Origin of the sequence: Thauera sp. SWB20 (assembly GCF_000831325.1) — a bacterium.
GTDB classification, from domain to species: domain Bacteria; phylum Pseudomonadota; class Gammaproteobacteria; order Burkholderiales; family Rhodocyclaceae; genus Thauera; species Thauera aminoaromatica.
The window spans coordinates 54422-165370 of record NZ_JTDM01000021.1 but is presented as its reverse complement, the minus strand read 5'-3'; the positions used below and the strand labels follow the sequence as shown (position 1 = coordinate 165370).

The window sequence follows — 110949 nt, the reverse complement described above, 5'->3', positions numbered from 1 at the left end:
TGCCGAAGGCGAGGTCGATGCGGGAAAGGTCGAGGTGGGACATCGCGGTCGTCGAGGGCCTATGGGCGTGGGGAATTATTGCACCCCGGTGTTCCAAATGCGATCAATTATAATTCGCTCAGTTCGCGGGGGCCGATTTCCGGCGCCGGGGCGCAATCATGGGAACGGCATGGATTCGACGGCAGGGCAGGGCGCGATGCGCATTCGGTTTTCTTCGCTGACAGTGCTGGCGGTTGTGGTGGCCACGCTGATCGCGGCGCCGGTGCTGTCGGTGTTCTCCAACGTGCTCGCCGGCGACACCGGGGCGACCTGGTCGCACCTGGCCGACACGGTGCTCGGCGAGTTCGTGTTCAACACCGTGGTGCTATGCATCGGCGTCGGCCTGGGGGTGTCGTCGATCGGCGTGACCTCGGCCTGGCTGACGACGATGCTGGACTTTCCCGGGCGGCGCTTCCTGGAGTGGGCGCTGGTGCTGCCGCTGGCGATGCCGGCCTATGTGATGGCCTACGTGTATACCGATTTTCTCCAGTTCGTCGGCCCGGTGCAGGGCTGGCTGCGCGAGACCTTCGGATGGGGGCGCGGCGACTACTGGTTCCCCGACGTGCGCACCGTCGGCGGCGCGGTGGCGATGTTCATGTTCGTGCTCTACCCGTATGTCTACATGATCGCGCGCACCGCCTTCCTGGAGCGTGCGGGCGGGATGCTCGAGGCCGGGCGCACGCTCGGGCTGGGTCCGTGGGGCTCGTTCTTCCGCGTCTCCCTGCCGCTGGCGCGCCCGGCGGTGGTGGCCGGCACCGCGCTGGCGCTGATGGAGACGCTGGCCGACTTCGGCACCGTGTCCTACTTCGGCGTGCAGACCTTCACCACCGGCATCTATCGCGCCTGGTTCTCGCTCGGCGACCGCATCGCCGCCGCGCAGCTGTCGGCCGCGCTGCTCGCCTTCGTGGTCCTGGTGCTGACCCTGGAGCGCATGTCGCGCGGGCGGGCGCGCTTCAACAACACCTCGCGCCAGGTGGCGATGCCGGTGCGGCTGCGCCTGCCGCTGGCGCTCGGTGTGCTCGCCGCGTTCGCCTGCTTCATGCCGCTGCTGCTCGGCTTCCTGCTGCCGGCGGCGCTGCTGCTGCGCATGGCCTTCCTTGAGGGCGATGCCCAGTTCGGCGCGCGCTTCGTCGAGCTGGCGCACAACAGCTTCGTGCTCGCGGCGATCACCGCGGTGGTGGCGGTGCTGCTCGCAGTGCTGCTCGCCTACGCCGCACGCTTGGCGCGCTCGCGCCTGCCGCAGGTGCTCAACCGCATCGTCGGACTGGGCTACGCGGTGCCCGGCTCGGTGATCGCGGTGGGCGTGCTGATCCCGCTGACCCGGGTGGATCGCTGGCTGGCCCAGGGCTGGGAGGCGTTGTGGGGGACGAACCCCGGGCTGCTGCTCACCGGCGGCATCGCCGCGCTGATCTACGCGTACCTGGCGCGCTTCCTCGCAGTGGCGCTGCAGACGGTCGAGTCCAGCCTGGGCAAGATCACCCCCAACATGGACGACGCCTCGCGCAGCCTGGGCTTCGGCAAGTGGGCGACGCTGAGGCGGGTGCACATGCCGATGCTGCGCGGTAGCCTGCTCACCGCCGGCCTGCTGGTGTTCGTCGATGTCATGAAGGAGCTGCCCGCCACGCTGGTGATCCGACCCTTCAACTTCGACACCCTCGCCACCCAGGCGCACACGCTTGCGGCCGACGAGCGCCTGGCCGAAGCCTCGACCGCGGCGCTGATCATCGTGGCGGTGGGCTTGCTGCCGATGTTCTGGATTTCGCGCCAGATCCTGCGCGTGCGCCGCCGGGAGGGCTGAGCGAGGTGCCTGCCGACGCGAAATAATGCACGCGGGGTGCGCTGCCGCGGCGGCGGTCGCGGGTCGATCATGCATAATTACGCGATGTCCCCGCGTCCTTCAATCTTCGTCCCGTGCAGCGCTCGGCAAGCTGCCCGGGTCGTCCATACCATGCCTTCCGGCTGGGGGGGCAAACCACGCTCCTGCGGTGTGCCCGAGGCGCGTTGATCTTGGCGACCTCGGTGCTGCACCGCTTCCGTCGTCCGCTGCAGGCCACCGGCCTGCTCGGGGTGCTCTTCGTCCTCAGCGTCTTCATGCCGCCGGTGCGCCTGTTCGCCGATGCGCGCGATTACCTGCCGCTGCATTCAGGGCTGGAGATCTTCTCGCTCGTGGTCGCCGGGATGGTGTTCGCGCTTGGCTGGAACCTGCGCCGCAGCGCGCGCGGGGCACGGCTGGTCTGGCTCGGCGCAGCCTGCCTCGCGGTGGGGCTGCTCGATTTCGCCCACCTGATGTCCTTTCCGGGCATGCCGCCCTTCTTCACGCCCAACAGCGCGGACAAGGCGATCGCCTTCTGGCTGATGGCGCGTCTGCTCGGTGTGCTGGGTCTGCTCGCCCATGCCGTGCTGCCGGAGCGCGATGGCGGCGGATCCGCCGCGGCCTGGGCCGTCCTCGCTGCGATCGGCGTCGCCTTCGGCTGGAGCTGGCTCGTCCTTGCGCACCCGCAGGTCTTGCCGGCGACCTTCATCGAGGGGCAGGGCGTAACCCCGTTAAAGAGCGTGCTGGAGGGTGGGCTCGTGCTGCTGCACCTTGCTGCCGCGATCTTGCTCGCGCGCCGCGCGCTGGCGGACGGCGAATCCGCCGCTGGCTGGCTGGCCGCCGCCGCGGCGACGATGGCGCTGGCCGAGCTGCATTTCGCGCGTTATGCCGCGGTCGCCGACCTTTACAACGTGCTCGGGCACGCCTACAAGGTGGCGGCGTTCGCGATGATCTATCGCGCGGTGTTCGTGTCCGGCGTGCGTGCGCCGCAGCGGACGCTGGCGGCCGAGCGGGCGCTGCTGCGCGGGCTGATCGATTCGGTGCCCGACCTGATCGCCTTCCGCGATCGGGAAGGCCGTTACCTGGGCTGCAACAAGGCCTTCGCCGAGGCCTACGGGATCCGCGAGGCGGCCCTGGTCGGGCGCAGCGACGGCGAGGTGTTCGCGGGGCGGCTGCCGCTCGCCGGGGCCGGCCAGGACACCGTGAGCTGCGCAGAGAACCACGAGGAGTGGCTGGAGGCGGCGGACGGAACGCTACGTCTGCTCGACACCTTGCGCACCCCCTATTTCGACCTCGACGGCGTGCAGCTCGGCGAGATCCGCGTCAGCCGGGACTTCACCGAACGGCGCCGGGTGCGCGAGCAGATCGCCGAGCGCGAACGCCGCCTGATGCTCGCACTCGAAGGTGCCGAGCTCGGTTTTTGGGACTGGGACGTGCCGAGCGGGCGAGCGAATTTCAGCCCGATGTGGTGCAGGATGCTCGGCTATGCAGCGGAGGAGCTGCCGGCGAATGTATCGAGCTGGGAGTCCCTGGTGCATCCGGACGACTGGTACGACATCCGCGACTCGCTCGAGCCGCACCTGCGCGGCATCAAGGATGCCTATCGCGCGGAATACCGCCTCAAGCACAAGAGCGGGCACTGGGTCTGGGTGCTCGCGGCGGGCCGCGTACTCGATCGCGGCGCGGGCGGGGAGGCGCTGCGCATGGTCGGCATCCACCAGGACATCTCGCAGCGCAAGGCGATGGAGGAGAGCCTGCTGCAGCTGGCCACCAGCGATCCGCTCACCGGGCTATGGAATCGCCGCCACTTCGTCGAGGTCGTGCGCGGCGAACTCGGACGCGTGCGCCGCAACCAGGCGCCGGCAGCGCTGCTGCTGATGGATCTCGACTTCTTCAAGCGCATCAACGACACCCACGGCCATGCCGCGGGTGACGAGGTGCTGCGCCATTTCACCGCGACGGTGAGCGCGCAGTTGCGCGAGGCCGACGTGTTCGCACGCCTGGGCGGGGAGGAGTTCGCGGTCCTGCTTCCCAGCATCGACGCGCTCGGCGCGGTGCGGGCGGCGGACCGGCTGCGCAGGGTGGTGGCGGATTCGCCGGCCAGCGTCGACTCGGGGGCGCTGCACTATTCGGTCAGCATCGGCGCGACCATGCTGGACGCGGCCGACGAGGGCTACGAGGCCGCCTATGCGCGCGCCGACGAGGCCTTGTACGCGGCCAAGCACGCCGGGCGTAACCGCGTCGTGCTGGCGCCGGCGAGTGCCGGTGCGCCCTGCGGCGAGCCCGTCAGCGAGGGGGCCGCCGCAGGGGCTGCGGATCAGCGGTAGCCGGCGCGGTCGAAGATGCGCTGGGCCTCGGCCACCGTGTCGGCGAGCTCGCCGATCGGCAGGGTGTCGGCCTTGAACTCGCCGAGCTTCTTCAGCGCGGGGTTGTCCACCTTCACGCTCGGCACCGCCGGCCATTCGTTGTTGCCGTTGGCGAAGTATTCCTGCGCCTGGTCCGAGGCGAGATACTCGAGGAACTTGACCGCGGCCTCCTTGTTCGGCGCGTGCTCGAGCATGCCGGCGCCGGACACGTTGATGTGGGTGCCCCAGGTCGCCTGGTTCGGCCATACCGCCTTGATCTTCGCGACCACGGCCTGGTCTTCGCGCTTGTCCGAGTTCATCAGGCGGGCGAGGTAGTAGCTGTTGGCGATGGCCACGCCGCACTCGCCCGCGGCCACGGCGCGGATCTGGTCGGTGTCGCCGCCCTTGGGCGCGCGTGCGAAGTTGGCGACGATGCCCCGGGCCCAGTTCTCGGTCGCTTCCGCGCCGTTGTGCTTGATCATTGCAGCGCCGAGCGAGAGGTTGTACGGGTGGCTGCCCGAGCGGGTGCACACCTGGCCCTTGAGCGCGGGGTCGGCGAGCTGCTCGTAGGTCTGCACCTGCTCGGCCTTGACCATGTCCGGGTTGTAGACGATCACGCGTGCGCGGGTCGAGTAGGAAAACCAGTTCGGTGCGCGCAGGTGGGCGGGGATGCGGGCCTCGAGCGCGGCGGACTTCACCGGCCGGAAGATGCCGAGTTCGTCGGCCTTCGCCAGGCGCGAGGCATCGACGGTGACGAAGATGTCGGCCGGACTGTTGGCGCCCTCGTTGCGGATGCGCTCGAGCAGTTCGTCTTCCTTCGCCTCGATGCGGTTGATCTTGATCCCGGTCTGCTTGGTGAAGTTGCCGTAGAGCTCTTCGTCTGTCTGGTAGTGGCGGGCGGAGTAGACGTTCAGCTCGGCGGCGGTGACGGTGCCGGTGAGACCGAAGGCGGCGATGATCGAGGCGATGAGGACTTTCTTGCTCATGGTGTGCGAACCTTGGTGTGTTTGCGGTGCGACGATACTAACGATAAAGGTTCGCAGTTGCAAATGGATCGCATTCACTTCATTATTGTTGAGAAATGTTCTCAACAAGGAGATTCCATGAATGCGCTGCTCGTCGGTGCCGACCGCCTCGGCAACATCCCGGATGTTCTGCACAACTTCGGCATTCGCATCGCCGCCCACGTCAGCGGCCGCGACACGACGCACCAGCGCCGCAGCACGCCCTTGCCGAGCGGGATCGGGCTGGTGATCCTGTTCACCGATTTTCTCGGCCACAACGTCATGCAGCGCTTCCGTGAGGCCGCAGGCAAGCAGGGCGTGCAGGTGGTGTGCTGCCGGCGCTCCACCTGCGCGCTGCAGCAGGCGCTCGATCGGCAGATGGGTTCGCGCTGCGACGAATGCCCGCGGCGCTGCGAGAAGGCATCCGGTGGGCGCCGGCGGGCGTCATCTGCCTGCTGAAAAAGCAAGAGGCCCCGGCATGCGGGGCCTCTTCCTCGGCGTGTTCCTCGCCGGCGCTCAGTGCGTGCGCATCACCTGGGCGCTGAGACCGAGCGATTCCTCATCGACCAGCCGGCGGGCGCCGTTGAAGCGTTTGGCCCAGTACGTCGCGGAGATGTTCTCGACGCGAACCTTGCCGCCGCTCGAGGGGGCATGCACGAACTTGCCGTCGCCGAGATAGATGCCGACGTGCGAGAAGGTGCGTCGCATGGTGTTGAAGAACACCAGGTCGCCCGGCTTGAGGTCCTGCTTGCCGATCTTGTCGCCCAGGCTCGCCATCTCGCTCGCGCTCCGCGGCAGGTCGAGCCCGACGGCATTACGGAACACGTTGAGCACGAGTCCGCTGCAATCGAAGCCGGTCGCCGGCGAAGTGCCTCCGAAGCGATAGCGGATACCCAGGTAGGAGAGCGCCTCGTCGACCAGTTGTTCGGCGGCCGTGGTGTACTCCTCGAACGCCGAAGACGCCTGGAAGGCGTGCTCGCGCTGCGCCGGGGCCGGCTCCGCGGCTTGGGCGGGAAGGGCGAGCGCGAAGGAGGCGAGCAGGGCAGGTAGGGATGTCCGGAAAAACATTCGCGGAAATATACGCATCGAGCTATCCGGTGTAAAGGGAAATCTGCGCCTGTCGGACGCATTCGTCCCGGTTCTTGTCGGCCTGCTTTCAGACCTTGATCTTTTGCCGGTAGGCCTGGGCGTGCTCGGCAAGCGCGCGCGGACTGGTGACCGCGAGCGAGAGTGCGCGCGACTGCGCCGCGAGGAAGAGTTGCGCGATCGCCCAGGCGTCGCCGAGCGCGTGGTGGCGCTGGAAGGTCTCGATCTCGAAGGCGGCCATCCAGTCGGCGAGCCGACCGGGGCGTTCCAGCCGCTCGGGAAACAGCGAGGGCAGCAGGAAATAGAGGTCGATCCAGAGGAACTCTGGCGTGAAGCCGAGCATTCTCGAGAACGCGCGCTCGAGCATCGTGCGGTTGAAGGTGGCGTTGAACACGACAAGCGGGCTGTTGCGGGCGAAGCCGAGCAGCCCGGCGAGCGCATCGCCGGGCAAGGGCTCGAGCTGCGCGTGATAGGCGTCCTGCGGGTGCAGCAGGCCGCCGTCGACGGCGATGGCGCCGACCGCGAGCAGGCGGTCGCGTTCGAGGTCGAGGCCGGTGGCCTCGGTGTTGAGCACCACGTAGCGCGACTCGAAATGAGGCTGTTCGTGCGCGGACTCGGCGAGCGCATGCCAAGCCTCGAGCGCGCGCTCGGCCTCGGCGCTCAGCGGCGGCTGGTTGCCGCGGGCGTTCTTCAGGCGAGAGAGCCAGCTCATAGTTGGTAATCGAGTTTAAGCCGTAGCTGGAGCTTGCGCGCCTGGCGGAAGGCTTCCTTGAGGATGCGGCGGTCGAGTTCGTTGAGCGATTCGGGGTCGATGCGGTTGTCCTCGGCGGAGTCGTGCTCGGTCTCGAGGTGCTGCGAACGCAGGCGCAGCAACTGAATGAAGTTGAAGCCGTCGATGATGGCCGAGACTTCCTCCGGACTCATGCCGCCGATCTTGGTGCTGCCCTGGCGCAGGCGCTGCACCGTGCTGCTCGACTCCACGCCGGTGCGCAGGGCGAGGATGCGGGCCACATCGACGAACAGGCGGGCGCCGGATTTCTTCATGTCGATGGTGCCGTCTTCATCCACCACGAAGTCGCGGATGCGCCCGAGCGGGGGCATGACCTTGAGGGCGTTGGCGGCCATCATGCGCAGGAAGGCGCTGTTGCCCTTGGCACCCTTGTTGAGCGCGCTGCGCAGCTGGTCGCCGAAGCGTTCGTTGCCGTAGAGCACGCGGAAGTCGAAGAAGATCGAGGCGTTGAGCAGGGCCTGCGGGTCGGGCTCGCGGATCCAGTCGCCGAAGCGCGACTTCCACTCGTCGAGGGTCAGGCAGAGCTCGGGGTTGCTCGCCATGATGTTGCCTTTGCACAGCGGGAAGCCGCAGGCCGCGAGGTCTTCGTTGACCGTGCGCGCGAACTCGACCAGGCGGGCGCGCGTGTCCTTGAGTTGCTTCGGCTCGGCGCAGCGGAAGATGATCCCGTTGTCCTGGTCGGTGGACAGGGTCTGCTCGTGGCGGCCCTCGGAGCCGAAGGCGAGCCAGGCGAAGTCGATCCCCACCAGCTCGTGGCGTTCACGCGCCAGGATGATGATGCGGCGCGTCAGCGCGTCGTTGAGCGCCGAGATGAACTGCGTGAGCTGCTCGGCGCCGATGCCCTGGGCGATCAGGTTCAGCGCCAGCTGACGGATGTCCTTGCTCGCACGCTGCAGGGCCTCGATGTCGGCGGCGTTGTCGATGCCGGCGCGGATCTGGCGCAGGCTGATGCGCTGCAGCGAGAACAGATCGCGCTCGGAGACCACGCCCAGCAGCACGCTGTCGGAGTCGACCACGAGCAGGTGGCGCACGCCGTGGGTGGCCATCTCCAGGGCCGCGTCGTAGGCCGAGGCGCTCGCCGGCAGCTGGTGCGGATTGGCGGTCATCAGCTCGCCGATCGGGCGCGCGAGGTCGAAGCCGGCGAGGATCACGCGCGGCAGCAGGTCGCTCTGGGTCAGGATGCCGACCGGGCGGCGTTCCGCGTCCACCACCACCATGCAGCCGAGATGCAGCTCGGACATGCGCTCGAGCGCGCTGCGCGTCGGCGTATCGGGGGTGACGAAGACCGCCTCCTTCTCGATCAACTTGCCGAGCGCCGTGGTCATGGTCTGCTGCTCGGCGGCGCGCTGGGCGAACGTGCTCTGCAGCTGCTGGCGCGACTGGCTGAGCAGGCTGGCGATGTACTGCGTGCAGAAGAGGTGGAACACCGGGCTGATCTGCATCAGATGCAGGAAGTCGTCGGCGCTGATCTGGAAGCAGAAGCTGTCCTCGACCGCCACGTAGGCGTTGGTCGAGGGGCGGCGCGCGGAGATGGCGCCGATCGGGAAGCACTCGCCCGGCCCGAGGGTTAGGCTGGTGTACTCGGTGACCGTGGTCTGGCCGGTCTGCCGGGCCTGGATCTTGCCGCGCTGGACGATGTAGAAGTGCGACGGCACACCCGATTCGGGCGTCAGGATCTCGCTGCCACGGGCATGGAAGGCGAGCACCGCGCGCTCGGCGAGAGAGGCGAGCGCGCCCGGCTCCATGCGGTTGAAGGGGGAGAAGTTGCGCAGGAAATCCATGCTGGCTCCCACCAGCAGGTCGGCGGCGTCGTTGCTCATGGGCGGACCGGGATCGAAGCAATCACACATTATAGGCGCGCGCATCGCGGGAACGGCGAGCCGCGAGGGCTGCGTCAGAGCACCTCGGCGGCGTGGTCGGCGAGGCGGGAGCGTTCGCCGCGCTGCAGGGTGATGTGGCCGGAGTGGGCCCAGCCCTTGAAGCGGTCGACCACGAAGGTGAGGCCCGAAGAACCCTCGGTGAGGTAGGGCGTGTCGATCTGCGCGATGTTGCCCATGCAGACCACCTTGGTGCCGGGGCCGGCGCGCGTGATCAGGGTCTTCATCTGCTTGGGCGTGAGGTTCTGCGCCTCGTCGATGATGAGGAACTTGTTGAGGAAAGTGCGGCCGCGCATGAAGTTCAGGCTCTTGATCTTGATGCGGCTGCGGATGAGGTCGCGGGTGGCCGCGCGACCCCAGTCGCCGCCCTCGCCGGCGGTGCCGTTGAGCACGTCGAGGTTGTCCTCGAGCGCGCCCATCCAGGGTGCCATCTTTTCTTCCTCGGTGCCGGGCAGGAAGCCGATGTCCTCGCCCACCGGAACGGTGACGCGGGTCATGATGATCTCGCTGTAGCGCTTCGACTCCAGCACCTGGGTGAGCCCGGCGGCGAGCGTCAGCAGGGTCTTGCCGGTGCCGGCCTGGCCGAGCAGGGTGACGAAGTCGATCTCGGGGTTCATCAGCAGGTTGAGCGCGAAGTTCTGCTCGCGGTTGCGCGCGGTGATGCCCCAGACGTTGTTCTTGTGGTGGCTGTAGTCGGTGAGGGTCTCGATGAGGGCGCTGCGGCCTTCCTTTTCCTTCACCCAGGCCTGCAGCGGGTTGTCGCCGTCCTGATAGACGAACTCGTTCACCAGCATCTCGGCGGCGAGCGGCCCGCTGACGCGGTAGTAGCTGCGGCCTTCTTCCTTCCACGACTGCATGCCGCGCGCGTGGCTGTCCCAGAAGTCGGCGGGCAGCTCGCAGGTGCCGGTGTACAGCAGGTCGCTGTCCTCGAGCACCTTGTCGTTGAAGTAGTCCTGCGCGGCGAGCCCGAGCGCACGGGCCTTGATGCGCATGTTGATGTCCTTCGACACCAGGATGACCTCGCGCCCGGGGTGCTTCTCCACCAGGAACATCACCACCGCGAGGATCTGGTTGTCGCCGCGCGCGGTCGGCAAGGCCGGCGGCAGCTTGATGTCGATCGCCTCGGTCTGCAGGTGCAGGCGTCCGGTGGCCTGGCCGCGCGAGGGGCCCTCGAGCGCGATGCCCGCGGCAATGCCGTCTTCCGAGGCGCATACGATCTCGTCGAGCATGCGGCTGGCCTGGCGGGCGTTGCGTGCCACCTCGCTGGTGCCCTTCTTGTTGTTGTCGAGTTCCTCCAGCGTCATGATCGGCACGTAGAGGTCGTGCTCCTCGAAGCGGTACAGGCTGGTCGGGTCGTGCATCAGCACGTTGGTGTCGAGCACGAAGAGCTTGCACGCTGCCGGGGCCTTGCGGGTACGGCGGACACGCTTGATGGCAGGCTCGCCCGCGTCCGCGGGGAGGGACGGGGAGGTGGCGGATTTGCGGAGGGCGGACATGACGTGGATCCGGGAGGGCGGCAGGACGGCCGCAGGAAGAGGCGAGGCGGCGCCGGGGCGCCGAGCGTGCGGGACGGCTCGCGGTGCGCGGCCGGCGCCGCAAGGATCAGAGCGCGCGCGCGGCGGCGAGCACTTCCTCGGCGTGGCCGGGCACCTTCACGCCACGCCATTCGCGCGCGATCGCGCCCGCGGCGTCGATGAGGAAGGTGCTGCGCTCGATGCCACGCACCTGCTTGCCGTACATGTTCTTCAGCTTCATGACGCCGAAGGCCTCGCAGGCCTGTTCCTCGGGGTCGGAGACGAGTTCGAAGGGCAGTTCGAGCTTGGCCTTGAAGTTCTCGTGGCTCTTGAGGCTGTCGCGGCTGATGCCGAAGACGGCGCAGTCGGTGGCGGCGAACTCGGCGTGCAGCGCGCCGAAGTCGCGCGTCTCGTTGGTGCAGCCGGGGGTGTTGTCCTTGGGGTAGAAGTAGATCACCACCTTGCGGCCGCGCAGCGCGGAGAGGGTGACGGTGTGGCCGGCGGTGGCGGGCAGGGAAAAGTCGGGGGCGAGGGGGGCGCTCAATCGGGTCTCCTGTTCGTCGGGGCGGCGGGGCTGCGCGCTCGGGGCGAGCGCACCGGCGCACGTGCTTCGTATGCCTCAGGGTAGCCGAAAGCGCCTGCCCGGGTGAAGAGCGTATTGCGGCGGCGTTACCGCCGCGTTGCGCCGCTCAGCGTTCGTGGAGCAGTCCGAGCACGACCGCGCGGCCTTCGGCCACGAGGATGTTGTAGGTGCGGCAGGCGGCGGCGAAGTCCATGAACTCGAAGCCGATGCGCGCCTCGACCAGCCCGCGCAGCAGCGGTGGCTGCGGGAAGCGCTGGCGGCGCCCGGTGCCGACGATGAGGATCTCGGCGCCGAGTTCGGCTGCGCGCGCGAGATCCTCGGCCGTCAGTCCTGCGAGGTCGCCACCGGCCTGCGGGGCCCAATCGCCCACAATCCGCCCGGCGCTGACGAGCACGTTGCCCTCGTGGCGGGTCTTCCCGATCATCACGTGGTCGTCGCCGTAGCCGGTTATCACGTTGGTGTTGGCGTGCTTGTCCTGGTAGAGCTTCATCGTCCGTTCCTGGTCGCGGCATGCGGCGCACGCCGGCGGTTGCCCGCGATGCCCGGGCAAATTGCCGCAGTGCGGGAGCGCGGCTAAGATATCAACCTTTTGGCGTGCGGGAAAACTCCGGCGCGCGTTTCCACCTCTCAGGAAGGAATGGCATGAAAGCGGTGAAGACACTCGAGCTCGCGGCGGCATCCCCCGAACCGGTGATCAAGGCCGAGGCGGGCGCAGCCGCCGCGCCGCGTCCGATCCGCAAGTCCGCCAAGCTCGCCGAGGTCTGCTACGACATCCGCGGCCCGGTGCTGGTGCGCGCCAAGCAGATGGAGGACGAGGGGCACAAGATCATCAAGCTGAACATCGGCAACCTCGCCGCGTTCGGCTTCGATTCGCCCGAAGAGATCCAGATGGACATGATCCGCAACCTGCCCAACGCGGCGGGCTACTCGGACTCCAAGGGCATCTTCTCCGCGCGCAAGGCGGTGATGCACTACACCCAGCAGAAGGGCATCAAGGGTGTCACCATCGAGGATATCTACATCGGCAACGGTGTGTCCGAGCTCATCGTAATGGCGATGAACGCGCTGCTCGACGCCGGCGACGAGGTGCTGGTGCCGGCGCCCGACTACCCGTTGTGGACCGCTGCGGTGAGCCTGTCGGGCGGCAAGCCGGTGCATTACCTGTGCGACGAGTCCAAGGGCTGGCTGCCGGACATCGACGACATGCGCGCGAAGATCAACGCCAACACGCGCGCGATCGTGGTCATCAACCCGAACAATCCGACCGGCGCGGTGTATCCGGACGAGACCCTGAAGCAGATCGTCGCGCTTGCCCGCGAGCATGACCTGATCCTCTACGCCGACGAGGTCTACGACAAGGTGCTCTACGAGGGCGTCAGGCACACCTCGATGGCGGCGCTGTCCGAGGACGTGCTGACGATCATCTTCAACGGTCTGTCGAAGAACTACCGCTCCTGCGGCTACCGCGCGGGCTGGATGGTGGTGTGCGGCGACAAGCGCCGCGCCAACGACTACATCGAGGGCCTCAACATGCTGGCCTCGATGCGCCTGTGCGCCAACGTGCCCGGCCAGTACGCGATCCAGACCGCGCTCGGCGGCTACCAGAGCATCGACGACCTGGTCGCCGAGGGTGGGCGCATGCGTCGCCAGCGCGACCTCGCCTGGGAACTGATCAACCAGATCCCAGGCGTGAGCTGCGTGAAGCCGCAGGCCACGCTGTACATGTTCCCGCGCCTGGATCCCAAGGTCTATCCGATCGAGGACGACCAGGCCTTCATCGCCGAACTGCTCGAAGAGGAGCGTGTGCTGCTGGTGCAGGGCTCCGGCTTCAACTGGCCGCATCCCGACCACTTCCGCCTGGTCTTCCTGCCGCACGAGGACGACCTGCGCGACGCCATCGGCCGCATCGCCCGCTTCCTCGAGAACTACCGCAAGCGTCACGGCACCTGAGCCGCCACCGGAAGGCGGCTGCGCCGCCTGCTCCTCCCTCCTGACACCTCACACCTCACGGACAAAATGAAACCTATCAACGTTGGCCTCCTTGGCATCGGTACCGTCGGTGGCGGCACCTACACCGTCCTCAAACGCAACGCCGAGGAGATCACCCGGCGCGCCGGCCGTCCGATCCGCATCGTCACCGTGGCCGACAAGAACCTCGAGCTCGCGCGCAAGGTGACCGGCGGCGAGGTCAAGCTCACCGACGACGCCTTCTCGGTGGTCACCGATCCGGGCATCGACATCGTCGTCGAGCTGATCGGCGGCTACGGCGTGGCCCGGGAGCTGGTGCTGAAGGCGATCGAGAACGGCAAGCACGTGGTCACCGCCAACAAGGCGCTGCTCGCGGTGCATGGCAACGAGATCTTCGCCGCGGCGCAGAAGAAGGGCGTGATGGTGGCCTTCGAGGCCGCGGTCGCGGGCGGCATCCCGATCATCAAGGCGCTGCGCGAAGGCCTCACCGCCAACCGCATCGAGTGGCTGGCCGGCATCATCAACGGCACCACCAACTTCATCCTGTCCGAGATGCGCGACAAGGGCCTGCCCTTCGCCGAGGTGCTCAAGGAAGCGCAGGCGCTCGGCTACGCCGAGGCCGATCCGACCTTCGACGTCGAGGGGGTCGACGCCGCGCACAAGGCGACGATCATGAGCGCGATCGCCTTCGGCATCCCGATGCAGTTCGACAAGGCCTACATCGAGGGCATCAGCAAGCTCGACTCGGTGGACATCGGCTACGCCGAACAGCTCGGCTATCGCATCAAGCTGCTCGGCATCGCCCGCCGCCGCGAGAACGGCGTCGAGCTGCGCGTGCACCCCACGCTGATTCCGGCGAAGCGCCTCATCGCCAACGTCGAGGGTGCGATGAATGCGGTGCTGGTGCAGGGCGACGCCGTCGGCGCGACGCTCTACTACGGCAAGGGCGCGGGCGCCGAGCCCACCGCTTCGGCGGTGATCGCCGACCTGGTCGACGTCACCCGCCTGCACACCTCCGACCCCGAGCACCGCGTGCCCCACCTGGCCTTCCAGCCCGACCAGGTGCACGACGTTCCGGTGCTGCCGATCGAGGAGGTCGTGACCTCCTACTACCTGCGCATGCGGGTCGAGGACAAGCCGGGCGTGCTCGCCGACATCACCCGCATCCTGGCCGACAGCGGGATCTCGATCGAGGCGCTGATCCAGAAGCAGGCGGCCGAGGGCGAGGCGCACACCGACATCATCATGCTGACCCACCAGACCGCGGAAAAGAACGCCAATGCCGCCATCGTGCGCATCGAGGCGCTGCCCGTAGTGCAGGGCAAGGTCGTGAAGCTGCGTATGGAAGCTCTCTGAGCGCAGTTTCGAGTCGTGATCGAAGACGAGGCCGTGCCCCCGGGTGCGGCCTCTTGCGTTCACGTCATCCCGGGTCGCCATTGCTGCGACCTGGAAGGCAGGGAGGATTGGGGGACATGAAGAGCAAGGTGGATGAGGTCTTCGTCGGCAAGGTGCGCCTGCTGTCGATCGAGGGCGAGCGCAGCGGCATCGTCAAGTCGCCGGCCGCGGGCCCGGTCATGCTGACGCCGACCGGGCTGGAGGGCGACGAGCAGGCCGACCTGCGCCACCACGGCGGCCTGGAGAAGGCGCTGCACCACTATCCGGTCGAGCACTACGCGGTGCTGGCCGCCGAGTGGCCACAGTGCGCAGCCGCGCTGGGTGCGGGTTTCCTCGGCGAGAACATCAGCACGCACGGGCTGGACGAGCACGTGCTGTGCATCGGCGACGTGCTGCGCATCGGCGCGGCGCGCGTGCAGGTGAGCCAGACGCGCTCGCCGTGCTGGAAGATCGACCTGCGTCTGCAGGTCGAGGGCGCCTCGCGTTTCGTCGAGGCGGCGGGGATCACCGGCTGGTACTACCGCGTGCTGCAGCCGGGCAGGATCGCCGCGGGCGACACGATCGAGCTGCTCGAGCGTCCCAATCCCTGGCTCACGCTTGCCGACTACTGGGACACGGTGAGCGCGCACCGGCCCGATGCCGGGCTGCTCGCACGCATCGCCGGCGCGCCCGGGCTCGCCGGCGACAAGGCGACGCGCTGGCGCGAGCGTGCGGCGTGGCTGCGCGCGCAGGGGGGGTGAGGAGGTGGACGGCGAGGTGGGAGGGCGCGTGGGCGGTGGCGGGAGCTCCGGGCATGCGCGACACCACAGGCGTTTGCGCCTAGACTGAAGCACGGCGGCGCGCGCGAGGCGCATGCCGCGATTCCCAACCCTTGCCTGCAGGACGCCTTCGCATGGCCTTCAAGCTCGCCGTCTTCACCGCCATCGTGGTTGCGATCGCCGTGCTCGGCGTCCGTGGCTATGTGGCGTCGGTGCGCGGCTTCGAGGCTGCGCGGGCGTTGCGCGGGGAGGATCGGTCCGCGGATCCGGACGCGGACTGAACAGCCATCCGGCGCTGGCCGGCACCGCAGAGGAGGACAAGATGTCCGATCGCGTCTACAAGCTCGTCGAAATCGTCGGCACCTCGCACGAGAGCACCGATGCCGCCATCCGCAATGCGATCGAGACCGCTGCGCGCACAATCCGCCACATCGACTGGTTCGAGGTGATGGAGACGCGCGGCCACGTGGTCGACGGCAAGGTCGCGCACTTCCAGGTCACGCTGAAGCTGGGCTTCCGGCTCGAGAGCGAGTGAGGCGAGTCGCGCCGCCGCGCCAGCTTGGCGTGCGGCGGTGCGGCCCGATACCCGCGCTCAGACCGCGGTGGCGCCGGTGATCTCGTGCAGGCGGGACAGCGTCGCACCGTCCAGGCGCAGTGCCTGGGCGAGCTGGCGCAGGTAGGCCGCCTCGGCCGGGGTGTCGAGTTCGATCGCGAGCAGCGAGGCGGCATAGACCTCGACCGCCACCATCTCGTTGGGCACCTCGGCGACGAGCGCGGCGAGGTCGAGCGGGCGACGCAGTTCGGCGATCATGAACTGCTTCTCCTCCTCGCTCAGGCCGTCGGCGCCGATGCGGCCGACGATGCGCTGGATCTCGTCCTCGCTCACTTCGCCGTCGGCCTTGGCCGCCGAGATCATCGCGCGCACGATCAGCTCCGCGGTCGCGGGCTCGGTCATGGTTTCGAGTTCGGGGGCGGCGAAGCCCGCCGTGTCGGGTGCCATCGCGGCCTGCGCGCGGCGGCCGTCGGTCCAGTTCTTCAGCGCCGCCATCGCGATGGTGGCGAGGATGGCCATGCCGGCGTTGCCGCCGCCGCTGCGCGTGCCCGTGCCGCCCCCGGCGCTGCCTCCGAGCAGGCCGCCGAGCAGATCGCCCAAGCCGCCTCCGCTCGTGCTGCGGCCGCCACCGAGCGCGCCGCCGAAGATCTCGCCCAGGCCTCCCATCCCGCCCGCCGCGGAGCCGCCACGGCCGCCGCCCAGCACGCCACCCAGCAGATCGCCCAGGCCGCCGCCCGCGCTGCCACCTGTGCCGCCCGCCGCCTGTCCGCCGAGAATGCCTCTGAGCACGTCTCCGATACCGCCCGCGCCCATGGCGTGGTCGAGGCGCGAACGGCCCTGCTGGCCCATGCCTTGCTGAAGGATCTGGCCGAGGATGTTTCCGAGGTTCATGGCGGACTCCCGTTCATGATGTGAAGGTCCGATTGTATCGGTGTGCGGGCCGCGGGCGTGCGGCATATTCGGGCGTCCTGCACATCGCGGGCGCGTGCGGAGCTGCGGCGCGCGACGTCGTTCCCGCGTTCGGCGTCCGGGCTCCTCGCCGGGGTTGGGGTGTGCCGGCAAGCCGAATTCGTCCGCCGAATTCGTTAGAATCGAGCCTTTGCGCCGGACGGCGCGCGCCGACCACGTCACCCTGAAGGACTGCCCACGTGAAGTATCTCTCCACCCGCGGCCACGCCGGCCAGCCCGCCAACCCGGAGTTCTGCGACATCCTGCTCGGCGGCCTCGCCCCCGACGGCGGCCTCTACCTGCCCGAGACCTATCCGCAGGTGACGCGCGCCGAGCTCGACGCCTGGCGCGGCCTGTCCTACGCAGAGCTGGCGTTCGCGATCCTGTCGAAGTTCATCACCGACATCCCCGCCGTCGACCTGAAGGCGATCTGCGCCAAGACCTACACCGCCGAGGTCTATCGCCACGTGCGCGCGGGCGGCGACGCGCGCGACATCACTCCGGTGCACTGGCTGGAGAAGGATGCCGACGGCCGCGGCCGCCTCGGCCTGCTCGAGCTGTCCAATGGCCCGACGCTGGCCTTCAAGGACATGGCCATGCAGCTGCTCGGCAACCTCTTCGAATACGTGCTCGCGAAGCGTGGCGAGACCATCAACATCCTCGGTGCCACCTCGGGCGATACCGGCTCGGCGGCCGAGTACGCGATGCGCGGCAAGCACGGCGTGCGTGTGTTCATGCTGTCGCCGCACGGCAAGATGAGCGCCTTCCAGCGCGCGCAGATGTATTCGCTGCAGGACGACAACATCTTCAACATCGCCGTCACCGGCATGTTCGACGATGCCCAGGACATCGTGAAGGCGGTCTCCAACGATCACGCCTTCAAGGCCAGGCACAAGATCGGTGCAGTGAATTCGATCAACTGGGCGCGGGTCGCGGCGCAGATCGTGTATTACTTCAAGGGCTACTTCGCGGCCACGACGAGCAACGACGAGCAGGTCGCCTTCTGCGTGCCCTCGGGCAACTTCGGCAACATCTGCGCCGGCCACATCGCCCGCCAGATGGGCCTGCCGGTGGCGAAGCTGATCCTCGCCACCAACGAGAACGACGTGCTCGACGAGTTCTTCCGCAGCGGCGTGTATCGCCCGCGCAAGGCGGCCGAGACGCACGTGACCTCCAGCCCGTCGATGGACATCTCCAAGGCCTCGAACTTCGAGCGCTTCGTCTTCGACCTGGTCGGCCGCGACCCGAGCAAGGTGGCCGCGCTGTGGGCCGAGGTCGACGCCGGGCGCGCCTTCGACCTGTCCGGCACGGACGAATTCGCCCGCATCGGCGCGTTCGGCTTCGTGTCTGGCGCGAGCAGCCATGCCGATCGCCTGGCGACCATCCGCAAGGTGTACGAGCGCTACGGCGTGATGATCGACACCCACACCGCCGACGGCGTCAAGGTGGCCTGGGAGCGCGCCGCCGACGTACCTGCGGGCGTGCCGGTGCTGGTGCTGGAGACCGCGCTGCCGGTGAAATTCGCCGAGACCATCGTCGAGGCCCTTGGGCGCGAGCCGGAGCGTCCCGCAGACCTCGAAGGCATCGAGAAGCTGCCGCAGCGCGTCGAGGTGATGGCGCCCGACGCCGACGCGATCAAGCGCTTCATCGCCCAGCGCACCTGATCGCCGGGTCCCCGTCGGCGAGCGGGCCGGCGGGGACGCCGGGACGTAAACGAAGAAAAGCCCGCGAGCGATTCGCGGGCTTTTCTTCGTCGGACGCCGCCGTCGTCGGCGGGGCCGTAATCTGGTGCCTTGGGCGAGACTCGAACTCGCACGGCTTTCGCCACTACCCCCTCAAGATAGCGTGTCTACCAATTTCACCACCAAGGCTTCGCTGCTGCGGTGTTCTGCGCCGTGGCGCCGGCCGCATCGAGCAAGGGCGCGGATCATAGCCGTGAAGCCGGGTGGGGGTCAACACCTGCCGTGTCTGATGCGAGCGCCGAGCGCGGGCGTCGTTGCGGCGACGGAAGACGGCGCTGCGGATCAGGTGCCGATGGCTTGCGGGTGGGGCTGGAAGCCGAGGCGCCCGGGGATTGCCGCACGCGCGCAGAAGGCCACGTCGACCTCGCGCCAGCGCAGTGTCGGGCCGGACTGCCCGTCGATCAGTGCGAGCAGGTCCTCGTCGCCGGCGGGCGTGCCCCCGAGCTGGCGCAGCTCGGCGGCGAAAAGCGCGAGGTCGCGGTCGTCGATCATCGCCGGACCCAGGTCGGTGGCGAGGAAGGCGCAACCGTCCGCGTCGACCAGCACCGGTCCGGTCGTGGTCGCCTCGCGTCCGGTGTGGGCGACCAGGCGGCCGTCGGGATGCAGGCGCAGGATCAGCGGTGCCGCAGCGAGTTCCACGTAGACGCGCTGCGGGCCGTTATCGACCCCCCAGTTGCCGTGCGCGTCGCCGGTGTAGTGGGCGTCTAGGAAGGCGAGCAGTCCGGGGTGGGTGATGATCTCGCCGCGCAGCCGCCAGCCGCCGCGGGCGTCGAGCGCGAGCCAGCCGTAGCAGGCCGGCACCATGGGCCAAGCGGGCAGGGCGGGCGGGTCGGAAGCGGCGGGCGCGGCAGGGGGCAGGGGGGCGCTGGCGGCCATGGGCGGACCCGCGCCCTCAGCGCTCGACGTGGCGCAGCGACAGGTCGAGCGCTCGTACGTCCTTGGTCAGGGTGCCGATCGAGATGCGGTCGACGCCGGTCTCGGCGATCGCGCGCACGCGCTCGAGATTCACGCCACCCGAGGCCTCGAGTTCGGCGCGGCCGGCATTGATAGCCACCGCCTCGCACATCTGCTCGAGCGTCATGTTGTCGAGCAGGATCATCTTCACGCCGGCATCGAGCGCCTCGCGCAGTTGCCCCAGTGTCTCCACCTCGACCTCGATGAACACGTTCGAGGGCGCGATGGCACTTGCCTGCTCGACCACCTCGCGGATGCCGCCGGCCGCGATGATGTGGTTCTCCTTGACCAGGATGCCGTCGTAGAGGCCGACGCGGTGGTTGGTGCCGCCACCGATCGCGACCGCGTACTTCTGCGCCAGGCGCAGGCCCGGCAGGGTCTTGCGGGTGTCGACGATCTTGGCGCGGGTGCCGGCCACCGCATCGACGAAGCGGCGGGTGACGGTGGCGGTGCCCGAGAGCAGCTGCAGGAAGTTGAGTGCGGTGCGCTCGGCGGTCAGCAGCACGCGCGCGCGCGCGGCGATCTCGCACAGGGTCTGCCCCGCCTTGACGCTGTCGCCGTCCTTGACGTGCCAGTGCACCACCGCCGCCGGGCTGAGCGCGGCGAACGCGGCGTCGAACCAGGCGGTGCCGCAGATGACCGCGTCCTCGCGGGTGATGACGCGGCCGCGCGCCTCGGTGTCCGGTGCGATCAGGCGCGCGGTGAGGTCGCCGGTGCCGATGTCCTCGGCGAGCGAGGCTGCGATGTTGCGCTGGATTTCGACGCGGAGCTGTTCGGAGAGCATGGGAGGACCTGCAAGGTTAGGCGGGAAGGGCGGCGGGCCGGGCGAGGCGGCGGCCCGGCACAGACGCGCCAGGCGCCGGGTGGCTGCGCCCGGTGGCGCCGCCGGGATGCTGCGATTCTAGCACCGGCGCGCTCAGCGCCCGGTCCGCGGGGAATGGGGGCCGGTGTTGCGCGGCTCGCGCTGCGCCTCGATCAGCCAGCCGTTGAAGACGCCACGGGCGGCGTCGATGGTCTCGCTCGCGCTCAACCCGACCGGACCGATGCCTTCGCGTGCGAGTCGGTCGGCTGCGGCACCGTGCAGGTGTACGCCGGCGATGAGCGCGGACTCGGGCGGCCAGCCCTGCGCGAGCAGGCCGGTGACGAGGCCGCTCAGCACGTCTCCCATGCCCGCGCTTGCCATCCCGGAGTGGCCGCTGCCGTTGATGAACCAGCGCTCGTCGGGTGTGGCGACGATGCTGCCACAGCCCTTGAGCACGACCAAGGCACGGTAGCGGCGGGCGAGTTCGAGCGCGGCACGCAGCCGGTCGGCCTGCACGCTTGCGGTGTCGCTGCCGAGCAGGCGGGCAGCCTCTGCGGGGTGGGGGGTGAGCACGGTGGCTGCGCCGCGCGTGCACAACACCCGGCGCAGCGCCGCATCGGCGGAGAGGAGGTTGAGCGCGTCGGCGTCGAGGAGCAGCGGGATCGGGCGCGCGAGGGCGTCGGCGAGCACGTTGGCGGACGCGCCCTGGGTGCCCAGGCCGGGGCCGATGGCGAGCGCGCTGAGGCGCTCGGGCAGGGTCTCGGCGCGACGCAGCATGAGCTCGGGGTGGGCGAAGTCGACCGCGGGGCCGGCGGGGTCGAGCAGGCCGACATAGACCCTTCCCGTCCCCAGCCAGAGCGCGGCGCGGCCGGCGAGTAGCGCGGCGCCGACCATGCCGGCGTTGCCGCCGAGGATGGCGGCGTCGCCGTAGAGACCCTTGTGGGTGTTGCGTGGGCGCGGCTGCAGCAGATGGCGGAACAGCGAGGATGCGATCGCGTGACCGCGCGCCGGCAGCCAGGCAGGGGCGTCGATCTCGATGCGCTGCACGCTGATCTCGCCGCAGTGGTCGGGGCCGTCGTTGGTGAGCAGGCCGGGTTTGAGGGCGATGAAGGTGGTGGTGTGGGTGGCGCGGAAGGTGGCGCCGAGCGGGCTGCCGGTGTCGGCGTCGAGTCCGCTCGGGACGTCGAGCGCCATGCGCGGGCAGGGTTGGGCGTTGAGGGTGTGGATCCAGCTCGCGTAGCGGTCTTCGATCGGGCGTCCGAGGCCGATCCCGAAGAGCGCGTCGACCACCAGGGCCCAGCCGTTGGCCGGCGCGGCGGGGAGGTCGGAGACGATGCTGCCGCCGGCGGCGAGGTAGTCGGCGTGCGCCTTGGCCGCCTCGGCCGGCAGACGCTCGGCCGCGCTGCAGAACGCGACCACTACCTCGCGCCCGGCCTGGGCGAGCTGGCGCGCCATCACGAAGCCGTCGCCGCCATTGTTGCCAGGGCCGCAGGCGATCAGGATCGGCCCGGGGCGATCCATGATCAGCCGTACCGCATCCTGCGCGGCGGCGCGCCCGGCGCGCTCCATCAGCGGCGGGCGGGCGTTCGGGATGAGTTTGTCCTCGATCTCGCGGATGCCGGCGACGGGGTAGATCGGACGCAGGGGGCTGAACATGACGGACTCCGGTGGGGGAGTCGGGATTCTACGTCCTCGGCTGCGCGCGCCCAATGCGCGCGGGCGCAATCTTGGCGGCCGGAGCGCGACCCGCGTCGCCCCTGCGGTGGCCTTCGGGTCGCTTCGGGCGACAGGCGCTCAGCCGGGCGGGCGGGGGCGGGTGGTCTCGCCGCGGATCTCGTGGAGGAGTTCGACCTTGCCGTCGTCGTCCGCACGCTCGAGGCGCACGGTGAAGCCCCACAGGCGGGCGAGGTGGCGCATGACTTCGTCGGTGCCGTCGCCGAGCGGGCGGCGGCGGAAGGGGGTGTGGCGCAGGGTGAGCGAGCGGTCGCCGCGCAGGTCGACGTTCCACACCTGCACGTTGGGTTCGCGCGCGCCCAGGTTGTACTGGTCGGAGAGGATCTCGCGCAGCTTGCGGAAGCCCCCGTCGTCGTGGATCGCGGAGACCTCGAGCTTGTCCTCGTGGTCGTCGTCGAGCACCGCGAACAGGCGGAAGTCGCGCATGACCTTGGGCGACAGGTATTGCGCGACGAAGCTCTCGTCCTTGAAGTTGCGCATCGCGAAATCGAAGGTTTCCAGCCAGTCGCTGCCGGCGATCTCGGGGAACCAGCGGCGGTCTTCCTCGTCGGGGTCCTCGCAGATGCGGCGGATGTCCCGCCACATCGCGAAGCCCAGCGCGTAGGGGTTGATCCCGCCGAACCAGCGGCTGTTGTAGGGCGGCTGCGCGACGACGTTGGTGTGCGACTGCAGGAATTCCAGCATGAAGCTGTCGGCGAGCAGACCCTCGTCGTAGAGGTGGTTGAGCAGGGTGTAGTGCCAGAAGGTGGCCCAGCCTTCGTTCATGACCTGGGTCTGGCGCTGCGGGAAGAAGTACTGCGCGATCTTGCGCACGATGCGCACCACCTCGCGCTGCCAGGGCTCGAGCAGCGGGGCGTTCTTCTCGACGAAGTAGAGCAGGTTCTCCTCGGGCTCGGGCGGGAAGCGCGCCTCGGCGCGGGCATCGGTGCGCAGTTCGTGGGCGGGCAGTGTGCGCCACAGGTCGTTGACCTGGCTCTGCAGGTACTCCTCGCGCTCTTGCTGGCGCAGCTTCTCCTTGGCGAGCGAGAGCCTGGGCGGGCGCTTGTAGCGGTCCACGCCGAGGTTCATCAAGGCGTGGCAGGAGTCGAGCAGCAGCTCGACGGCTTCCTCGCCGTGGCGCTCCTCGCACTGGGTGATGTAGTTCCGCGCGAACAGCAGGTAGTCGATGATGGCGTCGGCGTTGGTCCAGGTGCGGAACAGGTAGTTGCCCTTGAAGAAGCTGTTGTGGCCGTAGGCGGCGTGGGCGATCACCAGGCCCTGCATGGTGAGCGTGTTCTCCTCCATCAGGTAGGCGATGCAGGGGTTGGAGTTGATCACGATCTCGTAGGCCAGGCCCATCTGCCCGCGCTTGTACCCCTTCTCGGTGGCGAGGAAGTGCTTGCCGAAGGACCAGTGGTGGTAGTTGACCGGCATGCCCACCGAGGCGTAGGCGTCCATCATCTGCTCGGCGGTGATGATCTCGACCTGCACCGGGTAGGTGTCGAGCTTGTAGTGCGCGGCGGCCCGGGCGATCTCCTCGTTGTAGCGGTCGATGGCCTCGACGGTCCATTCCGAGCCGGAGGGGAGCGGAGCCTTGGCGGCGCGGCCGCGCGTGCGGGGGCGGGGGGTCTTCATGCGATCGTCTTCTTGAACAGTTCGCGGAACACCGGGTAGATGTCGGCCGGCGACTCGATGCGCTGCATCGCGAAGTTGTCGTGCGCGGCCTCGAGCTTGGCGTACTCGCGCCACAGGTTCTGCGGCTCGCCGGCGGTGATCTCGACGTAGGCGAAGTACTGGCACCAGGGCAGGATCTCCTTGCCGAGCAGGCGCCCGCACACCGGTGAGTCGTTGTCCCAGTTGTCGCCGTCGGAGGCCTGGGCGCCGTAGACGTTCCACTGCCCGTTGGCGTAGCGCTCGCGCAGGATGTTGCGCATCAGCTCGAGCGCGCTGGAGACCACGGTGCCGCCGGATTCGCGCGAGTGGAAGAATTCGTCCTCGTCGACTTCCTTGGCCACGGTGTGGTGACGGATGAAGACGACCTCGATGTGCTCGTAGCTGCGCGTGAGGAACAGGTAGAGCAGCATGAAGAACCGCTTGGCCATGGACTTGCGCTCCTCGTCCATCGAGCCGGAGACGTCCATCACGCAGAACATCACCGCCTGGGTGGTGGGGCGGGGCTCCTTGACGCGGTTGTTGTAGCGCAGGTCGAAGCGGTCGATGAAGGGGATGCGTTCGATGCGCGCGCGCAGCGCGGCGAGTTCCTCGCGCAGGTCGCGCACTTCCTCGCTGTCTTCGCCGGCGCGCGCGAGCGCTTCGTCGAGTTCCTGCTGCAGCGCGCGGATGCGTGCAGCCCAGGGCGAGCCGAGCGCGAGCCTGCGCCCGAGCGCTCCGCGCATCGAGCGCACGATGTTGATGTTCGCGGGCACGCCATCGGACGTGAAGCCGGCGCGCCGCGTCTTGTAGTCGGTGACCTTGGCGAGCTGGGTGCGGATCAGGCGGGGGAGCTCGAGGTCCTCGAAGAAGAGGTCGAGGAACTCCTCGCGCGAGAGCTGGAAGACGAAGTCGTCCTCGTGCTCGCCGTCCTGGCTCGCCTTGCCCTTGCCGGCACCGTCGCCAGCGCCACCGAGTGGGCGCTTGATGCGGTCGCCGGTGCTGAACTGGTCGTTGCCGGGGAAGACCTGCTCCCAGATGCCGCCCTTGCCGTGGTGCAGAGAGGGCTCGGAGAGATCGCGCGCGGGAATGGAGATCTGCTCGCCGTTCTCCAGGTCGCGGATGGAGCGGCCGTGGATCGCCTCGGATACCGCCTTGCGGATCTGCTGCTTGAAGCGGCGCATGAAGCGCTGGCGGTTCACCGCGCTCTTGTTCTTGCTGTCGAAGCGCCGATCGATGATGCGGACCATGTCTCCTCCCGGTGTCCGCGTCCGGCCGGGCTCCGCGCAGCGATGGCGCGGGCCGGGCCGGACCGTGGCTCGCGAATCAGGACGCCTTGCGCACGCGCAGGTACCACTCGCAGAGCAGGCGCACCTGCTTCTCGGTGTAGCCCTTGTCGATCATGCGGTCGACGAAGTCCTGGTGCTTCTTCAGCTCGTCGGCGCTGGCCTTGGCGTTGAAGCTGATCACCGGCAGCAGATCCTCGGTGTTGGAGAACATCTTCTTCTCGATCACCGCGCGCAGCTTCTCGTACGAGGTCCAGCTCGGGTTGCGGCCTTCGTGCTTCGCGCGCGCGCGCAACACGAAGTTGACCACCTCGTTGCGGAAGTCCTTCGGGTTGCTGATTCCGGCAGGCTTCTCGATCTTCTCCAGTTCCTCGTTGAGCGCTGCGCGGTCGAGGATCTCGCCGGTGTTCGGGTCGCGGAACTCCTGGTCCTGGATCCAGAAGTCGGCGTAGATCACGTAGCGGTCGAAGATGTTCTGCCCGTACTCGGAGTAGCTCTCGAGATAGGCGGTCTGGATCTCCTTGCCGATGAACTCGGCGTAGCGCGGGGCGAGGTATTCCTTGATGTAGCCGAGATAGCGCGCCTCGGTCTCGGGCGGGAACTGCTCGGCCTCGATCTGCTGCTCGAGCACGTACATCAGGTGCACCGGGTTGGCGGCGACTTCGCGATGGTCGAAGTTGAAGATCTTCGACAAGGCCTTGAAGGCGAAGCGGGTCGACAGCCCGGTCATGCCTTCGTCCACCCCGGCGTAGTCGCGGTACTCCTGGTAGCTCTTGGCCTTGGGGTCGGTGTCCTTGAGGTTCTCGCCGTCGTACACCCGCATCTTGGAGAAGATGCTCGAGTTCTCCGGCTCCTTGAGGCGCGACAGCACCGCGAACTGCGCCATCATCTTGAGAGTGTCGGGTGCGCACGGCGCCTCGGCGAGCGAGCTGTGGACGAGCAGCTTCTCGTAGATCCTCACTTCGTCGGAGACGCGCAGGCAGTAGGGCACCTTGACGGTGTAGATGCGGTCGAGGAAGGCCTCGTTGTTGCGGTTGTTCTTGAACGCGACCCACTCGGACTCGTTGGAGTGTGCCATCACGATGCCGTCGAAGGGGATCGCGCCGAAGCCCTCGGTGCCCTTGTAGTTGCCCTCCTGGGTTGCGGTCAGCAGCGGGTGCAGCACCTTGATCGGCGCCTTGAACATCTCGACGAACTCGAGCAGGCCGCGGTTGGCCAGGCACAGGCCGCCGGAGTAGCTGTAGGCGTCGGGGTCGTCCTGCGAGTACTGCTCGAGCTTGCGGATGTCGATCTTGCCGACCAGGGAGGAGATGTCCTGGTTGTTCTCGTCGCCCGGCTCGGTCTTGGCGACCGCGATCTGGCGCAGCACCGAGGGACCGAGCTTGACCACGCGGAAGCGCGTGATGTCGCCGCCGTACTCGTGCAGGCGCTTGACCGCCCACGGGCTCATGATGCCGCCGAGGTAGCGGCGCGGGATGCCGAAGTCGTCCTCGAGGATGTGCGCATCCTCGGCGGCGTTGAAGAGGCCGAGCGGGGATTCGTTCACCGGCGAGCCCTTGATCGCGTAGAAGGGGATGCGCTCGATCAGGCTCTTGAGCTTTTCGGCGAGCGAGGACTTGCCCCCGCCCACCGGCCCGAGCAGGTAGAGGATCTGCTTCTTCTCTTCCAGGCCCTGGGCGGCGTGGCGGAAGTAGGACACGATGTTCTCGATGACCTCTTCCATGCCGTAGAAGTCGCGGAAGGCCGGATAGAGCTTGAGGATCTTGTTGGAGAAGATCCGCGACAGGCGAGGATCGAGCCGGGTGTCGACCAGTTCCGGTTCGCCGATGGCCGCGAGCATGCGCTCGGCGGCGGTGGCGTAGGCCATGCGGTCGGTGCGGCAGAGTTCGAGATAGTCCTGCAGGGACATCTCTTCCTCGCGGGCCGCTTCGAAGCGTGCCTGGTAGGCGTTGAAGATGGACATGGTCGTCTCCTCGTCGGGCGCAATGCGGCGCGAAAGGGGCTGCCGCAAGGTGAAGCAGGATCGCGTCATCCGCCTGCTCGGCGGTGCCCGGCTCGCCGTGACGGGGTACCGGGTCTGTACATGAGAACCCCATGATGGGTGGGAGTTCCACCCCTTGCGGCGCTTTTTTCGTGAGCGGGCGTGGACTGTGTCACGACCCGCTACAGGGCCTTTCCCGGGCACGGGACAAGCGCGACGCCTGTGCTAGAATGCCCGACTCAGTTCAATGTGCTCACGCTGGCAAAGTGCGCCTCCGGTCCCCGCGAGTGTGCCGCAAGCGCCCGGCGGGAGCGTTTTTCAGACTTCTCAGGATCGACTCAATGGAGCAGAACCAGGTAACCCCGAGCGCGCTCGAGCGCCGTATCGACATCTCCGTTTCGCTCGCGGACATCGAGAAAGAGGTGGACGCCCGCCTCAAGCGCATGGCGCGCACGGTGAAGATGCCGGGGTTCCGCCCGGGCAAGGTGCCGATGAAGATCGTCGCCCAGACCCACGGCGGCCAGGCCCGCGGCGAAGCCGTCGGTGCGGCGGTCGAGAAGGCTTTCGGGGAGAAGGTGCGTGCCGACAACCTGCGCGTCGCCGGCTATCCGAGCATCGAGCCGAAGGACGGCGCCGCCGAGGGTACGCTGGAATTCACCGCCGTGTTCGAGGTGTACCCCGACGTGGTCCTGGGCGAGTTCGCCGGACGCAAGATCGAGCGCCCGGTGCTCGAGGTGGGTGACGCCGAGGTCGACAAGACCATCGAGGTCCTGCGCAAGCAGCGCACCAGCTTCAAGGCGGTCGAGCGCGCCGCCGCGCAGGGCGACCGCGTGGTGATCGACTTCACCGGCCGCATGGGTGGCGAGGTGTTCGATGGCGGCCAGGCGCAGGACTTCCCCTTCGTGGTCGGCGCCGGCTCCATGCTCAAGGACTTCGAGGATGCCGTCGTCGGCCTCGCGGCCGGCGAGGGCAAGACCTTCGACATGACCTTCCCCGAGGACTATCACGCCGCCAATCTGGCAGGCAAGCAGGTTCAGTTCGAGATCACCGTCAAGGCCGTCGAGGAGCCGGTGCTGCCCGAGGTGGACACCGACTTCGCCAAGTCGCTGGGCGTGGCCGACGGCGACGTCGCCAAGCTGCGCGAGGAGGTCAAGGGCAACCTCGAGCGCGAGGTCAAGCGCCGCATCCAGTCCCGCCTCAAGGAGCAGGTGATGGACGCGCTGATCGAGGTCGCCCCGATCGAGGTGCCCAAGGCGCTGGTGCAGGCCGAGTCGAACCAGCTCGCCGACAACGCCCGTCGCGACCTCGAGATGCGCGGCCTCAAGACCAAGGACATCCCGGTCGATCCGTCGTGGTTCAAGGACCAGGCCGAGCGCCGCGTCAAGCTGGGCCTGATCATGGCCGAGCTGGTCAAGACCAGCGAGCTGCACGCCAAGCCCGAGCAGATCCGCGCCCTGGTCGAGGAAATGGCGCAAAGTTACGAGGATCCCTCGGAACTCGTGCGCTGGTATTACGCTCAACCGGAACGTCTGGCGCAGGCCGAGGCGGTGGTCATCGAAGACAACGTCGTCGAGTGGGTGTGCGCGAAGGCCGACACTTCCGACAAGGACGTGGCGTTCGACGAACTGATGGGCAACAACGCGGCCTGAGGTCGCAGAGGGTCTGACGAATGATGCAAGGAACACCCCAGCACAGCAGCGACTGGAACCCGGTCGGTCTCGGCCTGGTTCCGATGGTGGTCGAACAGAGTGGTCGCGGCGAACGCGCCTACGACATCTATTCGCGCCTACTGAAGGAGCGGGTGGTGTTCCTCGTCGGCCCGGTCAACGACGTCACCGCCAACCTGATCGTCGCCCAGTTGCTGTTCCTCGAGTCCGAGAACCCGGACAAGGACATCTACTTCTACATCAACTCGCCCGGCGGGTCGGTGACCGCCGGCATGGCGATCTACGACACCATGCAGTTCATCAAGCCGAACGTCAGCACGCTGTGCATCGGCCAGGCGGCGAGCATGGGCGCCTTCCTGCTGGCGGCGGGCGAGAAGGGCAAGCGCTTCATCCTGCCGAACTCGCGCGTGATGATCCATCAGCCGCTCGGCGGCTTCCAGGGCCAGGCCTCGGACATCGAGATCCACGCCCGCGAGATCCTCTACCTGCGCTCGCGCCTCAACGACATGCTGTCCAAGCACACCGGACAGGCGCTCGAGCGCATCGAGAAGGACACCGATCGCGACAACTTCATGTCGGCGACGGCTGCCGTCGAGTACGGCCTGGTCGACAAGGTGCTCACCAGCCGCGACGACACCTGATTTCTGGAGAACCCCCACATGACGGACAAGAAGGCTGGCGGCGACAAGCTGCTGTACTGCTCCTTCTGCGGCAAGAGCCAGCACGAGGTGCGCAAGCTGATCGCCGGCCCTTCGGTCTTCATCTGCGACGAGTGCATCGAGCTCTGCAACGACATCATTCGCGACGAGGTCGTCGGCGCGGAGGATGGCGAGGGGATCAAGGGCACACTGCCCACCCCGCACGAGATCTGCTCCATCCTCGACCAGTACGTGATCGGGCAGTCGCTGGCCAAGCGCAGTCTCGCCGTCGCGGTGTATAACCACTACAAGCGCCTGCGCCACCTCGATGCGCGCCAGGACGATGTCGAGCTCGCCAAGAGCAACATCCTGCTGATCGGCCCCACCGGCTCGGGCAAGACCCTGCTCGCGCAGACGCTCGCGCGCCTGCTCGACGTGCCTTTCGTGATGGCCGACGCCACCACGCTGACCGAGGCCGGCTACGTCGGCGAGGACGTCGAGAACATCGTCCAGAAGCTGCTGCAGAAGTGCGACTACGACGTCGACAAGGCGCAGCAGGGCATCATCTACATCGACGAGATCGACAAGATCTCGCGCAAGGCCGACAACCCGTCGATCACCCGCGACGTGTCGGGCGAGGGCGTGCAGCAGGCGCTGCTCAAGCTGGTCGAAGGCACGGTTGCGTCGATTCCGCCGCAGGGCGGGCGCAAGCATCCGAACCAGGACTTCATCCAGGTCGACACCACCAATGTGCTGTTCATCTGCGGTGGCGCCTTCGACGGCCTGGAAAAGGTGATCCGCAACCGCACCGAGAAGGTCGGCATCGGCTTCGGCGCCGAGGTCAAGAGCAAGGAAGGCAAGAACCTCACCGACACCTTCCGCCAGGTGGAGCCGGAGGACCTGATCAAGTTCGGCCTCATCCCCGAGCTGATCGGCCGCCTTCCGGTGGTCGCCACGCTGCAGGAACTCGACGAGGCGGCGCTGATCCAGATCCTCATCGAGCCCAAGAACGCGCTGGTCAAGCAGTACCAGAAGCTCTTCTCCATGGAGGGGGTCGAGCTCGAGATCCGTCCCAACGCGCTGCATGCCGTGGCGCGCAAGGCGATCAAGCGCAAGACCGGGGCGCGCGGCCTGCGCTCCATCCTCGAGGTGGCGCTGCTGGACATCATGTACGACCTGCCGACGCTCGACAACGTGGCCAAGGTGGTGGTGGACGAATCGACCATCGAAGACGGCGGCAAGCCCTTGCTGATCTACGCCGAGCAGCAGAAGGTGTCGGGCGCCAACTGAGCGCGCTACCGTCGCCCGATCCGGCGGGGCCGGCTCCGGCCGGCCGCTTGAATTTCCGGGTCACGCCCTCATATGGGTGTGACCTTTTGCTTGAGGAAACCTAGAAAATGTCGGGTCCCGCTGCCCTCCCCAACGAAGCGATGGAACTGCCGCTGTTGCCCCTGCGCGACGTGGTGGTCTTCCCGCACATGGTGATCCCGCTCTTCGTCGGCCGCCCGAAGAGCATCAAGGCGCTCGAGAGCGCCATGGAAGACGGCAAGAGCATCCTGCTGGTGGCGCAGAAGTCCGCTGCCAAGGACGAGCCCGCGGTCGAGGATCTCTACGATATCGGCTGCATCGCGAACATCCTGCAGATGCTCAAGCTGCCCGACGGTACGATCAAGGTGCTGGTCGAGGGCGTGCAGCGCGCGCGCATCGAGCGTGTCGAGGACATCCGCAGCCTGTTCGTCGCCAGCGTGCGCCCGGTGCCGGTCGCCGAGGCGCCGAGCCACGAACTGGAGGCCATGCGGCGCGCGATCATCGCCCAGTTCGACCAGTACGTTAAGCTCAACAAGAAGATCCCGCCCGAGATCCTCGGCTCGCTCGCGGGCATCGAGGAGGCCGGGCGCCTCGCCGATACCATCGCCGCCCACCTGCCGCTCAAGCTCGAGCAGAAGCAGGAAGTCCTCGAGATGTTCGACACCGGCGCACGCCTCGAGAAGCTGCTCGGCCAGCTCGAGGGCGAGCTCGACATCCTGCAGGTCGAAAAGCGCATCCGCGGCCGCGTCAAGCGCCAGATGGAGAAGAGCCAGCGCGAGTACTACCTCAACGAGCAAGTCAAGGCCATCCAGAAGGAGCTCGGGGAGGGCGAGGAGGGTGCCGATCTCGAGGAGATGGACAAGAAGATCAAGGCCGCCGGCATGCCCAAGGAGGCGCTCGCCAAGGCCGAGGCCGAGTTCAAGAAGCTGCGCCTGATGTCGCCGATGTCGGCCGAGGCCACCGTGGTGCGCAACTACATCGACACCCTGATCAGCCTGCCGTGGAAGAAGAAGTCGCGCGTCAGCAAGGACCTCGGCGAGGCCGAGAAGGTGCTCGACAAGGACCACTACGGCCTCGAGCGCGTCAAGGAACGCATCCTCGAGTACCTTGCCGTGCAACAGCGTGTGGACAAGGTCAAGGCGCCGATCCTGTGCCTGGTCGGCCCCCCCGGCGTGGGCAAGACCTCGCTCGGCCAGTCGATCGCCAAGGCCACCAATCGGAAGTTCATCCGCATGGCACTGGGTGGCGTGCGCGACGAGGCCGAGATCCGCGGCCACCGCCGCACCTATATCGGCTCGATGCCGGGCAAGATCCTGCAGAACATGAGCAAGGTCGGGGTCAAGAACCCGCTGTTCCTGCTCGACGAGGTCGACAAGCTCGGCATGGATTTCCGTGGCGATCCGTCGTCGGCGCTGCTCGAGGTGCTCGACCCGGAGCAGAACCACACCTTCCAGGACCACTACGTCGAGGTCGATTTCGACTTGTCGGACGTGATGTTCGTGGCCACCGCCAACACCCTCAACATCCCGGCTGCGCTGCTCGACCGCATGGAGGTGATCCGTCTGTCGGGTTACACCGAGGACGAGAAGATCAACATCGCCCAGCGTTACCTTCTGCCCAAGCAGATGAAGAACAACGGCCTCAAGCGCGAGGAACTCTCGGTCACCGAGGAGGCGGTGCGCGACATCGTGCGTTACTACACCCGCGAGGCCGGAGTGCGCAGCCTGGAGCGCGAGATCTCCAAGGTCTGCCGCAAGGTGGTCAAGCAGCTGGTGCTCAAGAGCCGCACGAGCAAGGTGGTGGTCAACGCCCGTAACCTCGACAAGTTCCTCGGCGTGCGCAAGTACAGCTTCGGCATGGCGGAGAAGGAGAACCAGATCGGCCAGGTTACCGGTCTCGCATGGACCGAGGTGGGTGGCGAACTGCTGACCATCGAGGCGGTGCAGCTCCCCGGCAAGGGCAAGGTCGTGACCACCGGCAAGCTCGGCGAGGTGATGCAGGAGTCCATCCAGGCCGCGCTGTCGGTGGTGCGCCGGCGTGCGCGTTCGCTCGGTATCGACCCGGACTTCTACCAGAAGAGCGATCTGCACATCCACCTGCCGGAGGGCGCGATCCCCAAGGACGGTCCGTCGGCGGGTATCGCGATTTCGACCGCGCTGGTGTCGGTGCTCACCGGCATCCCGGTGCGTTGCGACGTGGCGATGACCGGCGAGATCACGCTACGCGGCGAGGTGCTGGCAATCGGCGGCCTCAAGGAGAAGCTGCTCGCCGCCGTCCGTGGTGGCATCCGCACCGCGCTGATTCCGGAGGAGAACGTCAAGGATCTCGCCGAGATCCCCGACAACATCAAGAACGCGATCGAGATCGTGCCGGTGAAGTGGATCGACCGCGTGCTCGAACTCGCCCTCGAGCGCAAGCCCGAGCCGCTGCCCGAGGAGCCGGCCCCGGCGGCGCCCGCCACGCCGGCGGCCGAAGGTGTCGAAGGCGACCAGGCCAACCTGCGTCCGCACTAAACCTGCCGTCCCGGCCCTCGGGCCGGTGCCGGATCCAATAAGCCGTGGCGCCCCGCAAGGGCCCGCGGCTTTATTGCTTTGCGTCGCACCTGCACGGCCTTCGACCTCCGTCGGTGGCCGCCCAGCAGGTGTGCGCTCAGGCCGCGGCCTCCTCCACCGCCAAGCCCCAGGCCTGTGCCACGAGTTCCATAGAGCGCAGCCTCGCGCCATGATCGAAGATCTGTGCGGTGAGGATGAGTTCGTTCGCGCCGGTACGCTCGATCAGCGTCTCGAGCTGCTGGCGAACCGTGTCGGGCGCACCCACCGCCGAGCACGCGAGCGACTGCTCGGCGAAGGCGAGCTCGGCCGGTGACCAGTCCGCCTCGATGAAGGCTTCCGGCGCCTGCAACTGCCCGCGCACGCCGCGCGCCATCGCCGCGAAGCGCAGCCGTAGCGAGCGCAAGAGGCGCTCCGCATCGGCGTCGGTGTCGGCGGCGATCGCGTTGGCGGCGACTGCGAACCAAGGCTTGTCGAGCTGGGCGGACGGACGGAAATTGCTCCGATAGATCTCGACCGCCTGGAACAGGAAGCGCGGTGCGAAGTGCGAGGCGAAGGCGAAAGGCAGGCCGAGGTGGGCGGCGAGCTCGGCACCGTAGAGGCTGGAGCCGAGCAGCCAGATCGGCACCTGCAGCCCTTCGCCGGGCACCGCGCGCACGGCCTGTCCGGGGCTGGCGGGCTGGAAGTACGACTGCAGCTCGAGCACGTCGTGCGGGAACTGGTCGTCGCTGCCGGCGAGATTGCGGCGCAGCGCGCGCGCCGTGGTCTGGTCGGTGCCCGGCGCACGCCCGAGACCGAGGTCGATGCGGCCCGGAAAGAGCGACTCCAGGGTGCCGAACTGTTCGGCGATAACCAGCGGTGCGTGGTTGGGCAGCATGATGCCGCCGGCACCGACGCGGATGCGCCGGGTGGCGCCGGCGATGTGGCCGATCACCACCGCGGTGGCGGCGCTGGCGATACCGGTCATGTTGTGGTGTTCCGCCAGCCAGTAGCGGGTGTAGCCGCAGCGGTCGGCGAGCTGGGCGAGTTCGCGCGTGTTGCGCAGCGCATCGGCCGGCGTGCTGCCGGCGGCGACCGGTGCGAGGTCGAGCACCGAGAGTGGGGCGGAGGAGGGCATGGAAAAGTCGGTTGGAACGAGGTCCGCCATTACGCCATAGAGCCGCCGCCGGTGCCAGCCCGGGGGCGAGCGCCAGTCGGATTGCGTGGCGTGATACGCTTGCCGGAAACTTGCTCGCGGTGTCGATCGTGGCGCCCCGAGGACCCCGGAACGGGCACAGATCGTGGAATACGGCAATTGAGGTGGAGGGCGTTTTTTGACACCATTCGCCCCCTCTGCACTGCCGGTCGATCTGTCGCTGTGCGTGAGGCTCCGCCGCAGCGGCGCGGAAGAACCTACAACAAGACAATCGAGGAGTTCTGGATGAAAAAATACGCCCTTCTGTGCGCGGTGCTCGCCCTTCACGCCGGTGCCGGTTTTGCCAAGGACTGGAACGAGATCCGCCTGGCGTCCGAGGGCGCCTACCCTCCCTTCAACCTCATCGCCGCCGACGGAAGCCTGCAAGGTTTCGATATCGACATCGGCAATGCCCTGTGCGAGGAGATGAAGGCCAAGTGCACCTGGGTGAAGCAGGAGTGGGACGGCATGATCCCGGCGCTGGTCTCGCGCAAGTTCGATGCGATCATTGCCTCGATGTCGATCACCGACGAGCGCAAGGCCAAGGTGGATTTCACCGAGAAGTACTATGCGTCGCCGCTGGCCCTGATCGCGAAGAAGGGCTCGACCCTGCGGCCCGATCTCCCCTCCCTGGCCGGGAAGAAGGTCGGCGTGCAGCGCGGCACGGTATCGGACAACTTCGCCACCAAGTATTGGGACGGCAAAGGCATGCAGATCATCCGTTACGCCAAGCAGGACGAGGCCTACCTCGACCTGCGCGCCGGACGTCTCGATGCGGCCTTCTCCGATTACCTCGAGGCCTACGGCGGTTTCCTGACCAAACCCGAGGGCGCGGGCTACGACGTCGCCGGCGAACGCCTCTTCGGCAAGGACGCCGACGAGAAGGCGGTGATCGGCGAGGGCATCGGCATCGCGGTGCGCAAGCGCGACAAGGAGCTCACCGAGAAGCTGAACCAGGCACTCGGCGCGATCCGCGCCAACGGCAAGTACGATGCGATCCAGAAGAAGTACTTCCCGATGGACATCTACGGCAACTGACCATGCCGGGCTGCGGTCAAGCCAGCGCGGCCCCTGCGGTTACCCTGCCGCGCGCACGCTCCCTGGACCGGGAGCGTGCGCGTTTACCTTTGCGAATCGGTGCGCCATGGATGCCCTGATCGAATACTCCCCCAGCCTGCTCGCCGGCGCCTGGGTCACCCTGAAGGTGGCCTTGATGTCGGTGCTGCTCGCGCTGGCGACCGGCCTGATCGGGGCTGCCTGCAAACTGTCGGGTTTCCTGCCGCTGCGGCTGTGGACGATGCTGTACACGACGGTGATGCGCGGCGTGCCCGATCTGGTGATGATGCTCCTCGTGTTCTACGGCGGGCAGTTGCTGCTCAATGCGGTGATCGACTACTTCGGCTGGGACTTCATCGAGATCGATCCCTTCGTTGCCGGCGTGCTGACGATCGGACTGATCTTCGGCGCCTATTTCACCGAGACCTTCCGTGGCGCCTTCCTGGCCGTCTCGGCGGGCCAACTCGAAGCCGGGCGCGCCTACGGCATGAGCGCCTGGCAGGTGTTCCGCCGCATCCTGTTCCCGCAGATGCTGCGCTTCGCGCTGCCGGGCATCGGCAACAACTGGCTGGTGCTGCTCAAGAGCACGGCGATCGTGTCCATGATCGGCCTCTCCGACATGACGCGGATCGCCGACCAGGCCGGGCGCTCGACGCACCAGCCATTCACCTTCTATCTTGCGGTCTGCGTCCTCTACCTGGCGATGACCGCGCTGTCGAGCTACGGCCTCGGCGTGCTCACGCGGCGCTACAGTGCCGGCGTGCGCGAGACCCGGGTCTGAGGGCGGACATGGAATTCTTCGACTTCAAGGTCATCACCGGCAGCTTGCCCGAGTTCTGGCGCGGGCTGTGGATGACCGTCCAGCTCACCGGCTTGGCGTTGCTGTTCGGCTTCTTCGTGGCGATCCCGCTCGCGGTCATGCGGCTGTCGCCCAACCGTCTGGTGTCGGCCCCTGTCGCGGCCTACACCTACTTCTTCCGCGGCACGCCGATGCTCGTGCAGTTGCTGCTGGTGTACTACGGCGCTTCGCAGTGGGAATGGATGCGCGCGGCGTGGGAGGCCGGGCATCCGCTGTGGTCGCTGTTCCGCGAACCCTACTTCTGCGCGCTGTTCGCCTTCGGCCTCAACACCTGTGCCTACACCGTCGAGATCCTCGCCGGCAGCATGCGCAACACGCCGCACGGGGAGCTCGAGGCCGCCAAGGCGATGGGCATGACGCGCTTGAAGGCCCTGCAGCGCATCGTGATCCCGTCGGCGCTACGGCGCATGATCCCGAGCTACAGCAACGAGGTGATCCTGATGCTGCAGGGGTCGGCGATCGCCAGCGCGGTAACCCTGGTGGACCTCACCGGTGCGGCGCGCAACGTGTATTCGCGCCACTTCGCACCCTTCGAGTCCTTCGTCTTCGTCGGCCTGATCTACCTCGCGCTCACCTTCGCCCTGGTGGGGCTGTTCAAGCTCGCCGAGCACCGCTGGCTCGCCCACCTGGCTCCGCGCAAGGCGGAGGCGGGCAGGCAGTCCTGATCAACCCTGCCGCGAGCCCGAAGCGGCGAACGCTGCCGATTCCTGGCGGCGGTTCGCCGCGGCTCGTGGCGACATGCCGGGTGCCGCGCAAGCCCCGATGCAAGAGAACAACATGAACCACAAGGCCAGCGTCGAACAGGTCCGCGTCGAAGACTTGCACAAATCCTACGGCGACCATGAGGTGCTCAAGGGCGTCTCGCTGACCGCGAACTCGGGCGACGTGATCAGCATCATCGGGTCCTCCGGCTCCGGCAAGAGCACGTGGCTGCGCTGCATCAACTTCCTCGAGTGCCCGACCGCCGGGCGCATCCTGGTGGGCGGCAAGGAGGTCGAGCTGGTGCGTGACCGCAAGGGCGAGCTGGTGGTCAAGGACGCGCACCAGTTGCAGCAGATCCGCACGCGCTTGTCGATGGTGTTCCAGCACTTCAATCTGTGGAGCCACATGACGGTGCTCGAGAACGTCGTCGAGGCGCCGGTGCATGTGCTCGGACTGTCGAAGGTCGCGGCCCGCGAGCGCGCCGAGCGCTACCTGGAGCGGGTGGGGGTGTGGAAGTTCCGCGATGCCTATCCTGCGCACATGTCGGGCGGCCAGCAGCAGCGCGTGGCGATCGCGCGCGCGCTGGCGATGGAGCCTGCGGTGCTGCTGTTCGACGAGCCGACCTCGGCGCTCGACCCCGAACTCGTCGGCGAGGTGCTCAAGGTGATGCGCTCGCTCGCCGAGGAAGGCCGCACGATGATGGTGGTGACGCACGAGATGGGCTTCGCGCGCGAGGTGTCCAACCACGTGATCTTCGTGCACCAGGGGCGCGTCGAGGAGGAGGGCGACCCCAAGGAGGTGCTGGTGCGTCCGCGCAGCGAACGCCTGCAGCAGTTCCTCTCGGGCAATCTGAAGTGATCTGACCGGTGCGCCGATCGTGTTACGGCACGGCGGCCCACGCTCTCCGGCCGACGCCTTGAAGGCCGTCGCGCACAAGCACCGTGACAAGCCGAGTCGGCGGGTGTCCCGCTGCGTTCAGCGGTAGTTGCGGTGCATGCGCATCAGCGTGCTCTTGCCGAACAGGCTCTCGACCAGATCGACCGCCAGCTCGGCGGTCATGTTGCAGTGGTCGAGCGCCGGGTTGAGCTCCACGATGTCGAGCGAGGCGAGCTGGCCGGTGTCGGCGATCATCTCCATGCACAGCTCGGCCTCGCGGTAGGTCGGTCCGCCGCGCACCGTGGTGCCGACGCCCGGGGCGATCGTCGGGTCGAGGAAGTCCACGTCCAGGCTCACATGCAGGTGCGTGTCTTGGTCCACGCCGGCGAGCGCCTGCTCCATGGTCGCGCGCATGCCGATCTCATCGATGTAGCGCATGTCGAAGACTTCGACGCAGAGATCGTGCAGAAAGCGCTTCTCGCCCTCGTCCACGCTGCGGATGCCGATCTGGCGGATCTGCTCGGGCCGGATCGCCGGCATCTCGCCGCCAATGCCGGTCAGCATCTCGGGGCCATGGCCGCACAGGCAGGCGACCGGCATGCCATGGATGTTGCCCGACGGCGTCATGGTGGCGGTGTTGAGGTCGGCGTGGGCGTCGAACCACAGCACGCGCAGCTTGCGGCCGGTCTCGCGGCAGTGGCGGGCCACCGCGCTGATCGAGCCGATCGCGAGGCAATGATCGCCGCCGAGCATGATCGGTACGCGACCTTCGGACAGTTCCGCGTAAACGGCCTGATGGACCGCGAGGTTCCACTGCGCCACTTCGGCAAGGTGGCGGAAGCCGTTTACCGCCGGCAGCTCCGGGTTGGACGGGCCGGCGAGGTTGCCGCAGTCGCGCACCTCGGCGCCGAAGGCGGCGATGGCCCGCCCCAGGCCGGCTACGCGCAAGGCCTCCGGTCCCATGCTCGCGCCGCGCACGCCTGCGCCGACGTCGGTGGGCACCCCGATCAGACTGACTTTGAGATTTTCCATGGCCGCGAGATTACCTCAGGTGTTGCCGCGATGGCAGCTGCGGTCGGGATTGACGGGGGCGCCCCCGAGCGTGTAACACTTGCGCCTTTTTTGCCGGGCCGGGTGATCTGCCGCGCGCGCGACGGTGCCCCGGCTCTCGATCGATGGCGCCCGTGCCCTTGGGAGTATCCGTGTCGACTGTTTCAATTCGTCTTTCCCGTGTTTTCACCCGGCCCGCCGTCGAGGCGACGAGATGAAGCGCGCGCAGGCCAACGGTTTGCTGCTCGTCGCGGCGCTCATCTGGGGCACCGCCTTCGTCGCGCAACAGACCGGCATGCGCGACGTCGGGCCGTTCACGTTCACCGGCGCGCGCTTCCTCTTCGGTGCGGTGATGGTGGCGCCGCTCGCCGTCCTCGAACTGCGACGCCTCGGTCGTCGTGGCACCTTCCTCGACGCGCGCGACCTGCTTGCTTGCGCGCTGCTCGGCGCGGTGCTGTTCCTCGGCGCGGCGCTTCAGCAGATCGGCATCATGAGCACCACGGTGAGCAATGCCGGTTTCCTCACCGCGCTCTACGTCCCCCTCGTGCCGATCGCCGGCGCGCTGCTGCTGCGCGAGCGCTCGCATTGGTCGGTGTGGCCGGCGAGCCTGGGCTGCGTCGCGGGCACCTACCTGCTTGGCGGCGGCAGCCTGGCCGCGCTTTCGGTGGGCGACTTGTGGGTGATCGCGAGCGCGCTGTTCTGGGCCGCCCACGTGATGCTGGTGGGGCGCGTGGCGGCGCGCAAGGGGGCCTCGGTGACGGTGGCGATGCTGCAGTTCCTCGTCGTCGGGGGGCTCGGCATGGCGGTAGGCTTCGGCACCGAGGAGGTCTCGTCAGGCGCGCTCGAGCGTGCGCTGCCGTCGATCGCCTACGCCGGCATCCTGTCGGTGGGCGTGGGCTTCACCCTGCAGGTGGTGGCGCAACGCCACACCCCGGCGGCCGACGCCGCCATCGTGCTGAGCTGCGAGACCCTGTTCGCCGCGCTGGCCGGCCGCTTCGTGCTGGGTGAGACGCTCACTGCCGAGCAGATGGCCGGCGGCCTGCTGATCTTCGCCTGCGTGCTGGCGGTGCAGATCCTGCCTTTGTGGCGGGAACGACGGACCGTGTCGGTGGAGGCGGGCTGAGGCGGCCTGCGCGTCCTTCAGTCCGTACCGCCCGCGGGCGCCGGCAGTCGCCGCAGCCACAGCGCGCAGGCTCCGGTGAACAGCACGCACAGCCCCACCAGCGCGGCCACGCCCGCCCATCGCCAATCGGCCCAGGCCGTGCCGGCAAGGCTGCCGAGCACGCTGGCGCCGAGGTAGTAGCTCGACAGATAAAGCGCCGAGGCGAGTGCGCGCCGTTCGCCGGCGCGCCGGCCCACCCAGCCGCTGGCGAGGGCGTGCGCCGCGAAGAAGCCGAAGGTGAACACGCCGACGCCGGCGATGATCAGCCACAGCGGCCGCGCCAGGGTGAGCGCGAGCCCGGCGCCCATCACCGCGACCATCGGCCACAGCACCTTGCGCCGGCCGCGGCGCTCGGCGAGGCGGCCGCTCGCCGCCGAGGCCCAGGTGCCGACCAGGTAGAGCAGGAAGATCGCGCCGATCGCGCTCTGGCCCAGCCCGTAGGGCGGCTCGAGCAGGCGGAAGCCGAGAAAGTTGTACAGCCCGACGAAGCCGCCCATGGCGAGGAAGGCGACCAGGAAGAGCGCGGGCAGGCCGGGATCGCGGTAGATCGCCAGAGTGTCCGCGAAGATCCGCGCCGGCGTGGCGGCGCGTGCGCGGAAGTTGCGCGAGGCCGGCAGGCGGCGCCAGAACACCAGTGCGGAGACCGCCCCCAGCACGCCGATCATCCCGAGCGCGACCCGCCAGGAGCTCCAGTCGGTCAGCAGCGCGGCGACGAAGCGTCCGCTCATGCCGCCGAGGGCGTTGCCGGCAATGTAGAGCCCCATCGCGCGTGCCTGCGCGCCGGGGGCGATCTCCTCGCCGATGTAGGCCATGGCGGCGGCGGGGAGCCCGGCGATGACCCCGCCGAGGAGTGTGCGCAAGACCAGCAGCGAGCCGTAGTCGGGCGCAAAGGCGGTGGCCAGCGCGAACAGGGCGGCGATCACAAGCGCCGCCTTCATGACCTGCTGGCGGCCGAGGCGGTCGGCGAGCACGCTGGCCGGAATCAGCATCAGCGCGAGTCCGGCAGTGGTGGCCGACACCGTCAGGCTGGCACTCGCCGCACCCACACCGAATTCGGCAGCGAGCAGGGGCAGCAGGGGCTGGGTGCTATAGACCATGGCGAAGGTCGCGAAGCCGCCGACGAACATCGCCAGGTTGGCGCGGCGGTAGCCGGGCGTACCGGCCTCGAGCTGGTCGGGCGAGGGGCCGGGACGAGCGGCGGAGTGTGCGGGCATGGCGTAGCGGTGGCGATAGGCCGAGCGGATCTGCAGCGATCTTAGGATGGCGCCGAACCCATCGTCCAATATATTCTGAACACTTGATCCATATATGGAAATGAATGATGGAGCTGCGCCACCTGCGCTATTTCATCGCCGTCGCCGAGGAACTCAACTTCACCCGCGCCGCGACACGCCTGCACATCGGTCAGCCGCCGCTGTCGATGCAGATCCGCGACCTGGAAGAGGAGATCGGCGTGCGCCTGTTCGAGCGCGGCCCGCGCAGGGTTGCGCTGAGCACTGCAGGGGAGCGCTTCCTGCTGCACGCGCGCCGCATCCTCGACGGGGTGGAAGAGGCCGTGGCCGAAGCCCGCCGTGCCGCGCGCGGGGAGCTGGGCGAGCTGCGCGTCGGCTTCACCTCCTCGCTGCCCTTCACAGACCTCCTCCCCGATGCACTCAACGCCTACCGCCGACGCTTCCCGCAGGTGCGCCTGCAGTTGCGGGAGATGTTCACGCCGGAGCAGTTCCAGGCCCTGGTAAGCGGAGAGCTTGACGTCGGCTTCGTGCGCCTGCAGGCAGGGACGCCGCCGGCGGGGATCGTGCTGCGCGAGGTCGCGCGCAATCCGCTGCGCCTGGTCGTGAATGCCGCCCACCGGCTGGCGGGCGCTGCGCAAGTGCACCTTGCCGAACTCGCCGGAGAGGACTTCATCAGCTTCCCGGCCGACGTCGGCACAGACTTGCCCGGCGTGCTGCGTGCGCTGTGCCGGCAGGCGGGATTCGAACCGCGCATCGTGCAGACCGCGCGCGAGGCCACGACCCAGATCGGCCTGGTGGCCGCCGGGCTGGGCGTGGCGGTGTTGCCGGCGCCGCTCGAGTCGGTGCGGATCGCGCGCGTGCGCTACCTGGCGCTGGCCGAGCCGGAGGCGCAGTTCCGTCTTGCGCTGGCGATCCGGGAGGGCGAGCCGGTGCCCACGCTTGGCGGCTTCCTGGAGGTGCTGGAGAGCCTGCGCGCGGGCGAGCCGCCTCTCGCGCTCAGTGTCCCGCGCCAGTGAAGAAGCGCTGGCGGGTCTCGCCGGGCAACTCCATGCCGGTGTTGCGCGCGCGCTGCAGCAGCTCCCAGTAGTAGCGGTAGGACGCGCGGTCGTGCAGGCGCCCCTGGTGGCGGATCGGGCCCCAGGCATTGTCCTGCGCGGCGCACAGGATCGCCGCGGCTTCCTCGACCTCGGAGAAGTCGGGCTGCATCGCCGCGATGATCGGCAGGATCTGGTTGGGGTGGATGCTCCACATGCGCAGGAAGCCGAACTCGCGCCGGGCGCGCTCGGCGTCGTTGCGGATCACGGCGACGTCCTGCAACTCGGTGGTGACGTTGTGCGAGGGCACCACGCCGTTGGCGAGCGCGGCGGCGGCGATGTCGGCCTTGGCGCGCACCACCAGCGGGTGCTCGAACTGGCCGGGGCTCTTCATGGCGTTGCCGGGAATGGCGCCGTGGTGGCCGGAGACGAAGTCCATGAGGCCGAAGTCGATCGACTCCACGCCGTCGAGCGCGGCGATCTCCCAGGCCTCGCGCAGCGCGCCGTGGGTCTCGATGAGCACGTGTACGGGCAGGGCGCGCTCGAGGCCGCAGGCGGCCTCGACGCGGCGCAGCCCGCGGATCTGTTCCGCGGCATCCGCGGCCGAGCGCACCTTGGGGATCGTCACGAAGGCCAGCCTCCGGCCGGCGCCGCCGACGAGGATCTCGAGGTCACGCTGCCAGTGCGGATGGGTGACGTCGTGGATGCGGGCACCCACGCGGCCGAAGTGGTTCTCCGCGCCATTGACCACCTCGACCACCATCTGCGCATGCTCGGCCTCGGCGCCAGCCTGGGCGCCGTCCTCGCAGTCGCAGGTGAGGTCGAACACCGGGCCGAGCTCCTGCTGCAGCTTGAGCGCCTTCATCATGAGCTTCTCGGCGCCGGCGTAATGGTCGACGGCGGGCAGGGCAGGGAAGGGCTTCTCGCCGGCGAACAGGACTTGGGCGGGGTGAAGCGACATTTCGGGCTCCTCGGTTGGGGGGGCGGTTCGGCGGCCGCAGGGCGGGCAGTGCGCGGGGCTCCGGCGCGGCGCGGAAATGAAAAATGTCCGCCGTCAAGTCTTTCATGCAGACATGCAGCGGGGTAAAAGGTCTTATGGGGTAATAGGTTAGGCTAGATTTCAGCCGTTGTGTGCTCTTGCTGCTTTTCGAGCTAGGTGTCGCATAGGCGCTTCGCGGTGGTAAGCGCAAGGGCACCGCAGCAGGCAAGGTCGCATCGGTCATCATAGTCCTGCACTCTCAGAAGGCTCCTCAAAAGCGAAAGCGCAGCCAGTGGGCTGCGCTTTCTTGGTTAGCGGATGGCGGATACGCCCGCATCGTCAACCCGACTTCGGCGGTGAGGCCTTGCTCCCGCTTCCCTTCCTGAATCCCCGGTCGCCGGCCATGAATGCCTCCAGCATGTGGGGAATCAACGTCGTGGCATCGACCGCCTCGCCATACGCCTGCGCGTGCAGCGCGGCGTAGCGGTCGAGGTCGGTCTTGAGGCTGGTCGGGCACGAGAACGTGAGCTTCGTGCTTTCGGTCTTGGGCAGTGGCCCCAGTCGCAGCTTCTTGGTCGTGCTCATTGCATTGCTCCCCGCTGGAAGAACATCGGCTGGTACGGCCGCAACACCAGATCGCGATTGACGATGATCCGCACCGGCAGGCCCGGCCGCTCCGTCAAGGTCGGCTGGATGTTCATGTTGCGCCGGGTCATCTCCTGTCCGACCTGATTGATGCTGTCCTGTGCGCTGTCACGCCCGGCGATCACGATGCGGTTGCCGTTCTGCCGATTCTCCGGCGCGGCCAGTTCTGCGCCCACGCCCAGCAGCGTCGTCAGCGCCGCGCCCGCAAAAACGCGATCCCAATGCCAATCGACACCATCCTCCAGGCCGGCGTAGCCAGCCGGGTCTGTGCCGGCGAGGTTGTCGAGCTTCAGCGAAGACGTATCCGGCAGGATGACGCGGTTCCACACCACCTGCACGCGACTCTGCCCGTAGCTGACCTGGCTGTTGTACTTGCCCAGGATGCGCGAGCCCTGGGGGATCAGCAGGAACTTGCCTGTGGCCGTGTCGTAGACTGGCTCCGTCACCGTGGCGATCACATCACCCGGCAAGTCCGACTTGATGCCCGTCATCAGCGCCCCGGCGATCACCGTCCCGGCCATGACCTGGTACGGCGAAGTCGGCATTTGCAGATTACCGGAATTACGAGTTTCCGTAGAACCGCCTTTCAGGAAAGCCTCTTTCTGGTCTTGCCGGTTCTGCACGGCGGTCGGGTCGGATGTCTGGGCCGCCGTCGAGGCCGGGCCAGCGGCCAGCGGGTCGAAGCCGGCCAAGGCGCTGCCGGGCGCAGCCGCAGCGACTTGCGCCGTGCCCGGCGCGGCGGCCTTGCCCTGATTGCCCGAACGGAAGAACACCGACGAACCCGCCGCCGCATCAGCCTCCTTGCGCCGCGCATTCTCCGGGTCGTGGCCCGGCGGTGCGTAGGCTGGCGTCACCGGCTGCTGCGACTTCACGATGGCCGGGCCAAGATCACCCGGCAGTGGTGGCCCCAACTCCGGCACCTTGGCCGGCAGCTTGGAATAGTCCGAAGGCAGGCCGTCCAGCCCTTCGGACTTCGAGACGCGATCGACGTTGTACAGCTCGGTCTGCTCGCCCGCGCCGCGCCGATGCGGCTGCAATGACCAGATCGTGGCCCCGAGCACGGCGACCGACAGGACGCCGACGAGGATGGCCAGCGTGCGCCGGTTCAGGCGCGTGACCGGGCGCGGCTGCGCGCGCAGCGCCATCGCCTCCGGCGCCACCTTGCCCGCCGAAGGCGGGGCAACGGCGGCATGGTCTGGAATGTCGTCCTGGCTCATGGTCAGTTCCTCCGCGTGCCACCCGAAACCCCGTCCGTGCGCTCGATCCGCACCACATCGCCCTTGTCGCCACCCAAGCGCAGCTCGGCCGCGCCGAACAGGCGATCCACGATGTAGTACGGCGCGCGGAAGCGGTAATTCACGAGTTGCCCGTCGCCTTGCGCGCCGATGACGAACAGCGGCGGCAGCTCGCCCTGGCCGATGCCGGGCGGGAACTGGATATAGACCTTCTCGCCGTCATCGAAGGCGCGCAGCGGCTTCCACGGTGGATTGCTGCCGCTGACCGCGTAGCGGAAACGGATCTTCTCCAGCGACAAGCCGCTATCGACCGGCGCGGCCGCGCTGGCCGCCTGCGCCTGGCGCTGCAAGGCCAGCATCTTGTCCTTCGGATACTCCCAGGACACCGACGCCATCCATGTCTTTTCGGTCGAAGTCAGTTCGATCAGGTACGTGCGCCGGCTGGTCGTGATGACCAGATTCGTCTTGAGGCCCGAGCGGATGGGCTTGACCATGACATTCACGCGCAGCGCATCACCGCTACCGCTCGATGTGTCGCCCACAATCCAGCGCACGGTATCGCCAGCCGCCACCGTCACCAGTTCCTCGCCCGGTTGCAGCGCGATCACGGTCACGCGGCCCACGGCCGCATAGACCTGATACAGCGCGCCGTCCGTGAAGGGCCAGACTTGAATCGCGTTGACGTAGCCCTCGCGCGTCGGCGCAATGCGCGCTTCGGCATTGGCGCGGGAGACGCGCACGGTTTCATCGGCGGGTTCCGGCGTGGGCTTGGCATCCGGCACAGGTTTCATCTGCGCCGGCATCGGCAGCACCTGCGGCACGGCCACCACTTGCACAGGCGCAGGGGGCTCCAGCAGTGGCTGGGCCTGCACCGGCTCATCGAGCGAAATGGTCGGTGGCGGCTTGCCCTGAGTAGCGCAGCCAGAGAACAGCACGGTCGAAGCCAGAAGCATCACCGGCAAGGCGGATTTACGGAAAAGATCATTCATGGTTTTGCTCCTTCGTTAGCTTCCAGTTCACGGCTCCACGACAGCCCGTTGACGTAGATGCCCAGGGGGTTCTTGCGCAGACGCTGCTCGGTGCGCGGGGTTTGCAGCACCGTGGAAATCACTGCGTTCCAGCGTTCGGTGCGATCCAGCGCACCGTTGACGAAGCGCGTCTCCGTCCAGCGCACGTTGAACGACGTGTCGCTGGCGCGGGTCACGCTGCTGATCTGCACCGTCACCGACTCCTTGCCGATGCGCGCGAACGGGTCATTCGTGCGGGCGTACTCGTTGAGCACGACCGCGCCTTTGTCGGTCGTGTAGTCGTAGGCATCGAGCCAGTTCTGCCGCACCACGATGGGGTCGATGGACAGCGAGCGCACCAGGCCGATGAAGCGGCCCAGGTGGTAGGCGATCTGCGCATCGCTGGGCTTGTAGGGCGTGGCGGCCTCGCCGACAGCGCGCACCTGGCCCGCGTTGTCCACCTCAATGACGTAGGGCGTGACGATGGACTGCGCCGAGCGCCAGACTAGGCCGCCCGCCATCAGCACAGCCAGCGTGAGGCAGCCAAAGGCCATGAAACGCCAGTTTCTGGCCTGCACGCGGGCCGAGCCGATGCGCTCGTCCCAAACCTGGGCGGCGGATTGATACGGAGTAGCAGGCTGTGGCGTATCGGCGTAGCGCACCTGCGGTCGTTTGAATCGCATGGGAGTTCTCCTTGAAGATCAGGAATCGGAATCGCGCAGGCTCGGGCCTTGGCTGGAGCTGCCGCCATCGCCGCCGCGCAGCGTGTGGGCGGCGGTCGTCGCGGCATGGGTGAGCTGCTGCCTGCGATGCAGGCGCTTGGCCCAGGCGGGTTGCGCGGTGGATGGGGTTGGCTCGTTTGCAGCCTGTGCGGCACCGCCCCCTGACGCCGATCCGGCGTCATCGGGCCGGAAGGCGGCGGCGACACGCTCCTTCATCGAGCGCGCACCATCAGCCACCTTCTGCCCGGCCGCCTGCGCGCCGGTCTTGGCGACATTGCCCACGCCGGCGGCGGCGCCCTTGAGGCCACCGCCGGCGGATGCAGAACCCGCCTGAAACGCCGACCGCGCGCTGCTGGCGGCCCCAGTGGCGGCACGCGCTCCGCTACCGGCCAGCTTGGCGGCTGCGGGCGCCATGCGCGCCCCGGCGGCGACTGCGCCGCCGACGCCCGTAGCCGCAGCGCCCACGGCAACAGCAGCGCCGGCCGCGCCCAGCGCCGCACCGGCCATCGCACCTGCGCCGAGCTGCGGGCTGCCGGACACCAGCCCGGTTGCAATGCCCGGCCCGAAGATGCCCAAGGCCAGCAGCGTCAGCGAGGCCAGCATCACGACCACGGAGTGGTCGATGGATGGTTCGGCGGGCTGTACCTGAAACTCGGCGAACAGGCCCGAGCCGATGCCCACGATCACCGCCAGCACCAGCACCTTGATGCCGGACGACACCACGTTGCCCAGCACCTTCTCGGCGAGAAATGCGGTCTTGTTCCAGAGCGCGAACGGCACCAGCACGAAGCCGGCAAGCGTGGTCAGCTTGAACTCGATCAGCGTGATGAAAAGCTGGATCGCCAGCACGAAGAAGCACAGCAGGACGATCAGCCAAGCGAGGAACATCACGACGATGGGCGTGATGTTCACGAAGACTTCGGGGAAGCCCGCCATGTCGCCGATCTGTTTCAGGATCGGCGCACCGGCGTCGATGCCGACCTTCGCCAGCCGGCCCGGTTGCAGGAAGTTCTCCATGCTCAGGGTCGAGCCGCTGGCCGTCAGGCCCAGCCCGGCGAAGGAGCGGAACACGATGCCAGCCAACCAGTTGAAGTTGCCGATGATGTAGGCGAAGGCGCCGACGTACAGCACCTTGCGGATCAGCTTGGCGATCACGTCCTCGCCCTGGCCGGTGGCATGGCTCATCGCCCAGAACAGCCCGGCGAGCGTCATGTCGATGACGATCAGCGTGGCGGTCAGAAACGCCACTTCGCCGTGCAACAGGCCAAAGCCCGAGTCGATGTAGCGCGAGAAGGTGTCGAGGAAGCGGTCGATGACCGTCACGTCGTTCATGGCGAGTCCTCCTGCCCAGGCAGAGCGATTGCCGCGCTGCCATCGGCGGGTTCATCGAAGCTGGGCGGGATCGGCGGCAGGTCGGCCAGCGTCTGGTACTCATTCGGCCCGGCCTGGCCGGAGAGAAAGCGCCGCAGGTCGGCCTGTGCCACCTGCGCGCAAAACGCGCCGTCGTGCGCGCCCGCGCGGCACTGCGCGCGCAGCGCGTGCAACCGGGCCGGGTCGGCGGCGAGCGCATTCACCGACACTTGCTGCGGCCGGTCACAGCCGGCCAGCACCAGCGCATGAATGGCGAAAGCAAACACGACGGGCGTGCGTTGCATGGCAGCCTCCGTCAGCGGTTGTAGAAATTGACGGGCTGCGGCGTGTACGGCGTGCCTTCGCCCAGGAAGCGGCGCGTCACTTCGCGCCCGCGCTCCGTGGCCGCCGCCTGCCGCGCCAGTTCCAGCGAGGCCGCGCGGTCTTGCGTGATCTGGAGCCGCTGCGTCTGGATCGACTGCTTGGCCTGCAAGGCCAGCAACTGGTTCATGGCCTGCATCGCTTGCAGCGCGCCCTCGGCCGACTGGCTCTTGCCCACGAGGTCGGCCAGCACGCTTTCGTCGTCGCTCAGGTTCTGCGACGCCTGGGCCTGCATCTGCATGGTCGTTTGCAGGCCGTTGAGCGTGTTCTTCCAACGCTCCTGCGCATCGAGGTACATCTGATTGCCGCTCACCGTGGCGGCGTACTTCTCGGGATACAGGCGCACGAATTCGCGGTCGATGCTTGTCACTTCGTAGGCCAAGCCCTTGGCCTGCGCGATCAGTCGCTGGGTGGTCGCCAGGTTCGCGCGCAACTGGCCGACCACGCTGGACGGCAGGCTGGCCAGGTTGCGCGCCTGGTTAATGAGCATCTGCGCTTCGTGCTGGAGTTGCTGGATCTGGTTATTGATCTGCTCCAGCGTGCGAACGGCGGTGAGCGTGTTCTGCACCAGATTGGTCGGGTCGAGCACGATGTCGCCGACGCCGAACAAGGCGTGGGCGGGTTGCGCGATGCCGAATGCGAGCACGCAGGCGGCGGTCAACGCGGCGAGCTTGGGGGTATGCAATTTCATAGTTGGTTCTCCTGGGGGTGGTCAGCGGTACGGAGGGAACCCGGCGCGTAGCCGGGGAACGAGGGCAGCAGGTCGGCCGCCCAATCGAGGCCGCGATGGCGCAGCCAGGCGCCCGCGAAGCCGGGCACGCCGGCGTCCTGCGGCACGCGGCCAAGAACCTCATCAATGGCGCGCTGGTCTTGCGGCGTGGAAGCACCCGCGAAGGCCAGCGTCGCCGGCCCCAGGTCGAGGTCGAACACGCGGTTGCCGAGGCGGGATTGGTAGTAGTAGTCGCGCTTGGGCTGCGCGGTGGCGACGATCTCGATCTGCCGGCTGTTGAGGCCGAAGCCCTCGTAGATCGCGCGAATCTGCGGTTCGGTCGCTTGCGGGTTCGGCAAGAAAATCCGGCTCGCGCAGCTTTCGATGATGGCCGGCGCGATGGCCGAATCCTTCACGTCCGCGAGCGACTGCGTGGCGAAGATGACACTGACGTTCTTCTTGCGCAGCGTCTTGAGCCACTGGCGGATGCGCGCCGCAAACACCGGGTCATCGAGGAACAGCCAGGCTTCATCGAGGATCAGCAGCGTGGGCGCACCATCCAGCCGCTCCTCGAAGCGCGCGAACAGGTAGCGCAGCACCGCGAGCACAGCAGCCTTGCTGTGCATCAGCTCCTCCATCTCGAACGCCTGCACGTCGGATGTGCCGAGGCGGTCGTGGTCGGCATCCAGCAGCCTGCCGTGCGCGCCGCCCAGGACGTAGGGCGCGAGTGCCTGGCGCAAGGTGTTCGATTGCAGCAAGGCCGTCAGGCCCGTGAGCGTGCGCTGCTCCACCGGCGCGCTGGCCAGGCTCCCCAGCGCAGACCAGATGGCCGCCTTCTCGTCCGGGCCGACGGCCGCGCCTTCGTGCAGCAGGCGGCCTTCCACCCATTCGCTGGCCCAGGTGCGGTAGCCCTCTCGGTCGATGCGCGCCAGCGGCTGGAAGGCGATCTCGTCGTCCGCGCCCAGGTCGTAGTGCTCGCCGCCCATGCCCAGGATGGCCGCGCGGATCGAGCGCCCCATGTCGAAGGCGAAGATGCGCGAGCCGCGATAGCGGCGGAACTGCATCGCCATCGTCGCCAGCAGCACCGACTTGCCCATGCCGATGGGGCCAACCACCAGCGTGTTGCCCACGTCGCCGATGTGCGTCACCAGCCGGAACGGCGTGGCGCCGTCTGTGCGCGTGACGATCAGCGGCGGCCCATCGAGATGCGCATTGCGTTCCTGGCCGGCCCATACCGCCGACACCGGCATCATGTGCGCCAGGTTCAGCGTCGAGACGATGGGCTGGCGGACATTGGCGTATGCGTTGCCCGGAATGGACGACAGCCACGCATCCACGGCGTTGAGCGTTTCGGGGATGGTGACGAAGCCGCGCCCCTGGATGACGCGCTCCACCATGCGCAGCTTCTCGTCGGCAACGGCGGCGTCCGCGTCCATGACGGTGACGGTCGCCGTCAGGTAGCCGAAGGCGACCTGATCGCTGCCCAGCTCCTGCAAGGCAGCATCGGCGTCGGCGGCCTTGTTGTTGGCGTCGGTATCGACCAGCGGGCTTTCCTGCTGGAAGATCGTCTCGCGCAGCAACGCGATGACGTTCTTCCTTTTCGCAAACCACTGGCGGCGCAGTCGGGCGAGTTCTTTTTCCGCCTCGGCTTTGTCGAGGCACAGAAAGCGCGTACTCCAGCGATACGCGAAGCCCAGGCGGTTGAGGTCGTCCAGAATCCCCGGCCAGGTCGAGGTCGGGAAACCGCGCACCGACACCACGCGCAGGTGCTGGTCGCCCAGCATCGGCGCCAGGCCACCGACCAGCGCGGAATCGGTCAGCAGCGCGTCGATGTGGAACGGCACTTCGGGAACGCCGACGCGGTAGCGGCGCGTCGAGACGGTCGAATGCAGGTAGGTCAACGTCTGGCTGTCATCAAGCCAGGCGATCTCCGGCATCACGCCATCGAGCAGGTCGAAGATGCGATCCGTTTCAGCGACGAAGGCGTGCAGCCGCTCGCGCCAATCCACGCCTTCGGTGGGCCGGTTTTCGTACAGCAGGCCCGCGGCCCGAGCACGGGATTCCTCGGACGGCAGGTAGGCCAGCGTCAGGTGATAGCCGCTCTCGAAGTGGTTGCCCGAATCCTCGAAGGCGGCGCGGCGTTCTTCATCGACCAGCCAGGACAGCGGTTCGGGGAAATCGGAGTGCGGGTAGTCGGCGGCAGACCGGCGCTCGGCTTCGATGAACAGCGCCCAGCCCGAACCCAGGCGGCGCAGCGCGTTGTTCAAGCGCGCCGATGTGGCGATCAGCTCGCCTTGCGTCGCGCTGTCGAGGTCGGGGCCACGAAAGCGCGCCGTGCGCTGGAAGCTGCCGTCCTTGTTCAAGACGACGCCCGGTGCCACCAGTCCGGCCCAGGGCAGCCAGTCGGCGAGCAAGGCCGGTCGCTGGCGGTATTCGGCGAGGTTCAGCATCGCGGCGTCCTCCCCTACACGTCCAGCAGCGGGCGGTGCTTGATGTGCCGCGCGAACACGGCCATGAACTGCGGATCGACGCGCGCGCCCCGCATCGCCAGCGAATGGCCGACGATCCAGAGCACGACACCGGGAATCCACAGTTGCAGGCCTAGCCCGACAGCGGCGGCCAAGGTGCCGTTGGCGATCGCCACGGTGCGCGGTGCGCCGCCCAGCAGGATCGGCTCGGTGAGCGAGCGATGCAGCGGCACCTCGAACCCGGCCGCGAAGGTGTCCGGGGCACTCATACGACGGCCCCGCCCGAGAAGCTGAAGAACGACAGGAAGAACGAGGACGCGGCGAAGGCGATGCTCAAGCCGAACACGATCTGGATCAGCTTGCGAAAGCCGCCCGACGTGTCGCCGAACGCGAGCGCGAGGCCCGTGGCGATGATGATGATGACCGCGACGATGCGCGCCACCGGCCCCTGGATGGATTCAAGGATGGATTGCAGCGGGCCTTCCCACGGCATCGAGGAACCGGCGGCCTGTGCAGTGCCCGCAAGCAGCAGCATGAAGGCAGCGAGCATCAAGCCTTGCATGGCCGGGCGGGCCAGGCCATCCAGCCGCGCGGGACTGGAGCGGCGGGAAAGCGGATTTACAGAAATACGGAAAGCATCAACGTGCGTCATGGCAGTTCTCCAGAAAGGTCGAGGGATGGGGAAGTCGCCGCAGCGGGTGCGGCATCGGGAAGTGGCGGCAGCTCGGGAAACGGCGCGTCCATCGCATCCGCCAGTCGGTAACCCACGCCGTCGAAGCCGACGACGCGGGCGATGCTCTCGATGCGGCGCTTGCGTCCGCGCCCGGCGATGTGGATCACCACGTTGACCGCCTCGGCGATCAGCGCGCGGGGCGGGTTCACCGCCACTTCGAGAATCAGTTGCTCCAGGCGCAGCAGCGCGCCGAGGGCGGAGCCGGCGTGGATCGTGGCAATGCCACCCGGATGGCCCGTGCCCCACACCTTGATGAGATCCAGCGCCTCGGCGCCGCGCACCTCGCCCACGACCACGCGGTCAGGCCGCAGGCGCATGGACGAGCGCACAAGCTCGGTCATCGACACCACGCCTGCGCGGGTGCGCAGCGGAACGTGGTCGCGGGCCGCGCATTGCAGTTCCACCGTGTCTTCGAGCACCAGCACGCGGTCGCCCGTGGCGGCGATCTCGGCCAGCAGCGCATTGGCGAGCGTGGTCTTGCCGCTGCTGGTGGCGCCGGCGATCAGGACGTTCTGCCGCTCGCGCACGACACGAACGAGAAAGCCCGCCTGCGCGCTGGTCATCATCCCGTCGATGACGTACCGCTCCAGCGGAATCACACCGATGGCGCGCTTCCGCAGCGCGAAGGCCGGCCCTGGCGCGGCGGGCGGCAAGATACCCTCGAAGCGTTCGCCGGTTTCGGGCAGTTCGGCGGACAGTAGCGGCTGGCCGCGATGGACTTCTGCGCCAACGTGGGCGGCGACAAGGCGGATGATTCGCTCGCCGTCCGCCTCGGACAGCTCCACGCCCATCGGTGCGCGGCCCGATGAAAGCCGATCCACCCAAAGGGTGCGATCAGGATTGAGCATGACTTCCACCACGTCCGGGTCTTCGAGCGCGGCAGCGATCAGCGGCCCCATCGCCGTGCGCAGCATCTGAATGCGGCGGTCGAGCGAGGTGGCGAAGGACGAAGGTGCGACGCTCATGAGGCGCGCTCTTGCGCTTCGGCAACTGCCGCCGCGTCATCCATCCGCGCCGGGTCGGGGTGCAGTTCCTCCACCACATCGCGCACCAGGCTTCGACCGCGCAGCAGGTGGCGACCCAACTGTTCAACGAACTGCTCGAAGCGCGCTTTGCCCTGTGCGCGTGCCGCGTCTTGGTGCGCCTCGGGAACTGGCGTGCTGACCGTGAGGTAATAGCGGATGAACAGCGCCAGCGTTTCGATGGCGATGTTCTGGTCGCGCTCCATGCGCTCGGCCTGGCGCGAGAGGCGATCAAGCCGCTTGGCAATCGCTGCCTCGCGCTGGTCGGCAGCATCGGGCGACAGCCACGATGCGAGCGCCGCCGCGACGATGCTGGATTTCGATACGCCTTTCTTGGCGGCCAGCTCGTCCAGACGCTTGGCATGCTCCGGCTGGATGAACAGGTTGAGGCGGTAGTGGCTCATAGCTCGATTCCGTCGTTGGGGTCGAGGGAAGCCAGCCGGGCCGTGCGCTGCATGGCCGGGTCAAGCTGGCGAGGAAGGGCCCCCCGCGTCAGAATACTTGTCGCCCCGATAGGACCAGAGCTGTGAGACTGGTTCATTGATGGTGGTGGGAGGCTGTGGAGCTTGTGGGCGAAGGCCGGCGCGGTGGGCAACGCGGATGCGTTGTCCACGGCAAGCTGGCCGGTGCGCGAAGCGCATCGTCCACAAATGCACAGCCTGTGCGGCGCCGAAGGCGCCGCCCCCCGCACACCATCGTTTCATCGACACGGGGGCGCGGATGAGAGAAGAAGTTGGCCCGATACGGACAAGCATTCAAGGACCGGGCGGTGGCACGCATGCTGCCGCCGGAGAGCGCCGCACCGCAGGTGGTGTCGCGCGAGATCGGAGTGGGCGTGGACACGCTGGAGCGCTGGCGCGCTGAGTCGTTGGCCAGGCCGGCGAAGGAGCGCGTGTGGACAGCTGCCGCGCGCCTGGAGGCGGTGATCACGACCGCGGCGATGGACGATGCCTCGCGCAGCGCCTGGTGCCGCGAGAACGGCGTGTACGCGCAGCAACTGCAGCAATGGCGAGACAACGCGGTGCGGGCACTGGCTGCACCCGAGCAAGTACGTGCCAGCCCCTCGCAAACCAAGGAGGATCGGCGCCGCATCAAAGAGCTCGAGCGAGAGGTACGCCGCAAGGACAAGGCCCTGGCCGAGGCGGCGGCGCTGCTGGTGCTGTCAAAAAAAGCCGAGGCGATCTTCAACAGGAACAAGGGCGAGGACGAATGATCGGCCTCGAAGATCGCCAGGAAATTGCCCGAGACATCGAAGCGGCTTGCGATGCCGGTGCGCGCCTGAAGCCAGCGTGCGAACTCATGGGGATCAGCGCGCGTACCTTGCAGCGCTGGAAGGCCGGCCAAGGCCTGGAATCGGGCGATGGCAGGCCGCAGGCCGTGCGGCCGGCGCCAGCCCATGCGCTGAGTGATCGCGAACGTGCGCAGATCGTCAGCGTGGCCAACGAGCCGCGCTTCGCCGATCTGCCGCCGGCGCGCATCGTGCCGACGCTGGCTGACGAGGGCGTCTACATCGCCAGCGAGTCCAGCTTCCGCCGCGTGCTGCGTGCGCAGGGGCAAATGAGTCACCGCGGGCGCGCCAAGGCACCACGCAAGGGCCGGCCACCGACCACTCACGTGGCCACCGCGCCGCGACAGCTGTGGTGCTGGGACATGACGTTCCTGCCAAGGGATGTCGCCGGACGCTGGTTCTTCCTGTACCTCATCATGGACGTGTACAGCCGCAAGATCGTGGGCTTCGAGGTGCACGAGGACGACGACTGCGACCACGCTGCGCGGCTCGTGCAGCGCACGGCGCTGGCCGAGGGCATTCACGCCATGCCGCGTGACGAGCGACCCGTACTGCACGGCGACAACGGCGCCACGCTGAAGGCCACCACCGTGCTGGCCATGCTGTGGTGGCTGGGCGTGAAACCGTCGTACTCACGGCCCCGCGTGAGCGACGACAACGCCTTCGTCGAAAGCCTGTTCCGCACGGCGAAGTACCGGCCGGAGTTCCCAGAAAAGGGCTTTACGGATCTGTGCGCCGCGCGCGAGTGGGCGCGCCAATTCGTGCATTGGTACAACCACGATCACAGGCACAGCGGCATCCGCTACGTCAGCCCGGCACAGCGCCATGAAGGCCACGACGTCGCGATCCTTGCGGCTCGGCACCAGGTCTACCTCCAGGCTCGCGAACGCAACCCCGCGCGCTGGTCACGCGGCACACGCGACTGGTCGCACATCCGGGCCGTTACCCTCAACCCTGAACGCGACTCTGTGGTCACAACGGCTGTGAGCCGAGGAGACATTCAGCCGATTGCTGCGTGACAGAGGCGACAAGTAGCTTGACGCGCGCCGAGGGGAAGCGGCAGGTCGTCATCGTCATCGAGCAACCCGAGGTCGGCTGCGGACGCGGCCAGCTCGGGGTCGTAGGCGACGGCTTCGGAAAGTTCGGGCTGACGGCGCGGTCCGCCGTCGTCGGCCGAACCCAAGTGCTCCAGGCCATCAGTAGGTGCAGTGGCCGCTGCGGCAGGCACGGCGGGAATCGCCAGCCCGCTCCAGTCGTCGGCTCGCGAGGGCGGAACGTCGGCATAGCGTCCGGCCGCAAGCACGGGCGGCGGCAGCACGCGGCGCTTGAAGTTCGCGTCTGCGTAGTAGCGCAGCTTCTTCGCCTTGATCGGCGCTACGCTGGACACCATCACCACGGCCTCGTCGGTCGGAAGCTGCATGACTTCGCCGGGCGTCAACAGCGGGCGGGCCGTCTCCTGGCGCGACACCATGAGGTGCCCAAGCCACGGCGCGAGCCGGTGGCCGGCATAGTTGCGCTGCGCGCGCAGTTCCGTCGCGGTGCCGAGCGTTTCGGAGATCCGTTTGGCCGTGCGTTCGTCGTTGGTGGCGAACGTCACGCGAACATGGCAGTTGTCGAGGATGGAATGGTTTTGCCCATACGCCTTGTCGATCTGGTTGAGCGATTGCGCGATGAGGAAGCTGCGGATGCCGTAGCCCGCCATGAAGGCAAGTGCCGTCTCGAAGAAGTCCAATCGCCCCAGCGCCGGAAACTCGTCGAGCATCAGCAGCAGCTTGTGGCGGCGCGCGATGCCGTCGCTGCCGTCGAGCGATTCGGTCAGGCGCCGCCCGATCTGATTCAGGATCAGGCGGATGAGCGGCTTCGTGCGCGAAATGTCGGAAGGCGGCACGACCAGATACAGCGACACCGGATGTTCAGCAGCGATCAGATCGGCGATGCGCCAGTCGCAGCGCGAGGTGACTTCGGCCACCGTGGGGTCACGGTACAGGCCGAGGAACGACATGGCGGTGCTCAACACACCGGAACGCTCGTTGTCCGACTTGTTGAGCACTTCGCGCGCAGCGGAAGCCACCACAGGATGCGGGCCATCGCCTAAGTGGGGCGTGGTCATCATCCGGTGCAAGGTCAGCTCGAACGGGCTGGCCGGGTCACTGAGGAAGTTCGCCACGCCGCGCAGCGTCTTGTCTTCGCCCGCATAGAGCACGTGCAAGATGGCGCCCACCAGCAACGCGTGACTGGTCTTCTCCCAGTGATTGCGCTTCTCCAGCGCGCCTTCGGGGTCAACCAGAATGTCCGCGATGTTTTGCACGTCGCGCACCTCGTGCGCGCCGCGCCGCACTTCCAGCAGCGGGTTGTACGCGGCAGACTTCGCATCGGTCGGGTTGAACAGCAGGCAGTGCGAGAAGCGCGAGCGCCAGCCCGTGGTGATCTGCCAGTTCTCGCCCTTGATGTCGTGGATGACGGCGGATGCAGGCCAGCTCAACAAGGTGGGAACGACCAGGCCGACGCCCTTGCCCGAGCGCGTGGGCGCGAAGGTCAAGACATGCTCCGGGCCCTCATGGCGCAGGTACTCGCCGCGATAGCGGCCCAGGAACACGCCGGCCGGCTGCGTCAGGCCCGCCTTGCGAATGTCGGCGGCATCGGCCCAGCGCGCCGAGCCATAGGTCGTGACCAGGCGCGATTGCCGCGAGCGCCACACCGACATGGCGATGGCGACCACCACGGCCACCAGGCCGCTGCCGCCTGCGATGGCCCCGCCCATGTCGAAGACATGCGGCGCATAGGCATCGAAGAAGAACCACCACTCAAAGAGCCGCCACGGGTGGTAGATGGGCGTGCCTTGGAAGTCGAACCACGGCAAGCCAAGGCGTAGCTGATAGCCTAGGGCGGCAGCGATCCACTGGGTGGCGCTCCACACGCCCATGGCCACGATGCCGAATATCACGGCAATCTGGCCGAACAGCACGTTGGTTCCCTGCATGCCCCATGCCTCCACTTGTGGCACGAAGGTGTGCCGAAGGCATCAGGATCAGTGCCGCGCAACGTGCCGGTCAAAGACCGTTATGGCGAGGATTGAGGCCAAAAAAACCAGACTTCTTGCTGTGGTGAAGACGATAAAAATGCCGCAGGCGCGAGCGCGCTGCAGCGTGGTGAGGTAACAGTCGGAACTTCGTCGCGGATGCGCGACGGCGGGCAGGGCTACTGGGCTTTCTGCTCCGGTCGATCGTCAAAGAAGCGCCGGTTGGCGGCTTCGGCTGCACGCAGGCAGAGGTCATCGCCAACCTTCGCGCGGTCTTCCTTGCACAGCCGCCTGATCTCCTTGATGCGCTCGGGATTGGCCATGAGCGAATCCACCGTCTCCATCGGTTTGTCGGGGGTGCAGGCCGCGAGCGTGGCAGCCAGTACCAGCGGCAGCATCATCTTGTTCATGGCGCGTTCCTTTCGCAATACAGGCTCAGGCATCATCAGTCAGCCCGGTGCCTCCGTCCTGGTCGATGGTCTTGACCCTCTCGATGAGGCGGGCCAGCACCGCGGACGGCTCCGCATCGCGGCGAAGCAGGTAGGTCGTGAGCATGGGTGGCTTGCCCGCCAGTGGCCGGCCCACCACGTTCGGCTCGCGGCTGGCGGCGATATGCGCCGCGCCCGCGAAGCCAAGGGCCAGACCTGCGGAAACAAGGGTCATCATCACGTCGAAGGATGCGACGCGCTGCGCGATCAACGGCTCCTGCCCATGCTGGAGAAAGAAGCGATCCACCTGGCGCGAGTGCCCTTCGCACACAGCAGGGTCGCACAGGACCAGCACATGGCGCAGCACCTCGTCCAGCGGCACGCGCTTGTAGGCCAGCAAGGGATGGCGGGCTGGCACGGCCACCATCAGTTCATCCTCCCACACGGGTATCGTCAGAATGCCGTCGCCCGCGTTGTCGGCCATCGAGAAGCCCGCGTCATACAGGTCGTCGTGCAAGCCCCTGATCTGCTGGGCCAGCGGCACCTCGTACAACTGCACCTGAATCTCGGGGTCTTCCTCGCGGCAACGCGCCAGCAGCGCCGGCAGGCGCGAGAGGGTGACGCCATCGGACAAAGCGATGCGAAGCTGTCCATGAAAGCCGTTGAGCGCGGCCTTCACGCTGTCGCGCGCCTGCTCCACCGCCGCGAAGATGCGCGGCACGTGCTCCATGAAAAGCCGGCCTGCGCGGGTCAGTTGTGTGCTGCGCGTGGTTCGCACGAAAAGACACGCCCCGAGTTCTTCTTCCAGTTCCTTGATGGTGCGGGACAACGGCGATTGGTCGATGTGCAGCCGTTCGGCGGCACGGGCGAAGTGGAGTTCTTCGGCTACGGCAATAAAGCAACGAAGATGCCTAAATTCCATAGGTGCCTTCTCTATGCTCAACCCACTCAAAAATCCCGAAGACCTCGGTTCCATTCAGCCTTGTTAGGTCTGGAGTGGCCGGTAACATCGCAAAATTATTCGTGCAAAATGGCCTACAGTCCAATGTTAATATATTTAATCTCTAAGTATTCTTCTATCCCATATTTTGAACCTTCACGCCCCAATCCCGAAGATTTGACACCGCCAAATGGCGCCATTTCATTGGAAATCCCCCCGGAATTAACACCAACCATTCCATACTCTAGCGCCTCCACCACACGGAAAGCTCGACTTAAATTCTCCGTATAAAAATATGCCGCCAATCCATATTCCGTATCATTCGCGTAACCAATAGCTTCATTTTCATCATAAAATCTGAAGATTGGAGCCAGAGGCCCAAATGTTTCCTCTTTGGCAACCAGAGCGTCTTTGGGGACATTTGTCAAAATGGTAGGTTCAAAAAAGTATCCTCCCAAAGGATGCGATACGCCGCCCGTCATAATTTCTGCCCCCTTGCTCAGTGCATCAGAGACATGAGCCTTCACTTTTTCCACCGCAGCGTCGTTAATCAATGGACCGATGGTAACCCCGCTATCCAAACCATTACCGACTTTAAGCCCCTCAACAGCACTCTTCAGTTTTAGCGCGAAAGCATCGTAAACACGATCGTGAACATAAATTCGATTGACGCACACGCATGTTTGACCATTATTACGGTACTTGGCTGCCAATGCGCCTTCAACCGCCTTGTCCAAATCGGCATCTTCAAAAACAATGAATGGTGCATTTCCACCTAGTTCCAAAGAAATTTTCTTCACATCATTAGCGCACTGCGCCATCAGTATTCGGCCTATATTCGTCGATCCAGTAAAAGTGAGTTTTCGAACAATCGCGTTGCTAGTAAATTCGCCTCCGATTTCGACGGCATCACCTGTCAGAATATTGAAAACACCTGGTGGAATACCGGCACGCTCGGCCAGTCCGGCCAGTGCCAAAGCAGAAAAAGGCGTCTGCGGTGCCGGCTTGAGCACCATGGTGCAGCCTGCGGCCAAGGCTGGGGCCGCCTTGCGGGTGATCATGGCAGAAGGAAAATTCCAGGGCGTAATAGCCGCGGTAACCCCAATCGGCTGCTTGATCACCAATAACCGCTTGTCAACTTGAGGACTGGGAATCACGTCGCCATAGACCCTTTTCCCCTCCTCGGCAAACCACTCAATGAAGGATGCCGCGTACACGATCTCGTTGCGCGCCTCAGCAAGCGGCTTGCCTTGCTCCAGGGTCATCAGGAACGCCAGGTCCTCTTGGTGTTCCAGCATGAGTTCGAACCACGCCCGCAGCCTAGCCGAGCGTTCCTTGGCCGGCAGGGAACGCCATGCAGGTAAGGCTTGGTTAGCGGCAACAATGGCTTGCCTTGCTTCCTGACGTCCCATCATCGGCACCGTGCCGATCAGTTGCCCCGTCGCCGGATTGAAAATTGATTGCGTCTCTCCACCGAGGGCGGACAGCCATTCGCCGTTAATGTAGGCATGCTGCTTGAACAGTTGGGAGTTAATCACTTGAGTTCTTTCCTGGAAGGTTGGGTTGGATCGCTGGCCTTCATTGGCCTGCGTTTTTGCGAGGAAGAAACCCCCGCTATTTCTCCCGCCCGAAGCGCAAGCCACAGAATGGCGACGTCTTCCGTATGGTCGAGCGAGCGCCCCGTGATGGATTCGATCTTGCGTATGCGGTAGATCAGCGTGGTCTTGTGGATGTGCAATTGCTTTGCCGCCGCCAGCCACGAGCGGTTTTGTTCGAGGAACACGCGCAGGGAATGGAGCAGCGGGGTTCCCTGTTTCTCGTCGTGATCAGCCAACGGTCCCAGGATCCGCTGGAAGGTTTGCGCAGCCTCGTCCAGGTTGTCGGGCAGCCATGGCACCTTGTCGACGATCTCCGCATAAGAGATGACGGGGTGCGCCCCCGTGTGGACCAGGGCCAGGCGTGCTTCCCGCAAGGCTTCCGACAGCCTCTCGTAGCCGCCGATCTCATTGCTGAACCCGACCCCCGTACCCAGGATGGCCTGCACCGAGGGAATATCCCTGGTGTGCGCCATCACGATCAATTCATCGCCCTGGGGGCGCAGCACCACGGGCAGATCGAGCCGCCAGAACTGGAGGCTCCATTCCGAGAGTTTCTGTGCACCGGGATGCGCCACGGCAAGGCAGGCCGATTCGATCTTGAGTTTGAATTGTTCGAGCTGCCTTCCCATCTCGTAGGGAGAGAGCCGCAGGCTCAGCAGGTCGTCGAGCAGTTGCGACCCTATCCGCAGAGAGCGCTCTGTTTCCATGCGCAGACGCTCGATGGATATGCCCAGCACCGCAACCAGGTGGTGCAGCAGGCTGTATTCCAGTAGATGGCTCTCTCCATGGCGTATGAGCAGGACACCCCCCTTGCGGGACGGTATGGAAACGGCAAAGACATCGCCGTCGTCGAGCATGTAGCGCCGGACCACGGGCTGCGTTTCCGAGAAATCCATGGGCTGGCGCTTGATCGCGTCGCGCAGATTCTGGGGAATATCGGTGTTCCTGGGAAACCAGAACTGCTTTTTTTCCTGTGGATCGAGCAGCATCAGATCGGCGTGTATATCCTTTTCCAGGCGCTGCAGCAGCTGCTCCAGGCTCAGGCCTTCGATGGCCATGCGGGCACTCACGAACAGCCTGTTGATGGCGTTGCGGCGGTCGAATTCCTCCTTGCGCCCCGCGTCTATGACGGCCCGGGTGACGCTGGCAAACGGCACGCCGTACTGCGTCATCAATACCGGGAAGTTCAACTGGTCGGCCGTGCTTTGCAGCGCGGAGAGATCCGCTGGCGCCTGCATGTTCTCTCCGATCATCACGCCGGCCAGCCCTGCCTGGGACAGCCTCTCGATATACGAGGCCTGCGCTTGCGGCGTGGCGGGAATGCCCATTCCCGTGGTCATCAGCAGATCGCCTTCGCCCAGCCATTCGGTGGGGTCGGGCAGCTCGCAAACATGCGCCCAGCGCACCGTTCTGTCTCCGCCCGGGCCTCCGGCAAAGAAGCGGGTGCGCAGTTCTGGCATCTGGGTGATGTCGGCAATTCTCAATGGCATGGAGGCACCCTTGTGACCGGAGGCTTGGAATCGGCGTGCCTATGGATTCTCAGCCATCCCGCCAGGAGGCAGAAACCGGCGGCAGGCAGGCTTTAGGCAATGATCAGATAGGCCTTGCGCACGGTCTGGCGGACATGCCATTCCCCTTGGGTATGGGCGGCAAAGTAAATGGAGTCGCCCGCGCGGAACTCCACCGGCGCGCCGCCATCCGGCGTGAAGCTGCCTTCTCCGCTGATGAAGTAGCTGTATTCGGCCTGAGGCACCTGGCGGCGGAAACGCCCCGGCGAGCATTCCCAGACGCCGGCGCTCGTACCCTGCGGCGTGACGGGCCGGTGGCCTGCGGTGCGTGTCTGGGCAATGGGTTCGCTGCAAGGGACACCCACAGGGGCCGCTGGCCCGAAAGCGGCGTCATTTTCTACGCGGATCACGATGGGGTTCATCTTCAATATCCTCAGGATTTGTCTTCAAGGCCAGACGGGGCCAGGCTGGCCAACAGGCGATCGATGGTTCCGGGACGCTTGCCACGCATTTCCGCCTGCTCCTTGCGGATCACGGCGTTGCGCACCATGCTGCCGCCGACATACCGGAAAGGTTCCGGCGGAAATGGCTTGCATGGGCGTCCCACCAGGCCGCACTGGGTCCATTCATCCTTGCGGCCCAGTGCCATGCTGGCCAGAATACGGCCGCCCAGGCGGCTGGGGCTCACGCCATTTCCACTCCAGCCAATGCCATAGAGAATGTTGGCGTGCCCTTTCAGGTTTCCAAAAACCGGCAGGCTGTCATAAGTCCGGTCGATGGGGCCTGCCCAGCCGTGGCTGATCCTGTCGTTTCTCAAGGACGGGTAGGTATGGAAAAGATCGGCGCAGGTCATGGCAATGCTTTGCGCGTCGTCACTGAATATGCTCTTGATTTCTGATCGGTAGGAAATGGCTCCGGTGCCTTTTCCGAATGCGATCCGTCCATCGCGGGTGGTGCGGTAGTAATCCACCATCAATTGGGAATCAGTAATGGATTCACCACCTGTCCATCCGATCTTTTCGAATTCTTCGCCCAGAGGGTATGTCACGGCAATGGAACTGTTCACCGGGGTGATCAGACGTGCCAGTTCTGGAATGGCGGCCGACCAAGCATTGGTGGCCAGCACGACCTTTTCCGCCTGGAGCTGCCCCCCTTCGGTGTGCAGCACGGCGGGCATGCCGGGCTGGATACGGGTCACGGCCGAGCGCTCGTGAATCCGCACTCCAGATGCCAAGGCCACCCGGCGCATGCCATGCACGAGCGCGGCCGGCTGCACGGTGGCGTTGGATGCCTCGAAGACCCCGGCCAGGTGGATGGGGGAGCCCGTCCTGCGCCGGACCTCCTGGGGTGAGAGGCGCTCGAAGGGCTGCACGCCCAGGCGCTCGCAGGCCTGCAAGGTGCCGTTCCAGGAATCCACGTGGGCCGGCGTCGTCGCGGTCCACAGCCAGCCCTTCTGCACGAAATGCGCATCGATGGCGTGTTCGCGGCAGAACTCCCCCAGCTCATGGATCGCCTGCTCGGCGCTGCGGCCCAGGAAGAGCGCCTGCTCGGCGCTGCAGATGGACTGGATCGTTCCGATCTTCGGCCACCAGGACATGGCGAATCCGCCATTGCGGCCCGAGGCGCCGCCCCCGCAGACGTCCTGCTCCAGGATGGCCACGTCGCAGTCCGGCTCGTGCTGCTTGAGGGTCAGCGCAGTCCACAGGCCGACGAAACCGCCGCCAATGATGGCGACGTCTGCCTTTTCCGTGCCGCGCAGCGCCGCAGCCGGCGCGCTGGCATCTATCGATTCCTGCCAATAACTCCGTTTCAATGGAGGCGTGGGATTCAACTTCATCATGGCTCCTATGGCCTTTCGGCGTATGAGCAACTGCCCGTGGAATGAAAACACCGGCCTAGGCCGGTGTTTTCAGCGACCTTGCTTTGCGAGCGTGTTCAGGTGGCGCGCACGCCAGCCATCAGCCTCTGAGGGCCTGGGTCGCGGCCGCGTTGACCTGCAGGGTCTGCGGATCTATGACGACGCCGTAGTACTTTTCTGCCGCCTCGATGCTGATGTACTCGTCCAGGACGTCATCGAGCACTTCCTCGACGGTGCGCCGCTTCGGGTTGCCCCAGCCGCCGCCGCCGGTGCTCTCGAACATGAACACGTCGCCGGCATGGAACTTGTGCCCCGCCAGCAGCGGGTTGCTCCAGGCGCCCTCGGCATCGAGGCCGCCGATCACCTTGACGGAGCCGTCGGCATGGATGTGGCTGGAGCGCTGCACGGCGCTGGGCAGGCCGCCGGCCGCGCCGGGGCTGCCCTCGAGGGTGCGCGCGGTCTCCATGCCCAGTTCGCCGCCGCCCAGGAAGCGCACCTTGAAGACCGCGCCGAGGCCGCCGCGGTGCTGGCCCGGCCCGGCCGAGTCCTTGCGCAGCTCGAAGGCTTCGTAGGCGATGGGGAAGAACAGCTCCGCCGTTTCCGCGGGCATGTTCATGCAGTTGCCCAGCGGGTCCATGGTGACGCTCATGCCGTCTGCATAGGGCGTTCCGCCCCAGCCGCCGGCGGGCAGGTCCGAGAACACGTCGGTCTTGCCGTCCGGCGAGGTGCAGCTGGCGACGAACCAGTTGCACTCGGAGCAGGTCGAGCCCGTGATCTTCTCGGGGATGGCCTTGGCGAGCGCCTGCCAGATGGCGCTGGTGATCTTGGAGGAGGTCAGCGTCGTGCAGCCGATGGTCGGCGCGGGCCATTGGGCATTGAGCCAGCAGCCCTCGGGCAGCACCACCTCGATGGGGTTGAACATGCCCTGGTTCTGCGGCGCGTCCGGCGCCAGGAAGAACTGCAGCGAGTAGAGCGCCGCCGAGATCGTGTTGGCGCGCGGGGAATTGATGGCGCCCTGGCACATGGGGTCGGTGCCTGTGAAGTCCACCTTGATCGAGGTGTCCTGGATTTCCAGCCTGACCTTGAGCCTGACCCGCTCATGGCTCACGCCATCGGTATCGGCATAGTCTTCCGCCTCGTAGACGCCGTTGGGAATCTTGCCGATGCTTTCCCGGATCATCTTTTCGGTATAGGCCTGGATCTTCTTCATGGCCTTTTTCACCGTATCGACGCCGTAGCGGTCGCAGGCCCGCTGCAGTTCCTGCTCCGCGCCGCGCAGCGCGCCCAGGTGGGCCTGCAGGTCGCCCTTGATGAAGTGGGGCGTGCGGCTGTTGTTCATGATGATGGCCAGCAGGTCCTCGTTGATCTTGCCGCCCGTGAAGATCTTCAGCGGGGGCAGGCGCAGGCCTTCCGCGGCGATGTGGGTGCTGAAGGCCTGGCCGCCGGCGCCGCCGCCGCCCAGGTCCATCCAGTGCCCGCGGCTGACGCCGTAGCCGATCAGCTCCTTCTTGTAATAGATGGGCTTGATGAACGAGATGTCGTTGATGTGGGTGCCGCCACGGTAGGGGTCGTTGACGACCAGCACGTCGCCCTCGTGGACATTGTTCTTGCCGATGCCCTTGACGGCCTCTTCGGCGCTGAACTTCATGGCCGCCAGGTGCACCGGGCAGTTGGCGGCCTGGCTCAGGAGCTGCAGGTCGGCGTCGTAGATGGCGTTCGAGAAGTCCAGCATGTCCGCCAGGATGGGCGAGAAGGAGGAACGCTGCAGCACGGAGGCCATGCGGTCGCTGGCGAACTCGAAGATGCTGCGCATGACCTCGAACGTGATGGGATCGATGTCGTCCGCGACGGCGTTGTCGGTGGCTTGATGGCTCATTTCGTGTCTCCTTTTCAGTATTCGATGTCGATGACCAGGGCGCCCATCGCGTTCACGTGCGCGCGCGTCTTGGGCGGCAGGACGGTGCAGGCGTGCTCGTATTCGACGATGGCCGGGCCGTCGATGCGGTGCTGGGTGCCCAGCGCCTCGCCGCTGTAGACCTGGCACCGGGTCCAGGCGCCCTCGAAATACACGTCGCGCTCGCCCTTGAGGATGTCGCCGCCAGCGACGTGGGAGATTTCGACGGGTGGCGGATCCTCCATATGGCCAATGGCCGCGACGCCGAAGGAAACGAATGCCGGTGCGAAGTCTTCCGAGCTGACGCCGAACTCCTTCAGGTGGCAGGCGTGGAACTCCTGTTCGATGCCGGGCAGGCTGTCTGCTGTCAGCACGCCATTGGGGATGGGGGTGTCCACCTCGTAGGACTGCCCCACGTAGCGCATCTGAGCGGTACGGATCAATTCGATCTCGTTTTCGTTGTCGAAGCCCTGGGCTTTCAGCGCGGCTTTGGCCTTGGCCTCAAGCTCGGACAGGATGCCGTTGATTCTGTCCAGATCGGCGCTCTTCACCGGGGTGTAATAGAAGTGCTCCAGATCCTGGCGCAGGTCCATCACCGTCGCACCGAACGCGGAGGCCACGCCCGCATGTGGTGGCACGATGACCTTGGGGATGTTCATCGACCTGGCGACGAAGCAGGCATGCAGGGCCCCTGCACCGCCGAAGCTCGCGAAAACGAAGTCCCGGGGGTCGCGGCCGCGTGAAACGAGGATCTTCTTCACGGCCTGGGCCATGTACTCGCAGCCGATGCGAATCATGCCTTCGGCGGTCGCCAACGTGGAAAGGCCGATTTTCTGGGCCAGAGCCGCCACTGCCTTTTCAGCAGCCTCGACGTCCAGCGTCATCTTGCCGCTGAGCGTCGGGTCCAGGCGTCCGAGCAGCAGGTTGGCATCGGTGATAGTCGGCTGAGTGCCGCCGCGGCCATAGCACGCAGGCCCGGGTTCGGAACCCGCGCTGTGAGGGCCCACGCGAAGCGAGCCGCCCTGATCCACCCAACCGATCGAACCACCGCCGGCACCCACGCTGTGAATGTCGAGCATCGGTACAACGATGGGCACTTCCCATTCCAGTTCATGGTCACGGGTGATCAGGCCCCGGCCGTTCTCGACGATGGACACGTCGAAGCTGGTACCGCCCACGTCGGTATGCAGGATGCGCTCGAACCCGCTTTGCTGGGTCAGGTAGCCCGCGTAGGCCACGCCGCCCGCAGGGCCGGACTCCAGCATGTCTTCCGGATGCAAGCGCGCCACGTTGGCCGACATCACGCCGCCACTGCTCTTGAGGATCAGCAGCTTTCCGGCGAACTTGTGCAAGGTGAGCCGCGCTTCGAGGTCGTCCATGTACTTGACCATCACGGGCATGCAAGCCGCACGCACCGCCGTCGTCATAAAGCGGCCATGCTCACGAAATACCGGGCGCGTTTCGGCAGAGAGAACCACGTGAATATCGGGACAATGCTCCAGAAGAATGTCGCGCATCTGTTCTTCATGTCTGGCGCTGACATAGGAGTTGATGAATCCGATACCTACCGATTGGATGCCGGCTGCCTTGATCCGCTTTGCGACCTCATGGGCCGCAGCAATATCCAGAGGCCGCTCGGTATCGCCTTGCACATTGGTACGCTCTGGCACTGTGTAGCGGAAACGGCGCTTGATAATCGGCTTGGGCTTGGTTTGGTAAGGGTCGTACAGGTGTTTGCGGTGCTGCCTGCCGATTTCCAGGGTGTCACGGAAACCCTCGGTGGTGATGAATGCCGCATCGGGATAATTGCGCTCGATCAATGCGTTGGTCGCGGTGGTCGTGCCGTGCATCAGATATGAAATATCCGCAATGTCGATTCCCGCTTTTTCAATCGCCTGGAGAACCGCAATTGAGCGATCCTGCCTGGTCGTCAACACTTTGGCTGTGACTTGTTTCCCGGTCGATTCTTCCCAGGCAAACAAATCGGTGAAAGTGCCTCCAACATCCACGCCAACTCGCCACATATATGTCTCCTTTCAATTTAAGTAATATGTGTGGGGTATTGATTCTCTGGCCGAAAATTGCGCTCGTCCATGAAGCTAAGCTAGAAATTTAGCTCTTTCGTTCCTACTATCGTGCTATGACGCGGCTCGCCGCAACTGTCAGGGTCGCCAACTTGGCGATCCGAAGTAGCCTAACCAACAGCAGGGCTCCGCTGCCGCCCAACTGACTACCACACACCACCGCTGCGTACATTGCCGCGAGCTGCTGCTTCGCCGTTGTTCAAGCACCGGCGTCCACGGCATCCGATCGCGTTTTACCCCGATGGGCTTGGCGTTCGTCTTTCGGACCGCTCGCATGAGGCGGTGACGCTCATGCACGCGCGCCACGTGCCGGGCCAACCGGCCCGATGGGTGGTCGGCCCGGCGATCACTTGTGCGCTCGCCCGCCAGCAGTCCCCCCCGCGCCTAGCCATGGAAAGCTGTTTGTGCCGTACCAACTTTCGCCTGATCTCCTTCATCCTCACGCCAGAGTGAGCGCCGCACGAAGGATGAATCCGAGTTCTGGCTTGCCCGTATGGCGTAAAGTCGGCGGTAGGGTGCCGCCTGAGCATCCCCGCGGCTCGGCGGAGCACCCGGCCCTCTCGGCTTAGAGCTTGGCAGACCCGTCTGATCCACCTCGGCCGATGGGGGTCATGATCGCGATGTTGAACCAGCCCAGGAACATCCCCAGAACCCCGGCGAAGACCGCAGGGAGCATAGTGATCAGGGGCACGAGCGGCTGAGCGTGATCCGGCATTGAAAAAGGCCACGGATTCTACCCCGTGGCCTGTCGCGAGGGCGGCACGCGGCCGCCCGCAATCGCGTCTTACTTGAGCATGTCGGCCACGGCCGCGCGCTCGTCCTCGAGTTCCTTCAGGGTGATGGCGATCTTCCCCTTGGAGTACTCGTCGATCTCCAGACCCTGGATGATCTTGAACTGGCCGCCCTTGCACTCGCAGGGGAAGCCGAACACGACGCCCTCGGGGATGCCGTAGGAGCCGTCGGACGGGACGCCCATGGTGACCCAGTCGTTCGAGCCGAGTACCCAGTCGTGCACGTGGTCGATGGCGGCGTTGGCGGCCGAAGCAGCCGACGACAGGCCGCGGGCCTCGATGATGGCGGCGCCGCGCTTGCCGACGGTGGGCAGGAACACGTCGTTGTTCCAGGCGTGGTCGTTGATCAGCGCCTTGACGCTGTCGCCGTTCGACTCGCAGAAGCGGTAGTCGGCGTACATCGACGGCGAGTGGTTGCCCCACACGACCATCTTCTTGAGCGAGGACACTTCACGGCCGGACTTGGCGGCGAGCTGCGACAGCGCGCGGTTGTGGTCCAGGCGCAGCATGCCGTGGTAGTTGTTCGGGTTGGTGCGACCGACCTTGATGGCAGCGGCGCGTGCAATGTAGGCGTTGGTGTTGCAGGGGTTGCCCACGACCAGCACACGCACGTCTTCCTTGGCGTTCTCGGCGATGGCCTTGCCCTGGACGGTGAAGATGGCGCCGTTGGCGGTCAGCAGGTCGGCACGCTCCATGCCGGGGCCGCGCGGACGGGCGCCGACCAGCAGGCACACGTCGGCGTCCTTGAATGCGACGTTGGGATCGTCGGTGGCGATCATGCCGGCGAGCAGCGGGAAGGCGCAGTCTTCCAGCTCCATCATCACGCCCTTGACGGCCTTCTGGGCCTGGGGCAGGTCGAGCAGCTGCAGGATGACGGGCTGGTCCTTGCCCAGCATTTCGCCGCTGGCGATGCGGAACAGCAGGCTGTAGCCGATCTGGCCGGCGGCGCCGGTGACAGCGACGCGCATGGGGGCTTTGCTCATGTGATTACTCCCTCGAGTGAGACGGTCGTATTAAGGTGCTGGAAACCTGCCCGGCACCGTCGCGGCACCCGCAGGCGGGATCGTCGCGGGAGCTGGCGCGGCGCCCCCCCGCGTGCGCGAGGACCAAGCTGGGCGCCGGCATACTAGACCGGGCTTGAATGCCTGTCAAATGCCATCTTATATCTTATATAAGACACAAGACCAAAGATAGACGTTTGCGAAAATTTATGCTCCAATGCGCGCATGTCGCAGGAGTCGCCTACCTTCAGTCCGCTCTATCGCCAGATCAAGGCCCTGATCCTTCAGGCACTTGAGGCTGGGGAATGGCGTCCCGGCCAGGCCATTCCGAGCGAGCAGGAACTCGCCGCGCGCTTCAACGTGTCGCAGGGCACCGTGCGCAAGGCTATCGACGAGATGGCAGCCGACAACCTGCTCGTGCGCAAGCAGGGGAAGGGCACCTTCGTGGCCTCTCACAACGATCCGCGCGCGCTCTTCCGTTTCCTCCGCCTCGTGCCGGTGGATGGTGACCTCTCGCCTCCGCAGAGCATACCGCTGGATTGCTGGCGTGCGAAGGCCGGGCAGGAGGCTTCGCGCATGCTCGCGATCGAGCCCGGCGCCCCGATCATCATCGTCCGCCGCTTGTTGAAGTTTGCCGCCCGACCCGTCGTCATCGACGAGATCTATCTGCCCGGCGAGGTGTTCCAGGGACTCAGCGCCGAGACCCTGCAGGGCTGGAACGGTTCGCTCTACAGTCTCTTCGAGACCCGCTTCGGCGTGCGCATGATCCGCGCCCAGGAGCGCATCCGCGCGGTCGCCGCCGACCGTGGCGCCGCCGAGGCGCTCGGCGTCCAGGAAGGCACGCCGCTGCTGTCGGTCGAGCGTGTCACGTACACCTATGGCGATCGGCCCGTGGAGTGGCGTCGCGGGCTGTATTCGACGGCGGAACATTTTTATCTGAATGAGCTGAATTGAGGGGCGCGCATGGGCTGCAGGCCGGGACCGGCGCTATAATTTTCCGTCTTTTTTCGGAGTCCGCGACGGGGGTCGTCGCACATGCAGAGGGGAGTCTTCATGTCAGAAGTAACAGCGCGCAAACCAAGGCCGAAGTACCTGGCCCTCAACGAGATCCGGCTGCCGTTGCCGGGCATCGTCTCGATCCTTCACCGCATCAGCGGCGTCGGCATCTTCCTGATGTTGCCTTTCCTGTTGTACCTGCTCGATCGCAGCCTCGGCTCTCCGGAGACCTTCGAGACCTTCGCCGCGGTGGTCGACAACTGGTTCATCAAGCTCGTCCTGTTCGGTCTGCTGTGGGCCTACCTGCATCACTTCTGTGCCGGCATCCGCTTCCTGCTGCTCGACCTGCACAAGGGTCTGGAGCTCGAGGAAGCACGCAAGTCCTCCAAAATCGTTCTGATCGTGAGCCTTACGCTCACCTTGATCATCGGGGTGGTCCTATGGTGAAACAGCGTACCGTCGTCGGCGCGCACTACGGTCTGAAGGACTGGATCGCGCAACGCGCCACCGCCGTCTACATGGCGGCCTACACCATCATCTTCGCGCTCTGTGCGTTCAGCCTGCGCGAGCTCAACTATCAGGAATGGTCCGGCCTGTTCTCGCACGGCTTGTTCAAGTTCCTCAGCTTCCTGTTCTTCCTGTCGGTCTTCTATCACGCCTGGATCGGCATCCGCGATCTCTGGATGGACTACATCAAGCCGAACGGTGTGCGCCTCGCGCTGCACCTGGTCACCATTTTCGTGCTCGTCGGCTATGCCGGCTGGGCAGCCCAGATCCTGTGGAGGCTTTAAGCGTGAACGTCGCGAAGCGTACCTTTGATGCGGTCATCGTGGGCGCCGGCGGTGCCGGCCTGCGCGCGGCCCTGCAACTCTCCGAAGCCGGCCTCAAGACCGCCGTGCTGACCAAGGTGTTCCCGACCCGCTCGCACACCGTTGCGGCGCAGGGCGGCGTCGCCGCCTCGCTGGGCAACTCGACCGAGGACAACTGGCACTGGCACATGTACGACACCGTCAAGGGGTCGGACTGGCTGGGCGACCAGGATGCCATCGAGTTCATGTGCAAGAAGGCCAACGAGGTCGTCATCGAGCTCGAGCACTACGGCATGCCCTTCGACCGCACCGACAACGGCAAGATCTACCAGCGTCCGTTCGGCGGCCACTCGATGAACTACGGCCAGGCGCCGGTGATGCGCTCCTGCGCGGCGGCCGACCGTACCGGCCACGCCATGCTGCACGCGCTCTACCAGCGCAACGTGCGCGCCAACACCCAGTTCTTCGTCGAATGGATGGCGCTCGACCTGATCCGCGACGCCGATGGCGACGTGCTCGGCGTCACCGCGATGGAAATGGAGACTGGTGAGGTCTCGATCTTCCACGCCAAGGCCACCATCTTCGCTACCGGCGGTGCCGGCCGCATCTACTATTCCTCGACCAACGCCTTCATCAACACCGGCGACGGCGTGGGCATGGCGGCGCGTGCCGGCATCCCGCTCGAGGACATGGAGTTCTGGCAGTTCCACCCCACCGGCGTTGCCGGCGCGGGCGTGCTCATCACCGAAGGCGTGCGCGGCGAGGGCGGCATCCTGCGCAACGCCCAGGGCGAGCGCTTCATGGAGCGCTACGCGCCCAACCTCAAGGATCTCGCCTCGCGCGACGTGGTTTCGCGCGCGATGACCACCGAGATCAACGAAGGTCGTGGCTGCGGTCCCGATAAGGATCACGTGCTGCTCGACATCACGCACCTTGCGCCCGACACCATCATGAAGCGCCTGCCCGGCATCCGCGAGATCGCGATCCAGTTCGCCGGCGTCGACCCGATCAAGGCGCCGATCCCGGTCGTGCCGACTTGCCACTACCAGATGGGCGGTATCCCGACCAACTACAAGGGCCAGGTCGTGGTGCCGAAGGACGGCAACCCGAACAGCCCGGTCGCCGGCTTCTACGCCGCGGGCGAGTGCGCCTGCGCCTCGGTGCACGGCGCCAACCGCCTCGGCACCAACTCGCTGCTCGACCTGCTGGTGTTCGGCAAGTCGGCGGGCGAGACCGTGGTCGAGGACTTCCAGTCCGGCCAGCTCAAGCTCAAACCGTTGCCGGCCGACGCTGCCGACGTCTCGCTCGCCCGCCTGGCCCGCCTCGACGGCCAGACCAACGGCGAGAGCGTGTTCGACGTCGGCCTGGAGATGCGTCGCACGATGCAGAAGCACGCCGGCGTGTTCCGCTTCGACAACCTGCTCAAGGAAGGCGTGCAGAAGATCGGCGAGGTCGCCGAGCGTGCCAAGCGCACCCAGATCGCGGACAAGTCCAAGGTCTGGAACGTCGCCCGCATGGAAGCGCTCGAGCTCGACAACCTGATCGAGGTCGCGCGCGCCACCATGGTCTCGGCCGAGGCCCGCAAGGAATCGCGTGGCGCCCACGTGCGCGACGACGCGCCGGATACGGCGGAGAACCCCAACGGCCGCGACGACGCCAACTGGCTCAAGCACACCCTCTGGTATTCGGAAGGCAATCGCCTCGATTACAAGCCGGTGAACCTGAAGCCGCTGTCCGACGACGTCGAGCCGATCGCGCTCGCCAAGCGTACCTATTGAGCGTCCGGGAGAAAAAATTCATGAGCAAGCGTACCGTTCATTTCAAGATTTACCGCTACGATCCGGACAAGGACGAGAAGCCCTACATGCAGGACATCTCGGTCGAGCTCGAGCCGTCCGACAAGAAGCTGCTCGACGCGCTGGTCCGCCTGCGCGCCAAGGATGACTCGATGTCCTTCCGTCGTTCCTGCCGCGAGGGCGTGTGCGGTTCCGACGCGATGAACATCAACGGCAAGAACGGCCTGGCCTGCCTGACCGACGTTGACAGCCTGCAGCAGCCGATCACGCTGCGTCCGCTGCCTGGCCTGCCGGTCATCCGCGACCTGATCGTGGATATGACCCAGTTCTTCAAGCAGTACCACTCGATCAAGCCCTACCTGGTGAACAACGATCCTCCTCCCGAGCGCGAGCGTCTGCAGTCGCCGGAGGATCGCGAGGAGCTCAACGGGCTCTACGAGTGCATCCTGTGCGCGTGCTGCTCCACGTCCTGCCCGTCGTTCTGGTGGAACCCCGACAAGTTCGTCGGCCCCGCCGGCCTGCTTGCGGCCTACCGCTTCCTCGCCGACACCCGCGACCAGGACACCGGTGCGCGCCTCGACAACCTCGAGGACCCGTATCGCCTGTTCCGCTGCCACTCCATCATGAACTGCGTCGATGTCTGTCCGAAGGGTCTCAACCCGACCCGCGCGATCGGCAAGATCAAGGACATGATGGTCCGCCGTGCGATCTAAGGGCGGGCTCAGTCGATGACCATCAACAGGGGGCGCGTGCGCTGGCAGTGCCGGAGGGCGCTGCTCGAGCTCGACCTGGTGTTCACGCGCTTTCTAGAGCGGCATTTCGATCGTCTCACCGACGATCAGCTGGCGGATCTGGACGACCTGCTGCGCTGCGACGACTATGACATCTGGGCGTGGGTCAATGGCAGCAAGGCATGCGAGAACGACCGCTGGAAGGAGATGATCGGACTGTTGCGTCAGGGCTGACGCGGCAGTATCGGTCCTACAAGAGACCAAAGGCAGTTAAACCGGCAAGTAGAAGGGACGATCTATGAGCACTGAACGCACTGCAACCCTTACCGTCGATGGCAAGACCGTCGAATTCCCGGTCATGACCGGCACCCACGGCCAGGACGTCATCGACATCCGTACCCTGGGCGGCAAGACCGGCCTCTTCACCTACGACTCCGGCTTCCTGTCGACTGCGAGTTGCAAGTCGAAGATCACCTTCATCGACGGTGACAAGGGTGAGCTGCTGTACCGCGGCTACCCGATCGAACAACTCGCCGAGAAGTGCAACTTCCTGGAGGTCGCCTACCTCCTGAAGAACGGTGACCTCCCGAACGCTTCGCAGAAGACCACGTTCGAGAACACCATCAAGAACCACACGATGCTGCACGACCAGATGACGAAGTTCTACTCTGGCTTCCGTCGCGATGCGCATCCGATGGCGGTCATGGTCGGTGTGGTCGGCGCGCTTTCCGCCTTCTACCACGACGCGATGGACTTCTCCGACGCCGAGCACCGCAGCGTGTCGATCAACCGTCTGATCGCCAAGCTGCCGACGATCGTCGCGATGGCCTACAAGTACAACAAGGGCGAGCCCTTCATGTACCCGCGCAACGACCTCGACTACACCGCGAACTTCATGCACATGATGTTCGGCACCCCGTGCGAGAAGTACGAGCCGAACCCGGTGCTGGTGCGTGCGCTCGACGTGATCTTCACGCTGCACGCGGACCACGAGCAGAACGCCTCGACCTCGACCGTCCGCCTCGCCGGCTCCTCGGGTGCGAACCCCTTCGCCTGCATCTCGGCGGGCATCGCCTGCCTGTGGGGCCCGGCGCACGGCGGCGCGAACGAAGCCTGCCTGAACATGCTGGAAGAGATCGGGGATGTGTCTCGCGTGGGCGAGTACATCGCGCGTGCCAAGGACAAGAACGACAGCTTCAAGCTGATGGGCTTCGGTCACCGTGTCTACAAGAACTTCGACCCGCGCGCGAAGCTGATGCAGAAGGTCTGCAACGAAGTGCTGACCGAACTCGGCCTCGAGAACGACCGACTCTTCAAGCTGGCGATGGAGCTCGAGAGGATCGCGCTGGAAGACCCGTACTTCGTGGAGAAGAAGCTCTACCCGAACGTCGACTTCTACTCGGGCATCGTGCAGAAGGCGCTCGGCATCCCGACCTCGATGTTTACCTGCATCTTCGCGCTCGCCCGCACCGTGGGCTGGATCACGCAGTGGGAAGAGATGATCACCGATCCGGAGTACAAGATCGGCCGTCCGCGCCAGCTCTACGTCGGCACCGCGCGTCGTGACGTGCCGGCGCTCGCGCAGCGTCCGTAAGAGACGATGAAGAGGGGTTGCAGGATCCGCCGCGACTGACGGTGACGGGGTGGTTGCGCGTGCGCGGCCATCCCGTTTTTCCATCGGCATCGACGCGTCGGCTGCACTCCCGCACCCGAAAACAGGGCAACAGAACACCACAGGTGCTTATCCCATGATGAAGCAACTCGAACAGACTTCGCACTTGTTCGGCTCGAACGCGCCGTTCATCGAAGAGCAGTACGAAAACTACCTCGCCGATCCGGCCTCGGTGTCCGCCGAGTGGCGCGAATATTTCGACAAGCTGCAGGCTCAGGTCGGCGCTGCCGCGCGCGACGTGCCGCATGGTCCGGTCATTGCCGCCTTCGAGCAGATGGCCAAGCGCGGCCCGGTGCGCACCATCGTCACCGCCGGCGAGGACAAGCAGCAGGTCTCCGTGCTGCAACTGATCAACGCCTACCGCTTCCTCGGCAACCGCTGGGCCAACCTCGATCCGCTCAAGCGCACCGAGCGCCCGCAGATCGCCGAGCTCGAGCCGTCCTATTACGGCTTCACCGAAGCCGATCTCTCCAAGAGCTTCAACGTCGGCTCCTTCCACGGCTTCAGCACCGAGCGCGCCACCCTGCGCGAGATCCTCGAGGCGCTGCGCCAGACCTACTGCGGCTCGATCGGCGCCGAGTACATGTACATGACCGACATCGGTCAGAAGCGCTGGATCCAAAGCCGCCTCGAGAGCCTGCGCGGTACGCCGAAGTTCTCGGCGGAGATGAAGAAGCGCATCCTCGAGCGCACCACCGCGGCCGAGACCCTGGAGCGCTATCTGCACACCCGCTACGTCGGCCAGAAGCGCTTCTCGCTCGAAGGCGGCGAGTCGGCCATCGTCGCGATGGACGAACTGATCCGCGTCGCCGGCAGCCTGGGTGTGCAGGAAAGCGTGATCGGCATGGCCCACCGCGGCCGCCTCAACGTGCTCGTCAACACCCTGGGCAAGTCGCCCTCGATGCTGTTCTCGGAGTTCGAGGGCAAGGCCGCGGCCGACCTCACCGCCGGCGACGTGAAGTACCACATGGGCTTCTCGAGCGACGTGATGACCCCGGGCGGCCCGATGCACCTGACGCTCGCGTTCAACCCCTCGCACCTCGAGATCATCAACCCGGTGGTCGAGGGCTCGGTGTATGCCCGCCAGGTCCGTCGCGGCGACGCCGACAAGAAGCAGGTGCTGCCGGTGCTGATCCACGGCGACGCCGCCGTGGCCGGCCAGGGCGTTAACCAGGAAATGCTCAACTTCTCGCAGACTCGCGGCTACGGCACGGGCGGCACGGTGCACCTGGTCGTCAACAACCAGATCGGCTTCACCACGTCCGACCCGCGCGACTACCGTTCCTCGCTTTACTGCACCGACATCTTCAAGATGGTCGAGGCGCCGATCTTCCACGTCAATGGCGACGATCCCGAGGCCGTGGCCCTGGTCACCGCGCTGGCGGTCGAATTCCGCCAGGAGTTCAAGAAGGACGTCGTGGTCGACATCATCTGCTTCCGCAAGCTCGGCCACAACGAGCAGGACGAGCCGATGGTGACGCAGCCGCTGATGTACCGCACCATCCAGAAGCACCCCGGCACCCGCAAGCTCTACGCCGAGCGCCTGGTCGCCGAGGGCACCCTGAAGGCCGAGGAGCCCGACCAGATGATCGCCGAGTACCGCGAGCATCTCGACAAGGGCCAGCTGCTCTACAACCCGGTGCTCTCCGGCCACAACCGCCAGTTCGCCGCGGACTGGACGCCCTACATCAAGCAGCCCTACACCGACGAGTGCGACACCACGGTGCCGGTGCAGGAGATCAAGCGCCTGTCCGAGCGCCTGAGTACCATCCCGGCGAACTTCACGCTGCACTCGCGCGTCAAGAAGATCATCGACGACCGCGCCGCGATGGGGCGTGGCGAAGCGCCCTTCGACTGGGGCATGGGCGAGAACCTGGCCTACGCCAGCCTGCTGGCGCAGGGCTACGGCGTGCGCCTCTCCGGCGAGGACGTCGGCCGCGGCACCTTCTTCCATCGCCACGCCGTGCTGCACGACCAGAAGCGCGAGCGCTGGGACGAAGGCATCTACAAGCCGCTCGACCACATCCAGGACGGCCAGGCCCGCTTCCAGAGCTACGACTCGGTGTTGTCGGAGGAGGGCGTGCTCGCCTTCGAATACGGCTACGCCACCACCGAGCCCAACGAGCTCGTCATCTGGGAAGCCCAGTTCGGCGACTTCGTCAACGGCGCCCAGGTCGTGCTCGACCAGTTCATCAGCTCGGGCGAGGCCAAGTGGGGTCGCCTGTGCGGTCTCACGCTGATGCTGCCGCACGGCTACGAGGGCCAGGGCCCCGAGCACTCGTCCGCCCGTCTCGAGCGCTACATGAACAACGCTGCCGAGCACAACTGGCAGATCTGCGTGCCGACCACCCCGGCGCAGATCTTCCACCTGCTGCGCCGCCAGGCGATCCGCAAGGTGCGCAAGCCGCTGATCATCATCACGCCGAAGTCGCTGCTGCGTCACAAGGAGGCGATTTCCTCGATCGAGGAACTGGCCAACGGCAGCTTCCAGACGGTGATCCCCGAGGTCGAGAAGCTCGACGCCAAGAAGGTCAAGCGCGTGGTTCTGTGCCAGGGCAAGATCTATTACGAGCTCCTCGCCCATCGCCGCGAGAACAAGATCACCGACACCGCGCTGGTCCGCATCGAGCAGCTCTATCCGTTCCCGACCGAGGCCTTCGCCAAGGCGATCGAGCAGTTCCCGAACGCCAAGGAGATCGTCTGGGCCCAGGAAGAGCCGCGCAACCAGGGCGCGTGGTACTGGCTCGCCTCGCGCCAGCACCTGGTCAACGTGCTCGGCACCAAGCGCCGTCTGCTGCTGGTGAGCCGCCCGGCCGCCGCCTCGCCCGCGGTCGGCTACTACGCCAAGCACAACGCGCAACAAAAGGCGGTCCTCGAAAACGCCTTCGGTCCGATCCAGGACACCACGCCGCAGTCCCCGCACTGAAAAATACCTAGGGAGAGAAATCCATGCTGATCGAAGTCAAAGTACCGCAGCTGTCCGAGTCGGTTTCCGAAGCCACGCTGGTCACCTGGCACAAGAAGGAAGGCGACGCGGTCGCGCGCGACGAGAACCTGATCGACATCGAGACCGACAAGGTCGTGCTCGAGACCCCGGCCCCGGCCGACGGTGTTCTGGTGAAGATCATCAAGCAGGGTGGCGACACCGTGACCTCGGGTGAGCTGATCGCCCAGATCGACACCGAAGCCAAGGCCGCCGCCGCCGCCGCGGCTCCGGCCGCAGCCCCGGCTGCGGCCGCACCCGCCGCCGCTGCGGCGGCGTCCGGTGCCGCCGGCGCCGCCAGCCCGGCCGCGCGCAAGATCCTCGACGAGAAGGGCATCGCCGCCGGCGACGTCGCCGGCTCCGGCCGTGGCGGTCGCGTGACCAAGGAAGATGCCGTCGCCGCCCAGCCCAAGGCCGCCGCAGCCGCGGCGTCGGCCGCGGTGCAGCTCACCGGCGACCGTCCTGAAGAGCGCGTGCCGATGACCCGCCTGCGTGCCCGCATCGCCGAGCGCCTGATCCAGTCGAAGAACGAGAACGCCATCCTGACCACGTTCAACGAGGTCAACATGGCGCCCGTCATGGCCCTGCGCAAGCAGTACGGCGACAAGTTCGAGAAGGCGCACGGTGTCCGTCTCGGTTTCATGGGCTTCTTCGTCAAGGCGGCCGTGGCCGCGCTGAAGAAGTTCCCGATCCTGAACGCCTCGGTCGATGGCAACGACATCGTCTACCACGGCTACATCGACATCGGCATCGCGGTCGGCTCGCCGCGCGGCCTGGTGGTGCCGATCCTGCGCAACGCCGAGACCATGTCGATTGCCGAGATCGAACTGAAGATCGCCGAGTTCGGCCAGAAGGCCAAGGACGGCAAGCTCTCGCTCGACGACCTCTCCGGCGGCACCTTCTCGATCTCCAACGGCGGCGTGTTCGGCTCGATGATGTCGACCCCGATCATCAACCCGCCGCAGTCGGCCATCCTCGGCATCCACGCCACCAAGGATCGTGCCGTGGTCGAGAACGGCCAGGTCGTGGTTCGTCCGATCAACTATCTGGCCATGTCCTACGACCACCGCATCATCGACGGTCGCGAGGCGGTGCTCGGCCTGGTGACGATGAAGGAAGCGCTGGAAGATCCGGCTCGCCTGATCCTGGATGTGTGAGCGGACGTAAGGTGCGAGGCGCGAGGCGCAAGGAGCGGTGAGCGCTCCATGCCTCGCGGTTCGCCTTGCCTGGGCGCCCGCAGGGCGCCTGTTCGCACCCGACTCCTGACTCTCAACTCCTCACGGGTAACCCAATGTCCAAAGAATTCGACGTCCTCGTCATCGGCGGCGGCCCCGGCGGCTACGTCGCCGCGATCCGTGCCGCGCAGCTCGGCTTCAAGACCGCCTGCTGCGAATCCAATCCCTACGCCGACCCGAAGGGCGAGCCGCGCCTCGGCGGCACCTGCCTGAACGTCGGCTGCATTCCCTCCAAGGCGCTGCTGCACACCTCGCACCTGTTCGAGGAAGCCGGCCACGCCTTCGAAGGCCAGGGCATCAGCGTCGGCACGCCCAAGATCGACGTGCCCAAGATGATCGCCCGCAAGTCGGGCATCGTCGACCAGCTCACCGGCGGCATCAAGGGCCTGTTCAAGAAGAACAAGGTCACCCTGCTCAACGGCCACGGCGCCTTCGTCGGCAAGGCCGACGCCGGCTGGCAGGTCCAGGTCGGCGAAGAGCTCGTCACCGCCAAGCAGGTCATCGTCGCCACCGGCTCGGCCCCGCGCCACCTGCCGGGCGTGCCGGTCGACAACAAGATCGTCTGCGACAACGTCGGCGCGCTCGACCTCGACGCGGTGCCGAAGAAGCTTGCCGTCATCGGCGCCGGCGTCATCGGCCTCGAGATGGGCTCGGTGTGGCGTCGCCTCGGTGCCGAGGTCACGGTGCTCGAAGCCATGCCCGAGTTCCTCTCGCTCGCCGACCAGGACGTGGCCAAGGAAGCGCTGAAGGTCTTCACCAAGCAGGGCCTCAAGTTCAACCTCGGCGTCACCATCGGTGAGGTCAAGGTGGGCAAGAAGGGCGTCAGCATCGCCTACAGGGACAAGGACGGCGCCGAGCAGAAGCTCGAAGCCGACCGCCTGATCGTCTCCGTCGGCCGCGTGCCCAACACCCAGGGCCTCAACGCCGAAGCCGTCGGGCTCAAGCTCAACGAGCGCGGCCAGATCGAGGTGGACGACCACTGCAAGACCAACCTGCCCGGCGTGTGGGCGGTGGGCGACGTGGTGCGCGGCCCGATGCTCGCGCACAAGGCGATGGAAGAGGCGGTCATGGTCGCCGAGCTGATGGCGGGCCAGGCCGGCCACTGCAACTTCGACACCGTGCCCTGGGTGCTGTACACCAGCCCCGAGATCGCCTGGGTCGGCAAGACCGAGCAGCAGTTGAAGGCCGCCGGCGTGGCCTACAAGGTCGGCAAGATCCCCTTCCTGGCCAACGGCCGCGCGCTCGGCATGGGCGACTCCACCGGCTTCGTCAAGATGCTGGCCGACGCCACTACCGACCGCATCCTCGGCGTGCACATCATCGGCGCCAACGCGTCGGAGCTGATCTCCGAAGCCGTGGTGGCGATGGAGTTCGCCGGCTGCTCGGAAGACCTGGCGCGCATCTGCCACGCCCACCCGACCCTGTCGGAAGTGGTGCACGAGGCCGCGCTCGCCTGCGACAAGCGTCCGCTGCACTTCTGAGCGGGGCGTGAGCTGTGAGGGGTGAGGTGCGGGGGCTTCCCTGCGCCCACCCCTTTTTGCGTTAACCTGCAGTCCTCCGATCAACGCTCCTGACCGATTTCCTATGCCTCACCGCATCCTGAACGTTCCCCAGCACGGGATGATCGACGCCTACGAAGCCCTGCTGAAGACGCGCGGCTACCAGTCCGATCCCGCCCAGCGCGCCGCAGCACAGCGCCTGCAGGGCCTGTACACCGAGCTCGTCGGCTTCAAGGCGGCGCGCCAGGGCAGCCGCATCAAGCAGTTCCTGAACAAGCCCAAGATGCCGCGCAGCGTCTACTTCTGGGGTGGCGTGGGGCGCGGCAAGAGCTTCCTGATGGACTGCTTCTACGACTCGGTGCCGTATCGCCGCAAGCGCCGGGTGCACTTCCACGCCTTCATGCAGGAGGTGCAGAACGACCTGCGCAAGTTCAACAACGCACCCGATCCGCTGCAGAAGGTCGCCGACCGCATCTCCGAGCACACCCGGCTGCTGTGCTTCGACGAGTTCCATGTCTCCGACATCGCCGACGCGATGATCCTGGGGCGGCTCCTCGACGCGCTCTTCGACCGCGGCGTGATCTTCGTGATGACCTCGAACTATCCACCCGACGGCCTCTATCCCAACGGCCTGATGCGCATCAACTTCCTGCCCACGATCGAGAAGATCAAGCAGCGCTTCGACGTCATCGAGGTGGATCACGGCACCGACTATCGCCTGCGCACGCTCGAGAAGATGGAGATCTACCTCGTGCCGCACGACGACGCGGCCAAGCGCAAGATGGCCGAGGACTTCCGCCGCCTCGCCGCGAGCGAGGGCCGCGGCGGCAGCGTCGAGATCCTCGGGCGCAACATCGACGTGGTGCGCCAGGCCCCGGGGGTGATCTGGTTCGACTTCGCCAGCCTGTGCGGCGGCCCGCGCTCGCAGAACGACTACCTCGAGATCGCGCGCGAGCACCACACGGTGATCCTGTCGAACGTGCCCAAGATGCTGGTCGGCAACGCCTCCGAGGCACGCCGCTTCACCTGGCTGATCGACGTGCTCTACGACCACCGCGTCAAGCTCATCATGAGCGCGGCCGTCGAGGCGCACGACCTCTACACCGAGGGCCACAACGCCCACGAGTTCGTGCGCACGGTGAGCCGCCTGATCGAGATGCGCACCCGCGACTACCTCGCCGAGCCGCACCGCACCGAATAGTAGGGGCGCGGCGCCCGTCCGCCGCGATGGGCGTCGCTTGGGCGCGCGTCCGGCCCTTGGACAACCAGGGCGGCGCGGGCGTGTCCCCCGAGCGCTCGCGCCGCCCTGTTCGTCCCGCCGTGGGATCAGGAGCCGACCACGCCCCCGTCATCCTTCGTGATCACGACGGTCGCCGAGCGTGGGCGACCGCCGCCGGCCTCGGGCCACTGACTGAACGCGAGCGGGTTCTGCGCAAGATACTCGTCCATCGACAGGCTCCCGCGCATGCTCGCGTCCGGTGCGCGCGGATGCGAACCGGCCTCGCCGGGATGTTGCACGTTGATGAACATGGTCCGGTAGTCGGGGGAGAATGCAAGGCCGGTGATCTCGCAGCCCGAAGGTCCGACCAGGAAGCGGCGGATCTCCTTGCTCTCGGGGTCGGCAACCAGCATCTGGTTGTTGCCCTGGCCCGCGTAGTCGCCGCTATTCGAGAAGTTTCCGTCGGTCTGGATCCACAGCCGGCCCGCGCCGTCGAAGCCGATGCCGTCGGGGCTGTTGAAGGTGTTGTCGGCGGATACGTTCGCGGAACCGGAGCGCAGGTCCTGGCGGTCGGGGTAAGCCACCGGGTTGCCTGCGAGCACGAAGAGATCCCACTCGAAAGTCATCGCGGCGGCGTCGTCGCCGGCCTCGCGCCAGCGCACGATCTGTCCGTAGCGGTTCTGTGCGCGCGGGTTCGCCTCGTCCGTCGTGGTCCTGCCGGAGTTGTTGGTCAGGGCACAATAGACCTCGCCGGTTTGCGGATGCGTGGTGATCCACTCCGGGCGATCCATCTTCGTCGCACCGACGGCGTCGGCGGCGAGGCGGGCGTGGATCAGGACTTCGGCCTGGGTGGCGAAGCGGGCGTCTGCCGCCAGCGTGGGGTTGGCCGCCTTGTCGAGCAGCAGCCATTCCCCCACACCCATGAAGTCGCCGCTGGCCGCGCCGGCGTCGAATTTGGCCACATACAGCTTGCCAGCGTCGAGCAGGTTGCCGTTTGCAAGCCCACGGCTTGCGTCGAAAACGCCATCGGACACGAACTTGTAGATGTAATCGTTGGCCTGGTCGTCGCCCATGTAGACGACCACGCGCTTGTCTGCGGCGAGCCTCATCTCGGCGTTTTCATGCTTGAAGCGGCCGAGCGCGGTGCGCTTCTTCGGCGTGGAGCCGGGCTCGAAGGGATTGATCTCGACGACCCAGCCGAAGCGGTTGGCCTCGTTGGGTTCCTTGGCGTAGTCGAAGCGGTCCTCATGCTCGTGCCAGCGGTAGCCGGAACCGCCGGCGCTGATGCCGTAGCGGACGAAGGCCGCGCTGCGCGTCGGTGCCGGGCTCGCTGCGGTGGCGAAATAGCCGTTGAAGTTCTCTTCGCAGGTCAGGTAGGTGTTCCACAGCGTCTTGCCGTTGGCGCAGTTGTTCAGCGTTCCCAAGACGTTGAGGCCACTGGGGTCCGCCGTGGTGCGCAGGAGGGCGTCGCCGGCGGCGGGGCCGGTCAGCGTCATCGGCGTCTTGCCGGTGATCCGGCGGTTGTACGGCGAGCCGATGTGGACTTCCCAGCGCCCCGCGCCGTTCTTCTTGACGTGGAGGACCGAGACCCCATGCGCGTTGAGCGCCTTGGAGACCTTGTCCGCCGTCCACGGCGTCATGAATTCGGCGCCGAACAGATACTCGTAGTTGCAGTACTCGTGGTTCATCACCAGGAGGCCTTCGTTCGATCCGTCGATCGGGAAGTAGCTCATCCCGTCGTGGTTGTCGCCGACCTGGCGAGCCTGCTCTTCACCGGTGTTGGTGCCGTCCGCTCGCCATGCGGGGGAGTCGCTGAACAGCGGCGATCCCCAGGGAGTGAAGATCTGCGCCGAATAGCCCGCGGGGACGACGATCGCATCGCCGCTCGATGTGGCGACGGCGGCGAAGCCGAGGAGCGGCCCCGCGGCAGGTGCAGGCGCAGGGGGCGTCCCGGCGGTCGGGGTGCCGGCCACGGGCGTGTCGTCGTCCGAGGTACAGGCAGCGAGCGAGCCCGACAGGAAGGTGACGGCCGAGAGGCCCAGGCCGCTCTTCAGGAAGCCGCGGCGGCTGACCGCACGCTCCACGACGGACTGGAAGTGCTCGTTGGCCGAGAGGTTGGTCGGAAGGTCGTCGAGCGTATCGGGCTTCTTCATTGCTTCATCACTCCGGATGCAGGGTCGGAAAAGCCACGAGTTTTCCTGCGCCGGATTACGCGGGCGTGAAGGGTTTCTTACGCTTCGACGAGGGCGATCCCGCGCACGCGGCGGAGTGCGGCGGGGGGTGATTCAGAAACGGATCCGCATGCGCTCGCCGTCGCGTGTCGGGCGCAGCTCCGCGAGCATGCCTTCCAGGCGGCCAAGCAGCCGGGGATCGCCGCCGACATCGAGATCGACGCGCGGGCGCTGCCCGCCCGAGAGTTCCACCTTGCCATTCACGGCGAGCGCGCGCCCGCGCAGGGCGCTGATCTCCAGCGTCGTCACCGGCGCTGCGATCGCGGCGACGATGCGATGGTCGCCGAGCGCCTGGCCGGGCAGGATGTCCACGCCGCCGGCGCGCCACTCCGCCTGCAGCGTGCCCGCGCAGCGTCCGCCCCAGCCGCAGGCGAGCGCGGGAACGTTCAGCTCGAGGACGCCGCGCCAACCGGCGCGCGCGATCGCATGGGGAACTGCGGCGAACGCGGTGGCGGGCGGCAGCTGCACCGCGAGGCGCTGCAGGGCGACGCCGCCAGGATCGATCTCCAGCGTGGCGGGGGCGCCGCCGTCGATGGTCAGCTGCCAGCGTAGCCGCGCACCCGCCAGCGCGGAGGGCTCGAACGCCCAGCGCAGGCGGGTGATCGGGCTCAGCGATGCGCTGCTGTCCGCGCTTGCGAGACGTCCCTGGCCGTTCCACAGCGTGCCCTCGGCCAGCACCAGGCGGAAGCGCCCTGCGCTGGCATGATCGAGCGCTGCGTCGAGCAGCCGCGCGGGCGCGCTTGCGACGAGCAGTGCCACCACGCTCGCGGCGAAGATGGCTGCGCCGGTGGCGAACTTCACTGTCCGCCCACCTCGAACATGGCGTCGAAGCGCGCCAGCCCGTCGGTACCGGCGGCTTGCAACTCCAGTCGCGTCGGACGCAGGCGCTGCTCGGCGTGCAGGGTGGCGAGCCAGTCCACGAGCGCAGGCAGGGTGGTACGGCCGCCGACTTCCACCCGGTCGCCGGCGATCCGCGCCGCGGCCTCGATGCCGCGTGCGCTGGCGGCGGCGCGGATCGAGTCGGGCAGGGCCGCGAGCGGGGGCGCGGTCGGCGTGGGGCGCTCGCGCAGTGCGGCCAGGCCCAGGCTGTCCTGTTCCATGCCGAGGTAGGCCAGGCGCGCCGCCGGCAAGCTGCGTGCGAGCCGTTCACGTTCGGCGGCGAGCTGCTCGGCCGTGGAGATCAGGGCGCCGCTGAGCACGACTGCGACGGCGAGCACGAGCATCCGGCGCTCGCGCGGGGCGCATGCGGCATACCAGGCGCGCAGGCGCGCAATCGGCGAGAGGGCCGGCGATCGGCCGGAAGCGAGGGCGGGGGTCGAAGAGGCGGTCATCGGCGTTCAGGGGCGGGCGGCGAGGAGCAGGCGGCTGCCCTCCGCGCGCGCCGCGAGGCCACGCGCGTCGAGGCGGACGAGGAGGTCGGCGGGCGGCGCACTGGCCAACTCCAGCGTGAGCCGGCCATCCTCGTAGCGCAGTGCTTGCGGTTGCGGCGCGCCGGCTTCGAGCGCGGCGTCGAGCAAGGCCAAGAGGTCGCCGGCGGCGAGCTGCCCATGCACCTGCAGTGCGCGTTCGTGCGCGCGGCGCAGTTGCATGCGCGGTTCGAGCAGGGGCTGGCCGGGCAGGGCCTCGGCGGCCAGGCGCTCGCCGCGTTCGCGCAGCGCGCGCTCCTCGCCGCCATCGATCGCGACCAGTGCCGCCTGCACCAGCAACCACGCGCCTGCCGCGCCCGCGGCGAGCAGCGCCGGCCGGCGCAGCTGCCGCCAGCCGTCGCCGCCATGCGCCGGCGCGAACTCGCCGTGCAGCAGGTTGGCGGCGTCGTTCGCCAGTCGCCACCAATCCAGCGTCGGACCCTCGCGCAGCTCCACCCCGATGCGCGCCGCAAGCGCAGGGGTCTCGGGGATGGGGGTGCCGGTGGTCGAGCGCACTTCCAGCCGGGTGGGGCGCGCCTCGGCGGGCGTCGCGTCGAGCTGCAGCGCGAGCCATTCTGCGAGCGTGTCCGTGCTGTCGGCGTCGAGCGCCATGCCCGCCTGCAGGCCGGTTCGCAGCACCGCGGTCGCGCCGGGCAGCAGCGCCAGCGTCCACTCGCCGGAGGCGGGCGGGGCGAGCTGCAGCGCGCTGCGTACCGCGTCGAGCGGTCGCCCGAGGGCCTTGCAGGTCGCGACCAGGGTGGCGAGCTCGCTGCGCGCGACAACGAGCACGCCGACGCGCGCGTTTGCCGGGTCGCGGCCGCTGACGGTGAGATGCTGCAGGTCGGGGTCGCGCGCGAGATGGCTCTCGAGCGCGTAGCGGATCAGTTGCGGCTGCTCGCGCTTCGGTGCCGGCGGCAGCTCGAGCTCGAGCCGGATCACGAGGCTGCCGGCGAGGACGAGCTCGTGGCGATCGGCTGCGGGCCAGTGGCGCGGATCGCTGCGCCCGTGGTCGAGCGGCCGGCGTGCGGCGTCGAGCAGCACCCAGTCGGCGACCGGGTCCTGTGGCCAGCGCTCGCCGGCGAGCAGCATCAGGGTGGTGGTCATGGCGTGTGGTACCAGAGGATGGCGGGCCAGTTCGACTCGCGGTCGAGCATGGCCTGCAGGTTCAGTAAGGCGTCGCCGTAGGCGGCGCTGATGGTGACGAGGAAGTAGCGGCTGCGTACGTCGAGCACGCGGCCGGCGGGCAGGGCAGCACCTTCGGGCAGGCGTCCTTCGAGGTCGCCGAGGTTGCGGAACCAGGCACGCTCGCGTGCTGCGACCAGGTTGCGCGCGACGTCCAGGCTCAGGCTGTCGAGCACTGCGGCGAGCACTTCCGCGCTTGCGGTGTTGATGTTGATCGGCGCCCCGGGCGGCGCGGCGACGACGTGGGGCTCGAGCGTGGCGAAGGCCGCGGCGGGAACCAGCCCGAGCAGGACGAGCTCGCGTGTCTCGACCAGCGCGCGTCCGCCACCCGCGTTCGCGTTCGTCTCGCCGCCGCTGCGCTCGTCGGGGGCCGTGCCGGGGGCCGCGGCAGGGGCCGTGCCGAGCTCGGCGGTCCCGCCCTGCAGGTGGGCTGCGAGCGCGCGGGCCGTCGCGTTCGCGCTCGCGTCATCCATCCCCACCAGACCGAGCAGGCGGGTGAAGCGGGCGATCGCCGGCGTGTCGGGGCGGCCGTTGGGCGCGAGGTCGTTGAGGTTGAAGCGCCCGGAGAGGTCGTGGATCGCCCCGCCCACGCTGCCGTCGCCGGTATCGCTGCCGATCGCGGTGACGGGGATCGCGGTGGTCCAGATCTCCCCAAAATGATCGGTGGACGTGCGGCGCGCATCGTCGGCGAGGATGTTGCGCGACCAGTCCACCGCGGCGCGCCCGAGCTGCCAGGCCTGGGCCTGGTCGTGGCGGCCGCCGAGCATGGCCAGGCCGTGGCCGAAATCGGCGAGTGCGGCTGCGGCGAGCATGGCGGCGAAGCTGACCGTCAGCAGCGCGAGCACCACCGCGGCGCCGCGCTGCGCGGCCCGCCTAGCGCAGCGCGAAAACGCGGGTGAGCGGGCCGACATCGGCGAGCTCCAGGGTGAGTTCGACCGCCTCGGGCAGCGGCGTGACGAGCGCGACGCGGCCGCGCCGGCGGCTTCGGCTCTCGGCGATGGGCCACTGCGCGTGCGGCTGGCCGGCCGCGATCAGGCGCCAGCGCAGGGCAGCGACGCCATCGAGCAGCGGCAGCCGGACCGCCTCGCCGCGCGCCTCGCGGTCGGGCCAGACGAGGGCTTCGAGGCGACCATCCCGATGGAGGAGTTCGACCCGACCGAAGCCCTGCTCGCCGCCGACCACCGTCCACGCGAGCCGGCTGCGGTGGCCGTCGGGTTCGGCCTCGAGTTCGAGCGCGGGGAGCGCCGCGCCCGTGGCGGCTGCGGTCGCGCCGGTGCCGTCGGCGAGCTCCGGCGGGGCGATCTGCATCAGCTCGCGCTCGATCAGTGCGCTCGCGTGCATCACCGCCTGCCAGCGCGCGAGCTCGGCGCCGATGCGCTCTCGCCCATCCACCAGTTGGCTGGTGGCGCGCCAGGTGAGCACGCCGATCACGCCGAGCAAGGCCATCGCCACCATCAGCTCGATCAGGGTCAGGCCGGCGCCCCGACGGCGCGCGGAGCGGCGACGAGCGGCGAGGGCAGGGGGGGGAGTGCGGTACGGCTGCATCGGCTCGTTCAGCGCAGCGGACGCACGGCGAAGCCGCTCAGGGTGGCGAGGGTGCGCCCGCCGCTCGCGTCGAGCACGCGCACGTCGATACGCCGAAACAGTGCGTTGGGCGTGCCGCTCACTTTCTCCTCCCAGCGCATCCTCATGCGCGCCTGCTCGGCTTCGCCGCTGTACTCGCCGATCTCCGGCCAGGCCGCAGTGGCACGGTGCATTGCCAGGCGGTTCTGCGCGACCCAGCTCGCCAGGGTGTGCTCGCGCAGGGCTGCGGTGGACTGCGCGGTCGCGCCCATCGCGCGCAATGCCGACACCAGTGCGATTGCCACGATCGCGAGCGCGACCAGGGTCTCGAGCAGCGTGAAGCCGCGCGTGCGTCCGGCGTTGCGAGGGCGAGCCCGATTGCGATTCGGCGCCTGAGTCATCGTGCGGCCTCCGCGCCCGGCCGACGCTCCACACGACCGTCGATGCGGCCGGCGATGCGGTAGCGCATGCCCTCTTCGGCCAGTTCCAGCTCGAAGGCCGGCGCGCGCGTGCCGAAGACGATCCTCCGCCCGCCCCCGCCTTCCGCGACCGGGGCGGCGAGCGACTCCCCCGCGGGGGGCGCGACCGCGCCGGGGAGCGACGTTGCGCCCGAATCCGCCAGCAGCGCCTGCCGCCCCGCGCGCTGGCCCACGCGCAGCGCGGCCACGCGCAGGCCGCCGGAAAAGGCACGCGGGGCGAACTCCGGCGGTGCCTCCAGTCGCTTCCAGCCGCCGTCGGGCTGGCGCTCACTGAAGCGATAGCCGTCGGGGAGGAAATCCACCGCGAGCGCGCGGCCGCGCAGCTCGGCGCGATAGGCGGCGCCTTCGAGCGCGCGGCGCAGGCGTTCGACCTCGTGCTCGCCGTCGTCGGCCTGGGCGCGGTCGAGCGCGAGCGCGATGCCACCGCCGGCGATGCCGACGATCACCAGCACGACCAGCAGTTCGACGAGGGTGAAGCCGCGCTGCATGGGCTCGCGTTGCCGAAGGGCGGGGCGCTCAGGGCTGCCAGGAGCCGACGTCGGCGTCGAAGCCTTCGCCGCCCGGGCGGCCGTCGGCGCCGTAGCTGAACACATCGACCTCGCCGTGCACGCCCGGCGCCAGGTACTGGTAGGGCTGGCCCCAGGGGTCGGCGGGCAGGCGCTCCACGTAGGCCTTCCAGTTCTCGGGCGCGGGCGCCGCGGTCGGGCGCGCGACCAGCGCGCCCAGGCCCTGCTCGGTGCTCGGGTAGCGCCGGTTGTCGAGCTTGTAGAGCTTGAGCGCCTGCATCAGCGAGGCGATGTCCTGGCGCGCCGCGACCACGCGCGCCTCGTCGGGCCGGCTCATGATGCGCGGCACGACCAGGGCGGCGAGCACGCCGAGGATCACGATCACGACCATCACCTCGATCAGCGTGAAGCCGCGGGCGCGGCGGCGGCCGGGATGGGTGTGGATGGCGGGGCCGGCAGGGCGGACGAAGCGTTGCAGCATGGACTTACCTCATCAGGGTGTTGATTTCGATGATCGGCTGCATGACCGCGAGCACGATCAGCAGCACCACCGCCCCCATCACCAGCAGCAGCAGCGGCTCGAGCAGGCTGGTGAGGGTGGCGGTGCGGGTTTCGAGTTCCTGCTGCTGCAGGCGCGCGGCACGCTCGAGCAGCTGGTCGATGCGGCCGGTGGCTTCGCCGTTGGCCACCATGTGGATCAGCATCGGCGGAAACGCGCGCCCGGCGGCGAGCGCGCGCGCCAGCGGCCGCCCTTCGCGCACCTGCTCGGCGGCTTCGCGCACCGCGGCGCGGATCGGCAGGCGCTGCACCACGCGGCCGGCGGCGTCGAGCGCGGCGAGCAGCGGCACGCCGCTGCCGACCAGGATGGCGAGCGTGCTCGCGAAGCGGGTGGCGTCCAGGCTGCGCAGGTGGCGGCCGAGCACAGGCAGCGCGAGCAGGCGGCGGTCGAAGGCGTGGCGGATGCGCTCGTCGCGCAACAGCGCGAGCGCGCCGAGCAGGGCGGCGGCACCCGCGGCGAGCGCGAGCCAGCCCCAGTCGCGGATGAAGTTCGACACCCCGATCATGATGCGGGTGAGCAGCGGCAGGGCCTGCTTGCTGTGCGCGAACACGCCCACCACCTGCGGCACCACGAAGACCATCAGCCCGGTCACCACCAGCAGCGCCACCATCGCCACGAGGGCCGGGTAGATCAGCGCCTGCATCGTCTTCCTCTGCAGGTCGGCGCCGCGTTCGAGGTGGTCGGCGAGCTGGTTCATCACCGCGGCGAGCTCCCCGGACTGCTCGCCGGCGGCGATCGCCGCGCGGTAGATCGGCGGGAAGGCGCCGCTGTGGCGGTCGAGCGCGATGCGCAGGCTGTGGCCGGAGACGACGTCGGAGCGGATCGCCGCCAGGGTGTCGTGCACGCGCTCGCTGTCGGCCTGCTCGATCAGCGCCGACAGCGCGTGCTCGACCGTGAGCCCGGCGGCGAGCAGGGTCGCCCACTGGCGCGACAGCAGCGCGAGCTCGTTCACCGGCAGGCGGCGGCGCGCCTGCACGCGTGCGAGCCAGCCCGGGCGATCGGCGGCAGCGCGGGCCTGCTGGCCGAGGTCGATGACCTCGACCGGATGCAGGCCGCGCTCGCGCAGCGCGCTGCGTGCGGCGCGGCCCGAGTCGGCCTCGATCACGCCGGTGCTCGGCGTGCCCTGGAGGTCGAAGGCGCGATAGCGGAAGGCGCTCATGACAAATGGCTCAGGCGCGGATCACGCGCTGCAGCTCGGCGGCGCTGGTCAGCCCGCTGGCGACGTGGCGCAGGCCGTCCTCGTGCAGGCTGTGCATGCCGGCGGCGCGCGCGTGGGCGCGCAGGCGGTCCTCGTCGGCGCCGTCGTGGATCAGGCGGCGCAGGCCCTCGTCGACCACCAGCAGCTCGTAGATGCCGGCACGCCCGCGGTAGCCGCTGTGGCCGCAGTGCGCGCACTGGCCGGCTTCCCAGCCCCGCGTCGTGCTGGCGGGCGCGGCGGGCTGGCGGCAGTCGGGACAGAGCTTGCGCACCAGGCGCTGGGCGAGCACGCCGCGCAGTGTGGAGGCGAGCAGGAAGGGCTCGATGCCCATGTCCACCAGGCGGGTGAGCGCGGCCGCGCTGTCGTTGGTGTGCAGGGTGGCGAGCACGAGGTGGCCGGTGAGGCTGGCCTGGATGGCGATCTGCGCGGTCTCGAGGTCGCGGATCTCGCCGATCATGATCACGTCCGGGTCCTGGCGCAGGATGGCGCGCAGCGCGCGCGCGAAGTCGAGCTCGATGCGCGGGTTGACCGGGATCTGGCCGACCCCGGGCAGATCGAATTCCACCGGATCCTCGACCGTGACGATGTTGAGGCGGCCGGCATCCAGGCTTTGCAGCGCCGCGTACAGCGTGGTCGTCTTGCCCGAGCCGGTGGGGCCGGTGACGAGCAGGATGCCGTGCGGCCGGGCGAGCAGGTCGGCGAACACGGCGCTGGTGTCGGGCGCCATGCCGAGGCCGTCGAGGCCGATCTGCCCGGCCTGCTTGTCGAGCAGGCGCAGCACCAGGCGTTCGCCGTGGGTGGTCGGTACGGTGGACACGCGCACATCGACCGCCCGCCCGGCCAGGCGCAGGGTGATGCGGCCGTCCTGGGGCAGGCGTTTCTCGGCGATGTCGAGCTGCGCCATGATCTTGATCCGCGAGGCCATCGCCGCGTGCAGGCCGCGGCGCGGTCGGGCGATGTCGCGCAGCACGCCGTCGCGGCGCAGGCGCACCACCGACTCGCGCTCGTAGGGCTCGATGTGCACGTCCGAGGCGCCGTCGCGTACCGCCTGGGTGAGCAAGGCGTTGATCAGGCGGATGATCGGCGCGTCGTCCTGGGTGTCGAGCAGGTCCTCGACCGCGGGCAGCTCGGTCATCAGGCGATCGAGGTCGACCTCCTGACCGACATCGGCGACGATCTCCGCCGCACTGTCGCCAGCGCCGCCGTAGGCCTCGGCGAGGCGGGCGTCGAAGAGCGCGCGCGGCACGCGCTGCAGGCGCAGTGGCAGGCCGACGCTGCGGCGCACTTCGGCGAGCGCTTGCGGGCGAACGTCCTCGCGCACCAGCACCTCGGCGTGTTCGGCGCCGAGGGCCGCGACCAGCACGCCGTGGTCGCGCGCGAAGCCGTAGGGCAGCTCGAAACCCATCAGCGCGGGGCCGCCGGCGTCGCGGCGGGCTGCAAGGGGCGGAAGGCGAGGTCGACCACCGGCGCCGGCTCGCCCGGCGGCGGGTCGCGCAGCAGATTGGCGCCCGAGGGCAGCTGGTCGCGGCGGCCGATCACGTAGTCGTAGCGGCTGTCGGTGAGCGCGGCGTAGCTTTCGCGGTCGCGCAGGATCACCGGGCGCAGGAACACCACCAGGTTGGTCTTGGCGCGCTTGCGCGTGTCGTAGCGGAACAGGCTGCCGGCGAAGGGGAGGTCGCCGAGCACCGGCACCTTCTCCTCGCCGCCGCTGTAGCTGTCCTCGACCAGCCCGCCGAGGGCGAGGATGGCGCCGTCGTCGACCAGCACCATGGACTCGATCGAGCGCTTCGTGGTCACCGAGTTGCCGGCGGCGGCGCTCTCGGCGCTGCCCACCACGGCCGAGGCCTCCTGGTAGATCTGCAGGCGGATCGCGCCGCCCTCGGAGATCTGCGGCTTGACGTGCAGGGTGAGGCCGACATCGCGGCGCTCGATGGTCTGGAAGGGGTTGGCGGGCGTGGTGCCGCCGCCGGTGTTGGCGTACTGGCCGGTGACGAAGGGCAGGTTGCGACCGACGACGATGCGCGCCTCCTCGTTGTCGAGTGTGATGAGGTTGGGCGTGGACAGGATGTTGGCGCTGACCTCGTTCTCGAGGAAACGGGCCAGCACCCCCAGGCTGAGCACTTCGCCGATGCCGGGCACGTTGACCTTGCCGCCGCCCACCACCAGGTTGAGGCCATTGTTCGGCAGCGTCAGCCTGGTCCGGTCGGCGCTACCGGCGATGAGCTGGCCGAGGTTGCCGCCGCCGCTGTTGAAGAGCTGCGCGCCGAGTACGCCGACCTCGCCCGCCGAGGCGCCGGCGACCCACTGGAAGCCGAACTCGGCGGCGCGTTCGGTGGAGATCTCGGCGATCAGCGCCTCGATGTAGACCTGCGCACGGCGGCGGTCGAGCTGGTCGATGACCGCGCGCAGGTTGCGGTAGACGGCGTCGGGCGCGGTGATGATCAGCGCGTTGTTCACCGCGTCCGGCTGCACCATGCCGCCGCGCGTGGCGGAGGAAAGACCGCCTGCTGCGCTGCCGGGGGTGGAGCCGGTGCCGCGCAGGGGGGCGCTGGCGACGCCCATTCCGGACGGGGCGGAACTGTCCGTGCCGAAGCCACTGCCGCCGCCGCTGTTGCGCGACAGCGGCTGCGTGCTTGCAGCGTCGCTCGTGCCGCCCTCCCCGGCGAGCGCGGCATTGAGCGTCGCGGCGACCTGGACGGCGTCGGCGTTGCGCAGATACACCACGCGAATGTCGCCGCCCGCGCCCGGACGGTCGAGCGCGGTGACGAGCTGGCGCAGCGCGGCCAGGCGGCTCGGCGTGTCGGCACGCACCAGCAGGCTGTTGCTGTTGGGTTCGGCGACGATCTGCGGCGGTGCGAGCCCGCCCGCGTTCTGGCCACCGGTCTGCTGCTCGGCGAGCAGGCGGACGAGCACCGGGGCAAGGTCGTTGGCCATCGCGTGCTGCAGCTGCAGCACCGCGACGTCGCCCTGCGGGGTGTCGATCGAGTCGATCACGGTCGCCAGCCGGCGCAGGTTCTCGGCGTAGTCGGTGACCACCAGGGTGTTGTTGCCGGGGAAGGCGGTGACCGCGTTGTTGGCCGAGACCAGCGGGCGCACCACGTTGACCATATGCACCGCGGATTCATGGCGCAGCGCGAACACCTGGGTCACCAGGCGGTCGCCGCGCGCTGCGCCCGCGCCCGGACGGCCACTGACCACCGGCACGCCGTGCAGCTTGGCGTCGGCCTCGGGAACGAGCTTGGTCACGCCCGACTCCTCGATCGCCGCGTAGCCCTGCAGGCGCAGCGCCGACAGCAGGATCTGGTAGGTCAGCTCCGGGGCCACGGGGGTGTTGGTGACGAGGTTGATCTTGCCCTTGACGCGTGGATCGATGAGAAAGTTGCGCCCCGAGATGCGTCCGATCGCCTGGATCACCGCGTCGATCTCGGCGTTCTGGAAGTTGAGCGCCACCGGCTCGCCCGCGGCGTGCACGAGGCACGAGCCGAGGCCGAGCGCGGCAATGGCGAGCGCGCGCAGCGCATTGCGCAACACGGCTCGGCCCCGCGCGGGTAAGGAACGAGGAAGCGGTCGGAGGGTGGAAAGGCGGGTCATCGGGGATCGCGTCTGGGCCCGCCATCGGCGACGGGCGTGGGTGGGCGGGAGGACTCGCCGCGCTCGCTGGCGCGCGCGGGCAGGGCGAGCGTGCTGCGGCGGCCATCGAGCTCGAATTCGGCGGCCTCGGGCAGTAGGCGGACGAGCCTGCGGCCATCGGGCAGGGCCTGGCCGGGGCTCAGGCTGAGGCTGGAGCCGTCCTCGGCCTGCAGGATCGCGAAGCCGGGCAGGGCGCCGAAGCCGGTGGCGATGCCGGTGACCGTGTAGCGTGCATCCGGGCCTGCCGCGCGCATCGGGGCCTTGTCGGCGACCGGTGCGGCACGACCCACATGCAGGCCGATGCGTGCGGCCACCTTGCGGGCGTCGGTCTCGTGGCGCGCAACCGCAGCCACCGGCGCGGGCGCCGCAAGTTGCCAGAACAGCTCCGCCGCCACCCAGGCGCAAGAGGTCAGCGCGAGCAGCCAGGCGAGCGTGGGCAGGGTGTTCGGCAGGGAGCGGAGGGCGGCGGTGTGGCGGCGGGAATACGTCGGCATCGGCAGGAGCGGGGACACTGGTGAAGACCGCAGGCGCGATGTCCGGCGCGCGCGACGGGATCGCAGCGACAGGTCGTCTGTCGTTCGGCGCAGGGCATGGGACGCCACCGGAATGCGCGTTTTCGGGAAAGCAGGCGCCAGTTCGCATGCGTGGGCTGGCGTCCGTCCCCTCATGGGGCCATTCGGGGTGATCGCCGTTCTGTCGCTGGCAAAGGCTGTGGACTATCGGCTGGAGATGTTGCAGTGGTGTTGCCGTCGACCGGACCCGGGGCGTGCCGCGATCGCCCGAGCGGGCCGTGGAGCCTCGTGGGCGCGGCAAGCGAATAGGCTAGTTGCACCGAAACTGGGATAATGTACAGCTTGCCCCGGAAGCCCACGACGCATCATGTCCGACCCCGCCCCGATCTTCGCCGACGACGGCCCGCTCGCCGCCGCGATCCCCGGTTTTCGTGCCCGTCCGCAGCAGATCGAGATGGCGCAGAAGATCGCCGAGGCGCTGCGCGAGAACCGCGTGCTGGTGGCGGAGGCCGGCACCGGCACCGGCAAGACCTTCGCCTACCTGGTGCCGGCGCTGCTGGCCGGGGGCAAGGCCATCATCTCCACCGGCACCAAGACGCTGCAGGACCAGCTCTTCAACCGCGACCTGCCCACCGTGCGCGCCGCGTTGAAGGTGCCGGTGACGATCGCGCTGCTGAAGGGGCGCGCCAACTACGTCTGCCACTACCACCTCGAGCGCAACGCGCGCGACGGCCGCTTCCTCACCGCGCAGGACGCCGCAGACCTGCGCGCGATCACGCGCTTCGCCAGGCTCACGCAGACCGGCGACAAGGCCGAATGCACCGACGTGCGCGAGGACTCGCTGGCCTGGCTCGCCGCGACCTCGACACGCGACAACTGCCTCGGCCAGGACTGCCCGCACAAGGACGAGTGCTTCGTGATGCAGGCGCGGCGCAACGCGATGGAGGCCGACGTGGTGGTGGTCAATCACCACCTCTTCTTCGCCGACGTGATGTTGCGCGACGAGGGCATGGGCGAGCTGCTGCCGGCGTGCAACGCGGTGATCTTCGACGAGGCCCACCAGCTCCCCGAGACCGCGAGCCTGTTCTTCGGCGACAGCGTGTCCACCGCCCAGGTGCTGGAGCTGGCGCGCGATACGCGCTCCGAGACCGTGGCCGCGGCGCGCGACTGCGTGGCGATGATCGACCAGACCCGCAACCTGGAAAAGGCCGCACGCGACCTGCGCCTGGTGTTCGGGCCGGAGAGCGCGCGGCTCTCCGCCGCGCAGGCCGCCGAGCATGAGAACTTCGACGCCATGGTCGAGGCGCTGGAGAAGGCGCTCGCCGACTTCCACGCGGTCCTCGCCACCCAGGCCGAGCGCTCCGAGGGCCTGGGCAACTGCCTGCGCCGCACCGAGGAGATGTCCGACCGCCTGGCGAGCTGGCGCAAGCCCGAAGACAAGGAGCTGATCCGCTGGGTCGAGGTCTTCACCCAGTCGCTCGCGCTCAATGCCACCCCCCTGCACGTGTCGGACGTGTTCAAGCGCCAGCTCGAAGGCCACCCGCGCGCGTGGATCTTCACCTCGGCGACGCTGGCGGTGGGCAAGGCCGACTTCGGTCACTACTGCCGCGAGCTGGGCCTGGCCTGGATGGACCCGCCGCCGCTCACCGCGGTGTGGGGCAGCCCCTTCGACTACGCCGAGCAGGCGCTGCTGTACGCGCCGGCCGGCATGCCCGAGCCCAACTCGCCCGACTACACCGAGCGTGTCGCGAAGGTCGCGCTGCCGCTGATCCGCGCCGCAAGAGGGCGCGCCTTCGTGCTGTGCACCTCGCTGCGTGCGATGCGCCGCATCCACGAGCTGATCCTCGACGGGCTTGCGCAGAGCGGTGACGCGCTGCCGGTGCTGCTGCAGGGCGAGGGTTCGCGCACCGAGCTGCTCGAGCGCTTCCGCCGCCTGGGCAACGCGGTGCTGGTGGCGAGCCAGAGCTTCTGGGAGGGCGTCGACGTGCCGGGCGACGCGCTCTCGCTGGTGGTGATCGACAAGCTGCCCTTCGCGCCGCCCGACGACCCGGTGCTGGCGGCGCGCGTCGAGCACATGCAGAAGCAGGGCCTGAGCCCCTTCGTGCATCACCAGCTGCCCAAGACCGTGATCAACATGAAGCAGGGCGCCGGGCGCCTGATCCGCAGCGAGCGCGACCGCGGCGTGCTGTGCATCTGCGACCCGCGCATGATCGACAAGTCCTACGGCAAGGTCGTCTGGCGCAGCCTGCCGCCCATGCGCCGCACGCGCGCCGAAGCCGACGCGGTCGCCTTCCTCGAGAGCCTGCCGCCGCCGCGGCAGGGCGGCTGAGCTGGGTCAAGGGTGGGCAGCGGCGCTCTGTTGTATCCTTCGGCCCTGCTCATATCACGCCGTGGGGCGAGTCTCGATGAAAGTCTTCGGTTTCGCCGGCTGGTCCGGCTCCGGCAAGACCACCCTGGTCGAAAAGCTGATCCCCGAATTCACCGCGCGCGGTCTGCGCGTGTCGGTGATCAAGCACGCCCACCACGGCTTCGACCTCGACAAGCCGGGCAAGGACTCGTGGCGCCACCGCGAGGCCGGCGCGATGCAGGTGCTGATGCTGTCGAACGACCGCTGGGTGCTGATGCACGAGCTGCGCGGCGCCCCCGAGCCCACGCTGGACGAGCAGCTGCGCCTGCTCGAACCCTGCGACCTGGTGCTGATCGAAGGCTACAAGGCGGCGGCGGTACCCAAGATCGAGATCCACCGCCCCTCGCACGGCAAGCCGCCGCTGTGGCCCGAGAACCCGCACGTGGTCGCGGTCGCCACCAACGGCGAGATCGACTGTCCGCTGCCGCGTCTGCCGCTCGACGAGCCCGCCGTGGTCGCCGACTTCATCCTGGACTACTTCAAGAACCGATGAACCCCGACATGCTTTCCTTCGACGAGGCCTACGAGAAGCTGCTCGGCTTCGTCCGCCCGGTGCGCGAGGTGGAGGAGGTGGACACCCTGTTCGCCGCCGGCCGCGTGCTCGCGGTCGATCAGCATTCCACCATCGACCAGCCGCCGATGGACAACTCCGGCATGGACGGCTACGCCCTGCGCGCCGTCGACGTGCCGGTGGCCGGAACCCGCCTGCCGGTGAGCCAGCGCATCCCCGCCGGCAGCGTCGGCCACGAGCTCGCCCCCGGCACCGCCGCGCGCATCTTCACCGGCGCGCCGCTGCCCCCCGGCGCGGATACCGTGGTGATGCAGGAGCTGTGCGAGCACGCCGGCGACGAGGTGGTGGTCAACACGGTGCCGCGTGCCGGCGAGGCGGTGCGTCGCATGGGCGAGGATGTCGCCCGCGGCGCGCGCGTGCTGCCCGCCGGGCTGCGCCTGAGCCCGCAGGCGGTCGCGCTCGCCGCCTCGGTGGGTCTGGCGCGGCTGCCGGTGCATCGGCGCGTCAAGGTCGCCGTCTTCTCGACCGGCTCCGAGCTGGTGATGCCGGGCGAGCCCCTGCCGCCCGGCGGCATCTACAACTCCAACCGGTACCTGCTGCGCGGCCTGCTCGCCGGGCTAGGCTGCGAGGTCGAGGACTTCGGCATCGTGCCCGACCGCCTCGACGCCACCCGCGAGGTGCTGCGCCGCGCGGCCGAGGGACACGATCTCATCCTCACCAGCGGCGGCGTGTCGGTGGGCGAGGAAGACCACGTCAAGCCGGCGGTCGAGGCCGAGGGCAGCCTGGACATGTGGAAGATCGCGATGAAGCCGGGCAAGCCGCTGGCCTACGGGCGGGTGCATGGTGCCGCCTTCATCGGTCTGCCGGGCAACCCGGTGTCGAGCTTCGTGACCTTCCTGTTGATGGTGCGGCCCTTCCTGCTCGCCACCCAGGGAGTGAGCGAGGTCGCTCCGGCGTCGATGCAGTTGCGCGCCGACTTCGACTGGCCGCGGCCCGACCGCCGGCGTGAGTTCCTGCGCGCGCGCATGAACGCGCAGGGCGGGGTGGAACTCTTCGCCAACCAGGGCTCGGCGGCGCTCGAGTCCACCGTGTGGGCCAACGGCCTGGTCGACATCCCGGCCGGCACGGTGATCGCGTGCGGCGAGACGGTGCGCTTCCTGCCCTACGGCGACCTGCTGCACTGAGGCGCGGATGGGGACGAGCGGACGCGGACGGGCAATCAAGGGAACGAGACGGACATGACGAGCAAGGTGAAGATTCTGTATTTCGCGAGCCTGCGCGAGGCTGTGGGGTGCGCCGGCGAGGAGCTGGACCTGCCCGCCGGCGTCGGCACGGTGGGGGCCTTGCGCAGCCACCTGGCCGCGCGCGGCGAGGGCTGGCAGGCGCTGGCGGCCGGGCGCAACGTGCGCGCGGCGCTCAACCAGAAGATGGCGGGCGCCGATGCGTCGCTCGATGCCGGCGACGAGGTCGCCTTCTTTCCGCCGGTGACCGGAGGCTGACGATGGTGGAAGCGAGAGCGCAGGACGCCGCCGAGGTCAGCGTCCAGCACGAGGACTTCGACGTCGGGGGCGAGATCGCGCGCCTCGGCGAGGGACGGCGCGACGTCGGCGCGGTGGCGAGCTTCGTCGGCCTGGTGCGCGACGCCAACGACGGCAGCGGCGTGCGCGCGATGACGCTGGAGCACTACCCGGGCATGACCGAGCGCGCGCTCGAGGAGATCGTCGAGCAGGCGAAGGCGCGCTGGTCGCTGCTCTCCGTGCGCGTCATCCACCGCTACGGCCGCCTGGAGCCCGCCGACCGCATCGTCTTCGTCGGCGTGACGAGCGCGCATCGTGGCGAGGCCTTCGCCGCCTGCGAGTTCATCATGGACTACCTGAAGACGCGGGCCCCGTTCTGGAAGTGCGAGGAGACGCCGCAGGGCGCGCGTTGGGTCGATGCGCGCGAGAGTGACGACTCGGCCGCTGCGCGCTGGGCCGCCTCCGGTGCGCAGGTCCCCGCGGGCGAGGGCGAGGACTGGGACGACATCGAGCTGCGGCGCTGAGGGGGCGAGGACGGCCGGGGAGGCCGCCCTTTGCGGGTTCTTGCGGGATGCGGATCAAATAAAACGGCGCCGCAAGGCGCCGTTTTCAATCGCAGCGGGAACGGCCCGCCACACGAGGCGGAGGCGTTCAGCGACGACCCTTGCCACCCTGCTGGGTGAAGGCCTGGAAGGCCTGGGTGGAGGCGCGCGTCATCTGTTCGAAGGCCGCACGGGTGGTGTCCATCGCGGTCTGCATCGCGCCCAGCGCGTTCTGATCGGCGATCGGCATGCCGGTGAACATCTTCTGCATGGCTTCGAACATGTCGGTGCTGCCCGAGCTCAGCTGCTCCCCCACCAGCCGGCCGAACTCGGCCTGGGTGGCAGCGGTGATCTCGGCAATCTGGCGTGCGCACGCGAGCATCTCTTCGGTGGTGCGCTGCGCGTAGCTCGCGCGCATTTCCATCGCGCCCTGCGGGTCCTTCGCGGCCGAGAGGGCCTTGGCGTTCTGCACGCCTTCCTCGAACAGACGCTTGGCCGTGGTGACCTGGATCTCCATGATGCGCTGCGAGTTCTCGATCGACATCTGGGCCAGGCGCATCGCCGCCTCGAGGTTCTTCTTCTGAAGTTCGTTCAACTGTTCCTGTTTGCTGGCCATAGGCTCCTCTCCACTCGCACGTATCGGTTGTCTGACTTTTTCCGGGCTTGGCGCCCTCGGGACGGTGTCCCTTGTTGTTCTCGGGCCGGCACATCCTCACCGACTTCACCATCCCGGCTTCCACAATAGCACAGCTCGCTTGCGGCTCCGCGGCGCATCCGGTGCTTCGACGGCGTGACGGGTGCGTATGATGCTGCGCTGCAACAGCTTCGGTCGCTTCAGCGCAGCACCGGGCGGTCGGAGAGACCGCCACCGCTCGCAAGGCCGGTGGCGCCCGCCCCGCGGAAAGCCGCGCGCAGCAGCTGGTCCAGGCAATCCACCGCGGCCGCGAGCGCGTCCTCGAAGCGCGCTTCGCGGCAGGGCGTGGCGAGGCGATCGACCAGTGCCTGCCAGGCGGCGGGTTCGAGCTGGCGTGCGAGCGCACGATCCGCGACGATCTCGATGCGGTGCTCGGCGAGCAGCAGATAGACCAGCACGCCGTTGTTGTCCTCGGTGTCCCACACGCGCTGCTTGCCGAACAGCGTGATCGCGCGGTCGCGGATTACGCTCGCGAGCGCCTCGCGGCGCGCGAGGTGGCGCCAGAGGTAGCTCGGCGGCAGGCTGGCCTCGACGCACAGGCAGATCTGCCCGGTGTGGCCGGTCTCGCTTGAGCGAACACGCGCTTCCAGGCGGTCGAGCGCCGCCTCGCCGAGTGCGCGACGGGCGTCGTCGGCGTCGAGCCAGAGGTGGCGCAGGAGCCTGCGCAGTGTCTCCATCACCAGCTCCCCGAGGCGCCGCCGCCACCGAAACTGCCTCCGCCGCCGGAACGGAACCCGCCACCCCCGAGCCTGCCGCCGCCCAGGCCGCCGAGGCTGCCGCCGCGGATGACCGGCCCTCCGCCGCGATGCGGCGGACCGCCGCGACCGCCGCCGCCGATGCCGAGCGCGAGCACGAAGACCACGGCGAGCACGCCGCCGACGAGGGCGAGAAAGAGGCTGGCGGTAAGCAGATGCACGATGAGCCCGGTGACGGCGCCCGTCGCGAAGGCCCCGGGTTTGCGCCCGAGCATGCCCACCAGCACCGCGCCGAGAATCGGCACGCCGACGAAAAGCAGGGCGCCGAGGTCCTCGATGCCGGCGCCTCCGCCGCCGCGTGCGGCGGGTTCCGGCGCAGGCAGGTTCTCGCCGCGGATCAGCGCGGACAGGCCTCCCACACCGGCGTCGATGCCGCCGGCGAAGTCGCCACGGCGGAGGGCCGGCGTGATCGCGCCGTCGATGATGCGCCGGGCGGCGAGGTCGGGGATCGCGCCCTCGAGCGCACGGGCGACCTCGATGCGCACCTTGCGGTCGTCCTTCGCCACCAGCAGCAGCACGCCGTCGCCCACCTCGCGACGGCCGATCTTCCAGGCATCCGCGACACGGAAGGCGTAGGCGGCGATATCCTCGGGCGTGGTGCTGCGCACGAGCAGCACGGCGATCTGGCTGCCATGCGCGGCCTCGAAGGCGGCGAGCTTGCCCTCGAGCGCGCGCACCTGCGCCGCCGACAGCGTTGCGGTGAGGTCGGTCACACGCGCCTGCAGTGCCGGCACCGGCTGCAGCGGCTGGGCAAGCGCCAGCCCGGTCGCGAACAGTGCGGCGAGCGTCAGCAGCGCGCGCCAGAGCTGCTGCGCCATCGCTCAGCGTCCGCCCTGGCCACCGAAGTCGACCCGGGGCGGCGCCGAGATCGCGGCCTCGTCGGCCACCGTGAAGCCGGGTTTGGGCTGGTAGCCGAACACCATCGCAGTGAGGTTGGACGGGAAGCTGCGCGCCAGCACGTTGTATTGCTGGACGGCGTCGATGTAGCGGTTGCGCGCCACGGTGACGCGGTTCTCGGTGCCCTCGAGCTGTACGCGCAGGTCCTGGAAGCCCTGGTTCGCCTTGAGGTCGGGGTAGTTCTCGGCGACCGCGAGCAGACGCGACAGCGCGCTGCCGAGCTGGCCCTGGGCCTGCTGGAAGCGCTCCAGCGCCTGCGGGTCGTCGAGCATTCCGGGGGTGACCTGGATCGATGTGGCGCGGGCGCGCGCCTCGATCACGCGGGTCAGCGTCTCCTGCTCGAAGGCGGCTTCGCCCTTGACCGTCTCGACCAGGTTGGGGATGAGATCGGCGCGGCGCTGGTACTGGTTGAGCACCTCCGACCACGCGGCGCGGGTCTGTTCGTCGAGGCGCTGGAAGTCGTTGTAACCGCAGCCGGACAGGGTCAGCGAGGCGGCGAGGACGAGCGGTAGCGCGAGGCGGCCGAGGTGACGGAAAGGCCGACGAGCGGGGCGGGAATCCATTTCGCTTCTCCGGAAGATGCCGGTGGAAAGATCTTCACTCTAGCAGTGCGCACGGGGTTTTTGTCCTTGCTCAAGGATTCCGCCTGCGCGCGGTACTAGGATTCGCGAGCTGCGATTCCGGCCGCAGGTTCGAGACCGGACCCCCAATGGAAGATCCAAGATGTCCGATAACGCTGTTCACCCCTTCGATGCGCGCGGCGTTGCCAAGCGCTTCCGCCATGCCGCCATCTTCGGTGCGCTCGAGTCGCTCGAGGACGGCGAGGTCATGCGCTTCGTCAACGACCACGATCCGCTGCCGCTGCTGAACCAGATCCAGCAACGCTACGGCAACCAGGTCGGCATCCACTACGTCGCCCGCGAGCCGGGCAACATCGTCATCGACTTCACCATCCAGCTCGGCGCTCCGGCTGCGGTGGGGGCGCCCGCTGCCGCGGTCGCCGGTGGCGGCGGTTGCGGCGGCGGTGGCGGCCACGGCTGCTGCTCCTAAGCCTTTCCGTACTTGCGGAAGACCGCGCGGGCATCGGCCTGCGCGCGTTCCAGGGTGCATATCGACGGATCGTCGTCGTGCCCGCTGAAGAACCCGTCCTCCTGGGCGGCCATCACCAGCTTGATGGCCGCCTTTTCGCTCTGGTCGTAGCGCTCGTATAAAAGCGTGGCGACCTCGTCCAGGTGTTGCTCGTAAGTCATCGGCATCGCTCGCTCCCTTAGCGCATGGTGACGAATTCTTCGGCGCTGGTCGGGTGGATCGCGACCGTGTCGTCGAAGTCCGCCTTGCGCGCGCCCATCTTCACCGCCACCGCGAAGCCCTGCAGCATCTCGTCGGCGCCGTCGCCGATCACGTGGGCGCCGACGATGCGCTCGTCCGCGCCGACGCAGACCAGCTTCATCGAGGTCTTCGGACGGTGCTCGGTGAGCGCGTTGTACATGGCGGTGAAGCGCGTGCTGTAGACCTTCACGTCGGCGAAGCGCTTGCGCGCCTCTTCCTCGGTGAGGCCGACGGTGCCGATGGCCGGGTGGCTGAACACCACGGTGGGGATGTTCTCGTAGTCCAGCTTGCTGTCGGACCCGCCGCGGAACAGGCGCAGCGCAAGCCGGCGACCCGCCGCGATCGCCACCGGGGTGAGCTCGGCGCGGCCGGTGATGTCGCCGATCGCGTAGATGCCGGGCACGTTGGTGTTCTGGAACGCGTCGGTGGGGATCGTACCCTTGGCGTCGGCCTCGATGCCGGCCGCGGCGAGTTGCAGGCGGTCGGTGTTGGGCTGGCGGCCTGTGGCCCACACCAGCGCGTCCACCTCGAGGCTGCCGGCCTCGCCGCAGTCGACGAGCAGGCTGCCGTCGGCCTGGCGCCGCAGCGCGCGCGCCCGGGTGCCGAAGCGAAGCGCGATGCCGTCCTCCTGCATCTGCGCGGCGAGTTCGTCGCGCAGCATGGCGTCGAAGGGGCGCAGCAGGCGATCGCCGCGCACGAGCATGGAGACCTCGCTGCCCAGGCCGTGGAAAACGCCGGCCAGCTCCACCGCGATGTATCCCGCGCCGACCACGGCGACGCGACGCGGCTGCGCCTCGAGGGCGAAGAAGCCGTCCGAATCGATGCCGAGCTCGGCGCCGGGCAGGTCGGGCAGGGCGGGGCGGCCGCCGGTGGAGATCACGATGTGGGGTGCGGTGAAGCGCTCGCCTTCGACCTCGACCACCCGCGGGCCGGAGAAGCGTGCGAAGCCGCGCTTCAGCTCGACGCCGGACTTGTCCAGCATGCCGGCGTAGATGCCGTTGAGGCGCTCGACGTAGGCATCGCGACGCTGCTTGAGCGTGGCCCAGTCGAAGCGCCCGGCGACCTCCGCGAAGCCGTATCCGGGGGCATCGCGCAGCGCCTGCGCGATGCCCGAGGCGTACCACATCACCTTCTTGGGCACGCAACCGACGTTGACGCAGGTGCCGCCGAGGCGGGCGGCCTCGATCAGCAGCACGCGCGCACCGTATTCCGCGGCGCGGCGGGCGGTGGCGACGCCACCGCTGCCGCCGCCGATGGCGATCAGGTCGTATTCCTTCATGGGTTCTCCCTTTCCGTGGGCGGCTGGCGGCCGCCTCGTTGTCGCGCTTGGTGGGGCGCGGCGCTCACAGCGCCTTCTCGATTGCCGCGATCACCTCGGGGGCGTCGGGCTTGGTGCGGCTGCCGAAGGCCGCCACCACGCGGCCGTTGCGGTCGATCACGTACTTGTGGAAGTTCCACTCCGGCGCCGCCGACTGGCGTGCGATCTCGCGGAACAAGGGATGCGCTTCGGTGCCGGTGACGTGGATCGGCGCGTACATGTCGAAGGTGACGCCGAAGTTCTGGAAGCAGACCTCGGCGGTCTCGGCCTCGTCGGCAGCCTCCTGGCGGAAGTCGTCGGACGGAAAGCCGGCGACCTTGAGCCCGCGCGCCTTGTAGCGCTGGTGCACCGCCTCGAGCTCGCGGAACTGCCGCGTGAAGCCGCAGTGGCTGGCGGTGTTGACCACCAGCACGGGCTGGCCGGCGTAGCGGTCTGCGAGCCGCACCGACTCGTCGGCGTACAGACGGCGCAGACTGTGGTCGTAGAGGCGCGTCATCGCATCGTCGGCAGCGCCGGCGTTGGGGGCGAGGGTGGCGAGCAGAACGGCGGGGGCGAGGGCACGGGCAAGACGGGCGAAGGACATGATCGGTCTCCTGGCAGGAACGGCAAGCGGTGGACCGGGCGATGCGCGATCGGTTCGCCTTGTGGGCGCGGCACGCGCAGCGAGGCACCGGACCCGCCTCGTGGCGGATCCGCGCCGGGGCTCAGAGGCGGCTGAGATCCTCGATCGCATCGACCACCATCCCGGTGCCGACACTGATCAGCAGGATGTCGGCGGCGACGCGGACGAAGCGATGACCTTCGGGCGGCATGCCGAGGCGTAGCACGATGTCGCCCGGCGCGTCGTACCACACCACGTCGCGCGGCAGCGGCGCGCCGATGCGCCACTTCTTCGCCTGTCCCGGCGGCATGCAGCCGTTGCCCTTCTTTGCCAGTCCGGGTGGGCAGTCGCCGGCACGGAAGCGGTCGCCGTAATACTGACGCACCACCTCGCGGTGACGGTCGGAGAAGTAGGCCGAAACGCGCGGCGACGAGCCGGCGCGGTCGGTGCGATGTTCGCGGTCGCGGTCCTGCTCGCGGCCGCGCGCCTGGCCACCGTCGCGGTCTCCACCGCGCCCGCGCGTCTCGTCGCCACGCACGTCCCGATTGCCCTGCTCGCTGCGTTTGTCGGGGCGCTTGTCGCCGCGTTCCTGGGGACCGCCGTGATCGGGTTTGCCGCCCTGGACGCGATCGGGTTTGCCGCCGCCGGCCCCGTCCGGCTTGTCGGCGAAGGCCGGGCCGGCGAGGAGCGCGGCGACGATCAGGCCGGCGGTGGCCTTGTGGCGAAGTTTGCCGATGTTCATCTTGTTCTCCCTTGTCGTTTGTGCCGTGGGGCGCGCGGGGGCGGCCAGCCGGCGAGGAACATCCCGCCGGCGACCCGTGCCTGCAGGATAGATCGCCACGGACGCGGCCCGCACGACGGCTTACCTCTTGTCACCAGCCGTCGATCCCGGATGCAAATGTGCGCTGCGTCGGACCGCAGACGCTTACAGCAGCGCCACGGCGTCCTTCTCGCCGCGCTCGTACACCACGTTGGCACGGCCTACCAGCAAGGGATCGAGCGGGCCGATGAGGGAGACATCCTTGTTGGCATAGGGCAGCTTGTGCAGCACGTAGCGCAGCGCGTTGAGGCGTGCTCGCTTCTTGCAGTCGGACTTGACTACGGTCCATGGCGCGTCGGCGGTGTCGGTGTAGAAGAACATCGCCTCCTTGGCCTTGGTGTATTCGTCCCACTTGTCGAGCGAGGCGAGGTCGATCGGCGACAGCTTCCACTGCTTGAGCGGGTGCGACTCGCGCTCCTTGAAGCGGCGACGCTGCTCCTCGCGGCTCACCGAGAACCAGAACTTGATCAGGTGGATGCCGCTGCGCACCAGGTTGCGCTCGAACTCGGGGACCTGGCGCATGAATTCGTTGTACTCGTCGGGCGTGCAGAAGCCCATGACGCGCTCGACGCCGGCGCGGTTGTACCAGGAGCGGTCGAACAGCACGATCTCGCCGGCGGTGGGCAGGTGCTGGATGTAGCGCTGGAAGTACCATTGGCCGCGCTCGAGCTCGGAGGGCTTCTCCAGCGCCACCACGCGCGCGCCGCGCGGGTTGAGGTGCTCCATGAAGCGCTTGATCGTGCCGCCCTTGCCGGCGGCGTCACGGCCCTCGAAAAGGATCACCACGCGCTGACCGGTCTCCTTGACCCAGGCCTGCAGCTTGAGCAACTCGACCTGCAGCCGGTACTTCTGCTTTTCGTAGGCCTTGCGCGACATCAGGTTGCGGTAGGGGTAGCCGCCCTTGCGCCAGTCGGGCGAGAGCTCGTCGTCCGGATGGGCGCCCGGCGCCTGCGGCAGGTCGGCGCGCATCAGCGCGCGGCGCAGCATGTGGATGTCGTCGGGCGAGGCGCCGTCGAGGATGGCCTCGAGCGCGTCCTCCCTTTTGGCCTGCGGATCCGCAGCCGCTCGGGCCAGGATGTCCTTGACCGCGACGAGCTTGGAGTCCTGCGCGGCGTCGATCGCCTGCTCGATCTCGAAGGCCTCGATGCCCGTGCTGCTGAAATCGGGCGCGGTGTCGCCGGCCGCGATCGGACGTGCGGGGCCGGCGGCCTTGGACTTCGCGCGCGCGGCGCCCGCGTCCTTGGCGCGCGGAGCCGTGCGCGGCTTCTTGCTGCGGGTGGAGGCGGTGTCCACTACGGGGACGGTTTCCTCGGTCTTGTTCATGATGACGCTTCTCCCTTGTCTGCACGAATTCTAATCCCGTGCCTTCCGCAGGGCACGCCCGTCGTGGGGTGCGACGGGTAGAATCGCGGACTCCGCCCGCGGCCGGGCGTGGCCCGGCAAAACGCAATCCGTTCTCGATCATGCCGCTGACCAAAGAAACCCGTTCCCTGCTCGACATGGCCTACCGTGTCGGCGCCCCCCGCTTCCACGAACTCGCGGTGGCGCAGGCGCGTCATTCGGCGCAGAAGCTGCACTTCGCCTTCCGGCCCGAGGCGCCGGCGGTGGCCTCCACCGCCGAGGTGCCGATCCCGCGCCCCGACACCTCGGCGCTGCTCGCCCGCCTGTACCGGCCCTTCGGCAGCCATATGGACGACCGTCTGCCGCTGGTGATCTTCGCGCACGGTGGAGGCTGGTGCATCGGCGACGTGGCGAGCTACGACGTGGCCTGCCGCGAACTCGCCAACGGCTCGGGTTGCGCGGTGCTGTCGGTGGAGTACCGGCTCGCGCCCGAGCATCCTTTCCCCGCCGCGCCCGAGGACATGCGCCTGGCCTTCGATTGGTCGGTCGACAACGCCGACCTGCTCGGCATCGACCCGGCGCGCATCGCCCTCGCCGGCGACAGCGCCGGGGGCAACCTGGCGATCGTCACCGCGCTCGCCCTGCGCGCGGCCGAGGTGAAGCCGGCCTTCCTGCTGCTGATCTACCCGAGCACCGAGATCCGCAGCGCGCGGCCCTCGCGCGAGCGCTACGCCGAGGGCTTCTTCCTCGATCGTGAGTCGCTGCAGTGGTTCTTCGAGCGCTACCTGCCCGGCGTCGATACCGAGGACTGGCGGGCGTCGCCGATGCGCGCGGCCTCGCTCGCCGGGCTGCCGCCGATGCAGGTGATCTGCGCGGAATGCGATCCGCTGGTGGACGACTGCCTGGCGTTCGTCGAGCGCGTGCGCAGCGAAGGCGGCGAGGTGGCGCTGCGTGTCTTCGAGGGCGTGGTGCATGGCTTCTACACCCTGGGCAAGCTCATCCCGGAGGCGCGCGAGGCCGTGGCGCTGTCGGCCGCGGCCTTGCGCTCCCACCTCGCGGAGTGCGCGCAGTCCTGAGCGGATCCGGCAGGCGGGCGTCCGCCGGGAACGGCCGGCCGCGGAGTTCAGCCGCAGGCGGCGGAGATCAGCTCCTGACGGCTGGCGCGGGCTTCGGACATCAGGGTGTCGAAGCCGTCGCGATCGAGTCCGTCCGCCACGCTCGCTTCGAGCAGTTCGCCGCGCTGGCGGCTGCCGAGCAGGGTGTCGAAGGGGTTGGGCGATTCGGCCGCGAGGGTGGCGAGGAAGACCACGTCGCCGAGCTCGGCCGGCGGCCACTCGGTGTTGGCGAAGGGGTCGGCGGCGCAGGCCGTGATGATGCGCTCGGGCATCTCCAGGGCTTCGAGCACGGCGTCGCGCACCGGCTCGTCCCAGGTGGTGACCACCTCGGCGAAGCGGCCCATGTCCCCTTCCAGCGCCGGGTAGCGCGCCGCGCGCGCAAGCAGGTAGAACTGGCCGATGTCGAGCATCAGGCCGGCGAGCATCGCGGCATCGGGGTCGGGGCGCTTGAGGTGGTGTGCGAAGGCGCAGGACCACGCCGCCACGTCGATCGAGTGCATCCACAGGCCGCTGGCGATCAGGCGCATCTGGCGCGAGCGGTGGTCGCGCGCGAGCTGCTCGGCGGCGACCGCGAAGGCGAGGCAGCGCAGCGTGGACAGGCCGATGCGCTGGATCGCATCGCTCAGGCTGGTGATCTGGCCGCGGTAGGGGTTCAGCGTCAGCGTGTTCGCCATGCGGATGACCTTGGCCGCAAGCAGGGGCTCGGTCTGCACCGCGCCCGCGATCTGCGCGAGGGAGGTCTCCGGGGCGTCAGCCAGCTTCTGGACGCGCACCGACAGGTCGAATACGGTGGGAAAGCTCGTCACGCCTTCGCGCAGCTCCTGCTGCACCTGTTCGGCGAAGGCTTCGAATTGGGTGTCGAAAGAGCTCATGGGCCGGTTCCGTTCGTGTGATCGTCGCAGTCTATGCGCATGCTGGCCGGCGTGCGCGTGCATATCCCACGAACGACCGTCGCTTCAGGGCTGGGTGAGGCGGACGTGGCCGTTCTCCAGCGCCTCGACCTGGGCGAGCGTGCACACCGGCACGCCGAGGGCCTCGATGGCGGCGTGGCCGTGCTTGAAGCGCTTCTCGACGATGAAGCTCGCGCACAGCACCTCGGCGCCGGCCTCGCGCGCCATCTCGACCAGG

104 protein-coding genes and 1 tRNA gene (2 of these 105 only partly in view) are annotated in these 110949 nt (G+C 67.8%); 39 read left to right on the top strand and 66 right to left on the bottom strand.

Going from position 1 to position 110949, the window contains the following annotated elements; genetic code table 11:
* Positions 1-43, bottom strand: the beginning of a protein-coding gene (locus tag PO78_RS18205) for an ABC transporter ATP-binding protein (protein ID WP_004304095.1). It extends 1067 nt beyond the left edge of the window; the window shows 43 of its 1110 coding nt (coding positions 1-43); it begins with the start codon at positions 41-43; its stop codon lies beyond the left edge, outside the window.
* A 153-nt stretch (positions 44-196) separates the two neighbouring features.
* Here PO78_RS18205 and PO78_RS18200 point away from each other — a divergent pair, with 153 nt between their 5' ends.
* Entirely contained in the window at positions 197-1837 is a 1641-nt protein-coding gene (locus PO78_RS18200; RefSeq protein WP_004304093.1) for an ABC transporter permease, read from the top strand.
* A gap of 209 nt (positions 1838-2046) precedes the next feature.
* Positions 2047-4179, top strand: coding sequence for a sensor domain-containing diguanylate cyclase (locus PO78_RS18195; protein WP_040828751.1), 2133 nt, complete (start codon positions 2047-2049; stop codon positions 4177-4179).
* On the opposite strand, the gene PO78_RS18190 is transcribed toward PO78_RS18195, so the two are convergent.
* A complete protein-coding gene (locus tag PO78_RS18190) occupies positions 4170-5183 on the bottom strand; it encodes a Fe(3+) ABC transporter substrate-binding protein (RefSeq protein WP_004304089.1) in 1014 nt (337 codons plus the stop codon). The two genes, PO78_RS18195 and PO78_RS18190, sit on opposite strands and share 10 nt — an antisense overlap.
* A gap of 117 nt (positions 5184-5300) precedes the next feature.
* Between PO78_RS18190 and PO78_RS18185 the strand changes: the two genes are divergently transcribed.
* A complete protein-coding gene (locus tag PO78_RS18185) occupies positions 5301-5660 on the top strand; it encodes a DUF2325 domain-containing protein (RefSeq protein WP_004304087.1) in 360 nt (119 codons plus the stop codon).
* A 57-nt stretch (positions 5661-5717) separates the two neighbouring features.
* On the opposite strand, the gene PO78_RS18180 is transcribed toward PO78_RS18185, so the two are convergent.
* From PO78_RS18180 to PO78_RS18155, 6 genes are all read right to left on the bottom strand, one after another.
* Positions 5718-6269 (bottom strand): C40 family peptidase, encoded by a 552-nt coding sequence (locus PO78_RS18180; RefSeq protein WP_043745772.1) that lies wholly within the window; start codon positions 6267-6269, stop codon positions 5718-5720.
* An 88-nt stretch (positions 6270-6357) separates the two neighbouring features.
* Positions 6358-6999 carry a 3'-5' exonuclease gene (locus PO78_RS18175; RefSeq protein ID WP_004304083.1) on the bottom strand — a complete coding sequence of 214 codons (642 nt, stop codon included), beginning with the start codon at positions 6997-6999 and terminating at the stop codon, positions 6358-6360.
* The gene (locus tag PO78_RS18170) at positions 6996-8897 is read right to left on the bottom strand and encodes a DUF294 nucleotidyltransferase-like domain-containing protein (protein WP_041589662.1); all 1902 of its coding nucleotides are present in this window, start codon (positions 8895-8897) and stop codon (positions 6996-6998) included. The genes PO78_RS18175 and PO78_RS18170 overlap by 4 nt, the downstream gene beginning before the upstream one ends.
* 74 nt (positions 8898-8971) lie before the next feature.
* Positions 8972-10450, bottom strand: a complete 1479-nt coding sequence (locus tag PO78_RS18165) for a PhoH family protein (RefSeq protein ID WP_004304078.1) — start codon at positions 10448-10450, stop codon at positions 8972-8974.
* Between the two features lie 106 nt (positions 10451-10556).
* A complete protein-coding gene (locus PO78_RS18160; protein ID WP_004304075.1) occupies positions 10557-11012 on the bottom strand; it encodes a peroxiredoxin in 456 nt (151 codons plus the stop codon).
* Positions 11013-11157: 145 nt separating this feature from the next.
* On the bottom strand, positions 11158-11541 hold the full coding sequence (locus PO78_RS18155; protein WP_004304073.1) for an Mth938-like domain-containing protein: 384 nt from the start codon (positions 11539-11541) through the stop codon (positions 11158-11160).
* 152 nt (positions 11542-11693) lie between these two features.
* Here PO78_RS18155 and PO78_RS18150 point away from each other — a divergent pair, with 152 nt between their 5' ends.
* From PO78_RS18150 to PO78_RS18135, 5 genes are all read left to right on the top strand, one after another.
* Positions 11694-13001 (top strand): pyridoxal phosphate-dependent aminotransferase, encoded by a 1308-nt coding sequence (locus tag PO78_RS18150; protein WP_004304070.1) that lies wholly within the window; start codon positions 11694-11696, stop codon positions 12999-13001.
* A gap of 66 nt (positions 13002-13067) precedes the next feature.
* Entirely contained in the window at positions 13068-14375 is a 1308-nt protein-coding gene (locus PO78_RS18145; protein WP_004304068.1) for a homoserine dehydrogenase, read from the top strand.
* A 116-nt stretch (positions 14376-14491) separates the two neighbouring features.
* On the top strand, positions 14492-15154 hold the full coding sequence (locus PO78_RS18140; RefSeq protein ID WP_004304067.1) for an MOSC domain-containing protein: 663 nt from the start codon (positions 14492-14494) through the stop codon (positions 15152-15154).
* A 152-nt stretch (positions 15155-15306) separates the two neighbouring features.
* Positions 15307-15453, top strand: coding sequence for a hypothetical protein (locus PO78_RS23250; RefSeq protein ID WP_004304065.1), 147 nt, complete (start codon positions 15307-15309; stop codon positions 15451-15453).
* A gap of 41 nt (positions 15454-15494) precedes the next feature.
* The gene (locus PO78_RS18135; RefSeq protein WP_004304063.1) at positions 15495-15707 is read left to right on the top strand and encodes a dodecin; all 213 of its coding nucleotides are present in this window, start codon (positions 15495-15497) and stop codon (positions 15705-15707) included.
* Between the two features lie 57 nt (positions 15708-15764).
* On the opposite strand, the gene PO78_RS18130 is transcribed toward PO78_RS18135, so the two are convergent.
* Positions 15765-16616 carry a tellurite resistance TerB family protein gene (locus PO78_RS18130; RefSeq protein WP_043745769.1) on the bottom strand — a complete coding sequence of 284 codons (852 nt, stop codon included), beginning with the start codon at positions 16614-16616 and terminating at the stop codon, positions 15765-15767.
* Positions 16617-16873: 257 nt separating this feature from the next.
* Here PO78_RS18130 and thrC point away from each other — a divergent pair, with 257 nt between their 5' ends.
* Positions 16874-18337 (top strand): threonine synthase, encoded by a 1464-nt coding sequence (gene thrC / locus PO78_RS18125; RefSeq protein WP_004304059.1) that lies wholly within the window; start codon positions 16874-16876, stop codon positions 18335-18337.
* Between the two features lie 122 nt (positions 18338-18459).
* Here thrC and PO78_RS18120 read toward each other — a convergent pair.
* The 7 genes from PO78_RS18120 to PO78_RS18090 form a co-directional block, all read right to left on the bottom strand.
* A tRNA-Leu gene (locus tag PO78_RS18120) sits at positions 18460-18544 on the bottom strand.
* Positions 18545-18697: 153 nt separating this feature from the next.
* A complete protein-coding gene (locus PO78_RS18115; protein ID WP_043745766.1) occupies positions 18698-19291 on the bottom strand; it encodes a DUF2946 family protein in 594 nt (197 codons plus the stop codon).
* 16 nt (positions 19292-19307) lie between these two features.
* Positions 19308-20153, bottom strand: coding sequence for a carboxylating nicotinate-nucleotide diphosphorylase (nadC, locus tag PO78_RS18110; RefSeq protein ID WP_004303316.1), 846 nt, complete (start codon positions 20151-20153; stop codon positions 19308-19310).
* Positions 20154-20285: 132 nt separating this feature from the next.
* On the bottom strand, positions 20286-21827 hold the full coding sequence (locus tag PO78_RS18105; RefSeq protein ID WP_043745763.1) for a bifunctional ADP-dependent NAD(P)H-hydrate dehydratase/NAD(P)H-hydrate epimerase: 1542 nt from the start codon (positions 21825-21827) through the stop codon (positions 20286-20288).
* 138 nt (positions 21828-21965) lie between these two features.
* Entirely contained in the window at positions 21966-23519 is a 1554-nt protein-coding gene (locus PO78_RS18100; protein ID WP_004303319.1) for a SpoVR family protein, read from the bottom strand.
* Positions 23516-24784: a YeaH/YhbH family protein gene (locus tag PO78_RS18095; RefSeq protein ID WP_004303321.1), complete on the bottom strand. Its 1269-nt coding sequence runs from the start codon at positions 24782-24784 to the stop codon at positions 23516-23518. The genes PO78_RS18100 and PO78_RS18095 overlap by 4 nt, the downstream gene beginning before the upstream one ends.
* Positions 24785-24860: 76 nt before the next feature.
* Positions 24861-26783, bottom strand: a complete 1923-nt coding sequence (locus tag PO78_RS18090) for a PrkA family serine protein kinase (protein WP_004303323.1) — start codon at positions 26781-26783, stop codon at positions 24861-24863.
* On the opposite strand from PO78_RS18090, the gene PO78_RS23575 reads away from it, so the two are divergent.
* From PO78_RS23575 to lon, 5 genes are all read left to right on the top strand, one after another.
* The gene (locus tag PO78_RS23575; protein WP_261788916.1) at positions 26776-26907 is read left to right on the top strand and encodes a hypothetical protein; all 132 of its coding nucleotides are present in this window, start codon (positions 26776-26778) and stop codon (positions 26905-26907) included. The two genes, PO78_RS18090 and PO78_RS23575, sit on opposite strands and share 8 nt — an antisense overlap.
* Before the next feature lie 235 nt (positions 26908-27142).
* Positions 27143-28450, top strand: a complete 1308-nt coding sequence (tig, locus tag PO78_RS18085) for a trigger factor (protein WP_012585563.1) — start codon at positions 27143-27145, stop codon at positions 28448-28450.
* Between the two features lie 20 nt (positions 28451-28470).
* The gene (clpP, locus tag PO78_RS18080) at positions 28471-29109 is read left to right on the top strand and encodes an ATP-dependent Clp endopeptidase proteolytic subunit ClpP (protein WP_004303326.1); all 639 of its coding nucleotides are present in this window, start codon (positions 28471-28473) and stop codon (positions 29107-29109) included.
* Between the two features lie 18 nt (positions 29110-29127).
* Positions 29128-30396 (top strand): ATP-dependent Clp protease ATP-binding subunit ClpX, encoded by a 1269-nt coding sequence (gene clpX / locus PO78_RS18075; protein WP_004303328.1) that lies wholly within the window; start codon positions 29128-29130, stop codon positions 30394-30396.
* Between the two features lie 107 nt (positions 30397-30503).
* The gene (gene lon / locus PO78_RS18070) at positions 30504-32927 is read left to right on the top strand and encodes an endopeptidase La (RefSeq protein WP_004303330.1); all 2424 of its coding nucleotides are present in this window, start codon (positions 30504-30506) and stop codon (positions 32925-32927) included.
* 136 nt (positions 32928-33063) lie between these two features.
* On the opposite strand, the gene PO78_RS18065 is transcribed toward lon, so the two are convergent.
* On the bottom strand, positions 33064-34080 hold the full coding sequence (locus tag PO78_RS18065; RefSeq protein WP_231570756.1) for an LLM class flavin-dependent oxidoreductase: 1017 nt from the start codon (positions 34078-34080) through the stop codon (positions 33064-33066).
* Positions 34081-34383: 303 nt separating this feature from the next.
* Here PO78_RS18065 and PO78_RS18060 point away from each other — a divergent pair, with 303 nt between their 5' ends.
* The 4 genes from PO78_RS18060 (at position 34384) to PO78_RS18045 (ending at position 37612) form a co-directional block, all read left to right on the top strand.
* Positions 34384-35175 (top strand): ABC transporter substrate-binding protein, encoded by a 792-nt coding sequence (locus PO78_RS18060; RefSeq protein WP_012585562.1) that lies wholly within the window; start codon positions 34384-34386, stop codon positions 35173-35175.
* A gap of 106 nt (positions 35176-35281) precedes the next feature.
* Complete coding sequence (locus tag PO78_RS18055) at positions 35282-35974, top strand: ABC transporter permease (RefSeq protein ID WP_043745758.1); 693 nt, start codon at positions 35282-35284, stop codon at positions 35972-35974.
* Positions 35975-35982: 8 nt separating this feature from the next.
* A complete protein-coding gene (locus tag PO78_RS18050; protein WP_004303336.1) occupies positions 35983-36717 on the top strand; it encodes an ABC transporter permease in 735 nt (244 codons plus the stop codon).
* Positions 36718-36829: 112 nt separating this feature from the next.
* Positions 36830-37612 carry an ABC transporter ATP-binding protein gene (locus PO78_RS18045; protein ID WP_082047946.1) on the top strand — a complete coding sequence of 261 codons (783 nt, stop codon included), beginning with the start codon at positions 36830-36832 and terminating at the stop codon, positions 37610-37612.
* A gap of 117 nt (positions 37613-37729) precedes the next feature.
* Here PO78_RS18045 and rocF read toward each other — a convergent pair whose 3' ends face one another.
* Positions 37730-38662, bottom strand: a complete 933-nt coding sequence (gene rocF, locus PO78_RS18040; RefSeq protein WP_004303339.1) for an arginase — start codon at positions 38660-38662, stop codon at positions 37730-37732.
* A 232-nt stretch (positions 38663-38894) separates the two neighbouring features.
* Here rocF and PO78_RS18035 point away from each other — a divergent pair, with 232 nt between their 5' ends.
* Positions 38895-39803 (top strand): DMT family transporter, encoded by a 909-nt coding sequence (locus PO78_RS18035; protein ID WP_004303342.1) that lies wholly within the window; start codon positions 38895-38897, stop codon positions 39801-39803.
* Between the two features lie 17 nt (positions 39804-39820).
* Here the strand turns inward: PO78_RS18035 and PO78_RS18030 are convergent, their stop codons facing one another.
* A complete protein-coding gene (locus PO78_RS18030) occupies positions 39821-40969 on the bottom strand; it encodes an MFS transporter (RefSeq protein WP_040828685.1) in 1149 nt (382 codons plus the stop codon).
* 194 nt (positions 40970-41163) lie between these two features.
* On the opposite strand from PO78_RS18030, the gene PO78_RS18025 reads away from it, so the two are divergent.
* Complete coding sequence (locus PO78_RS18025) at positions 41164-42090, top strand: LysR substrate-binding domain-containing protein (RefSeq protein WP_004303346.1); 927 nt, start codon at positions 41164-41166, stop codon at positions 42088-42090.
* Here the strand turns inward: PO78_RS18025 and PO78_RS18020 are convergent.
* The 13 genes from PO78_RS18020 to PO78_RS17960 all read right to left on the bottom strand — a co-directional run bounded on the left by PO78_RS18020 (position 42071) and on the right by PO78_RS17960 (position 53763).
* Entirely contained in the window at positions 42071-43069 is a 999-nt protein-coding gene (locus tag PO78_RS18020; protein WP_004303348.1) for an HpcH/HpaI aldolase/citrate lyase family protein, read from the bottom strand. The two genes, PO78_RS18025 and PO78_RS18020, sit on opposite strands and share 20 nt — an antisense overlap.
* Before the next feature lie 357 nt (positions 43070-43426).
* Positions 43427-43672 carry a DUF2274 domain-containing protein gene (locus tag PO78_RS18015; protein ID WP_043745754.1) on the bottom strand — a complete coding sequence of 82 codons (246 nt, stop codon included), beginning with the start codon at positions 43670-43672 and terminating at the stop codon, positions 43427-43429.
* Positions 43669-44949: a TrbI/VirB10 family protein gene (locus PO78_RS18010; RefSeq protein ID WP_043745752.1), complete on the bottom strand. Its 1281-nt coding sequence runs from the start codon at positions 44947-44949 to the stop codon at positions 43669-43671. The genes PO78_RS18015 and PO78_RS18010 overlap by 4 nt, the downstream gene beginning before the upstream one ends.
* Positions 44950-44951: 2 nt before the next feature.
* Positions 44952-45956 (bottom strand): P-type conjugative transfer protein TrbG, encoded by a 1005-nt coding sequence (gene trbG, locus PO78_RS18005; protein WP_043745749.1) that lies wholly within the window; start codon positions 45954-45956, stop codon positions 44952-44954.
* Positions 45953-46657 carry a conjugal transfer protein TrbF gene (gene trbF, locus PO78_RS18000; RefSeq protein ID WP_043745747.1) on the bottom strand — a complete coding sequence of 235 codons (705 nt, stop codon included), beginning with the start codon at positions 46655-46657 and terminating at the stop codon, positions 45953-45955. The genes trbG and trbF overlap by 4 nt, the downstream gene beginning before the upstream one ends.
* 18 nt (positions 46658-46675) lie before the next feature.
* Positions 46676-48028 (bottom strand): P-type conjugative transfer protein TrbL, encoded by a 1353-nt coding sequence (trbL, locus tag PO78_RS17995; RefSeq protein WP_043372004.1) that lies wholly within the window; start codon positions 48026-48028, stop codon positions 46676-46678.
* Positions 48025-48351 (bottom strand): hypothetical protein, encoded by a 327-nt coding sequence (locus PO78_RS17990; protein WP_003056123.1) that lies wholly within the window; start codon positions 48349-48351, stop codon positions 48025-48027. The genes trbL and PO78_RS17990 overlap by 4 nt, the downstream gene beginning before the upstream one ends.
* 11 nt (positions 48352-48362) lie before the next feature.
* Positions 48363-49118 carry a P-type conjugative transfer protein TrbJ gene (gene trbJ, locus PO78_RS17985; RefSeq protein WP_003056124.1) on the bottom strand — a complete coding sequence of 252 codons (756 nt, stop codon included), beginning with the start codon at positions 49116-49118 and terminating at the stop codon, positions 48363-48365.
* The gene (trbE, locus tag PO78_RS17980) at positions 49115-51586 is read right to left on the bottom strand and encodes a conjugal transfer protein TrbE (RefSeq protein WP_003056125.1); all 2472 of its coding nucleotides are present in this window, start codon (positions 51584-51586) and stop codon (positions 49115-49117) included. Before trbE ends, trbJ begins: the two co-directional genes overlap by 4 nt.
* 14 nt (positions 51587-51600) lie before the next feature.
* Complete coding sequence (locus PO78_RS17975; protein WP_003056130.1) at positions 51601-51873, bottom strand: VirB3 family type IV secretion system protein; 273 nt, start codon at positions 51871-51873, stop codon at positions 51601-51603.
* Positions 51870-52256 (bottom strand): TrbC/VirB2 family protein, encoded by a 387-nt coding sequence (locus PO78_RS17970; RefSeq protein WP_003056137.1) that lies wholly within the window; start codon positions 52254-52256, stop codon positions 51870-51872. The genes PO78_RS17975 and PO78_RS17970 overlap by 4 nt, the downstream gene beginning before the upstream one ends.
* Complete coding sequence (gene trbB / locus PO78_RS17965; RefSeq protein WP_425604102.1) at positions 52253-53251, bottom strand: P-type conjugative transfer ATPase TrbB; 999 nt, start codon at positions 53249-53251, stop codon at positions 52253-52255. Before trbB ends, PO78_RS17970 begins: the two co-directional genes overlap by 4 nt.
* Before the next feature lie 47 nt (positions 53252-53298).
* Entirely contained in the window at positions 53299-53763 is a 465-nt protein-coding gene (locus PO78_RS17960; protein WP_003056139.1) for a ribbon-helix-helix protein, CopG family, read from the bottom strand.
* 329 nt (positions 53764-54092) lie between these two features.
* Here PO78_RS17960 and PO78_RS17950 point away from each other — a divergent pair.
* A protein-coding gene (locus tag PO78_RS17950; RefSeq protein WP_091535956.1) for an IS3 family transposase occupies positions 54093-55666 on the top strand; the annotation gives its coding sequence in 2 pieces (ribosomal slippage) (positions 54093-54531 and positions 54531-55666; 1575 coding nt in all).
* On the opposite strand, the gene PO78_RS17945 is transcribed toward PO78_RS17950, so the two are convergent.
* From PO78_RS17945 to PO78_RS17905, 10 genes are all read right to left on the bottom strand, one after another.
* Complete coding sequence (locus tag PO78_RS17945) at positions 55648-57627, bottom strand: conjugal transfer protein TraG (RefSeq protein ID WP_052484454.1); 1980 nt, start codon at positions 57625-57627, stop codon at positions 55648-55650. The genes PO78_RS17950 and PO78_RS17945 overlap by 19 nt on opposite strands.
* 218 nt (positions 57628-57845) lie before the next feature.
* Entirely contained in the window at positions 57846-58076 is a 231-nt protein-coding gene (locus PO78_RS17940; protein ID WP_043745741.1) for an EexN family lipoprotein, read from the bottom strand.
* A 25-nt stretch (positions 58077-58101) separates the two neighbouring features.
* On the bottom strand, positions 58102-59016 hold the full coding sequence (locus PO78_RS17935; protein WP_043745738.1) for a LysR family transcriptional regulator: 915 nt from the start codon (positions 59014-59016) through the stop codon (positions 58102-58104).
* Positions 59017-59129: 113 nt separating this feature from the next.
* Entirely contained in the window at positions 59130-60569 is a 1440-nt protein-coding gene (gene gabD, locus PO78_RS22530; protein WP_073652032.1) for an NADP-dependent succinate-semialdehyde dehydrogenase, read from the bottom strand.
* Positions 60569-62122, bottom strand: coding sequence for a PucR family transcriptional regulator (locus tag PO78_RS17930; RefSeq protein ID WP_082047884.1), 1554 nt, complete (start codon positions 62120-62122; stop codon positions 60569-60571). The genes gabD and PO78_RS17930 overlap by 1 nt, the downstream gene beginning before the upstream one ends.
* A gap of 92 nt (positions 62123-62214) precedes the next feature.
* Positions 62215-62562: a cupin domain-containing protein gene (locus tag PO78_RS17925; RefSeq protein WP_043745736.1), complete on the bottom strand. Its 348-nt coding sequence runs from the start codon at positions 62560-62562 to the stop codon at positions 62215-62217.
* Between the two features lie 11 nt (positions 62563-62573).
* Positions 62574-63980, bottom strand: a complete 1407-nt coding sequence (locus PO78_RS17920; protein ID WP_231570755.1) for an NAD(P)/FAD-dependent oxidoreductase — start codon at positions 63978-63980, stop codon at positions 62574-62576.
* A gap of 118 nt (positions 63981-64098) precedes the next feature.
* Positions 64099-65874, bottom strand: a complete 1776-nt coding sequence (locus PO78_RS17915) for a hydantoinase B/oxoprolinase family protein (protein ID WP_043745734.1) — start codon at positions 65872-65874, stop codon at positions 64099-64101.
* Between the two features lie 14 nt (positions 65875-65888).
* Positions 65889-67916 carry a hydantoinase/oxoprolinase family protein gene (locus tag PO78_RS17910; protein WP_082047882.1) on the bottom strand — a complete coding sequence of 676 codons (2028 nt, stop codon included), beginning with the start codon at positions 67914-67916 and terminating at the stop codon, positions 65889-65891.
* 844 nt (positions 67917-68760) lie between these two features.
* Complete coding sequence (locus PO78_RS17905; RefSeq protein WP_004303349.1) at positions 68761-69750, bottom strand: malate dehydrogenase; 990 nt, start codon at positions 69748-69750, stop codon at positions 68761-68763.
* Between the two features lie 243 nt (positions 69751-69993).
* Between PO78_RS17905 and PO78_RS17900 the strand changes: the two genes are divergently transcribed.
* The 11 genes from PO78_RS17900 (at position 69994) to zapE (ending at position 82690) form a co-directional block, all read left to right on the top strand.
* Entirely contained in the window at positions 69994-70722 is a 729-nt protein-coding gene (locus PO78_RS17900) for a GntR family transcriptional regulator (protein WP_004303350.1), read from the top strand.
* Between the two features lie 99 nt (positions 70723-70821).
* On the top strand, positions 70822-71211 hold the full coding sequence (sdhC, locus tag PO78_RS17895) for a succinate dehydrogenase, cytochrome b556 subunit (RefSeq protein ID WP_012585559.1): 390 nt from the start codon (positions 70822-70824) through the stop codon (positions 71209-71211).
* Positions 71205-71555 carry a succinate dehydrogenase, hydrophobic membrane anchor protein gene (gene sdhD / locus PO78_RS17890; protein ID WP_004303354.1) on the top strand — a complete coding sequence of 117 codons (351 nt, stop codon included), beginning with the start codon at positions 71205-71207 and terminating at the stop codon, positions 71553-71555. Before sdhC ends, sdhD begins: the two co-directional genes overlap by 7 nt.
* A 2-nt stretch (positions 71556-71557) precedes the next feature.
* Positions 71558-73351, top strand: coding sequence for a succinate dehydrogenase flavoprotein subunit (gene sdhA / locus PO78_RS17885; RefSeq protein WP_012585557.1), 1794 nt, complete (start codon positions 71558-71560; stop codon positions 73349-73351).
* Positions 73352-73371: 20 nt separating this feature from the next.
* The gene (locus PO78_RS17880; RefSeq protein WP_004303359.1) at positions 73372-74082 is read left to right on the top strand and encodes a succinate dehydrogenase iron-sulfur subunit; all 711 of its coding nucleotides are present in this window, start codon (positions 73372-73374) and stop codon (positions 74080-74082) included.
* Positions 74083-74097: 15 nt separating this feature from the next.
* Positions 74098-74334, top strand: a complete 237-nt coding sequence (locus PO78_RS17875) for an FAD assembly factor SdhE (protein WP_004303361.1) — start codon at positions 74098-74100, stop codon at positions 74332-74334.
* A gap of 64 nt (positions 74335-74398) precedes the next feature.
* A complete protein-coding gene (gltA, locus tag PO78_RS17870; RefSeq protein ID WP_004303363.1) occupies positions 74399-75694 on the top strand; it encodes a citrate synthase in 1296 nt (431 codons plus the stop codon).
* A gap of 154 nt (positions 75695-75848) precedes the next feature.
* Positions 75849-78698, top strand: a complete 2850-nt coding sequence (locus PO78_RS17865) for a 2-oxoglutarate dehydrogenase E1 component (RefSeq protein WP_004303366.1) — start codon at positions 75849-75851, stop codon at positions 78696-78698.
* A gap of 23 nt (positions 78699-78721) precedes the next feature.
* Positions 78722-79912 carry a 2-oxoglutarate dehydrogenase complex dihydrolipoyllysine-residue succinyltransferase gene (gene odhB / locus PO78_RS17860; protein WP_012585554.1) on the top strand — a complete coding sequence of 397 codons (1191 nt, stop codon included), beginning with the start codon at positions 78722-78724 and terminating at the stop codon, positions 79910-79912.
* A gap of 134 nt (positions 79913-80046) precedes the next feature.
* Complete coding sequence (gene lpdA / locus PO78_RS17855) at positions 80047-81471, top strand: dihydrolipoyl dehydrogenase (protein WP_012585553.1); 1425 nt, start codon at positions 80047-80049, stop codon at positions 81469-81471.
* 103 nt (positions 81472-81574) lie between these two features.
* Positions 81575-82690, top strand: coding sequence for a cell division protein ZapE (zapE, locus tag PO78_RS17850; protein ID WP_004324185.1), 1116 nt, complete (start codon positions 81575-81577; stop codon positions 82688-82690).
* Between the two features lie 125 nt (positions 82691-82815).
* Here zapE and PO78_RS17845 read toward each other — a convergent pair whose 3' ends face one another.
* The 13 genes from PO78_RS17845 to PO78_RS17785 all read right to left on the bottom strand — a co-directional run bounded on the left by PO78_RS17845 (position 82816) and on the right by PO78_RS17785 (position 95956).
* Positions 82816-84861 (bottom strand): PhoX family protein, encoded by a 2046-nt coding sequence (locus tag PO78_RS17845; protein WP_043745729.1) that lies wholly within the window; start codon positions 84859-84861, stop codon positions 82816-82818.
* Positions 84862-84993: 132 nt separating this feature from the next.
* Positions 84994-85740, bottom strand: a complete 747-nt coding sequence (gspN, locus tag PO78_RS17840; RefSeq protein ID WP_012585551.1) for a type II secretion system protein N — start codon at positions 85738-85740, stop codon at positions 84994-84996.
* Complete coding sequence (gspM, locus tag PO78_RS21985; RefSeq protein WP_049766913.1) at positions 85737-86270, bottom strand: type II secretion system protein GspM; 534 nt, start codon at positions 86268-86270, stop codon at positions 85737-85739. Before gspM ends, gspN begins: the two co-directional genes overlap by 4 nt.
* Positions 86271-86276: 6 nt before the next feature.
* Positions 86277-87449, bottom strand: a complete 1173-nt coding sequence (gene gspL, locus PO78_RS17830) for a type II secretion system protein GspL (RefSeq protein WP_043745727.1) — start codon at positions 87447-87449, stop codon at positions 86277-86279.
* Entirely contained in the window at positions 87446-88438 is a 993-nt protein-coding gene (gene gspK, locus PO78_RS17825; RefSeq protein ID WP_043745725.1) for a type II secretion system minor pseudopilin GspK, read from the bottom strand. The genes gspL and gspK overlap by 4 nt, the downstream gene beginning before the upstream one ends.
* Positions 88401-89072, bottom strand: coding sequence for a type II secretion system protein GspJ (locus PO78_RS17820; RefSeq protein WP_043745723.1), 672 nt, complete (start codon positions 89070-89072; stop codon positions 88401-88403). Before PO78_RS17820 ends, gspK begins: the two co-directional genes overlap by 38 nt.
* A gap of 8 nt (positions 89073-89080) precedes the next feature.
* On the bottom strand, positions 89081-89491 hold the full coding sequence (gene gspI / locus PO78_RS17815; RefSeq protein WP_052484453.1) for a type II secretion system minor pseudopilin GspI: 411 nt from the start codon (positions 89489-89491) through the stop codon (positions 89081-89083).
* Positions 89488-90057, bottom strand: coding sequence for a prepilin-type N-terminal cleavage/methylation domain-containing protein (locus PO78_RS21980; protein WP_052484452.1), 570 nt, complete (start codon positions 90055-90057; stop codon positions 89488-89490). The genes gspI and PO78_RS21980 overlap by 4 nt, the downstream gene beginning before the upstream one ends.
* 28 nt (positions 90058-90085) lie before the next feature.
* Positions 90086-90556, bottom strand: a complete 471-nt coding sequence (gene gspG, locus PO78_RS17805; RefSeq protein WP_004330183.1) for a type II secretion system major pseudopilin GspG — start codon at positions 90554-90556, stop codon at positions 90086-90088.
* A 4-nt stretch (positions 90557-90560) separates the two neighbouring features.
* Positions 90561-91793 (bottom strand): type II secretion system inner membrane protein GspF, encoded by a 1233-nt coding sequence (gene gspF / locus PO78_RS17800; protein WP_043745721.1) that lies wholly within the window; start codon positions 91791-91793, stop codon positions 90561-90563.
* A 10-nt stretch (positions 91794-91803) separates the two neighbouring features.
* Positions 91804-93237, bottom strand: coding sequence for a type II secretion system ATPase GspE (gene gspE, locus PO78_RS17795; RefSeq protein WP_043745719.1), 1434 nt, complete (start codon positions 93235-93237; stop codon positions 91804-91806).
* Positions 93237-95423: a type II secretion system secretin GspD gene (gene gspD, locus PO78_RS17790; protein ID WP_043745709.1), complete on the bottom strand. Its 2187-nt coding sequence runs from the start codon at positions 95421-95423 to the stop codon at positions 93237-93239. Before gspD ends, gspE begins: the two co-directional genes overlap by 1 nt.
* On the bottom strand, positions 95420-95956 hold the full coding sequence (locus tag PO78_RS17785; protein ID WP_004321062.1) for a type II secretion system protein N: 537 nt from the start codon (positions 95954-95956) through the stop codon (positions 95420-95422). The genes gspD and PO78_RS17785 overlap by 4 nt, the downstream gene beginning before the upstream one ends.
* A gap of 385 nt (positions 95957-96341) precedes the next feature.
* On the opposite strand from PO78_RS17785, the gene PO78_RS17780 reads away from it, so the two are divergent.
* The 5 genes from PO78_RS17780 (at position 96342) to moaE (ending at position 100933) form a co-directional block, all read left to right on the top strand.
* Positions 96342-98303 carry an ATP-dependent DNA helicase gene (locus tag PO78_RS17780; protein WP_004321063.1) on the top strand — a complete coding sequence of 654 codons (1962 nt, stop codon included), beginning with the start codon at positions 96342-96344 and terminating at the stop codon, positions 98301-98303.
* Positions 98304-98379: 76 nt separating this feature from the next.
* On the top strand, positions 98380-98874 hold the full coding sequence (gene mobB, locus PO78_RS17775; RefSeq protein ID WP_004321064.1) for a molybdopterin-guanine dinucleotide biosynthesis protein B: 495 nt from the start codon (positions 98380-98382) through the stop codon (positions 98872-98874).
* A complete protein-coding gene (locus PO78_RS17770) occupies positions 98871-100076 on the top strand; it encodes a molybdopterin molybdotransferase MoeA (protein WP_012585540.1) in 1206 nt (401 codons plus the stop codon). The genes mobB and PO78_RS17770 overlap by 4 nt, the downstream gene beginning before the upstream one ends.
* A 54-nt stretch (positions 100077-100130) precedes the next feature.
* Positions 100131-100391 carry a molybdopterin converting factor subunit 1 gene (moaD, locus tag PO78_RS17765; protein WP_004321066.1) on the top strand — a complete coding sequence of 87 codons (261 nt, stop codon included), beginning with the start codon at positions 100131-100133 and terminating at the stop codon, positions 100389-100391.
* A 2-nt stretch (positions 100392-100393) separates the two neighbouring features.
* Entirely contained in the window at positions 100394-100933 is a 540-nt protein-coding gene (gene moaE / locus PO78_RS17760) for a molybdopterin synthase catalytic subunit MoaE (RefSeq protein ID WP_004321067.1), read from the top strand.
* A 127-nt stretch (positions 100934-101060) separates the two neighbouring features.
* On the opposite strand, the gene PO78_RS17755 is transcribed toward moaE, so the two are convergent.
* The 4 genes from PO78_RS17755 to PO78_RS17740 form a co-directional block, all read right to left on the bottom strand.
* Entirely contained in the window at positions 101061-101567 is a 507-nt protein-coding gene (locus PO78_RS17755) for a phasin family protein (RefSeq protein ID WP_004321068.1), read from the bottom strand.
* 218 nt (positions 101568-101785) lie between these two features.
* The gene (locus tag PO78_RS17750) at positions 101786-102322 is read right to left on the bottom strand and encodes a TPM domain-containing protein (RefSeq protein WP_004321069.1); all 537 of its coding nucleotides are present in this window, start codon (positions 102320-102322) and stop codon (positions 101786-101788) included.
* Positions 102322-103218: a TPM domain-containing protein gene (locus PO78_RS17745; RefSeq protein WP_012585539.1), complete on the bottom strand. Its 897-nt coding sequence runs from the start codon at positions 103216-103218 to the stop codon at positions 102322-102324. The genes PO78_RS17750 and PO78_RS17745 overlap by 1 nt, the downstream gene beginning before the upstream one ends.
* A 3-nt stretch (positions 103219-103221) precedes the next feature.
* Positions 103222-103860, bottom strand: coding sequence for a LemA family protein (locus PO78_RS17740; protein ID WP_004323016.1), 639 nt, complete (start codon positions 103858-103860; stop codon positions 103222-103224).
* Between the two features lie 160 nt (positions 103861-104020).
* On the opposite strand from PO78_RS17740, the gene PO78_RS17735 reads away from it, so the two are divergent.
* On the top strand, positions 104021-104347 hold the full coding sequence (locus tag PO78_RS17735; protein ID WP_004323015.1) for a DUF2249 domain-containing protein: 327 nt from the start codon (positions 104021-104023) through the stop codon (positions 104345-104347).
* Here PO78_RS17735 and PO78_RS17730 read toward each other — a convergent pair.
* From PO78_RS17730 to ppk2, 5 genes are all read right to left on the bottom strand, one after another.
* Complete coding sequence (locus tag PO78_RS17730) at positions 104344-104553, bottom strand: hypothetical protein (protein ID WP_004323014.1); 210 nt, start codon at positions 104551-104553, stop codon at positions 104344-104346. The two genes, PO78_RS17735 and PO78_RS17730, sit on opposite strands and share 4 nt — an antisense overlap.
* 11 nt (positions 104554-104564) lie before the next feature.
* Positions 104565-105905: a glutathione-disulfide reductase gene (gene gorA / locus PO78_RS17725; protein ID WP_004323013.1), complete on the bottom strand. Its 1341-nt coding sequence runs from the start codon at positions 105903-105905 to the stop codon at positions 104565-104567.
* Between the two features lie 64 nt (positions 105906-105969).
* Complete coding sequence (locus PO78_RS17720; protein WP_043745706.1) at positions 105970-106527, bottom strand: glutathione peroxidase; 558 nt, start codon at positions 106525-106527, stop codon at positions 105970-105972.
* A gap of 121 nt (positions 106528-106648) precedes the next feature.
* A complete protein-coding gene (locus tag PO78_RS17715) occupies positions 106649-107287 on the bottom strand; it encodes a hypothetical protein (RefSeq protein WP_004323011.1) in 639 nt (212 codons plus the stop codon).
* A 183-nt stretch (positions 107288-107470) separates the two neighbouring features.
* Positions 107471-108688, bottom strand: a complete 1218-nt coding sequence (gene ppk2, locus PO78_RS17710; protein WP_012585538.1) for a polyphosphate kinase 2 — start codon at positions 108686-108688, stop codon at positions 107471-107473.
* Between the two features lie 140 nt (positions 108689-108828).
* Here ppk2 and PO78_RS17705 point away from each other — a divergent pair, with 140 nt between their 5' ends.
* The gene (locus PO78_RS17705) at positions 108829-109782 is read left to right on the top strand and encodes an alpha/beta hydrolase (RefSeq protein WP_012585537.1); all 954 of its coding nucleotides are present in this window, start codon (positions 108829-108831) and stop codon (positions 109780-109782) included.
* Between the two features lie 47 nt (positions 109783-109829).
* On the opposite strand, the gene PO78_RS17700 is transcribed toward PO78_RS17705, so the two are convergent.
* Together PO78_RS17700 and xpt are read right to left on the bottom strand one after the other, a co-directional pair.
* On the bottom strand, positions 109830-110693 hold the full coding sequence (locus PO78_RS17700) for an HDOD domain-containing protein (protein ID WP_004323005.1): 864 nt from the start codon (positions 110691-110693) through the stop codon (positions 109830-109832).
* Positions 110694-110777: 84 nt separating this feature from the next.
* Positions 110778-110949 carry the 3' end of a xanthine phosphoribosyltransferase gene (gene xpt / locus PO78_RS17695; protein ID WP_004323003.1) on the bottom strand. It continues 431 nt past the right edge of the window, so only the last 172 of its 603 coding nucleotides appear in the window; its start codon lies beyond the right edge, outside the window — the gene reads right to left on this strand; the stop codon is at positions 110778-110780.

What these genes read in the sequence shown, in the direction of transcription:
- PO78_RS18200 (WP_004304093.1), top strand. Translation starts at nt 197, where the DNA reads ATGCGCATTCGGTTTTCTTCGCTGACAGTGCTGGCGGTTGTGGTGGCC.
- PO78_RS18190 (WP_004304089.1), bottom strand. Translation starts at nt 5,183, where the DNA reads ATGAGCAAGAAAGTCCTCATCGCCTCGATCATCGCCGCCTTCGGTCTC.
- PO78_RS18185 (WP_004304087.1), top strand. Translation starts at nt 5,301, where the DNA reads ATGAATGCGCTGCTCGTCGGTGCCGACCGCCTCGGCAACATCCCGGAT.
- PO78_RS18180 (WP_043745772.1), bottom strand. Translation starts at nt 6,269, where the DNA reads ATGTTTTTCCGGACATCCCTACCTGCCCTGCTCGCCTCCTTCGCGCTC.
- PO78_RS18175 (WP_004304083.1), bottom strand. Translation starts at nt 6,999, where the DNA reads ATGAGCTGGCTCTCTCGCCTGAAGAACGCCCGCGGCAACCAGCCGCCG.
- PO78_RS18170 (WP_041589662.1), bottom strand. Translation starts at nt 8,897, where the DNA reads ATGAGCAACGACGCCGCCGACCTGCTGGTGGGAGCCAGCATGGATTTC.
- PO78_RS18165 (WP_004304078.1), bottom strand. Translation starts at nt 10,450, where the DNA reads ATGTCCGCCCTCCGCAAATCCGCCACCTCCCCGTCCCTCCCCGCGGAC.
- PO78_RS18155 (WP_004304073.1), bottom strand. Translation starts at nt 11,541, where the DNA reads ATGAAGCTCTACCAGGACAAGCACGCCAACACCAACGTGATAACCGGC.
- PO78_RS18150 (WP_004304070.1), top strand. Translation starts at nt 11,694, where the DNA reads ATGAAAGCGGTGAAGACACTCGAGCTCGCGGCGGCATCCCCCGAACCG.
- PO78_RS18145 (WP_004304068.1), top strand. Translation starts at nt 13,068, where the DNA reads ATGAAACCTATCAACGTTGGCCTCCTTGGCATCGGTACCGTCGGTGGC.
- PO78_RS18140 (WP_004304067.1), top strand. Translation starts at nt 14,492, where the DNA reads ATGAAGAGCAAGGTGGATGAGGTCTTCGTCGGCAAGGTGCGCCTGCTG.
- PO78_RS23250 (WP_004304065.1), top strand. Translation starts at nt 15,307, where the DNA reads ATGGCCTTCAAGCTCGCCGTCTTCACCGCCATCGTGGTTGCGATCGCC.
- PO78_RS18135 (WP_004304063.1), top strand. Translation starts at nt 15,495, where the DNA reads ATGTCCGATCGCGTCTACAAGCTCGTCGAAATCGTCGGCACCTCGCAC.
- PO78_RS18130 (WP_043745769.1), bottom strand. Translation starts at nt 16,616, where the DNA reads ATGAACCTCGGAAACATCCTCGGCCAGATCCTTCAGCAAGGCATGGGC.
- PO78_RS18115 (WP_043745766.1), bottom strand. Translation starts at nt 19,291, where the DNA reads ATGGCCGCCAGCGCCCCCCTGCCCCCTGCCGCGCCCGCCGCTTCCGAC.
- nadC (WP_004303316.1), bottom strand. Translation starts at nt 20,153, where the DNA reads ATGCTCTCCGAACAGCTCCGCGTCGAAATCCAGCGCAACATCGCAGCC.
- PO78_RS18105 (WP_043745763.1), bottom strand. Translation starts at nt 21,827, where the DNA reads ATGTTCAGCCCCCTGCGTCCGATCTACCCCGTCGCCGGCATCCGCGAG.
- PO78_RS18100 (WP_004303319.1), bottom strand. Translation starts at nt 23,519, where the DNA reads ATGAAGACCCCCCGCCCCCGCACGCGCGGCCGCGCCGCCAAGGCTCCG.
- PO78_RS18095 (WP_004303321.1), bottom strand. Translation starts at nt 24,784, where the DNA reads ATGGTCCGCATCATCGATCGGCGCTTCGACAGCAAGAACAAGAGCGCG.
- PO78_RS23575 (WP_261788916.1), top strand. Translation starts at nt 26,776, where the DNA reads ATGGACATGGTCGTCTCCTCGTCGGGCGCAATGCGGCGCGAAAGGGGC.
- PO78_RS18090 (WP_004303323.1), bottom strand. Translation starts at nt 26,783, where the DNA reads ATGTCCATCTTCAACGCCTACCAGGCACGCTTCGAAGCGGCCCGCGAG.
- tig (WP_012585563.1), top strand. Translation starts at nt 27,143, where the DNA reads ATGGAGCAGAACCAGGTAACCCCGAGCGCGCTCGAGCGCCGTATCGAC.
- clpP (WP_004303326.1), top strand. Translation starts at nt 28,471, where the DNA reads ATGATGCAAGGAACACCCCAGCACAGCAGCGACTGGAACCCGGTCGGT.
- clpX (WP_004303328.1), top strand. Translation starts at nt 29,128, where the DNA reads ATGACGGACAAGAAGGCTGGCGGCGACAAGCTGCTGTACTGCTCCTTC.
- lon (WP_004303330.1), top strand. Translation starts at nt 30,504, where the DNA reads ATGTCGGGTCCCGCTGCCCTCCCCAACGAAGCGATGGAACTGCCGCTG.
- PO78_RS18065 (WP_231570756.1), bottom strand. Translation starts at nt 34,080, where the DNA reads ATGCCCTCCTCCGCCCCACTCTCGGTGCTCGACCTCGCACCGGTCGCC.
- PO78_RS18060 (WP_012585562.1), top strand. Translation starts at nt 34,384, where the DNA reads ATGAAAAAATACGCCCTTCTGTGCGCGGTGCTCGCCCTTCACGCCGGT.
- PO78_RS18055 (WP_043745758.1), top strand. Translation starts at nt 35,282, where the DNA reads ATGGATGCCCTGATCGAATACTCCCCCAGCCTGCTCGCCGGCGCCTGG.
- PO78_RS18050 (WP_004303336.1), top strand. Translation starts at nt 35,983, where the DNA reads ATGGAATTCTTCGACTTCAAGGTCATCACCGGCAGCTTGCCCGAGTTC.
- PO78_RS18045 (WP_082047946.1), top strand. Translation starts at nt 36,830, where the DNA reads ATGAACCACAAGGCCAGCGTCGAACAGGTCCGCGTCGAAGACTTGCAC.
- rocF (WP_004303339.1), bottom strand. Translation starts at nt 38,662, where the DNA reads ATGGAAAATCTCAAAGTCAGTCTGATCGGGGTGCCCACCGACGTCGGC.
- PO78_RS18035 (WP_004303342.1), top strand. Translation starts at nt 38,895, where the DNA reads ATGAAGCGCGCGCAGGCCAACGGTTTGCTGCTCGTCGCGGCGCTCATC.
- PO78_RS18030 (WP_040828685.1), bottom strand. Translation starts at nt 40,969, where the DNA reads ATGTTCGTCGGCGGCTTCGCGACCTTCGCCATGGTCTATAGCACCCAG.
- PO78_RS18025 (WP_004303346.1), top strand. Translation starts at nt 41,164, where the DNA reads ATGGAGCTGCGCCACCTGCGCTATTTCATCGCCGTCGCCGAGGAACTC.
- PO78_RS18020 (WP_004303348.1), bottom strand. Translation starts at nt 43,069, where the DNA reads ATGTCGCTTCACCCCGCCCAAGTCCTGTTCGCCGGCGAGAAGCCCTTC.
- PO78_RS18015 (WP_043745754.1), bottom strand. Translation starts at nt 43,672, where the DNA reads ATGAGCACGACCAAGAAGCTGCGACTGGGGCCACTGCCCAAGACCGAA.
- PO78_RS18010 (WP_043745752.1), bottom strand. Translation starts at nt 44,949, where the DNA reads ATGAGCCAGGACGACATTCCAGACCATGCCGCCGTTGCCCCGCCTTCG.
- trbG (WP_043745749.1), bottom strand. Translation starts at nt 45,956, where the DNA reads ATGAATGATCTTTTCCGTAAATCCGCCTTGCCGGTGATGCTTCTGGCT.
- trbF (WP_043745747.1), bottom strand. Translation starts at nt 46,657, where the DNA reads ATGCGATTCAAACGACCGCAGGTGCGCTACGCCGATACGCCACAGCCT.
- trbL (WP_043372004.1), bottom strand. Translation starts at nt 48,028, where the DNA reads ATGAACGACGTGACGGTCATCGACCGCTTCCTCGACACCTTCTCGCGC.
- PO78_RS17990 (WP_003056123.1), bottom strand. Translation starts at nt 48,351, where the DNA reads ATGCAACGCACGCCCGTCGTGTTTGCTTTCGCCATTCATGCGCTGGTG.
- trbJ (WP_003056124.1), bottom strand. Translation starts at nt 49,118, where the DNA reads ATGAAATTGCATACCCCCAAGCTCGCCGCGTTGACCGCCGCCTGCGTG.
- trbE (WP_003056125.1), bottom strand. Translation starts at nt 51,586, where the DNA reads ATGCTGAACCTCGCCGAATACCGCCAGCGACCGGCCTTGCTCGCCGAC.
- PO78_RS17975 (WP_003056130.1), bottom strand. Translation starts at nt 51,873, where the DNA reads ATGAGTGCCCCGGACACCTTCGCGGCCGGGTTCGAGGTGCCGCTGCAT.
- PO78_RS17970 (WP_003056137.1), bottom strand. Translation starts at nt 52,256, where the DNA reads ATGACGCACGTTGATGCTTTCCGTATTTCTGTAAATCCGCTTTCCCGC.
- trbB (WP_425604102.1), bottom strand. Translation starts at nt 53,251, where the DNA reads ATGCTGCGCACGGCGATGGGGCCGCTGATCGCTGCCGCGCTCGAAGAC.
- PO78_RS17960 (WP_003056139.1), bottom strand. Translation starts at nt 53,763, where the DNA reads ATGAGCCACTACCGCCTCAACCTGTTCATCCAGCCGGAGCATGCCAAG.
- PO78_RS17945 (WP_052484454.1), bottom strand. Translation starts at nt 57,627, where the DNA reads ATGCAGGGAACCAACGTGCTGTTCGGCCAGATTGCCGTGATATTCGGC.
- PO78_RS17940 (WP_043745741.1), bottom strand. Translation starts at nt 58,076, where the DNA reads ATGAACAAGATGATGCTGCCGCTGGTACTGGCTGCCACGCTCGCGGCC.
- PO78_RS17935 (WP_043745738.1), bottom strand. Translation starts at nt 59,016, where the DNA reads ATGGAATTTAGGCATCTTCGTTGCTTTATTGCCGTAGCCGAAGAACTC.
- PO78_RS17930 (WP_082047884.1), bottom strand. Translation starts at nt 62,122, where the DNA reads ATGCCATTGAGAATTGCCGACATCACCCAGATGCCAGAACTGCGCACC.
- PO78_RS17925 (WP_043745736.1), bottom strand. Translation starts at nt 62,562, where the DNA reads ATGAACCCCATCGTGATCCGCGTAGAAAATGACGCCGCTTTCGGGCCA.
- PO78_RS17920 (WP_231570755.1), bottom strand. Translation starts at nt 63,980, where the DNA reads ATGATGAAGTTGAATCCCACGCCTCCATTGAAACGGAGTTATTGGCAG.
- PO78_RS17915 (WP_043745734.1), bottom strand. Translation starts at nt 65,874, where the DNA reads ATGAGCCATCAAGCCACCGACAACGCCGTCGCGGACGACATCGATCCC.
- PO78_RS17910 (WP_082047882.1), bottom strand. Translation starts at nt 67,916, where the DNA reads ATGTGGCGAGTTGGCGTGGATGTTGGAGGCACTTTCACCGATTTGTTT.
- PO78_RS17905 (WP_004303349.1), bottom strand. Translation starts at nt 69,750, where the DNA reads ATGAGCAAAGCCCCCATGCGCGTCGCTGTCACCGGCGCCGCCGGCCAG.
- PO78_RS17900 (WP_004303350.1), top strand. Translation starts at nt 69,994, where the DNA reads ATGTCGCAGGAGTCGCCTACCTTCAGTCCGCTCTATCGCCAGATCAAG.
- sdhC (WP_012585559.1), top strand. Translation starts at nt 70,822, where the DNA reads ATGTCAGAAGTAACAGCGCGCAAACCAAGGCCGAAGTACCTGGCCCTC.
- sdhD (WP_004303354.1), top strand. Translation starts at nt 71,205, where the DNA reads ATGGTGAAACAGCGTACCGTCGTCGGCGCGCACTACGGTCTGAAGGAC.
- PO78_RS17880 (WP_004303359.1), top strand. Translation starts at nt 73,372, where the DNA reads ATGAGCAAGCGTACCGTTCATTTCAAGATTTACCGCTACGATCCGGAC.
- PO78_RS17875 (WP_004303361.1), top strand. Translation starts at nt 74,098, where the DNA reads ATGACCATCAACAGGGGGCGCGTGCGCTGGCAGTGCCGGAGGGCGCTG.
- gltA (WP_004303363.1), top strand. Translation starts at nt 74,399, where the DNA reads ATGAGCACTGAACGCACTGCAACCCTTACCGTCGATGGCAAGACCGTC.
- PO78_RS17865 (WP_004303366.1), top strand. Translation starts at nt 75,849, where the DNA reads ATGATGAAGCAACTCGAACAGACTTCGCACTTGTTCGGCTCGAACGCG.
- odhB (WP_012585554.1), top strand. Translation starts at nt 78,722, where the DNA reads ATGCTGATCGAAGTCAAAGTACCGCAGCTGTCCGAGTCGGTTTCCGAA.
- lpdA (WP_012585553.1), top strand. Translation starts at nt 80,047, where the DNA reads ATGTCCAAAGAATTCGACGTCCTCGTCATCGGCGGCGGCCCCGGCGGC.
- zapE (WP_004324185.1), top strand. Translation starts at nt 81,575, where the DNA reads ATGCCTCACCGCATCCTGAACGTTCCCCAGCACGGGATGATCGACGCC.
- PO78_RS17845 (WP_043745729.1), bottom strand. Translation starts at nt 84,861, where the DNA reads ATGAAGAAGCCCGATACGCTCGACGACCTTCCGACCAACCTCTCGGCC.
- gspM (WP_049766913.1), bottom strand. Translation starts at nt 86,270, where the DNA reads ATGACCGCCTCTTCGACCCCCGCCCTCGCTTCCGGCCGATCGCCGGCC.
- gspL (WP_043745727.1), bottom strand. Translation starts at nt 87,449, where the DNA reads ATGACCACCACCCTGATGCTGCTCGCCGGCGAGCGCTGGCCACAGGAC.
- gspK (WP_043745725.1), bottom strand. Translation starts at nt 88,438, where the DNA reads ATGTCGGCCCGCTCACCCGCGTTTTCGCGCTGCGCTAGGCGGGCCGCG.
- PO78_RS17820 (WP_043745723.1), bottom strand. Translation starts at nt 89,072, where the DNA reads ATGCAGCCGTACCGCACTCCCCCCCCTGCCCTCGCCGCTCGTCGCCGC.
- gspI (WP_052484453.1), bottom strand. Translation starts at nt 89,491, where the DNA reads ATGACTCAGGCGCCGAATCGCAATCGGGCTCGCCCTCGCAACGCCGGA.
- PO78_RS21980 (WP_052484452.1), bottom strand. Translation starts at nt 90,057, where the DNA reads ATGCAGCGCGGCTTCACCCTCGTCGAACTGCTGGTCGTGCTGGTGATC.
- gspG (WP_004330183.1), bottom strand. Translation starts at nt 90,556, where the DNA reads ATGCTGCAACGCTTCGTCCGCCCTGCCGGCCCCGCCATCCACACCCAT.
- gspF (WP_043745721.1), bottom strand. Translation starts at nt 91,793, where the DNA reads ATGAGCGCCTTCCGCTATCGCGCCTTCGACCTCCAGGGCACGCCGAGC.
- gspE (WP_043745719.1), bottom strand. Translation starts at nt 93,237, where the DNA reads ATGGGTTTCGAGCTGCCCTACGGCTTCGCGCGCGACCACGGCGTGCTG.
- gspD (WP_043745709.1), bottom strand. Translation starts at nt 95,423, where the DNA reads ATGACCCGCCTTTCCACCCTCCGACCGCTTCCTCGTTCCTTACCCGCG.
- PO78_RS17785 (WP_004321062.1), bottom strand. Translation starts at nt 95,956, where the DNA reads ATGCCGACGTATTCCCGCCGCCACACCGCCGCCCTCCGCTCCCTGCCG.
- PO78_RS17780 (WP_004321063.1), top strand. Translation starts at nt 96,342, where the DNA reads ATGTCCGACCCCGCCCCGATCTTCGCCGACGACGGCCCGCTCGCCGCC.
- mobB (WP_004321064.1), top strand. Translation starts at nt 98,380, where the DNA reads ATGAAAGTCTTCGGTTTCGCCGGCTGGTCCGGCTCCGGCAAGACCACC.
- PO78_RS17770 (WP_012585540.1), top strand. Translation starts at nt 98,871, where the DNA reads ATGAACCCCGACATGCTTTCCTTCGACGAGGCCTACGAGAAGCTGCTC.
- moaD (WP_004321066.1), top strand. Translation starts at nt 100,131, where the DNA reads ATGACGAGCAAGGTGAAGATTCTGTATTTCGCGAGCCTGCGCGAGGCT.
- moaE (WP_004321067.1), top strand. Translation starts at nt 100,394, where the DNA reads ATGGTGGAAGCGAGAGCGCAGGACGCCGCCGAGGTCAGCGTCCAGCAC.
- PO78_RS17755 (WP_004321068.1), bottom strand. Translation starts at nt 101,567, where the DNA reads ATGGCCAGCAAACAGGAACAGTTGAACGAACTTCAGAAGAAGAACCTC.
- PO78_RS17750 (WP_004321069.1), bottom strand. Translation starts at nt 102,322, where the DNA reads ATGGAGACACTGCGCAGGCTCCTGCGCCACCTCTGGCTCGACGCCGAC.
- PO78_RS17745 (WP_012585539.1), bottom strand. Translation starts at nt 103,218, where the DNA reads ATGGCGCAGCAGCTCTGGCGCGCGCTGCTGACGCTCGCCGCACTGTTC.
- PO78_RS17740 (WP_004323016.1), bottom strand. Translation starts at nt 103,860, where the DNA reads ATGGATTCCCGCCCCGCTCGTCGGCCTTTCCGTCACCTCGGCCGCCTC.
- PO78_RS17735 (WP_004323015.1), top strand. Translation starts at nt 104,021, where the DNA reads ATGTCCGATAACGCTGTTCACCCCTTCGATGCGCGCGGCGTTGCCAAG.
- PO78_RS17730 (WP_004323014.1), bottom strand. Translation starts at nt 104,553, where the DNA reads ATGCCGATGACTTACGAGCAACACCTGGACGAGGTCGCCACGCTTTTA.
- gorA (WP_004323013.1), bottom strand. Translation starts at nt 105,905, where the DNA reads ATGAAGGAATACGACCTGATCGCCATCGGCGGCGGCAGCGGTGGCGTC.
- PO78_RS17720 (WP_043745706.1), bottom strand. Translation starts at nt 106,527, where the DNA reads ATGTCCTTCGCCCGTCTTGCCCGTGCCCTCGCCCCCGCCGTTCTGCTC.
- PO78_RS17715 (WP_004323011.1), bottom strand. Translation starts at nt 107,287, where the DNA reads ATGAACATCGGCAAACTTCGCCACAAGGCCACCGCCGGCCTGATCGTC.
- ppk2 (WP_012585538.1), bottom strand. Translation starts at nt 108,688, where the DNA reads ATGAACAAGACCGAGGAAACCGTCCCCGTAGTGGACACCGCCTCCACC.
- PO78_RS17705 (WP_012585537.1), top strand. Translation starts at nt 108,829, where the DNA reads ATGCCGCTGACCAAAGAAACCCGTTCCCTGCTCGACATGGCCTACCGT.
- PO78_RS17700 (WP_004323005.1), bottom strand. Translation starts at nt 110,693, where the DNA reads ATGAGCTCTTTCGACACCCAATTCGAAGCCTTCGCCGAACAGGTGCAG.